This window comes from Demequina activiva, assembly GCF_016862815.1.
Taxonomy (GTDB): domain Bacteria; phylum Actinomycetota; class Actinomycetes; order Actinomycetales; family Demequinaceae; genus Demequina; species Demequina activiva.
In genome coordinates this window covers 111,610-222,378 of sequence record NZ_BONR01000001.1, presented here as the reverse complement: position 1 = coordinate 222,378, position 110,769 = coordinate 111,610, and the positions used below count along the sequence as shown (strand labels likewise).

The window sequence follows — 110,769 nt, the reverse complement described above, 5'->3', positions numbered from 1 at the left end:
GTGGTGTTCTGCGGCACGGCGCCGGGCCTGATCTCCGCAGCGCGCGGTCACTACTACGCCGGGCCTGGCAACCGCTTCTGGCCTTTCCTGCACGAGGCCGGATTCGTCCCAGAGCGGCTGGAGCCCACGGCCGATGCGCGCGTCACCGAGCACGGGATAGGCCTGACGGACCTGGTCAAGACCATGGCGCAGAGCCACGACAAGGGACTGCCGTACGACGTCCCTCGCCTCGAGGCCGCGATCACGCAGCACCGGCCGCGCTGGCTCGCCTTCACCTCGAAGGAGGCGGGCAAGGCGGCAGCTCGGCACCTGGGGGAGAGGCCGCCGGGCCTGGGCGAGCAGGACTGGACCTTCGGGGGAGCGCAGGTGTTCGTGCTGCCGAGCCCGAGCGGCCGCAACCAGGGCCGCGCGAGCTACGACGGGCGGCCCACGCGCCTCGAATGGTGGCGCGAGCTCGCCGTACTGGCGCGACAGCGGGAGGAGTGACGCCCTACGGCAGCACTCCGCAGTGCGCGAGCGCCTGGCGCAGCAGGTGATGCTGGCCGCCCGTCATGTCGCGCGCGACGTCCTCGCTCGCGGCCTCCTCCGGGCTGAGCCACACGATGTCGAGCGCGTTCTGGCTGGGCTCGCAGTCGCCGTCGACCGGCACCACGAAGGCCAGGGCGACAGCGTGCTGGCGCGAGTCGTGGAAGGCGCCGAAGCCCTCGGTGGGAAAGTACTCGGCGACCGCGAACGGCGTGGGGCTCGACGGGATCCTGGGCAGTGCGACGCCGCCCAGGTCCTTCTCGAGGTTGCGGATCAGCGCATCACGGATGCGCTCGTGCCGCAGCACCCTGCCGGCCACCAGCGCACGAGAGATCGCATCGTCGTCCGCCCGCAGCAGCAGTCCCACCTCCGTCACCTCTCCAGCCGCGTCCGTGCGCACCGGGATGGCGTTGACGTACAGGATGGGCAGCTCTCCGCGCACGTGCTGCAGCTCGCGATCGCTGAGCCAGCCGGACGGTTCAGGGGGCATCTCCGCCATGTCAGTCATGACTCATTTCTACCCCGGCAGCGCGCACTGTTCAGGACGCGCGCCGGAGCGTGGCACGCTGGCGTGGAATACCCCCGCACTCATGCACGTTACGCGGGACACGGGGAAGCTATTGAGGAAGGAACCCCCATGGCAACTGTTGAACTGACCACTGACAACTTCGAGAAGACCGTGACGCAGGAGGGCATCGTCCTCGTCGACTTCTGGGCGGAGTGGTGCGGCCCGTGCAAGCGCTTCGCGCCGATCTTCGAGCAGTCCTCGGAGACCAAGCCCGAGATCGTCCACGCCAAGGTCGACACGGAGGACCAGCAGGAGCTGGGCGCTCAGTTCGGGATCACCGCGATCCCCACACTGATGGCCTTCCGCGACGGCATCATGATCTACAACCAGGCCGGTGCGATGGCCGGCCCCCAGCTCCAGAGCCTCGTCGAGCAGATCGAGGGCCTGGACATGGACAACGTCCGCGCGCAGATCGCCGAGCAGCAGGCCGCTCAGTAAGCGGTCCGCGCTCACGGGACGACGGCCCCGGCACCCTTGCGGGGGTGCCGGGGCCGACGTACGTCCTGCTCAGCGCGCGCACGCCACGCAGCGCTCGCGCCACGGCCGGGCCTCCAGCTGCGCGAGGGGGATGGGCGCGCCGCAGGTCGCACAGGTGCCGAACGTGCCATCAGCCAGTCGAGCCTGAGCGGCCTCCACGCGTCGCCGCTCTGCGCGGGCAGTCTCGAGGAGCCCGGCCAGCATCGACCACTGGGAGGAGAGAGTGACGCCCTCGGGGTCGTGCTCGTCGTCGTCGAACTCGCCGCGGCGTGCCTGCGTGACCGCGGACACCTGCGCCTCGAGCTCGTCGATGCGCGACGAGGTGCGCGACTGATGCTGGTCGAGACTCAGTCGCAGTGCGGCGAGCTGGCTGGTGTCCGTGGGCGGCTCTCCAGGGTTGTCAGGTCGAGTGCGCGAGGGGGGACTTGAACCCCCACGTCCGTGGACACTGGAACCTAAATCCAGCGCGTCTGCCAATTCCGCCACTCGCGCGTGGCCACCAGGATACGGTCGGACCTGGTGCGGCAGGCGCTAGGCGGCGTCGAGCCCCACGTCACGGCGCAGCTTCGCCACGTGCCCGGTGGCCTTCACGTTGTACTGCGCGAGCTCGACGGTGCCCTCGGGGTCCACGACCACGGTCGAGCGGATCGAGCCCTCGACCTCCTTGCCGTAGAGCTTCTTGGTGCCCCACGCCGCGTAGGTCTCCTGGATGGCGCGGTCCTCGTCCGACACGAGGGTGAAGGTCAGGCCCTCCTGCTCGCGGAACTGCGCGAGCTTCTCCGGCGAGTCCTTCGAGATGCCCACGACCTCGTAGCCGGCGGCGTTCAGCGCGTCGAGAGAGTCGCGGAAGTCGCACGCCTGCGTGGTGCAGCCGGGCGTCATCGCGGCGGGGTAGAAGTACAGGATCACGTGCTTGCCACGCAGGTCGGACAGCGTGAAGGTGCCGGTGTCGGTCGCGGCGGTGAAGTCGGGTGCGGTATCGCCCTGGGCGAGTCGGTTCTCGGTCATGACACCACGGTAGCGCGGCGAGTTCTCCACAGTGCCATTGCGGTGGCTTCGCCCGCGTCGGTACTGTCCGAGCAGCCAATGCTTGGGGGATCGATGACGAACAGCCTGCTCGGAGCGTGCCTGGTGTGCGAGGCGCCTGCGACGCGCGGCGACCGCTGCGCGCAGTGCGGCATCGCCTTCGCCCACCCCAGCTACGTCGCGATGCAGCAGGCCGATGCGGCGATCCGCCAGTGCGACGACCGCTGGCGCGAGCTGTGGGCCGTGCGCGAGCAGTGGGTCCAGCACCGGCGCATCTCCCTCGAGCACGCGCGCGCCGCCGTCGAGGCGCGCCCCGCCCCGCCGGTCCATGCGGCGGCTGGCTCAGGCGCGTCCGCGCCCCGGCCCGCGGCGGGCGAGGACACGGCATCTGCTGGCGCAGCACCGGGCTTCACCCGTGCGGCGGCTTCGGGGGACGCCGCTGCTGCGCCGGCGCCCGCGACGACTGTGGACGCCGTGCACGTCCCCGCCGGCGCGACGGCCGGCGCAGCCGCCGCTCGGCGGTCCCGCCTGACCGCGCCCGTGATGCTTGGCGTGGGCGGCGCGGCGCTGCTCATCGCGTCCGCGATCGTCTTCATCGCGGTGACGTGGACGACGCTGGAGCCGGCGCTCCAGGCGCTCATGGTGGGCGCACTGGCCGCTGGCGTGGGCGTGCTCGCGGTCTGGCTGGACCGGCGATCCCTGAGCGTGTCCGCCGGCGCCGTGGGCGTGGTGTCGATGGCGTTCGCCTCAGTCGCAGTGGTGGCGCTCGACCGCGACTTCGCGGTCCTGGGCGGGTGGGGTGGAGCGGTGGTGCTCGCGGTCGCCTCCACCGTGGGTCGCGTCCTGCATCGGCTGCGCGTGGACTGGACCGGCATGACGGCGGCGCTCGCCGCGGCGCTGGCCGCGTTCTGGGGCGCCGTGGGCAGCGCAGCCGAGATCGGCCCGTGGGGCGGGACGGAGCTGCTGACCTTCGTGGTGGCCGCGGCGGTCCTGTCCGGAGCCGTCGCAGCCCTGAGCTGGGTGTGGTCGCCGCCTGCCGGCGCCACGGTGCTGCGGTGGAGCGCGGTCGCACTTGCCTCCGCGGCAGGGCTCGCTGCGCTCGCGGCCCCGTTCGACGGCGCAGAGCCCGTCGCCGTGGCACTCGCGGGGGCGGCTCCCGTCGCTGTGCTGACCGCGCTCGCCCTGCGTTGGACCCGCCTCGCGCTCGCGCCCCTGCCGGCGCTCGTGCCTGCATGGTGGGCCGCCGTCGCGCTCGCGGGCAGCGACGAGGATCCGGCAGCGGCGTTGCTGGCAGGCGCGGGCGCGTGGGCGGTGCTGATGCTCGTCGCGACCCGCTCAGGCGCGACGCGTCAACGGGTGACGCTCGCAGCATCGGTTCCCGTGGGCGCGTGGTTCGCACTGACCGCGCTCGTGGTGCTTGGCGACGCGGCCGCCTGGACCCTGTCTGCTGCCACCAGCGCGGGAGTGCAGGCGCAGATGGGGGACTGGATCGCGCAGCCCGCCGTGCTCGGAGTGCTCGGCCTGGCGATTGCTGCATCCGCCACTGTGTTGGTGCGGTGGTGGCGTGTCGCGGCCGCTTGGAGCGTCCCCGCGCAGGTCACAGGCGCGTGGCTCGCCGTCGCCGCCGCGGCGTCCGCGCCGGCACTCGCCGGCTCGAGCCCCACCGTGATCGCCCTCGCCGTCGTGGGTGGTGGCGCGGTGCTCGCCGCGGCGTGCCGCGTGTGGAGCGCCCCCGCCGCCCGCTGGACGGCCGGGCTGGGCGGCCTCTCGCTCGGCCTTGTCGCGGGCATGCTTTCCGCATGGCAGGGCGCCGTGGTGGACCCCTGGGCCCTTGCCGTGGGCGCCGTCGCGGTGGCCGCGGTCGCCGCAGGGATTCGCTGGCAGCCGCGCGTCGCGAGTGCTCCCGCGATCGTGCTGGCGAGCGTCGTGGCCGGAGCGGCGGGCTGGGCGCTGTCCGGGACTCGGACCGGCGTGATCGGCGTGGCCGCCGGTGTCGCAGTCGCGGCACTCGCGGCGCTGCGGTGGACGCGGCCGGCGTGGGCGCTCGTGGCTGCGGCGGGAGCGATCCCCGCCCTGGCCACCGCCGCCGTCGTGGTCGTGGTCAGCGTGGCGAGCTCGGTGATCGCCCTCCTCAGCGGCGGCACCGATGGCGGCGCGTCGTGGTGGACCTTCGTGGCCGCCGGGCTGGTGGGGGCGGGCGCGACCCTGGCGCGCGACCTGCCGGGTCTCGAGGATGGCGATCGGGAGCCCCTGGACGGCATCACCGCGGGCGCGGCGCTCGCCGTGCCGCCCGTGGTGCTCGGCGCGATGGTCGCGACGTTGCCGGCCACGACGGGGCGCGAGGCCGCAGCGCAGTCGCTGTCCGCGACGACGGCCGTCGCGCTCGCGGTCGCCGCGAGCATGCTCCCCAGGGGCCTGCTCTCGAGGACCGTGCGGGTGGGATCGATGGCGTGGCTGTCGGTGCTCACCGTGGTGGCCGCCGGACGCCTCGCGGACCTCGAGTCCTCGCTGATGCCCGGAGCTCTCGTGCTGCTCGCGCTGGTGGTCGTGCAGATCGCGATGGCGGTGCGGTGGCCCCGGCTGGCAGCGGCCAGCGCCGCTCTCGCCGTCACGGTTGCGGCCGCAGCGGTGCCCGCGGCTGCCGGGTGGAGCACGATCGAGGCGGTGGCGTGCGGAGCCACGGCCGTGGCCGTCGCAGCGTGGGTGGCGACGCGGCTTCCGGCCCCCGTTCGCACGCGGGTGCTGCTCGGTGCAGCCCCGATCGCCGTCGTCGCAGGCTTCTGGTTCGTCGGCGCAGCGCTCGGATCGTTCGCCGCGGCCTACGACCAGGCCTTCGCCGACGTCCCGCGCGCCCTGCCCGAGTGGTCGTACGCGGTGCTCGCCGGCGCGGTCGTGGCGGCGGCAGCCGCCTTCAGGTGGATACGCCGGCACGCTCTCGCGGAGATCACGGGGGTGGGCGCATTCGTCGCGTCGCAGGCACTTGCGCTGCCCGCCACGTGGATCGTCCCGGCGGCCCTGGGTGCGGCGCTGGTGGTCGCGGGGATGCTGCGGTTCCGGTTGAGGCGACTGCGCGGCGCCGGTGTCGCGGTGATGCTCGCCGCGATCCCGTGGGCCGCGGTCGATGAATGGAGCGCCGGGCTCACCGCGGTGCTGGCCGGCCTCGCGCTCACCTGGGTGTCGGCGGCGACGCCGCGCCGCTGGCCGCTGGCCGAGCTCAGCGGGGCTGCGGTGCTCGGAGCGCTCGGCGCGGGCCTTCTGCTGGCGACCGCGGCATCGGTCGAGGCGGCGCTCATCGGTGCGCTCGTGGTGGGCTCGGCGGCGGCACTGGCTCCCTGGATGGCGCGCCGTGACCGGACCGCTGTGGCCCGCGTCTCGCTTCTTGCCGCGCTCACGGTCGGGTGCGCCGCGTGGTCTCCCACGCAGTGGGGAGCGGGCCTGGTGCTGCTCATCGCCGCAGCGGCATGGTGGGCGCTGCGGATGCAGGGCTGGCGTCCCGCATGGTGGGTCAGCGCCGGCGCCGCGAGCCTCGGCATCGCGATGCTGCTGTCGAGCGCGAACGCCACGGTGGTCGAGCTCTACGTCGCGGCGCCCGCGGCGATCGCGCTCGTGGTCGGCGTACGAGCCCTGCGGCGCGACGCGCAGATGCCGTCGGTGCGGGCCCTGGCCCCGGGCCTGGCCATCGTGCTCGTGCCGAGCCTGATCGCGCTCGCCCTCGAGCCCGCCTCGCTGGGGCGCACTCTCGGTCTCACCGCTGGGGTGCTCGCGCTCGCGATCTGCGGCGCTGCGCTGAAGTGGCTCGCGCCCATCGGCGCGGCGGCCATCGCCGCCGTCGCAGTGTCGCTCACGCAGGCGAGCGCGAGCGATGCCGTGCTCTCGCGGTGGATCGCGTTCGCGCTGGTGGGCGGTGTGCTGATCGCGCTCGCGGCGACCTTCGAGAAGATCCGGGGCATGCGGTAGCCGGGCGGAGCCCTCTCGATTTTCCAACCCCGGCACCCTCCTGCTAAAGTTGTCTTTCGCACCGCGCGGCATGACGCCCGCGAGGCGAGCACCTCTAGCTCAATTGGCAGAGCAACTGACTCTTAATCAGTGGGTTCTGGGTTCGAGTCCCAGGGGGTGTACCGCAGACGAAGGCCCGGCCCCCGCAGTGGGGGACCGGGCCTTTCGCTTGCCGCCACGCTCGGCCGCGTCCGTCACGCGTGCGCCGTCGGGCTACCGTGGGCCCATGAGGTCTGCGCGCAGCGTCGGTGAACGTGTGAACGCCGTGGCCATCTCCACCGTGCACCGCGCGGAGACGAGCGTGCGTGATGGGCTCGCGCGGCTGGCCAGGGCGCGCGGCTGGACGCCCGCGGTGCTGCCGTACTCCGGGTACTCGAGCGGGACCTCCGCGCGCGTCCTGTGCCGGGTGGTGCTGGCTCCGCCCTCGTTCGATCTCGAGAGGCACCGCGGCATGCGCGGCTGGCGCCAGCTCCTGACGCTCGAGCATCCGCATGCGGATGTCTCGATCTCCCTGGGCGACGCGCGCCTCACGGCGACCACCGACGCATCGGGCATCGTGGACGTGCAGATGGACCTGGAGCACCCGCTCGCGCCCGGCATCGCTCGCGCATTCCTGACGGTGCCGCATCGGGACGCGGTGGAGGCGCACATCCACGTCTTCGCCGAGGAGCCGGTCCGCGGGGTGGTCTGCGACATCGACGACACCGCGTGGGTCACCGGACTGGCGCATCCCTTCCGTGCGGCGTGGCGAACGCTGCGGGGCACGAGCAGCTCACGGCGATCGGTTCCCGGCATGTCGGACCTCATCGCGGAGACCGTCCGCGGGGAGCGCTCACCGGGAGTCGTCTACGTCAGCAACGGCCCGTGGAACTTCGTAGGAGTCATCACGCACTTCCTCGACCTGCAGGGATTCCCGCCAGGCCCCGTGCTGCTGACCGACTGGGGCGTCACCCCCACGCGCTGGTTTCGCGACGGCAAGGCGCACAAGACGACCACCATCGCCCGCCTCATGGAGGAGCTGCCGCATGTGACGTGGGTGCTCGTGGGCGACGACGGCGAGCACGACCCTGACATCTACCAGGACGCCGCGAGAGCGCACCCAGGACGTGTCGCGGCGATCGTGCTGCGGCGCGCCGGGCTCAAGCACGTGGGCGACGACGTCGAGAGCGTTGGCAGGGTACCGGTGGTGCGCGGCGACGACGGCGATGCGCTGCTGCCGCTCCTGCGCGAGGCCCTGCAGGATCAATCCGCGTCGACGAGCGACCATCCCTGAGAGCGGCGCGCGCGCGTCGCGTCCCTGACCCTGACAGCACGAAGGCCCGGCCCCCGCCGAGGGGACCGGGCCTTGTGCGTGCAGGATCGTCAGCTGGTGGCGAGAGCGCCGTCCGACGAGAACACCAGGCCCACCGCGACCTCACCGGTGGTGATGGCGGTCTTGGTCAGCGGGCCGCCGGCGTCGAGCGAGCGGAACTCCGCGACCTCGATGCCGTAGGTGCTCTCGAGTCCCGGCTGGCAGAACGGACGCTCGGGGCACTCCGGGGGACCGCCCAGCACGATGCCCTCGCAGGACTCGGCGAGCTCGCTCAGCGAGGTCACGCCGTACTGGTCGACGAAGCCCTGCGTGGTGGCGAAGGCGTTCTGGTCCTGAGCGGAGGCAGCCGCGCCCACCGCCAGGCCACGCTCCTCAGCCAGCGGCTCGAGGGCCGCGACGGTCTCCGCGATGTCTCCCGAGGCGACCACATTGTCCACGTCGCCGTCGAGGAACTCGGCGAACGTCGCCGCGTACTCCGGCACGATGTCGATCTCGCCGGACTCGAGCGCCGGGAGGTAGGTCTCGCGGTTGCCGATCTCGCGCACCTCGGTGCTGTAGCCGGCCTGCTCGAGCACATCCGCGTAGATCTCCGCGAGCGTGATGTTCTCGGTGAAGTTCGCGGCGCCGATGGTGAGGTCGCCCGAGCCGGTCGCCTCGACGGAGATGCCCGCCTGCTCCACCCACTCCTGAGCGACCTCCTGCGAGGTGCGGCGCTGGACGTCGACCTGGTTGTTGAGCTCGATCAGCATCTCCGTGTCCAGCGCAGAGGAGACGGCGTCGAGGGCCGCGAGGACGTCCTCGCTTGCGGCGTCCGCGTTGAGCGCGGGGATGATGTTGTCCGAGTTCTGCAGCTGCATGTCGTCCTCGAGGACCACGAGCTGCTCGCCGGGCACCGGCAGGCACTCCTGCGCCATGGCGGACTCCGTGGTGGCGCCTGTGGGCTCCATCGAGCCGCCGTCCGAGGGCTCGGCGTCGGTGTCGCCGGAGCTACAGCCGGCCAGGGTCAGGGCAGCGATGGCGAGCGCTGCGAGGGGTGCGGTACGGGTGCGCATGAGGACTCCTCGTGTCGGGGACTGTCAGGGTGAGCAACCACCCCGCGTCCCGGTTTCTTCCCAGGTGTGCCGACTACCAGGCTAGGTGCCAGCGGTCGAGAATGCGAGGGTGGCCGGCGCCACTCCGCGGGACGGCCGATGCAGGGGCTCAGACGGCGCTGGCGGCCGCCTCGCGCAAGGGGGCGGGAGTGACGGCTCGCTGGAGTCGTGACATCACTGCGTCCGTGAGCAGCGCGAGGGTGCCCACGAGCACCGCTCCCGCCAGCACCTCGCCATAGCGCTGAGTCGCGAGGCCCCGGTTGATGATGACTCCCAGCCCGCCCCCGGCCACCAGGGCGGCCAGCGGCACGGTCGCGACGGTCTGCACCGTCGCCGTGCGCAGGCCCGCAGCGATGAGGGGGATGGCGAGCGGAAGCTCGACGCGGGTCGCCACCTGGAAGCGCGTGAGGCCCTGGCCCAGCGCCGCCTCTCGAATGTCGGGATCCACGTCCGCCATGCCGGTGAAGGCGTTGGTGAGGATGGGCGGGAAGGCGAAGATCGCCGCCGCGAGGATGACCGCCTGGTTGCCGAAGCCGATGGCCGAAGCGGCGAACAGGGTCAGGAGTGCGAGCGTGGGCATGGCGCGCGTGACGTTGGAGACCACGACGGTGGCGCTGCCGCCCTTGCGCACGTGGCCGAGGTAGACCCCCAGAGGGAGCGCGACGATCACCGCGAGCGCCACGGCGGCGAAGCTCATCCACAGGTGCTCCAGCGTGAGCGCGATGATCGAGTCCTGCGCGAAGCGCCAGCCGCCGTCGAAGGTGGGCGTGGTGATCCCGTTGGCGCCGGTCCAGTTGGTCCACGTGGTGAGGTAGTCCCACGCATCCGTGATGGTGCTCATGCGACCGCCCTCCTGCGTGCCCACGGCATCGCGAGCCGGCCGGTGAGGGCGAGCATCAGGTCAAGCACCAGCGCGAGCACCAGGCACAGGATGGTGGCGGTCATGATCTGGGCACGGTAGTCCGACTGCAGCCCGCGGAACATCAGCTGCCCCAGACCGCCGTAGCCCACCACCACGCCCACGGTGACCAGGGCGACCGTGCTGACCGCCGCGATGCGCAGGCCGGCGATGATCGAGGGCAGCGCGTTGGGCAGCTCGACCTGCAGCAGCAGGCGGGTGGGCGTGTATCCCAGTCCGCGCGCGGCATCGGTCACATCGCGGTCGACTCCCTGGAGGCCCACCACGATGTTGCGCACCAGCACCAGCAGCGCATAGGCGACGAGTCCGATCAGCACGGTGGTGCGGCCGATGCCCGTGAAGGGTGCCAGCAGCCCGAACAGCGCGAAGGAGGGGATCGTGTACAGCACGCCGCTCACGCCCATGATGGGTCCGGACAGTCGCGGGATGCGACGCGCGATCACCGCGAGCGGGAAGGCGATGGCGAACGCGATCAGGAGGGCCTGAAGGGTGAGCGTGGTGTGGATGACGAGCTGACTCGACACCTCCTCCCAGTTGCGCTCGAGGTAGTCGAGCGAGAACCACGGGTTCTCCGGCGCGTCCATCTGCCCGACGCTACAGGGATCGCGCCGCCTGCGCGAGCATCGCGAGCGGCACTGGGGCCGGACGGAGGGTCCAGGGTACGGTGGCCGCATGGACCACGCCGGCATCACGTTCGACCACGTGCGCAAGGAGTACCCGGACGGCACGGTCGCCGTCGAGGACCTGTCCCTCGAGGTGACGCCGGGGGAGATTCTGTGCCTCGTGGGCCCCTCGGGCTGCGGGAAGTCCACCACCCTGCGCATGGTGAACCGACTGGTCGAGCCCACGTCCGGCACCATCACCGTGGATGGGGCCGATGTGATGGCTCAGGACGTCGTGGAGCTGCGGCGCTCGATCGGCTACGTCATCCAGCACGTAGGCCTGTTCCCTCACCGCACCGTCGCCCAGAACGTCGCGACCGTTCCCGGGCTGCTGAAGTGGGAGAAGGACCGCACGGCCGCGCGTGTCGAGGAGCTGCTGGCGCTCGTGGGGCTTCCGCAGGAGACGTACGGCGACCGCTACCCGCATGAGCTGTCCGGCGGAGAGCGTCAGCGCGTGGGCGTGGCCCGCGCGCTCGCGGTCGAGCCTCCGGTGCTGCTCATGGACGAGCCGTTCGGCGCCGTCGATCCGCAGCGCCGTCGCAGCCTGCAGCAGGAGTTCCGTGACCTTCAGCGGTCGCTGGGGCTCACGGTGATGATGGTGACGCACGACATTCGCGAGGCGGTCATCCTCGCGGATCGCATCGCGGTGTTCTCGGAGGGCGGCACGCTCGAGCAGCTGGGCTCGTCGGAGGAGGTCGCTCAGTCTCCGGCGAACGCGTTCGTCGAGGACTTCCTCGCGGACTTCGGCGCGCTCAACGACTAGGGGGAGCGTCCCGCCCGTCGGCGGCCTCCGCGCTGTCTGCGCTGTCCGCGCCGGGAGCATCGGTGGCGCGGCCGCGTGAGAGCCGGCGCGGCTCGCGCCACTTCGAGCGCCACCACGCGACCATGCCGCCCTCGGCTTCCTGGGCCTCGCGCTCGAGACGTTCCTCCGCTTGGCGCATCTCGCGATGGCGACGCCGCCGGCGGCCGGTGGTGACGATGCGGTAGACCGCGATCCCGATGAAGATGAACACGCCGATCACGAGGATGGGCACGAAGATCGCGATGAGGCACAGGGCGACGGCGATCGCGTCCTCCGCGAAGGACGCCAGGGGAGCACCGGTGCCACCCGTCGTCGCATTGATCGCGGGCCGCGAGGCGGCCTTGGAGATGTGCGTGGTGAGCGCCACGACGGCGCCCACGAGCCCCGCGATCAGCGGGTTGTCCTGCCAGAAGTTCGACTCGTCCACCACGGTCGACGCGGCGGTGGCGGCGAAGATCACGCCGCCGACGAGCGGCCTGACCATGGTCTGGATCAGGTCGTTGACGTGGTCGACGCCGGGGATCTTGTCCAGGATCAGCTCCGCGACCAGGAGCGCGAGCGAGATGATGATCGCGGGCCAGGACTGGAGCCATTCGAGGTGCTCGGGCAGCTGGATGAACTCGGTGAAGCGCGCGAACACTCCCACGAGGACCAGCGGGATGAAGGCGTTGAGGCCTGCCGCTGCCGAGAGACCGGCTCCGGTGAGCGCTGCGAGCATCGAGACCTCCATTCGTCGTGCCGGCGTGACCGGTCAACGATAGCCTGCGAAGGTCAGCGACCGCTGACAGTGGTCGGGATGAGAGGCATGGCCATGGGGTTCTGGGACATCATCGGACTGATCTTCGCCGGACTCGTGGTGGGAGCGCTGGCCCGGCTCTTCCTGCGCGGGCGCCAGGACATCAGCATCATCGTGACGATCCTGCTGGGCATCGCGGGCTCGCTCGCGGGGGCGTGGCTGTGGCGCTGGCTCGGGGGCGACGACACGTTCGGCATCGACTGGATCGCGTTCTTCATCGGGATCGCCGTCGCTGCTGCGCTGATCTCGATCTATGTGGCGATCCGAGGCAGAGCGCGCAGTCGCTGAGCTGCGGGCCCCACGGATACGCGAAGGGCCGCCCCTGACGGGACGGCCCTTGGCTGGTGGGGTGGCTAACGGGACTTGAACCCGCGGCCCCCTCGACCACAACGAGGTGCTCTACCAACTGAGCTATAGCCACCATCGGCCCGCGAGGCGAGCCAGCGAAGATCATACCCCGTCTGGAGCGCTGTCGTCGACGCCCCGCTACTCGGCGGGGCTCACCCGGGCGGCGGCGGCCTTCGCCTGCTCGGAGTCTGGACCCGGCAGTGGCGCCAGCACGGTCTCCCGGTAGTACCGCAGCTCGCGGATCGAGTCCTGGATGTCACCGAGCGCGCGATGCCCGCCGGTCTTCGCGGGGGCGTTGAAGAACACGCGGGGGTACCAGCGGCGCACCAGCTCCTTGAGCGAGCTCACGTCCACCACCCGGTAGTGCAGGTGCTGCATGAGCTCCGGCATGTCGCGCTCGAGGAACTGCTTGTCCATGCCCACGGTGTTGCCCGCGAGCGGCGCCTTGCCCGCGACGGGCACGTGAGCGCGCACGTACTCGAGCACCTGGGACTGGGCGTCCTCCATGGTGGTCCCGGTCGCGAGCTCGGGCAGCAGCCCGGACGTCTCGTGCATGGTGCGGACGAAGTCGCCCATCTGTGCGAGCGCCTCGTCGGAGGGCTTGATGACCACCTGCACGCCGTCGCCGAGCACGTTGAGCTCCGCGTCGGTGACCAGGCATGCGACCTCGATGAGCGCATCGGCCGCAGTGTCGAGTCCCGTCATCTCGCAGTCGATCCAGACCAGGGAAGTGTCAGCCATGGGCCCAACTCTAGGGCGTGGCCGCGACGCGCCTCGCGCGCAGGCGCTAGCCCGAGGGTGCGTCCGCCACGTAGGTGATGGTTCCGACGACGGAACCGCCCTCCTCGACCCAGCCCACGTTGACCATCGTCGCGCCATCCGTCATGGAGACCACCGAGATGCCCGCGCTCGCCTCGCTCTCGCGCTCGAAGCCCGCGGACTCGAGGGCGCTCAGGTAGTCCTCGATCTCCTGGACGCTCGCGGCCTCGATGGTGACGCTGCCGCCCTCCTGCTGGCCGAACGACGCGATGATGGACCCCGGTGGCTCGGGCACCGAGGCGGGCCATGACGACGGCAGGTCCGCCCCGTCGCCGTCGAGACCCAGGTCGACCTCGGCGTCCGTGGTGCCCTCGATGCCCTCCTCGACGATGCGCTCGACCCCCTCCTGAGTCAGCTCCTCGATGGTTCCCGAGCACCCTCCCAGCATGAGTGCGGCCCCGGCTCCCAGTGCTGCGATGCGCAGTGTGCTGGTCATGCGTCCTCCCCCTGTGATGGCGGCCCGCCAACCCCCTGGCGCCGCTCCGTGCCTCCAGGTGTACGCCAGCGGGGGAGGCGGTGCAACAGGAAGGCACTTGACAGCGCCTCGGGCGCATGGTTACTTAGTTACTGAAGTAACTAACCAACATGCCAACCGAGGAGGAGCACGTGGACGACGGCCGGCCGATCTTTCTCCAGATCGCGGAGAGCCTCGAGGCGCAGATCCTCGACGGCTCCATGCGGGAGGGCGAGCAGGTGCCGTCGATCAACGAGCTCGCGCAGTTCCACCGCATCAACCCGGCGACGGCGCTCAAGGGCGTGAGCCTCCTCGTCGACGCCGGGACGCTCTACAAGCGACGCGGCATCGGCATGTTCGTCGCCGACGGTGCACGCGCTCAGCTGCTCGACCGGCGCAAGGCGGAGTTCGCACAGGTGCACCTGCGCCCGGTCGCGGATCGCGCCCGGTCGCTCGGAATCAGCGCCACGGAAATGCAGGACATGATCACAAAGGAGATGGAGCGATGACAGCCATCGTCGAGGCCCAGGGCCTCACCAAGCGCTTCGGCCGTGTGGCGGCCGTCGACGACGTCAGCTTCTCCCTCGACGAGGGGGGCATCCACGGGCTGCTGGGACGCAACGGCGCCGGCAAGACCACGCTCATGCAGCTCATGACGGGGCAGGAGTTCGCCACGTCGGGCCAGGCTCGCATCTTTGGCGAGGCGCCGGTCGAGAACGCGCAGGCGCTGCGCCGCGTGTGCTTCATCAAGGAGTCGCAGGTCTATCCCGACGACTTCAAGGGCAAGCACGTGCTCAAGTCCGCGCCGTGGTTCTTCGACAACTGGGATGACGAGTTCGCGCAGCGGCTCGTGAAGGCGTTCGACGTTCCGCTGGACCGGCGCATGAAGAAGATGTCCCGTGGCCAGCGCAGCGCCATCGGCGTCATCGTGGGCCTGGCCTCACGGGCGGAGCTGACGTTCCTCGATGAGCCCTACGCCGGTCTCGACGCGGTCGCTCGCCACCGGTTCTACGACCTGCTGCTCGAGGACTACGTCACGCACCCGCGCACCGTGGTGCTGTCCACGCACCTCATCGACGAGGCCGCAGGGCTGCTCCAGCGCGTGCTGGTCATCGACGCCGGCCGCATCGTGATCGATGCGGACGCGGACGAGCTGCGCGCCACCGCGACCACCTTCGCGGGACGCGCGGGGGACGTCGAGTCCTTCGCCGCCGGCCGCGACGTCATCGACCGCACCGTCATGGGCGGCCTCGCGTCGGTGACCCTCGCGGGGCTCAGCGACGACGACCTGCGCGCCGCCGCGGCTGCCGGTCTCGAGGCGAGTCCGGTCTCATTGCAGGAGCTGATCGTGAGCCGCACCGGCGGCTTCGAACGAGAGGAGAAGAGCGCATGACCGCCACCGCCATCGCGCCGTCCAGCCCCGTGACCGGGGCTCCCACCCGCATCCTTAGCGTGGTGAGGATGCACATCGCCAACCCGATCGCGACCCTGGTGGTGCCGTGGGTGGTCACCCTCGCGATCTTCGCGATCAACCTCGCGATCTGGCTGATGGTCGCCAACGCCGCCGGCGGCGTCGAGAACCTCGACGAGGGCGCCTTCCAGTACAACGGCGGCGTCTCCTGGATCGTGTTCTTCATGACCGTGGTGGCCGTGCAGGCCATGAACCTCACGTTCCGCTTCGCGCTCGGGTTCTCCGTCACCCGCCACGACTTCTATCTGGGCAGCGCGCTGTACTTCGTGATGCTGTCGCTGCTCTACTCGACCGGTATCACGCTGCTCGCTGGCATCGAGCGAGCGACCGACGGCTGGGGCGTGAGCGGAGCGTTCTTCGCTCCCTGGGGCCTCGAGAGCGAGCCGCTGGCGACCGTGTGGCTGCTGTATCTCATGGCGATGCTGCTGTTCTTCTTCCTGGGCGCCGCCGTCGCGACCGTCTGGGTGCGTTGGCAGGCATACGGCCTGTATGCGTTCTTCATCGGCCTCGCTCTGCTGGTGGTCGGAGGGGGCTGGATCATCACCGCGACCGAGAGCTGGGCGCAGGTGGGGGAGTTCTTCGCCTCGACCTCACTGGCCGGCCTCGCCCTGTGGACGCTGCCGGCGACGGTGCTCAGCGGCGTCGTGGGATTCCTGTTCCTGCGCAAGGCGACTCCACGCGCCTGACGGCGCGCGGACCCGGGCCGATGTGCACCCCGCCTGGGGTGCGCATCGGCCCTTTCGCTGTGCGGTGCAGGGGAGATCTCCGGGTGATCCCCGATAGACACTCAGGGTATACACCGTGTTTATAGTTGCGGCATGGACAGATCACTCGCCCTGCTCGGGCTGATGAGCACGGGGCCCACCCACGGCTACGACCTCAAGAATCGCTACGACGCGATCTTCGGCGCCGCACGCGCCATCGCCTATGGCCAGATCTACTCGACCCTCGCGCGGATGATCCGCGACGGGCTCATCGAGCAGGTGGGGCAGGAGCCGGGCGCCGGCCCCGATCGCAAGCGCTACGCCGTCACCAGCGCCGGTCGCGATCACTTGGCCGCATGGCTGCGCGAGGCGGACACCCCATCGCCTGACCTTCAGACCAACCTGTTCGCCAAGACCGTGCTGGCGCTGCTGCTCGACGACGACGCGGACGCCCTGCTCGACCTCCAGCGCCGCGCCCACCTGGCCCGCATGCGTGAGCTCACGCATGCCAAGGCCGGCGCTGCGCTGCTCGACCGTCTCGCGATCGACTACGCCCTCTTCCAGATCGAGGCGGACCTGCGCTGGATCGACCTGACCAGCGCCCGCCTCACCGACATCGACGAGGAGGTCCGCCACCATGGCTGACCCGATCATCACCGCCTCCGGGCTCACCAAGTCCTTTGGCGCCACCGCCGCGCTGCGAGGCATCGACCTCGAGGTCGCCAGGGGTGAGGTGGTCGCCGTCATGGGCCCGTCCGGCTCTGGCAAGTCGACCTTGATCCACTGTCTCGCAGGCGTGCTCGCTCCCGACACCGGCTCGGTCGCCGTCGACGGCACCGAGTTGACCGCGCTGAGTGCCGATGCGCGAGCGCGGTTCCGCCTGGAGCGCATCGGGTTCGTGTTCCAGTTCGGGCAGCTTCTGCCTGACCTCACGGCGGTCGAGAACGTCGCGCTGCCCCTGCTCATGGCAGGAGCGCGCAGGCGCGACGCGAACGAGCGCTCGCTGCAGTGGCTCGACCGGCTCGACCTGGCCGATCAGGCGGGCAAGAGCCCTGGCGACATGTCGGGAGGCCAGGCGCAGCGCGTGGCCATCGCTCGCGCGCTCGCGCCGCAGCCCTCCGTCGTGTTCGCGGACGAGCCCACCGGATCCCTGGACTCCGTGGCGGCAGAGAACGTGCTGACCGCGATGCTGGACGTGGTGCGCGAGTCCGGCACCACGGTGGTGCTCATCACCCATGACGCCCGTACTGCCGCGCATGCCGACCGCGAGGTCATCGTCCGCGACGGCCTCCTGAGCGGCACCGCGCCCGTGGGGGCACGATGAGGCCGGCGGCAGCACGACTGCTCCTGCTGAACGGCGCACCGGCGTACGGGAGGCTCGCCGGCATCGTCGCGGGCGTCGCCGCCGGAACCGCGATGATGCTGGTGCTGCTGGGCGCGTTCCTCCACCTTCCCGAGCGGGAGGACCGCGTCGCCTGGCTCACGCCGGACGGCGACTACGCGCAGTTCGACGCATCGGACCAGATGATCCCTCGCGAGCCGCAGTCCGACGCGCTGCTGTCCGCCACGCTCGTCGACGTCTTCGACGGCCGCACCTTCGATGGGCTGGCCCTCGCCGTCACCCCGGACACGACGGTGACGATGCCCGCGGACATCGCGCCGCCTGCCGCCGGCGAGTACTACGCCTCGCCCGCGATGATCGAGCTGATCGACAGCGTGCCCGCCTCCCAGCTGGGCGATCGATGGGGCACGCTCCTGGGCCCGCTGCCGGACGAGATGCTGCGCGGACCCTCGCACCGGGCGGTCCTGGCGGGCGTCGACTGGGAGGAGCTCGACACCTGGTCGTCCGCGGTGGTGCAGGAGGAGTTCCGCACGACCGGTCCCAACTCGGCCTCGGCCACCTTCCGCATCGTGGTCGCGATGGGCGCGATCGCGCTGCTGGTGCCCATGGTGCTGCTGATCTCCATCGTGTCCGCGCTCGGGGCCGCCGAGCGTCGCGAGCGCCTCGCGACCGTGCGGCTCATCGGCGCCGGACGCCGGGCCATGGCGATCCTGTCGGGCCTCGAGATGGCCGTCGCCTCGCTCGCGGGTGCGCTCGTGGGCGTGGGGATCGCCGCCGCGGTGCGGCCGCTCGCGGCGCAGCTGAGCATCAACGGCTCGACCATGACGGTCGCGGACGTGACCACGTCGCCGGCCTGGACTGCCGTCGTCGTGCTCGGCATCGCGGCGCTGGGGGCGGGAACCGCCGCCTGGCGTGCGTACCGCGACGACGTGGGCGCTCTGGGCGCCACGCGCGAGCGTGCGGAGAAGCCGGTCACGGCATGGCGCACCAGCACGCTCGTCGCCGGGATCGTGATCTTCGCTGGCTCGACGGCGGCCATCCGCTGGATCCCGAACTCGGCGACCACCTGGCAGTACCCCCTGATCCTGGGATTCGCCCTGATCGCGTTCGGCATCGTCGCGGCGGGCCCGTGGATCACCCGCCGCACCAGCCTCGCGCTGGGCGCCCGCACCTCGAGCGCCGCAGGCGTCGTGGCGGCGGGCCGGCTGGGACGCCACCCGCGGGCCACCTTCAGGGCGGTCGCGGGTCTGGTCGCCGCGGTCTTCATCGTCAGCGTGTTCGCTGGTGGATCGAGCGCGATCGCTGGCGAGTCGCGGGTCGTGGACGCCGAGGGGATGCTCGCCACCGACACCCTGGTGACCTATCTTGGCGACGACGACGATGCACAAGCCCTCGCGGAGGCCGTCGACGGCATCGAAGGTGTCGAGGGCGCCGCGGTGGGCTGGTTCTCGCCCGACGCCACCGTCTCCGGCGTGGTGTTCGCGGCCGACGACGCGCGAGCGATCGGCGCGATCGATGTCCCCCCGTCCGGCCTGGTCGCGGTGGACCTCTTCGACATGATGGTCGGACCGGAGCTGTCCGGCACCGACCGCCCCGGCGTGGCGGAGGCCTCGGACGCCGACCCCACCGCCCTGGAGCCCAGTCACCTGCTCGTGCTCACCGACGGGTCGCGCGAGGCGATCGAGACGGCGCGCACGGCGATCGTGGCCGAGGCTTCCTCGTCCCTGGCGCCCTCGACTCGTGTGGACATGGAGGTGCGGGGCGCCGCGGACGTCAACAACGAGCTGTCGGTCATGGCGTACCTGGGCATGGGGATCGCGATCGCGATCTCCGCCCTCGCGCTGTCAGTGGCGTCGGTCGCCGCGATGCTGGAACGGCGCCGCACCTTCGGTCTGCTGCGCCTGGGAGGCATGCCGGTGCGGCAGCTGCGTCAGACCATCGCGACGGAGGCCGCGGTCCCGCTCGCGGTGACGCTGCTCCTGTCGGCGGTGCTCGGTTTCGCCGTGGCGGGCGCGGTGCTCGAGTCGCTCAGCGACGACCTCTCGCTCCAGTGGCCGGACCCGCGCTACTGGCTCGCGCTCGCGACCAGCCTCGCCGTGGCCGCGCTGGGCATCGTCGGCACGTTCTCCGCAGTGCGGCGCTCGACCGAGCTGGAGTCCACCCGCTTCGAGTGAGGCGACCCGCGCATCGGCCCGTCAGGCGGGCCGATGCGCGAAGGTGCCGCGCTCGTACTGGAACGGCCAGTAGTCGACGCCGGCGCCCAGCTCGTGGGCGGCGCGCAGAGCGAAGTGCGGGTCCCGCAGGAACTCGCGCCCGGCCATCACGGCATCGGCCTGACCCGACGCGACGATGTGCTCCGCGAGGTGAGGCTCCGTCACCAGCCCCACGGCGCTCGTGGGGACACCGACGCGCTCGCGCACCTCTGCCGCGAAGGGCACCTGGTAGCCGGGGCCCACGGGGATGGGCGCGTCCGCGACGTTGCCGCCGGAGGAGACGTCGACGAGGTCCGCGCCTGCGTCTCGAGCCCAGGCGGAGACGGCGACCGTGTCCTCGAGGGTCCACCCCTCGGGCTCCTTCCAGTCGGTCGCGGACAGCCGCACGAACACGGGCACGTCCGCTCCCGCGACGTCGCGCACCTCGCGCACCACCTCCAGCAGGAAGCGTGCGCGGTTCTCGAGGGAGCCGCCGTACTCGTCGGAGCGGTCGTTGCTGAGCGGGGAGAGGAACTCGTGCAGCAGGTAGCCGTGCGCGGCGTGGACCTCGAGCACGTCGAACCCGGCATCCAGTGCGCGTCGAGCGGCGGAGCGGAACGCCGCCACCGCTTGGGCGATTTGGGCATGGCTCATGGGAGCGGGCGTCGCGAGGCCTGGGAACGGGAGAGTGGACGGGCCGAGCGGCTCCCAGCCGCCGTCGTGGGTCGCGATCGCTCCGTGTCCCTCGAGGCCGCGGTGCGTGGAGCCCTTCCGGCCGGCGTGCGCGAGCTGGATGCCCGCGGCGGCGCCCTGCCCATGGATGAAGGCGACGATGCGCGACCATGCATCGCGCTGCTCGTCGTTCCAGATCCCGGTGTCCCACGCGCTGATGCGGCCCTCGGGCGTCACGCCGGTGGCCTCGGCCATCACCAGCCCTGCTCCGCCGCGCGCGGTGCCCCCCAGGTGAACCAGGTGCCAGTCGGTGGGGACGCCATCGCGCTTCTCCACGGAGTACTGGCACATGGGCGCGACCCACAGCCGGTTGCGGAAGGTGACGGAGCGCAGCGTGAACGGGGTGAAGAGAGCGGGAGAGGTCATGCCTCGCGAACGCGCGCACGGCGGTCTCGATTCCCGGACCGCGCCCCCTCCGCGCCCGGCTGCGCCGCCTGGTGGCGTGCGACGGGCGGGCGACCGGGGATGCGGGTCAGGTGTGGCAGGCCAGCCATGGCGGCCGCGGATGTGATGAATGTGAGTGCTCTCGGAGATCGCCCGGAACCCGGACAAACCGGACGAACAGGCGCAGGTGAAGGTTAACATTCGTTATCGAAACGTGATGCCCCTCACTTGCGTGACCCCGAAATGTGAGCGCTAATATTGCGAGCACGGGCCGCTCGCCGGCCCTGAGGGAAACCACCACCAACCCGGCATCGGCGCCGGGACCAGAACGAGGAGGTTTTGGGGAATGAGAAAGAGCTTTCTTTCCACCATCGCACTGGCAGGAGCCGCAGCGCTCGCGCTGACGGCATGCTCGACGGACTCGGACGGCGGCGATGCCACGGCCGACCCGGCCGACGGCGGCGACGCGCCCGCCTCGGACGAGCTGATCACCGTGGGCTTCGCACAGACCGGCGCTGAGTCCGGCTGGCGCTCGGCCAACACGGAGTCCATGCAGACGGCGTTCTCGGAGGAGAACGGCTACGAGCTCGTGTTCAACGCGGCTGACAACGACCCGGCCGCGCAGATCGCCGCGGTCCGCAACTTCATCAACCAGGGCGTCGACGCGATCATCATCGCCCCGGTGGTCGAGGACGGTTGGGACGACGTTCTCCAGGAGGCGGCGGACGCCGGCATCCCGGTGATCCTCGAGGACCGCACCGTCAGTGCCTCCGAGGACCTGTACGCGAGCTGGGTCGGCCTGGACTTCTACCAGGAGGGCGTGATGGCCGGCGAGTGGGCGGCCGAGCAGTACGGCGACACCGAGACCCAGATGGTCGTGCTCGAGGGCACCACCGGATCGGCTCCGGCCAACGACCGTGCCGAGGGCTTCAACGAGGCCATCGCGGGCACCATGATCGAGACGCTCGACTCGCAGACCGGCGACTTCACCCGTGACGGCGGCAAGTCCGTCATGGAGGGCTACATCGCCAACTACGGTCTCGACGGCATCGACCTCGTGTACGCGCACAACGACGACATGGGCCTGGGCGCCATCGAGGCGATCGAGGCCGCGGGCGGCGTTCCCGGCGAGGACATCAAGATCATCACCATCGACGCGGTCGCGGACGGCATGCAGGCGCTCGTCGACGGCAAGATCAACTACATCGTCGAGTGCAACCCGCTGCTGGGCGACCTCGTGTCGCAGGTGGTCAAGGACGTGCTCGCCGGCAACGAGGTGGAGAAGGAGTACTACGTGGAGGACCAGACCTTCACGCAGGAGGAGGCCGCGGAGGTCATCGACTCCCGCCTCTACTGAGTCTCAGCACTAGCCTGAGACCCAGGTCCACGCGCTCCGCCGAGGGGTCGGTCCAACCGGCCCCTCGGCGGGCGCGCCACCTCACGAAGCGAAAGAAAAGGGCAGGACATGCTCGCGGACACTGACGTCCCCCCCGTGGTCGAGATGCGCGGGATCACCATCCGGTTCCCCGGAGTGCTGGCCCTCGACCACGTCGACTTCTTCCTGCGGCCCGGCGAGGTCCACTCCCTCATGGGGGAGAACGGCGCAGGCAAGTCGACCCTCATCAAGGCCCTGACCGGCGTGTACCAGATCGACTCCGGCACCATCGCGGTCGACGGACAAGCGCGCCGCTTCGAGACCACCGCGGACGCTCAGCGGGCCGGCATCTCGACGGTCTACCAGGAGGTCAACCTCTGCTCGAACCTGTCGGTCGGAGAGAACGTCATGCTCGGCCACGAGCCGCGCGGACGCTTCGGCATCGACTGGAACGGCGTCCACCGCGAGGCCGAGCGCCACCTGACCAGCCTGGGTCTCGAGCTCGACACCCGCTCGATGCTCTCGAGCCACTCCATCGCCATCCAGCAGCTGGTGGCGATCGCGAGGGCGATGGTGCTGGACTGCAGCGTGCTCATCCTCGACGAGCCCACGTCCAGTCTGGACCGCGGCGAGGTCGAGCAGCTGTTCAGCGTGATCCGAGACCTGCGCGACAAGGGCGTGGCGATCCTGTTCGTCAGTCACTTCCTCGAGCAGGTCTACGAGATCTCCGACCGCATCACGGTGCTGCGCAACGGCCAGCTCGTGGGCGAGCACCTCATCGACGACCTTCCGCGCGACGCGCTCGTGACCGAGATGATCGGCCGCGAGCTGGGCGACCTCGCCGCGCTGTCCAAGAACGCCGACCGCGAGATCGACCGCACCGGCACGCCGGTGCTGCGCGCGAGCGGCGTGAGCCGGCGCGGCGTGCTGCAGGCCTCCGACATCGACGTCTACGACGGCGAGGTGGTCGGAATCGCCGGGCTCCTGGGCTCCGGGCGCACCGAGCTGGTCCGCATGCTGTACGGCGCGGACAGGGCCGATGCTGGAACCATCGAGGTCGACGGACGCGAGGCTCGCATGCACGCGCCACGCCACGCCATCGGCCACAAGATCGCCTTCTCCTCGGAGAACCGACGCGAGGAGGGCGTGGTCGCAGACCTGACCGTCGCGGAGAACATGATCCTCGGCCTGCAGGCCCAGCGGGGCTGGCTCAAGCCCGTACCCAAGGCCGAGCGGGACGCGATCGTCGCCGAGTACATGGACGCGCTCGGGGTGCGTCCCGCGGACCCCACGCTGCCGGTGGGCAACCTGTCCGGCGGCAACCAGCAGAAGGTGCTCCTGGCGCGCTGGCTCGCCACGGCCCCCGAGCTGCTGATCCTCGACGAGCCCACGCGCGGCATCGACGTCGGTGCCAAGGCGGACATCCAGCGCAAGGTCGCCGAGCTGTCCGAGCAGGGCCTGTCCGTCATCTTCATCTCCTCCGAGCTCGAGGAGGTGCTGCGCATCGCGCAGCGCGTGGTCGTGATGCGCGACCGCGGACAGATCGGCACGCTCGACTCGAGCGACGTCGACATCGACGCACTCATCGACTACATCGCCAACTCCGAGGAAGGGAGCGTGACCCGATGAAGGCGCTCACCAAGCATCGGCTGTTCTGGCCGGCGACGGCCCTGATCACGCTGCTAGTCGTCAACACCGTGGCCAACCCCAACTTCGCGAAGGTCACGGTTCAGGACGGGCAGCTCTACGGCAACCCCATCAACATCCTGCGCGAGAGCGCACCGCTGATGCTGGTCGCGCTGGGCATGACGATCGTGATCGCGACGCGAGGCATCGACCTGTCCGTGGGCGCCGTCATGGCCGTGTCCGGCGCCGTCGCGCTCACCATCATCGACCGCGCCGACGACTCGAACCGCGTCACCGTGGTCGCCATCGCGATCGTGGTCGCCGTCCTCGTCGCGCTCGTGCTCGGCGTGTGGAACGGCTTCCTGGTCTCCGTGCTGGGAATCCAGCCCATCATCGCGACCCTCGTGCTGATGCTCGCGGGCCGTGGCGCCGCGCTGCTCATCACGGACGGCTTCATCACCACCGTCAACTCCGACCCGCTGTCCTACATCGCGAGCGGCTACCTGCTGATCCTGCCGTTCGCCTTCTTCGTGTGGGTCGCCGCCGTGGTGATCGTGGGACTCGTGGAGCGGCGCACCGCGCTGGGGATGCTCACCGAGGCCGTCGGCATCAACCCGGAGGCCAGCCGCCTCGCGGGTGTGCGCTCGCGCGGCATCGTGTGGTCCGCCTACGTCCTGTCCGGCACCCTGGCCGGCATCGCCGGCGTCATCTACGCCTCGAACATCAAGGCCGCGGACGCCAACGCGGCGGGCTACCTGATCGAGCTGTACGCGATCCTCGCGGTCGTGCTCGGCGGCACCAGCCTCATGGGCGGCAAGTTCTCGATCGCCGGAACCGTGATCGGCGTCCTCACCGTGCAGGCGCTCGACTCGGCGATCCTCTTCCTCGGAGTGCCGCCCGCGCAGAGCCCCGTGTTCTTCGCGGCCGTCGTGATCCTGGTGGTGCTGCTGCAGTCGCCGCGTGTCCACCGCTGGGGCCGCTCGCTCGGCTCGAGCGTGCGCCGCACCCCGCAGGAGGCGCCACCCGAGGTCGATGACGACCGTGATGCGGACCGAGCCGAGAACGTCCAGAAGGAGGCCGTCCGATGACCGCCGTGGAGACCGCACAGCCCGAGCGTCGCACCCTGACGGGAGCACTCGGCACGTTCACCAGCCGTCACGCGGCGGTGCTTCCCACCATCGCCGCGGTGGCGATCCTGATCGTGCTCCTGGTGGGCGCGCAGATGTACTTCGGCAACTTCCTGACCGCGCGCAACATGTCCGCGCTGCTGCTGGACAACGCCTACCTCATGGTCCTCGCCGTGGGCATGACCTTCGTGATCGTCACGGCGGGCATCGACCTGTCCGTGGGATCCGTCATGGCGTTCACCGGCATCTTCGGGGCCAGCCTGCTGGCCAGCGGCGTGCCGCTGGTGATCGCGCTGCCCGCGATGCTCGTGTCCGGCGCCGCGATCGGCCTGCTCATCGGCGTGCTGGTGCAGTACTTCAACGTCCAGCCGTTCATCGCCTCGCTCGCCGGGCTGTTCCTGGGTCGCGGGCTCGCGTTCGTGGTCAGCCTGTCGTCGATCCGCGTCGAGGACCCGGCGCTGCTGTGGCTGCAGTCCACGCGCTTTCGCCTGGGCGACTGGTACATCACGCCCACCGGCATCATCGCGATCGTCGCCGTCGTGATCGGTGCTCTCGTGATGCACTTCACCCGGTTCGGCCGCACGGTCTATGCCGTGGGCGGCTCCGCGCAGTCGGCCCGGCTCATGGGCCTCAACGTGGCCCGGACCACCGTCATGGTCTACGTGATCAGCGGCCTGTGCGGCGGGCTCGCCGGACTCGTGCTCACCGCATACTCCGGCGCCGGCTACCCCCGCAACGGCATCGGCACCGAGCTGGACGTCATCGCCGTCGTCGTCATCGGCGGCACGCTGCTGACGGGCGGCCGGGGCTATGTGCTGGGTTCGATGATCGGCGTGTTCGTGTACGGCACCATCAAGACGATCATCTCGTTCATGGGAGCCGAGCAGTCGTGGACCCACATCATCGTGGGTGGCCTGCTGCTGCTGTTCATCGTGGTGCAGCGGGCCATCGTCGCCCGCTCCGAACGAGGGAGCTGACACTGGCCCCGGCCAGCGAGCCGGGACGTGCTGCGCCTGGTCCGTGCCATCATGGCGGCGTGGACCAGGCGCAGCCGCTCGTGGAGCTCACCGGCGCGACCGTGCGATTCACCAGCACGGTCGCCCTGGATCGCGTCGACTTCCGGATGTTCCCGGGCGAGGTGCACTCGCTCATGGGCGAGAACGGCGCGGGCAAGTCCACGCTCATCAAGGTCCTCACCGGCGCGCTGGTGCCGGACGCCGGCGTCCTCACGCTCGACGGCGATCTGCAGCACTTCTCGCGTCCGTATGACGCCCAGTCCGCCGGCATCTCCACGGTCTACCAGGAGATCGACCTGCTGCCCAACCTGTCGGTGGCCGAGAACATCTGGCTGGGGCGCGAGCCGCGCCGGATGGGCCTGATCGACGCGAAGGCGATGCGCCGTCAGGCCGCCGCGGTGCTCGAGGACCTGGGCCTCGAGATCGACCCCGCTGCTCTGCTGGGCTCGCAGTCGCTCGCCGTCCAGCAGCTGGTGGCGATCGCGCGCGCGATCTCGACGAACCTGAAGGTGCTGGTGCTCGACGAGCCCACGTCCAGCCTCGACACGGACGAGGTCGCGGAGCTGTTCCGGGTGATCCGGGACCTCAAGCAGCGCGGCGTCGCGATCCTGTTCGTGTCGCACTTCCTGGACCAGGTGTACGAGATCTGCGACCGCATCACGGTGCTGCGCGACGGGGCCCTCGTGGGGGAGTACCTGACCACGGAGCTGCTGCGCATCGACCTGGTGCAGAAGATGCTCGGGCGCGAGGCCTCCTTCTTCAAGGCTCGCGAGCGCGCCGAGGCCGCCGTCGAGCCGCAGGAGGCGTTCCTCAGCGCTCGCAACGTGAGCGTGGGCAAGGGCATCACGGACGCGGACGTGGACCTGGCCGAGGGAGAGGTGCTGGGACTGGCCGGGCTGCTGGGCTCGGGTCGCACCGAGCTCGCCCGCGCGTTGACAGGCGTCGACCATCTCAGCGGCGGCATCATCCGGCTCGAGCAGAAGGACGTGCACCTCGACTCCCCGCGCAAGGCGCTCTCCCTGGGCGTCGTGTACTCCTCGGAGAACCGTCGCACCGAGGGCCTGGTAGGCGAGATGACCATCGCGGAGAACATCGGCCTGGCGCTGCAGGCGCAGCAGGGCCCGTTCCGCCGCATCAGCCCCGCACGGATGCGGGAGCTGGCCGCCAGCTGGGTCGAGGCGCTCGACATCCGTCCCGCGGACATCGACGTGCCCGTGCGCGCGCTGTCCGGCGGCAACCAGCAGAAGGTCATGCTCGCGCGGCTGCTCGCCCTGTCGCCACGGCTGCTGGTGCTCGACGAGCCCACCCGCGGCATCGACGTGGGCGCGAAGGTGGAGATCCAGAACCTCGTGGGCGAGATGGCGGACAACGGACTCTCGGTGGTGTTCATCTCCGCCGAGCTCGAGGAGGTGCTGCGGGTGGGGGACCGCGTCGCGATCCTGCGCGACGGCCGCATCGTCGAGACGGCCCCGTCCTCCGACCTTAACGTCGACTCCCTGATGGCGCTCGTGTCCCGACCTGACCTCCCGGAAGCCTGACGGCACCGGTCATGGCAGACGACAAGCAGCCGCGCGCGGCCAACATCTTCGATGTGGCCCGCCTCGCCGGCGTGTCCCACCAGACGGTCTCGCGCGTCATCAACGGCATGCCCAACGTGCGTCCAGCGACCAAGGAGCGTGTGGAGAAGGCCATCGCGCAGCTGCGATACAGCCCGTCCCCGGCGGCGCGCGCGCTGGTGACGCGTCGCACCCGCACGCTCGGGCTCATCACGCCGGCGGTCTCCGCCCACGGGCCCACCTCGATCGCGATGCACTTCTCGATGGCGGCTCGCGCCGCCCGCTACACCGTGGACACCGTCTCCACGGCGCCGGACGACGCGGCGGCCGTGCGCGCCGCGGTGGAGGCGCTGCTGCGTCAGCGCGTCGACGCGATCGTCGTGGTGGTCGCGGACGCCGCGGTGCTCGAGGTGGTGCGCGGGCTCGACCTGGGCGTGCCGCTGGTCGCCTCCGCGTCGACCGCGCGGCGCAGCCCGCATCTGGTCTCGATCGACCAGTACCGCGGCGCGCGCGCCGCCGTGCGCCACCTGATCGACCTGGGGCACGAGCGCGTGCTCCACATCGCTGGGCCGCGATCCGCGCCCGACGCATCCGAACGCGTGCGGGGCTGGCGCGAGGAGCTCGCGCAGCACCGTCTCGAGGCGGTCGAGCCTCAGCACGGCGACTGGAGCGCCGCCAGCGGCTACCGCATCGGCATGGACCTCGACCTCGCGGGCGACAGCGCGATCTTCGTGGGCAACGATCAGATGGCGATCGGGGTCCTGTCCGCGCTGCGCGAGCGCGACCTCAGCGTGCCCGAGGATGTGAGCATCGTCGGCTTCGACGACATCCCCGAGGCAGGCTTCCTGTTCCCCCCGCTCACCACCGTGCGCCAGGACTTCGAGGCGCTGGGACGCATGATGCTGCAGAAGGTGCTGGTGTCGCTCGAGGACCACGAGGACCTCGCCGTCGACACCCCGCTGCCCACCGAGCTGATCGTGCGCCGCTCGACGCGGGCCTTCGACGCCAGCTGACGCCTGGCCGAGGTGCCCCCGGCAGGACTCGAACCTGCAACCTACGGATTAGAAGGCCGTTGCTCTATCCATTGAGCTACGAGGGCGCGGGCGCACAGCGCCCGCCTCCAGGGTAGTGCGCGGCCGGGGCCGCTCACGGCAAGCCCGCGCGCATCGGCCGTCCTGTCTCCCGGCACCCTCGTGGCCCGGCCGCCGTTGCCGCAGCGACGTGCCTGGTCACGGTAGCCTGAGCAGTGCGCTTCCCGCCGGGATGGGCGCGAACAGGAGGGACCGCACGGGATGACCATCCGGCCGATCAAGACGTGGTCGTACCCGGGCGCGCTCCTCGACGCGCTCGTGGACACCCGCGCCGTGGTCGCCGACCTCGAGTTCCCCATCCCGCTGGGCGATGCCGAGGACACCGAGCGCCTGCGCGCCCACATGGTCGAGCAGCTCGACCACCACCTGATCCCGCGCGTGCGCGAGGAGGCCTCGCCGGCGATCGTCGTCGTGGCGGGCTCCACCGGCGCCGGCAAGTCGACCGTCGTGAACGCGCTGCTGGGCGAGCAGCTCACGGCCTCCGGAGTGCTCCGGCCCACCACGAAGATCCCGCACGTGTTCCACCACCCCCTCGATGCCGACGTCCTCAGCACCATCGCGCAGGAGGCGACGGTCATCGCCACCGAAGCGGTCCCGCGAGGGCTGGCTCTCATCGACAGCCCCGACCTCGACTCGGTGCGCGGCGAGAACCGCGACATCGCCGAGCGCCTGCTGGAGGCGGCGGACCTGTGGATCTTCGTCACCACGGCGGCTCGCTACGGCGACGCGGTGCCGTGGGAGGCGCTGCGACGGGGCGCCGAGCGCGGCGCGTCGATCGCGATGGTGCTCAACCGCGTGACGGTCGACGTGGCGGCCCAGGTGCGCCGCGAGCTCGTGGACCGCCTCACCCAGGAGGACCTCGAGACGCTGCCGCTGTTCGTCATCCCCGAGGACACCGAGGGCGGCAAGCAGCTACCCAAGGACGTCGTGGGCGGGCTCGGGCGCTGGCTCGACTCGGTCGCCGCGGCATCGGCGGCGACCATCGTCGAGCGCACCATGCACGGTGCCACGGAGTCGCTCAAGGAATGGCTCGAGACGCTCGCGGAGCGCATGGACGATCAGGCCTCCGCGGCCAAGGAGGTCAGGGCCGAGGTGCGCCGATGCGCCGCCCAGGCGGAGCACCGGGGCGGCGACACCTGGTTCGAGGAGATCGCGACGGGTTCGCTGCAGGCGCGCTGGCGCGCGGCCCGCGCCGAGGGCGGGCCGCTCCACAAGCTGCGCCACAGCGCCTGGGGCCGGCGCCGCAGCGCCCGTGAGCAGCGCGACGCCGTGCTGGCGGAGATCCGAGCGGACCTGCTGGAGTCCGTCGAGGCGAGCCTGTCCAGCGCGGCGGCCGATGCGCAGGACGCCATGGTCGCGGCCCTCACCCACGGCGACGAGTCGCCTGGCAAGTGGCTGGCCGAGCAGCGCGACCCGCGCGAGGCGCGCACGGTCCGCGAGCGCAGGGCCTCCGACGCGACGCGCGCGTGGCTCACGAAGGTCTCCGAACAGGCGCTGCGCATCCCCGGAGCGGAGCGCGGGACCGAGATGATCGGCGAGGAGGGCGTCGCGATCGCTCTCGCGTGCGCCGCGCTGGGCGTCGACGACGCACGCGCCGTGCTGGGCGTGCTGGTGACGCCGTCGCTGGGCGACGCCGTGCACCTCGCGCAGGCGGAGCTGACCGGAGCCCGCCGGTACTGCATCAATCGCGAGGCGCTCGACATGATGAAGCCCACCGACGTGCCGTCGCTGCTGCCGGAGACCTCGTCCACGGTGCGCCTGCGGCGAGCTGAGCTGCGCGGTCTGATGTGAGGGGGCTCGCGTGACAGTCCAGTTCGAGCACCTCGCCCCCAGGGACGAGACCACGGTGCTGCGCGCACGCGTCGACCGCCTGCGCGCCTCCATGGAGTGGGCCTCCGACGCGATCCCGCCGGCGGTGCGTGCCCAGGTGCACGAGACGATCGCGCGGTGCGACGAGCGTCTCGGCATGGGAGTGGACCACACGATCGTGGCGCTCGCGGGTGGCACGGGCTCCGGCAAGTCCACGCTCTTCAACGCCATCGTGGGCAGCGAGTTCGCCGTCCCCGGCGTGGCGAGGCCCACCACCTCGCACGTGAGCGCGGCCGTCTGGGGCGGGGGAGCCGACGCGCTGCTGGACTGGCTCGAGGTGGATCGGGACCGGCGCCTCGAGCGCGACCTCGACCCGCTCGACGAGGCGGACGAGGCCAGCCTGCGCGGCATGGTGCTGCTCGACCTGCCGGACCATGACTCCGTCAACGCCGACAACCGCGCGATCGTGGACCGCGTGGTGCCGATGGCGGACCTGCTGCTGTGGGTCGTGGACCCGCAGAAGTACGCCGATCACGCTCTCCACGAGTTCTATCTGCGGACCGCCTCCGAGCGAGACCGCCCGTCCCTGGTGGTGCTCAACCACGTGGACCGGCTGTCCACCGAGGACGCCTGGGAGGTCGCGCGCGACCTGCAGCGGCTCCTCGCCGTGGACGGCATGACCCAGGTGCCCGTGATGCCCGTGAGCGCGCGCACCGGGCACGGCCTGGACATCCTGCGCGCCGAGCTCGCCGGAGCCGTCACGGCGCGCACCGTCGCGGCAGAGGCGGTGCGCGCCGATCTCGTCAGCGCTGGACGGGCCCTCGCTGGCGCACTCTCGAAGGACGCGGATCCCACGCTGCCGGACATCGACGAGCTCGTGACCGCTCTCGCCCGCGCGGCGGGAGTCGAGGCGAGGGCCGATGCGGCGGCCGCGTGGGCGCGCGGAGCCAGGCAGGAGGCGCTGGAGCCGTGGCGCGTGTCCGTCGCGACGGTCGAGCGCGAGCGTCTCGACTGGATCGACGCGGCGACCGACGGCCTTCCGGGGACCTGGAGAAAGGTGGTCGCGGAGGCCGTGGAGCCCGCGCCGGACCTGGCGCGACGCATCGAGGAGGCGCTCGAGGACGCCGCGTGGCCGCCCGTCGACCCGCCCCAGGGCTGGCGAGCCCTGTTCGCCAAGTCCGCGCTCGCATCGGGCGTCCGCAAGCGCACGCTGCAGGCGGGGCGCGACGCCGTGCGCCGCGAGCTCGAGCCGGCGGTGCTCGAGCCCACCGAGACCATCCACCAGGCCTATCGTGCGCTCGACGAGCTCACCGAGCTCGACTGACCTGCCCACGCCGGAGGGACCAGCATGAGCCAGCAGCCACCCATCGTCGCCGTGCTGGGGGCGGGGAACATGGCCGGTGCGGTCGCCCAGGCGATCGCCGCGGGTGGCACCGCGGCACAGGTGCGCCTGACGACCGGCGGCTCCGAGCCCGGTTGGGCGGACGCCTTCGCGCACGTCACGCATCGCGCGCTCGCACAGGACGCCGACGCCAACCGGGAGGCCGTCGCAGGCGCTGACGTGGTGATCCTGGGGGTCAAGCCGCACGCGATCGTCGAGCTCGCGCGCGAGATCGCGCCTGCGCTCGAGCCGGGCGTGCTGGTGCTGAGCGTCGCCGGCGGCGTCACCCTGGAGACGCTCACGGCTGCCCTTCCTGCGCACGCGGTCGTGGTGCGCACCATGCCCAACACTCCGGTCGCGGTGGGGCGCGGCATCACCGCCTACGCGATCGCTCACGGTGCTCCGGCGGAGGCCGATGCCCGGGTGCAGGCGCTGCTCGCGCCGACGGGCACGGTGGAGCCGATGCCGGAGTCGCTGATCGATGGTTTCTCCGCGGTGGTCGGCTCGGGCCCCGCCTACGTGTACGCCGTGATCGAGGCGCTGCGCGCAGCCGCCGTCGACCAGGGACTGAGCGAGGACGTCGCCGCTCGACTGGTGCCGGAGATGATCGCCGGCTCCACCGCGTACCTGACCGCGACGGGCCGGGAGCCGGGCGAGCTGCGCGAGGAGGTCACGAGCCCTGGCGGCTCGACCGCCCAGGCGCTGCGCGTCTTCGAGGAGCGCGGGCTCGCCGAGGCGCTGCGCGCGGGCGTGGCAGCCGCGACCGCGAGGGCGCGGGAGCTCGGCCAGGCCTGAGCCCATCCCCAGGACACTGATGCGCGGGGTCTGTCCCCAGCGCGGGCGTCCCCGTCTCGCAATGCCGTCCACGCCTGTCCCACCCTGGGCTCAGCCGCAGAGCGCGGCACGAGTCGAGGAGGAGACATGAATGATCTGACCATGGTGGTGACCGGATGGGTCGCCACCGATCCCAAGATGGTGCTGACGCGGGAGGAGAACGGGACCGACATGTGCTCGTTCCGCGTCGCGCAGACGTCGAGGTACTTCGACCGCAGCAAGCAGGAGTGGGCCGACAGCGGCACCGAGTGGTTCACGGTGCGCGTGTTCCGCGACGCCGCGTGGTCCGTGCGCAAGTCGATCCACAAGGGCCAGCCGGTCATCGTCGAGGGCAGGTTCCGCACCCATGAGTGGACGGACGGCAACAAGGAGAACCACGTCGACCTCCAGCTGGATGCCTCGTGCGTGGGTCACGACCTGATGCGCGGCGTCGCGGACTTCACCCGGACGGTCATGGCGGACGAGGCGCCGGCCGGCGCTGGCCAGGAGGGGTCGCCCGAGCCCGACGACGGTGCGGTGCCGGAGGAGCTCGAGGAGGACTCGGTGGAGGAGCGTCCGGCCGTCCTCGCGTGAGACCCGTCCCGCGCGTCGCACCCCCTCAACGGCGCGCGGGACGTCCGCGGCGACGGCGCGGCGGGGAGCGCCGGCGACCGCGTAGGCTTGAGGCCATCTGTCCAGGCGCAACGGCGCCGTACACCCCCGACCTCACGGAGCAGCAGTGGCTGAGTTCATCTACACGATGCAGAAGGCGCGCAAGGCGCACGGCGACAAGGTCATCCTCGATGACGTGACCATGGCCTTCTACCCGGGCGCGAAGATCGGCGTCGTGGGTCCCAACGGAGCCGGAAAGTCCACGATCCTGAAGATCATGGCCGGGCTCGAGGAGCCCTCGAACGGCGAGGCGCGGCTGAGCCCCGGCTACACCGTCGGCATCCTCCTGCAGGAGCCGCCGCTCAACGAGGACAAGACCGTGCTGGGCAACGTCCAGGAGGGCGTCGCCGAGATCAAGGGCAAGCTGGACCGCTTCAACGCGATCTCGGAGGAGATGGCCAACCCTGACGCGGACTACGACGCGCTGCTGGCGGAGATGGGCACGCTCCAGGAGGAGCTCGACCACGCGGACGCGTGGGACCTCGACAGCCAGCTCGAGCAGGCCATGGACGCGCTGCGCTGCCCGCCGGCTGACGCCGACGTGACGGTGCTCTCCGGCGGCGAGCGCCGCCGCGTCGCGCTGTGCAAGCTGCTGCTGGAGAAGCCTGACCTGCTGCTGCTGGACGAGCCCACGAACCACCTCGATGCCGAGTCCGTGCTGTGGCTCGAGCAGCACCTGTCCAAGTACTCGGGCGCCGTCATGGCCGTCACGCACGACCGGTACTTCCTCGACCACGTCGCGGAGTGGATCTGCGAGGTCGACCGGGGTCGCCTCTACCCGTACGAGGGCAACTACTCGACCTACCTCGAGAAGAAGCAGGAGCGCCTGCAGGTCCAGGGCAAGAAGGACGCCAAGCTCTCCAAGCGCCTCAAGGAGGAGCTCGAGTGGGTGCGCTCGAACGCCAAGGGCCGCCAGACCAAGTCCAAGGCTCGTCTCGCACGCTACGAGGAGATGGCCGCGGAGGCGGAGCGCACCAAGAAGCTGGACTTCGAGGAGATCCAGATCCCGCCGGGCCCGCGCCTGGGCAACGTCGTGATCGAGGCCTCGGATCTCAAGAAGGGCTTCGGCGAGCGCGTGCTGATCGACGACCTGTCCTTCACGCTGCCCCGCAACGGCATCGTGGGCGTGATCGGCCCCAACGGCGTGGGAAAGACCACCCTGTTCAAGACCATCGTGGGCCTCGAGCCGCTCGACGGCGGGGACCTCAAGGTGGGAGAGACCGTCAAGGTCTCCTACGTCGACCAGTCGCGCGGGGGCATCGATCCCAAGAAGTCACTGTGGGAGGTCGTCTCGGACGGCCTGGACTACATCCAGGTGGGCAGCGTCGAGATGCCGTCGCGTGCCTATGTGAGCGCCTTCGGCTTCAAGGGCCCGGATCAGCAGAAGCCGGCCGGCGTCCTGTCTGGCGGCGAGCGCAACCGCCTCAACCTCGCCCTCACGCTCAAGGAGGGCGGCAACCTGCTGCTGCTCGATGAGCCCACCAACGACCTCGACGTCGAGACCCTGGGCTCGCTCGAGAACGCCCTGCTCGAGTTCCCCGGCTGCGCCGTGGTGGTCAGCCACGATCGCTGGTTCCTCGACCGCGTCGCGACTCACATCCTCGCGTACGAGGGCACCGAGGAGGACCCGGCGAACTGGTACTGGTTCGAGGGCAACTTCGCGTCCTACGAGGAGAACAAGGTCGAGCGCCTGGGTGCGGACGCCGCGCGTCCCCACCGCGTCACCTACCGCAAGCTCACGCGCGACTGACGGCCGTGGTGCCCCCAGCAGCGGCGGTGCCGTCGCCGTCGCCGTCCTACTCGCCGGACCCGTTCTACCTCGATCCGACCATCTGGCCCGAGGCGCCGGGCTGGCTGTTCCCCGCCGTGATGACCCTGCTGGGCATCGTGGGCATGGTCGTGGTGGTGCTGCTGTTCATGTGGCGGCGGGCTGCCCAGTACGACAAGGCGGCGCGTGAGGCGCGACGGCCCAGCGAGTGGGTGGACCTGTCCAAGCTCGAGAAGGGCGGCAGGTGGGCGGACGAGGAGTCGATCGGCCCTCGCACGCGTGAGGACCGCGGGCGCACCAAGCGCGACGAGGACGACCCGGACCGCCCCTAGGCACCGCACTCCCGCGCCTGCCTGAGCGCCCCACCGGTCCGTGGGTGCCGTTCTCAGGCTCACGCTGCGCCCTGGCGGTCGGCGAGTGACTCCGGCCCGCTACGGTGACGGCATGAGCCGCATCCACGTCCCTGTCTCCCTGCGCTGGTCCGACCTCGACGCCTACGGGCACGTCAACAACGCGGAGATGCTGCGCCTGCTGGAGGAGGCCCGCATCCGGGTGTTCTGGGCGGACGCCGGGGCGGGGGAAGCCGGTGCGCCGACCGCAGTGATCGATGGCGGGCCCGGCGCTGACACCGTCACGCTGATCGCGAGCCAGCAGATCGAGTACCTGCTGCCCGTGCCCTATGTGCGCCAGCCGCTGGACGTGCAGCTGTGGATCGGCCGCATGGGCGGGGCGAGCCTCGAGATCTGCTACGAGGTGTGCTCGCCCGCCGGTGAGAAAGAGCAGCTGGTCTACACCAGGGCGGCGACCACGCTGGTGCTGGTGGACGCGCAGACGCAGCGTCCGCGCCGCCTGAGCGATGACGAGCGCGCCGCGTGGGCTCCGCACGTCGAGGAGCCCGTCACGTTCCGACAGCGTTGACGGATCTGACCGCCAGGGCGCAGCCGAGCCGCGGGAGCGACACTCAGGGACCGATGGGGCGCTCAGGCGTGGGGGAACGCAGAAGCGCCGGTCGGACCTGACGGACCGACCGGCGCTTCTGGTGCGACGTGGGACTTACGCGGTGAGCGAGTCGACCCACTCCTGGTTGGCGGCGACCCAGTCGGCCACGATCTGCTCGTAGTCGCTGGAGTCCGCGCCGTTGAGCTGGTTCTCGAGGTCGTAGAGCGCCTCGGCGTCCATCGTGAAGTTGCCGAGCCACTCGGCGACCTCAGGGAAGTCCTCGGAGATGCCGGTGCGACCGTAGGTCACGATCTCCTCGGCCTCACCCATGACACCCTCGGGGTCCTCGAGGTTCTTGATGTCGTAGGCGCCGTAGGCCCAGTGGGGCTCCCACAGCGTGACGATGATGTTCTCGCCGTTCGAGGTGGCGGTGTCGAGCTCCGAGAGCATCGCGGGGGTCGACGAGGTCAGGAACTCGTAGTCCGACAGCTCGTACGTGTCGATCGCGTTCTGGGTCGCGGTCGTCAGGCCGGCGCCGGGCTCGATGCCCACGATGCGGGCGCCCATCTCGTCGACGTACTCGGGCAGATCCGCGATCGAGTCGACAGGTGCGTCGGCGTTCACCGCGATGGTGAGAGCGGCGGAGTCGAACCACGCGCCGAGCTCTTCCATGTCATCGCCGTACTGGTCGATGTAGTCGGCGTGGGTGAGCGGCAGCCAGACATCGGTGACGATGTCGTAGTCGCCGTCCGCGACGCCCTGGAACGCGACGGCAGCATCAGCGTTCTCGAGGGTGACGTCGTAGCCCTTGGACTCGAGCACGTTCTCCCACAGCAGCGAGGTCGCGAGCGACTCATCCCAGCCGTTGAAGACCGCGAGCGTCAGCTCGCCGCCCTCGGTGGTCTCCTCGGTGTCGGTGCCCTCCGCGCCGGTGGCGGCGTCGTCGGTGGTCTCCTCGTCAGCGGACGAGCAGCCCGCGAGCACGAGGCCCGCAGCGGCGGTCACCGCGAAGGCGGTGGCAGTGCGCTTCATCATAGGTTCTTCCTTTCTCAGCGAGCGGAGTCTCCGCCGCCGAAAGCATCGCCGGCCGCGTCGTGCGGCCCGATGCGCGCGACCGTGGGGACGGTCGCGAGGTCTTGGGTGGGCATCGGCCGAGGTGCTCTCGACCGCTGCGTTGATCGAGTCAGACCACGGTTCCTGGCTCGCGGCGCGGACCAGCGGTCTCGAGCTCGCGCGCGTCGAGGCGTGCCTGCTCGTCGGCCTCGCGCTGGACCTTTCGCCTGCGGGTCCAGCGCCCGTAGAGGCCTTCGCCCTTGCCGATCGACGCGGTGAAGCGGTCTAGCAGGATCGCCAGCACCACCACCGACAGGCCAGCCTCGAAGCCCAGGCCGACGTTGAGGGCGGAGATCGCCTGGGCGACGTCGCCTCCCAGTCCGCCCGCGCCCACGAGGCCCGCGATGACGACCATGGACAGCGACAGCATGATGATCTGGTTGATGCCCGCCATGATGGACGGCATCGCCAGGGGGATCTGGATCTGGCGCAGGATGCGACGCGGCGTGGCGCCGAACGCCTCGCCGGCCTCGACGACCTCCTTGTCGACCCCCCGGATGCCCAGCTCGGTGAGGCGAACGCCGGGAGCCATCGCGAAGATGAGCGTCGCGATGATGCCGGGCGCGACGCCGATGCGGAACAGGAAGATCGCAGGCACCAGGTACACGAACGCCGGCAGGGTCTGCAGGAAGTCCATGATGGGCTTGACGATCGCGGACACCTTGTCATTGCGAGCGGCCCAGATGCCCAGCGGGATGGAGATGACCACCGCGAGGAACGCGGCGACGATCACGAGGGCGAGGGAGTCGACGGCGTTCTCCCACTGGTCGACGCCGACGATGAACAGCAGCCCCACCACGGCGCCGGCAGCGAACTTCCACCCGCGTGCCAGGAGCGCCGCGATGGCGATGACGACGATGACCACCCACACGGGGGGAGTGGCGAACACCCAGTCCACGGCATCGAACATCCAGATGAACATCTGACGCAGGGCGTCGAAGAGCCACTGGAACGTGTCCTCGATCCACGTGAGTGCGGCCTTGATCCAATCGCCTACGGGAATGCGGAAGTCCATCACGCACCTCCCTTCGCCGTCGAGGCGTCGAGCACCTTGTCGACCACCTCGCCGGGCAGCGGCTCGGTCACGGGAATCGCGGACCCCGCAGCCTCGGGCTCGCCGCCCAAGGCTGCCAGCAGCGTGACACGGGGGATCACGCCCACGAGGCGCTCCTTGTCATCGACGACGGCGAGGGCGAGCGCAGCCTCGAGCGACGGGATGAAGAGGTCTGCCAGCGCGGTGTCGTGGGACACGGCGCCGTGGTCGGTCTTGATCGCGGGGGCCAGCGACTTCTCGCCCCTGCGCACCAGGTCCATGACGTCGCGGTCGCGCACCCAGCCCAGGATGGTCCGGTCGCGCTGGGTGACGTACAGCGCCGAGAGCTCGTTCTCGCGCATGGCCGTGAGCGCGGCGTGCGGTCCGGAGTCCTCGCGGATGACGGCTCGCGGCTTGCGCATCACGGACTCAGCCGTGAGCACCTTGGTGCGGTCCACGTCCTGCACGAACTGCTCGACGTAGTCATTCGCGGGGTTGGTGAGGATGTCCTCGGGCGAGCCGATCTGCACGATGCGGCCGTCGCGCATCACGGCGATGCGGTCGCCGATGTACATGGCCTCGTTGAGGTCATGGGTGATGAAGACGATGGTCTTGCCCAGCTCGGACTGCAGCTCGAGCAGCTGATCCTGCATCTCGCGCCGGATCAGCGGGTCGAGAGCGGAGAAGGCCTCGTCCATGAGCAGGACGTCGCTGTCGGCGGCGAGGGCGCGGGCGAGGCCCACACGCTGCTGCATGCCGCCGGACAGCTCGGAGGGGTGCTTCTCCTCCCAGCCCTTGAGTCCCACCACCTCGGTGACCGCGAGGGCGCGCCTGATGCGCTCGTCCTTGCTCACGCCCTGGATCTCCAGTCCGTACGCGACGTTGTCGATGACCGTGCGGTGGGGCAGCAGCGCGAAGTGCTGGAACACCATCGACACCTTGGTTCGGCGGATCTCCCGCAGCTGCGCCGGATTCGCGTCGGTGACGGACTCGCCGCCGATCTCGACGGTGCCTGCGGTGGCGGGCTGGAGGCCGTTGAGGGCGCGGATGAGGGTCGACTTCCCGGAGCCGGACAGCCCCATCACCACGAAGATCTCTCCGCGCTGGACCTCGAAGGAGGCGTCGATGACGGCTGCGGTCGCGCCGTCCAGCTCATCACGCGAGGCTCCCTCGCGCAGTCGCTTGACGGCGGTCTCCGGCTGCTTGCCGAACACCTTGTACAGTCCGTCAGCTCGCAGGGCGATGCTGTCGTTCACTCGTATCCTCAGCTCCCCGGGCGTCACTCGGGGCTCTCTCGCGGCCTCACGCGACGAGGGGACTCGCAGCCGTCGGACGGCAGTCACGGGCCCGCGTGACAGCGACAGGTGCCGCCGCCAGCGCTCGCCGTCAGGGCGCGCTCCACGTTCGGGCGCAGCCCGAGGCCTGGGCTGGTCATTGGCGCTTCGGTCGTGACTGACGCGAACCCCGAAACGGCTTGACGACGCTATCAATCGTCGCGGGGCAACTCAAGCTCGTGCGGCCTGGCATGCGCAATGGCGGTGAAGTTCCGCGATCATCATCCCTGGTACAAGGGTTAGTTGAGAAATCAAGTCACGATTTCGTAAAGTGCATGCCATCGACTTCCCTGCCGGCGACGAGCACGAGCTCGACGTCGGACTCTCGACGCGGCGGGGGTGCGCTCGTTACAGTGAGTCCAGCGGGGGGTCGCTTGTGAGCCGTCGCTGACACCGCCTGAGCCGGGGGGACCGAAAGGCAGGCGCTCATGCAACCGATCGCGTTCGTCAGCCCATTCACGAACACGGAGAATCCGTACATCGCGCGCCAGCGCGAGCAGCTGGGGGAGCTGGGATTCGACGTGCGGCCGCTGTCGCTGCGCGCTCTCGCGACGGGCCGATGCGCGGGTCTGGCGCGGCGCGAGAACGTCGTGGTCGTGAGCTGGCTGGAGACGCGGCTGTGGCGCGCGAGTCCGCACGGCAAGCGCCTGAGCCTCACCGGCGCCGCCGAGTTCGGCGCGCTGACGCTGACGCTGGCGCTCGCTCGCGCCCGCGTGGTCTACGTGGTCCACAATCACGACGCCCACGACGTCCGTCCCGCGTTCCAGGGCCTGTCGACCTGGTCGGTGCGCACGCTGCGGCGTCTGGCGGACGCCCGCGTGGTCCACGACCCCAGCTTCGCCGACCGGTATCGCGCGACGTACGTCCCTCACCCGCTGTATCGCGTGCCGCCACAGCCAGCCCGTGCATCGGCCCGTGCCACGCCCTCGTTCGTCGCGCTCGGAGCGATCCGCCGCTACAAGGCGCTCGACGCGCTGCTCGAGCAGTGGCCCAGCGGTGTGCCCCTCACCATCGCCGGCAAGGCGGACGACGCCTACCTGACCGAGCTGCACGCGATCCTCGAGCGCAGGGGTCTCTCGGACTGCGTCAGCATCGACGCGCGCTTCCTCACCGACGACGAGTTCGAGCAGGCTCTGGCCGCGCACGACGTCCTGGTCCTTCCGCATCGCGCGGAGGCGAATCTGGTGAGCGGCGCGTTCTTCGCAGGCGTGGGCGTGGTGCGCGTGATCCTCGCGCGGCGCACGCCGTTCATCGCCTGGGCGCAGGAGCACCTGGCAGGGGTGCGCTCGTTCCGCGAGGACGCCCAGATCGCCGGGGAGGTGCTGCGCATCCTGGACGACTGGCCGTCGCTGCGCTCCCTCGACCAGTCCGCGGCAGCCGTCGCCCAGTTCGGCGACGAGCCGTGCCTGAGCGCATGGACGCAGGTCCTGACCACCGCGGGCGCGCCGCCACCCCGGCCGCGTCGCACCATGTCCCCCATCCCGAGCGCGAACAGAGGTTGACCATGGCAGACCATCTCTCCGGCTACCAGGCACGAGACTGGGACGTCGTCGACTACCAGATGTATCAGGACCCGGTCTCCCAGCTGTTCTTCCGCGGCCCGCAGGCCGGGCCGCTCGAGCCGGGCCGCTACATCGTGTGCCTGGGCGCGGCGCAGACCTTCGGCTGCTTCTGCGAGCACCCGTACCCGCAGCTGCTCGAGAAGGAGCTGGGGATGCCGGTGGTCAACCTGGGCTACGGCGGGGCCGGACCGCGGTTCTTCGTGCGACACCCGGAGCTGCTGCCGCTCATCAACGATGCCGCGCTGGTGATCGTCCAGGTGATGTCCGCGCGCAGCGAGGACAACGATCGGTTCGTGAGCGACGGCCTCGAGTACCTGACGGTGCGCGAGACAGGGGAGAAGGTCTCCGCCCTCAAGGGGTACACGGACCTGCTGGCCGAGCACGACCAGCGCCTGCGCTGGATGCCGCCGGTGGCCCGCAAGCTGCTGCGGGTGGTCAAGGGACACCCTCGGGTGCGCCGCCTGCTGGCGCAGACGCGGTCCAACTGGGTCGCGAACTACCGGGACCTCTTCGACCAGATCACCGCACCCACCGCGCTGCTGTGGTTCTCCCGCCGCACGCCGGGACTCCACCGCACCGACCGTGCGACCTGGTGGTGGCAGCGCTACGACGACGTCAACTCGATGTTCGGCGACTACCCGCAGCTGGTGAACCGGTCGATGGTCAAGGCGATCGCGCCGCTCGCGGACACCGTGGTCGAGGCGACCACGCACCGGGGCTCGCCTCAGCCGCTGTACAGCCGCTTCACGGGCGAGCCGGTGGACATCGACTCCAGCAAGGACCGTCCGGACCTCGCCAAGGTGCGCAACTACAACCCGTACTACCCGTCGCCGCAGATGCACGAGGACGCCGCAGCGGTGCTGCTCGAGCCCGTGCGCCGCCTGCTGGGGTCCACTCGGGCCAGGGCGGGCGAGGCCGCGCGGGAGGGTCAGGCGTGAGCGACGCGGTGCGCTCGAGGCCCATCGTCGTGACGGGCTGTCCGCGCTCGGGCACCACGTGGGTGGGGTCGACGGTGGGCGCGTCCTCCGAGGTGCTGTACCTCTACGAGCCCTTCAACGACGGAGCGCCGCATCACCTCGACGTCCCCGAGCGCTACCTCTATGTCGCGCCGGACTCTCCGGCCCACGCGGTGCCCGACATGAGCGCGCTCATCGGGATGGGCGGCCTGGGCGGACGGGCGCGTGCGACCGCGCGCGGGATTCGCCTGGGACGGCGGTTCCGCAGCGAGCTGCCGGCACACCTCGCGCTTCACGAGGTGGTGCGGTCACCGGCGTCCGCTCTCACGGCACGGCGCACGCTGGTGAAGGACCCCTTGGCGTTCTTCGCAGCCGAGTGGCTCGAGGCTCGCTTCGACGCTCTCGTGGTGATGATGGTGCGCCACCCGGCCGGGATGATCAGCAGCTACCTCAAGCTGGGCTGGCCGTGCGAGGTCGACAGCCTGCTGCGGCAGGACGGTCTGCGGGAGCGCTTCACCGAACCGCTCGCCGTCGAGATCGAGCGCTACCACGAGGAGCCCGACGACCGCCTGGGCGGGCTGATCCTGCAGTGGAAGATCTTCGCGCACGCCGCCGCGCGTCTGCGTGAGGAGCACCCGGAATGGCTCTACATGTCGCATGAGAACGTCTGCGAGGAGCCGGTGCCGCAGTTCCGCGCGCTCTTCGAGTACCTGGGCCTGCGCTGGACCCCTGCGCTCGAGCGCAAGGTGGTGGCGGACAGCACCGCGAGCCAGGTGGATCCCGCGAGGCATCAGCAGCACGCTCTGCAGCGGGACAGCCGGACCCTGGCGGCCGCGTGGCGCGCGCGGCTGAGCGAAGCGGACGCGGATCGCATCGAGAACGAGGCGGGGCCGCTGTGGGAGCAGTTGAGCGCTCTGGCGTGGGAGCCGCGCCAGCGCCTGCCGCAGGCGGGGTAGGCCCGGCGCGCCACGCCCGCGCGACACCCCGCTGGTGTCAGCCGCGGCGAGTGAGGCGGCTCGTCACGCGCGTCACGATCAGACGCACCTCGCTCCAGGCCCTGGCCACGTCGCTGCGGCCTGGCATCAGGAACTCCCGGGGGCGCACGCCCATGACGCGCGAGGCGATCGTCACCGACACCGCGGTCATCGTGACGGTGCCGATGATCGCGGACCATGCCGCTCCGTAGACCCCGAAGGCCGGCACGAGCAGCACGAAGGATGCGATCCTCACCACCAGCGAGGCGACCTCTGCGACGGATCTCAGCGCCGGCCTTCCCCACGCGCCCAGGCCGCTCGAGGCCATGAGCCCCGGCACCAGGATGAGCGCGGAGACCAGCAGCATGAGCGTCGGCACCGTCGCGACCACGAAGTCCTCCCCGAACAGCGGTCCGATCCACCACGGCAGGGTCGCGCCCAGCATCAGGCATCCCGCGAACCCGAAGATGAGGGTGAGCCGCGCCGTGAGGGTCACGCGCCCCGGATCGGTGGACTTGCTGCTGACGCCGAACAGCGTGCTCTGGATCGCGATCGCCACGATGATGGGCACGTCAGCGATGGTCGTGGCCACGGTGTACAGGCCCAGCGCCTCCGCGTCGGACAGGGGCAGCATCAGCAGCGATGCGAGCCGGCCGATGGTCATGGAGGCGATCGACCCGAACCACACGGCGGAGCCGTAGCGGAACAGCGGCGCCACGACCCGGGGGTCGTCGGTCGGCTGGTCGTGCCCCTGCAGCGGGCGCGCGAACAGTCGCGCGTACACCACGCCGGACAGGATGGGCATGCCCACGGTGACGATCACCGCCGTCTCGACCGTGAGACGGTCCGCGATCAGCAGCGCGAACAGCGCAGCGACGCGCAGCGTGGTGAGGACGATGCGCTCCCACGCGATGGTGCCCCACATCTGGCGGCCCGCCGCCGCGCCCCGCATGACGCCCACGACCAGGGCGGGGACGTTCCAGATGCTGGCGAGCAGGATCAGTCGCGCCAGGTCCTCGTCGCCCGCGGACAGGAATGGCAGCGCCCACCAGATGGGCAGGATGCACAGCGCCGCCACGCTCGCCGTGGCGGCCGATGCCCACGTGAGCGCGCGCCGGGTGATGCTGGGACGCTTCGCGACGAAGAAGGTGAGAGCGTGCGGGAGGCCCATCGCCGCGAAGCCGAGCATCAGAGATCCGGGCGCGAGGATCGCCGCGAGCTCTCCGCGGCCGTCAGGGCCGAGCCCCTGCGCCAGGACGGGAGCCGTCACCAGCCCGCCCAGCGGGACGAGCATGCTCGTCGCGGTCATCATGACCGTCGCCCTGCGGTAGTTGGGCTCGGCGGCCGATGCGGTGGTCACGTGGCGTGCTCCCCTCGTGCAGCGCTGGTGCGGGCACGGCGCGGATGCGCCACCTCAGTGCCGCTCGGCGACCCCTGACGGGCGCCGGACGATCCCGCTATTGTGGTGCACAGGTCGACCGAGCAGCCACGAGCGCCGCCGCAGCCCAGCGCCCCCGACATCGAGGAGACCCCATGCGCCGACTCAGCGTGGTGATGCCGAACTACAACTACGAGGACTTCGTCGGCGCGGCCATCGAGAGCGCGCTGGCCGTCGACTGGCCAGACGTCGAGGTGATCGTGGTCGACGACGGCTCGACGGACGGCTCCCGGGCGATCATCGAGGGCTTCGGATCGCGCATCACCGCGATCTTCCAGGACAACTCCGGCCCCCGCGTGGCCTGCAACGCCGGGTACGAGGCGTCGACCGGAGACGTGGTGATCTTCCTGGACTCGGATGACATGGTGGAACCGTCGATCGCGCGCGAGCTCGCCGCGGTGTGGCGCGAGGGGATCAGCAAGGTGCAGTTCCCGATGATCCGTGTGGATCGCGACGGAGAGCCCACCGGAGGTGTGTACCCCGACCTGGACCCCGCCCCCAGTCCGGAGCAGGTGCGCACCTGGATGCGCGCCACGGGCGCCTACCCCACGCCGCCAGGGTCCGGGAACGCCTACGCTCGCGAGTTCCTCGCGAGGCTGTTCCCGGTGGGCGACCGGTGCGGCGACGCCACGGACTCGTCGACCCTCGCCGCCGCTCCCTTCCTCGGAGACGTCGTGACGCTCACCACGCCGCTCGTGCGCTACCGCGAGCACGGAGCGAACCGCAGCTACCTGCTGGCGGAGGGGGATCGCTTCCGCAAGCAGCTCGAGCGCGCCTACCAGCGGCACCTGTTCGCGCTCGACATCTCCGGGCACCAGGAGGACGGGATGAGGCCGCTGTTCCGGGGCCGCCACCTGCTCCAGCTGCGCGTCGCGCATCATCGTCTGCACCCCGGCGAGAGGCCCATCCCCGGCGACTCGGGCTGGCGCATGGCGCGCGACGCGTGCACCTCGCCGTTCGCGCCCGGCCCCGAGTCCGCGACGCATCGGCTCATGGTCGCGGCATGGTCGCTCGCGGTGCTGGCGTCGCCGCGGCCTCTGGCCCGACGTCTGATCGACGCCCGGTTCCGCCAGGGCGCGGCGGATGCGGTGAGGCGACGCACCGCGACGCACGCCGCTCGCCCCGCCGCCTCCGCCTGACTCACGTGTACACCCGCACCCAGTCGACGTACATGTCGACCGTGCCGCCGTTCGGGTCGAGCAAGACGGGCCACCCGCCGTCCAGGGCCAGGTTCAGCATGAAGTAGTACGGGCTCGCGTCCTCGACCAGGCCGGACCGCGTGGTGATGGGCGCCCCGTCGATGAAGTACTCGGCGCCGTCCGGGCGGATGTGCACGCCGTAGGTGTGCCATTCGAGAGCCCAGTCGCCGTGGCCGTTGCGGTCGAAGCATTCGACTCCCGTGCCCTCGTGGTCGATCGCCGGCCAGTTGTGCAGGGCGTGACAGCTGCCCAGGGTGTTGTGGCCGTAGAGCTCGACGGCGTCGACCTCGCTCGACGGCGCGTCCGCGTCCATCGAGCTGGTCGAGTCCAGCATCCAGAACGCCGGCCACGTGCCCCGGCCCCCGGGCGCCAGGATGCGCGCCTCGAAATAGCCGTACTGCGCGGAGAACCCCGAGCCGCCCACCCGCATCGAGGACAGCAGCCCGCTCGCGTACCCGCGATCCCATCCGCGCGGATCCTCGCCCTCGAGCGGCTCCGCGCGGATCCGCAGCACCCCATCGAGCGAGGCCAGCAGTCCGCGGCCGTCCTCCGGATTCGCGAAGACGGCGCCCCCGAACTCCGAGCCGCCATTGCCCTCGGGCTTGGTGGACGCATAGACCGCCCCGTCGCCGTAGTCGCTGACCTGCAGGGGGCCGTCGAAGGTGTCCTCGAACTGCAGCGTGAGGCCGGGCGGCGCGTGGTCCTTCGCGACCAGGTCCTTGCCATCGCGATTGAACAGCTGGACGTACAGCGGGGTCTCCGAGGCGCGCACCGACAGCCGCACCGCGAACGGTCCGTGCGGCATGCGCTCGGTCGCGAACGTGAGCACGGCGCGGCCCTGCGCGTCGACCACCGCCTCCGCGACCTCGACCATGCGGCCGGTGCCGCTCACGGGGATCCACGTGGACGCGGTCACCTTCTCGCCCGGCGGACCTTCCACGACGATGGTCGCGTCACCCCTGACCTGGGTGCCCGTTGCCGGGCACACCAGCGCCAATGGGGAGTCCTGGCGACTGCCGAACGCGGGCGAGTCGATCGTGCATGGCGCCGGCTGTGGCGGCTCCACGTCGTAGCCGCCGATGCTCGGCCACGCCGGGGGCATGGTCTCGGGGCCATAGGGCACGAACTCGGAGATCTCCATCGCGCCGTCGTCCGGCTCGAAGCGCACGCTGGTGACGGTCCGTGGGGCGAAGGCCACCGTCGTGAGCGGCTGCGCTCCGGATCCCACACCGCTGACGCGCACCGTGCTGCCGTCGCTGAACACCAGGTCGCCGCCGCCGTACGGCGCCTCCTGCACGGGCCCCGCCAGCTGCACGCTCGCGATCGACACCGGCGCCTCCCACGCGTGCTCGATCCACGCATCCGCCGTCGGGTCGGCCGCCGTCCACGACAGTCCCACGGCGCCGCCCCCGACATCGCCGTCGGTGACGTTGCTGGGGGCAGCGTCGCTCGCGGCGGCCGTCACCGTGGAGCCGGTGGGGGAGCCGATGTGCTGGCCGGAGTCGTCGATCAGGATCGCGTGCAGCGAGACCGCGCTCGCGGCGGCAGGGAACGACGCGAAGCGCACCATCGCGGACCGGACCACGCGTCGGGGGATGTCGACCAGCACGTCGCCCCGCTCGTCCGCGGTCACCAGCACCGAGCTGCCGTCGGAGAAGGTCACGAGCGCGTCCGTGTAGGAGCCCTCTGGATCGCCGGCGCCGTCGATGCGCACGCGACTCACGGTGGTGGGCTCGTCCCATCGCAGCGAGATCCACGCGCCGTCGGTCTGGGCGTCGGAGCTCCAGGTCGCCTGACGCTCGTCGCCCGGCTCCGACGCGGCTGGCGAGGGCGATTCGATCGCCACGTCGATCAGGCGCGTCGCGTCCGTGCCGGCCGCGGTGGAGGAGGCCTCCTCCACGATCGCGCCCGCGGTCGACGGGCGCGTGAGGAGCACGAGGACCACGACCACGACCGCGACCACGACCACGATGGCGGTGCCCACCAGGATGCGTCTGCTCACCCCTTCACCTCCCGCCCGCGCTCACAGGTCGAGGATCCGCTCGGGCGTGATCCTGCCGCGGATCGCGTCGCCCAGCCCCATCACGTTGCCGCGCACCCGCTCGCGCCTCCACGATGCTTGCGGGCCGGCGATGGCGTAGGCGAGGTTCTTGGACGTGGGTCGAAAGATCTCCCAGGCCGCGAGCCACACCGGGAAGCTGCCGCTGCGCGCCAGGTGCACCGGGTTGATGAGCTGCGAGTACCCCAGGCGCACGTGGTTGGTGCGTCCGCCCGAGGAGACTCCGCGGTGCACGATGACGCAGTCCTCGGCGCCCACCAGGGTGCCGTGGCGCATGAGTCGGCGTGCGAAGTCGTGGTCCTCGAGCCACGAGTACAGCGGGAGCCGCGCGTCGAAGCGCAGCTCGGGCACCGCGGAGCGACGGAACGCGAAGTTGCAGCCGTAGAGGGTGCGCAGGCGGCGGACGCGCTGCGTCGCCGGCACGTCCCTGGACGCCTCGATCGCGTCGAGAGCGGCGTCGCGCGGGACCTCGCCCACGGAGTGCGCCGCGCCGTCGAGAAGGACGCGGCCCGTGAGCCCGACCACGTCGTCGTCCTGCGCGAACAGCGCCATCGCGTGCGCGACGTAGTCCTGCCGGATCACGGCGTCATCGTCGAAGAAGAACACCACATCCACGTCCTCGGGAAGCGCGGCGAGCGCGGTGTTGCGCTGGGCCGCAGCGCCGCGCGGCCCTGTGACCACCGTCCAGCCCTGCGTGGAGGACGGCAGCGAGTCCTCATCGGGAACCGACAGCACGCGGGCGACGACCGGGTGGGTCTGCTGGTCGATGTCGGCCATCGCCTGCGCCACGACGTCGGGCCGGCCTGCGGTGGCGAACGCGACCGCGGCGCTCAAGGTGCTCATGGCGCCACCGCCGGTGCGCGGTCGCATGCGGCGGACACGGTCGCCGCGGAGGCGTCCCAGTCGAAGCGCTCGAGGTCCACGTCCATGGCTGGAACCCCGTTCTCGATGGCGCGCTCAAGGCCCTGCGCGATCGATGCGATCGAGGAGGGGTCGACGTACGCGGCGCCGTCGCCGCAGATCCATCGGAACACGGGGAGATCGGAGATGACGACGCCGGTGGCGCCGGCCGCGGCCGCCTCGACCAGGGGCAGCCCGAAGCCCTCGGCCTGGGAGGGGAACACGACCGCTCGGGACCCGCGATACAGCGCTGCGAGCTCCTCGTCGGTGACGTAGCCGGCGCTGCGCACGCCCTCGGGCCAGGTGAGGCCCGCGTCGCGATAGATCGTCGCCGAGGCCCCGACCACCACCAGGGGGAAGGCGGAGCGCGTGGCGGCAGGCAGCGTGCCGAAGGCGTGCGCCAGGCGCGCTAGGTTCTTGCGGGGATCCATGCTCCCGACGGTGAGCAGGTAGCCGTCCCGCCGCACGCCGAGCCGGTCGAGGATGGCGTGGTCCGCGCGGGAGGGATCGGCGAAGACCGCGCTGGGTGCGTTGGGCGCGACCACCACCTCGCCGTCGTAGTGATGCGCGACGTCCTCTGCCGTGGGCTCGCTGACCGCGACCACGGCCGCTGCGCTCGCGAGCTGGGCGCGCAGGGCGGGCGCATGGGTCATGACGTAGCGACGCGAGTACCACTCGGGGTGGGTGAGGACGAACAGGTCGTGCACGGCGAGGACCTGTGACATCCCCACCGGAGCCCGCGAGGTCAGCGACAGGAGAGTCGACCCCCGTGCCATCGAGGGCAGTCGCAACAGCGTCCATGCCCACTCGCGGGCCGCAGAGCCGCTCCATGCACCGGCCGGCACGGCTTCGCGTACGTGCGCCGCCGCGAGGACCCGGTCCGCGATCTCCGTGGCGTACCGCTGCTGGCCCGTGATCCGCTGCGGACGGAAGGCGCCGTTGATCGTGATCGACGTCATCGCCCCACCCATTCTCGGATCGCGCTGTCGAAGCGGCTGTGGTCGAAGGTGCGGGCGTGGGCGCGGATCGCGTCGCGCTCGAGGCCCACGGCGTCCGCCACCGCGCGCGCGATCTCGGCGTCGGACGCGAAGGTCGTGAGAGCACCCGTGACTCCCGGCACCACGCTCTCCGCCGCGCCACCCACGGCCTGCGCGACCACCGGTGTGCCAGCCGCCATCGCCTCGACGGGCATGATCCCGAAGTCCTCGATGGCGGGAAAGACGAACGCGGCAGCGCGGGCGTACAGCGCTCGCAGGAGCGCGTCTGACGGCGACGCCACGATGCGAGCGGGAACGGTGGCCGCGGCGACCCTCGCCTGCAGACGCGCATGCTCGGGTCCCCGGCCCGCGAGGACCACGGGCATCCCCGAGGCCTCGCCTGCTCGGACCACCAGGTCGAGGCGCTTGTAGGGGATGAATCGCGACGCTCCCAGCAGGAACGTCTCCGGAAGCGAGTCCAGCACGCCGGCCTCGTCCTCGGTGAGCTGCGCCTCCCAGTCGCCGGACTGGATCGCCTCGACCTCGACGGGCGGGTGGATCACGCGGCTGTCCACGCCCCAGGCGTCGCGGATGCGCCTGCGCACGAACTCGCTGTTGGCGGCGAAGGACGATCCCTCCTGCGCTCGCCGCCGGTCGAGTCCCTTGAAACGTGCGGCGACCGCGCGCGCGGCCACCCCGGCGCCGCGCGCGTCGAGCTCGGGGTTCCAGATGTAGCGAGCCGGGGTGTGGACGTACACGTAGCGCTCGATCTGCGGGTCGCGGAAGTTGACGTGATGGGCGAACAGGTGGGAGCTGATGAGTGCCCAGTCGTAGTCCTCGCCCGCGACCCTGCGCCACGTCCACGGCATGACCGGCAGCGCGGCGGCCTTGCTGCGCCGCAGGGGAGACCGTGCAAGCCAGGTCTCGCGCACGCGGCGCTCATCGAAGCGTCCGGTCGAGTCGTTCCACAGGCACACGATGTCGCTGTCAGGATAGATCTCGCTCATGGCCTCGAGGACGTTCTCGCTGCCGCCGGACTGCGCGATCCACTCGTGCACCAGCACGCCGCTCATGGCGCGCCACGGCCGGTGTCGCGCATCGTGTCAGCGCCCATGACAGACCCCCGTCCCCCCAGAAGGCGGCTCCAACGGTCCCCCCGCCTGGAATGCGCCGCGATCGATCTGCTTGCCTTGACGCTACCTGAAGATGGTGACGGTCGTGTTACGGCCGGGTGCGGGTCCTCCTCGCGGGCGCGGCCGCCTGAGCCGCTGCTCCGCTCGCGGTCGCGAGCGCGATGGCCACCCCTGCGCACAGTCCCAGCGCGACGCCGATGACGAGCACCCCCTGCGCGTTGGGGGATGCGGGGCTCGACGGCGGCTCCGCGGGCGTGATGATCTCGACAGTGACGGGGAGCTTGCCGTTCACGCCGTCGTCGCCGAGCATCTGGGGCACCGTCCGTCGAGCGCTCTCCGCGGCCTCGTTGGCCACCGCGGCCGCGACGTCCGCGTCCGCGTCGAGCACGACGATGCCGATGGTGGACGTGCCGTCCCGCACCACCGTGCGGGTCATCGCCATGAGCTCGTTCGTGGTGAGCGCATCGGAGGCGAGCTCGTCGAGCACCGCGGGAGAGTCGATGATGCTCGCGACGGTGGTCGCCAGCTGCGCGCTCATGGCGGCGCCCTGCTCGGCCTCGGGAATCGTCTCGGGGCCGTTCGCCAGCACGACCACCTCCGCGCTCGCCTGATACTCGGCTGTGGTCGCCACCAGATAGCCGGCAGCCAGCACCGCTCCGCCGCCCACGGCTATCGCCACCCATCGCCAGCCGTGCATCACCGCTGCGATCATGTCCCGAAGGTCCATTCCCCCACCTCCCCGTGCCTGGCACTCCACCATTGACGCGGAGCCTATCGCGCACGCTACCGTACGCACCATGACGATCCTGATGCTCACGACAGTTGCTGTCGTGGCGTACGGGATCCTCTCGCGCCGCTACGAACGAGCGCTCGCTCTGGGAGCAGTCACGCCCGCCGGAGCGGCCATCGCGGTGGGCACGGAGGCGCTGCCCACGTTCTACGCCGTGGCGCTGGGCGGGCTCGGCCTGCTGGTGTGGCAGTGGTTCGCGCGAGGCGGCAGGCCAGGGGCGCCCCCGCTGTCCGCGATCCCTGGCGTGAGCCTGCTGCTCGCGCTGCTCGGGTGGGCGATCGTCGTGGTGCTCCTCGCTCCGCTGGCCTTCCCCGGCATGACGACCGTCACCGATCCCGTGGCACGGCTCGTGCCCGGCTCGATCTCCACCTCCAACATCGCGCAGCTGCTGTACTTGGGACTGAGCATCACGATCGTGGTGATCGTCGCTCGCTCGACCACCACCGCGCCCACGCTGCTCGCGATCCCTCTCGGCATCGGCATCGCGCTGTCGCTGTGGAGATACCTGTCGCTGCGAGCCGGAGTGCCGTTCCCCGACGGGGTCTTCGACAACTCTCCCGGCCTGGTCTACATCGAGCAGGCCGCCGGCGGAGTCCCGCGCTTCCGCGGGATCCACTCGGAGCCGTCGGGCCTCGCGGTGACGGCGATGGCGGCGGCGGCCTATGGGTTCTCCTTCGCCGCGCACGTGCGCGGATGGCGGCGGGTGGGCTTCCTCGCGCTCGGCGTGGTCGCGGTCTTCCTCGGGATCGAGTCGACCTCCACCACGTTCCTGGTGGGCGGCGCCATGCTGGTCGCCTTCGCGGGAGCCTTCCTGCTGTGGCGGCTGGTGCGGCTCCACCTGGTCGTGACGCGCGGCGCGGCCGTGGTCGCACTGGCCGTGGTGGCGCTCGTGATCGTGCTCCTGCCGTCCCTGCTGGGCCAGTTCACCGCCGAGGTGGATGCGAAGCTCGACTCCGCCTCCTTCACCGAGCGCTCATCCTCCGATGCGCGCTCGTTCGAGGCGTTCATCGGCAGCTGGGGCGTGGGGATCGGGCTCGGCTCCGTGCGCGCGTCGTCTCTGTTCTTCACTCTGCTCGGCGCGGTGGGCGTCGTCGGGATCATCCTCTTCGTGACGGCCGTGCTCTCGGTCATCCTCCCCGCGCTGCGCCTCAGCGGCCACTCGCCGGTGGTGTGGGCCCTGCTCGCCGCGCTCCTGGGCAAGGCGATCGCGAGTCCGGACCTGTCCGGACCGTCGGGCGTGCTGTGGCTGAGCCTGGGCATCCTCGCGCACGGGATCCTCGTCGCCCGGCGCGACGCAACCGACCCCGGCGGTGCGGAGCACCCGCCGCCGCGGCGCAGCCTCGAGGCGATCGCTCGCGCCACCCGAAGGCGGCTCCGTCGCGAAGCGGACGCCAAACTTTAACTCCCAAGAAACGAATGACGTAGTAGTGTCGGTCTCAAGCCTACTGGGGGGTGACGAACGCCACACACGGCGCGTCGTCGCGGTATGAGTCACTACGACCGCAATTGGGGGGCCAACGTGGCCACGACACTCACGCGGATGCTGACGCGCGCGTCAGCGGCTCCGCACTGCTGCTCGGTCTCGAGTCGCAGCGGGAGGGGAGCACCCGTCAGGGTCACCCTCTCCGGAGAGCGTGGCCGCGTCCGTCCAGTGGGCTCAGAGGGGCTGGTGGGCGTGTGCTGCTCGCCGGCCATGATCGATCGTGTCGCGGGGGAGGGCGGCAGCACCTGATCGATCACCCGCTCGCAGCGATTGTCACTGCGGGCACCACGTCACGAGAATCCGGGGGGGGTAGACAGTGACAACAGCAGAACAGGTACAGCGGCCCCACATCACACGGGGGGCGGGTCCCGGGGGGGACGCGGCGCTCGCCGCGCCGGCGCTCAGAGCACCGAGCGTCCGGCGTGGCGGCGCCGCCACACGCGTGAGCAGCTCCGTCAGGGACCGCGCGAGAGAGACGCTCCGGCCGGGCAGTGCATGGAGCCGCGCCTACGGAAACATCCTGCGGGTGAGCGATGCGCTCGTCGTGACCGTGTGCGTGTTCGCTGGAATGGTCGCCTGGACCCGTGCGACCGGCGCCGCGATGGACGCCGCGCACACCGCGGCATGCGTCGTCGTGATCGCACTGTGGATGCTGGGCCTGTCCCTCGAGGACACCCGCAGTCACCGCGTCACCGGCGCCGGTGCCAGCGAGTTCCGCCGGATGTGGCAGGCGACCATCGTGGTGGTGGCGATCATCGCCATCAGTGCGGTGTTCTTTCCGCACTCGTCGACCAAGGGCACCATCGCGGTCGCGATGCCGCTCGGCTTCGCAGCCCTGCTCCTCGAGCGTGCGGCCTGGCGGGAGTGGCTCAAGTCTCAGCGGCGCAAGGGTGGCTGGAGCACGCGGGTGCTGCTGGTGGGCTCGGGCGAGTCCGTGCGCACCATCCACGACGAGCTGGAGCGCGCGCCCGCCGCAGGCTTCCGGGTGGTGGGCGTCTGCAAACCGCCGGAGGACGCGAGTGCTCTGGTGAGCGCCGTGCGCAGCTCGATGGCAGCAGCGAGTGCGGACACCGTCATCGTGACGGGCACCGACGGGCTGGAGCCGGACCGCGTCAAGGAGATCAGCTGGAGCCTCGAACCCGGTCGCGAGCACCTCATGCTCGCGCCCAACATCACCGACATCGCCGGGCCGCGCATCCGCACGCGGCCCGCCGCGGGACTGCCCCTGATCCACGTCGAGACTCCCCGGCTGGGCCGTACGGCCTCCCTCACCAAGCGCGGCTTCGACATCGCCGCATCGGCCGCACTCATCGCGCTTCTCTCGCCGGTGCTCGCCGTCGTCGCGCTGCTGGTGAAGCTGTCGAGCCCTGGCCCCGTGCTGTATCGCCAGGAGCGCATCGGGCACCTGGGCGAGACCTTCCCGATGCTCAAGTTCCGCTCGATGCGTCAAGGCGCCGACGCGGAGCTCGCGGCACTGCTGGAGGAGCAGGGCACCGGCACCGAGCCGCTGTTCAAGGTCAAGAACGATCCGCGCATCACGCGGGTGGGGCGCGTGCTGCGCAAGTACTCGCTCGATGAGCTTCCCCAGCTGTTCAACGTGCTCGACGGCACCATGAGCCTGGTCGGGCCCCGGCCGCAGATCGCTGAGGAGGTCGCGCTCTACTCCAAGCCTGCGCGACGTCGTCTGCTGACGCGTCCGGGGATCACCGGGCTGTGGCAGGTCAGCGGTCGCAGCGCCCTCGACTGGGACCAGGCGGTCAGGCTCGACCTCTACTACGTGGAGAACTGGTCGCTGATCTCGGACATCCACATCCTGCTGCGCACGGTGAAGGCCGTCGTGCTGCCGGGAGACAGCGCGAGCTGAGCTCGGATCTACTCGGGCATGCGGAACATGCCCTCCTGCGAGGCCGACGCCACCAGGCGTCCGTCCTCGGAGAAGATCCATGCCCCGCCCAGGCCGCGTCCACCCTGGGCGGTGGGCGCGTCCTGCACGTAGAGCAGCCACTCGTCGGCGCGCGCCGGTCGGTGCCACCACATGGCGTGATCGAGGCTGGCGAAGCCCAGTCCGGGGGTCATCCACGACGCGCCGTGACGACGCAGCAAGGGCTCGAGCATCACCTGGTCGCACGCGAATGCCAGGAGGGATCGGTGCAGCAGGTCAGAGCCGTCGATCGGCCTGCGCAGGCGGATCCAGGTGGTCTGGTACTGCTTGGGTCGCGCGTCAGGCTGGAACAGCAGCGAGCCCTCGACGTGGCGCAGGTCGAAGGGCGTGCGCTGGAGCCAGTAGTCGGCGCGGGCGTCTCCCGCGAACGGCGCGAGCAGGTCGATGCCGGACGCCACCGCATCGGGGCCGGGCACCTCCGGCATGGACACCGCGTGCTCGGGGCCGTCCTGCTGCAGCTGGAACGAGGCGATCATCGACAGAATGGGCTTGCCGTCCTGGAACGCGTGGGTGCGGCGGGCGGAGAAGGAGCGGCCGTCGCGCAGCACCTCGACCTCGAAGCTGATGGGCCGCGACGCGTCGCCTGGTCGCAGGAAGTAGCCGTGCATCGAGTGCATGTGGCGCTCGTCGTCCACCGTGTGCCCGGCGGCCAGCAGCGACTGCGCGAGCACCTGACCGCCGTACGCCCGCCCGCCCGGCATGGGCAAGGAGTCGCCCTCGAACGTGGTGTCGCCCAGGCGGCGCAGGTCCAGGACCGCCATGCCGGAGGCGACCGCCTGCTCCGCCCAGATGTCCTCGACGTGATCCATGGGGTCTCCTACCTCTCGGGGGTGGGCTCGAAGGTGTTCACCATCGAGTGCGCGGCGCGCTCGAGGTAGTCCATCAGCGTGACGGCGTGGATGGGCGCGAGGTCCGCCGCCGCGACGGCGTCGCGCATGTGCTCGATCCAGTGGTCCCGCGCCTCCGGGTTGACATGGAACGGCACGTGGCGCATCCGCAGGCGCGGATGGCCGCGACTGTCCGAATAGGTGGTGGGGCCGCCCCAGTACTGCACGAGGAACAGCGTGAGGCGCTCGATGGCGCCCTCGAGATCCTCCTCGGGGTACAGGGGGAGCAGGACCGGGTCCTCTGCCACGCCCGCGTAGAAGCGACGGACGATGCGCTCGAAGGTCGCGTGCCCGCCCACCGCCTCGTAGAAGCTCTGGCCGTGCTCGTGCGGGGGCTCGGACCCCACGTTCATGCCGGGCTGGGTCACCTCAGTCGCCGTCCGCGTCGTTCGGTGGTGGCAGGGGGCGGCCGTCCTCGCTGCGCGGCTGCTGATCCGACGCGGGGCGGTCCGAGTCGTGCAGCGTGACGGTGCTCTTGGGCTGCTTGGTGTCGAAGACCATCGCCTCGCCGGGCACCGCCAGCGAGATGTCGCGCTCGGCGAAGATGCGGCGCATCTCGCGGCGCACCTCGCGCTGCACGTCCCATTGGGTCGCGGGGTTGACCTGGCACATGAGGCGCAGCATCACGGCGTTGTACTCGAGCGACTCGATGCCGGCGACCTCCGGCTCGCCCAGGAGCGCGGTGGCCACGTCGTCGTCGCCGTCCTTCGCCGCCTCGACGGCGTCGATCATCGCCTGGCGTGCCGCCTCGATGTCGGTGTCGTACGCGAAGCGCACCTCGATCATGACGCGGCTCCACATGCGCGTCATGTTGCCCACTCGGGTGATCTCGCCGTTGGGCACGTACCAGACCGTGCCGTCGAGCGAGCGCAGGCGGGTGCATCGCAGGCCCACCTCCTCGACGGCGCCGGTGGCCTCGCCCAGGTCCACGACGTCGCCCACGCCGTACTGGTCCTCCATGAGCATGAAGATGCCGGACAGGATGTCCCTGACCAGGGACTGGGCGCCGAAGCCCAGGGCGACTCCCAGGATTCCCGCGGAGGCGAGCATGGGGCCGATGGGGACGCCGAGCACGCCCAGGGCGGAGATCACCACCAGCGCGATGAGCAGCACGGCCCACGCGGACTTGAGCACTCGGCGCAGGGTGGCCGCCCGTTGACGGCGCCGCTCCGCCTCGAGGCGGGCATCCGTGGTGTCGATGTCCGGCAGCTTGAACTTGGCCTTGCTGAGGGCCTGGCGCGCGCGGCGATCGTTCAGGGGAGCGCCACGCTCGATGCTGCGGGTGAGCGCGTTGATCGCCGCCCGTCCGATGAACCACAGGACGAGCGCGACCACCAGGACGATCAGGAAGGGGATGGCGCGGCCCGTCACGTCCGCCAGCCATTGCTCGATGTCGCTCGCGTCGGGCAGCTCCCCGGATCCAGCGGTCGGGGACGTCGAGGGCTCGGGCGTTCCAGTCAGATGCAGCACGCCTCCCAGGGTAACCATGGCGGAGGCCCGGCACGAGACGCCGTGCGCGCACCGGTGCCGCGAGGCACCTGCGCACGGCCGTCCTGACCTGGCAGGATGGGCGTGTGAACGCCGACGCGCCTGAGACTCCCAGCCCTGCACTCGCCGAGCTCGCACGCGCCTGCGGCGTGGCCGTCGAGTACACCGCATGGAACGGCGAGCGCGTGCCCAGCTCCACCGCGGCGATCCGCGCGGCGCTGACCTCGCTGGGTGTCGACGCGCATGACGACGATGCCTGCGCACGGTCGCTCGCGGACCTCGACGACCTCACCTGGCGCCGGCTGGTGCCGCCGGTGACGGTGGTGGTGGAGGGCACCGGCGCACGCATCCCCGCCCACGTGCCGCATGGCGCGCCCGTCGCGGCCTCGCTCATGCTCGAGCACGGCGAGCCGCGCCCGCTCGAGCAGCTCGACGTGCTGGTGCCGCCACGCGTGCTGGACGGTCGCGAGGTGGGCCGGGCGACGTTCCAGGTCCCCGATGACCTGCCGCTGGGCTGGCACCGGCTGGAGGCCGCGACCTCGGGTCGACGCGGCCGAGGCTGGGTGGTGGTGACGCCGGCACGGATCGACGTGCCCGAGCACGTGCGGCGCGAGCGCCCGTGGGGCCTCGCCGCCCAGCTGTACTCGGTGCGATCGGAGCGATCGTGGGGCATCGGCGACTTCGGCGATCTCGCGGACCTGTGCGCGTTGGCGGCGATCCGCGAGGGTGCGGACTTCCTGCTCATCAATCCGTTGCATGCCGCGGAGGCGGTGCCGCCCCTCGAGCCATCGCCGTACCTGCCCACGTCGCGGCGCTTCCTCAACCCCCTCTACATCCGCATCGAGGACATCCCCGAGGTCGCCTACGTGCCCTCGCAGCACCGGGCGGTGATCGAGTGGGAGTCCGAGCGTCCCCGCCGCGCCAACCTGGATGCTGACCTGCTGGATCGCGATGCCGCCTGGCGTGCCAAGTCCGCCGCGTTGGAGAAGATCTTCGAGGTGGAGCGCTCGGCAGCGCGGCAGGCACGCTTCGAGGCGTTCTGCCTGCGCGAGGGTGACGCGCTCGAGGAGTTCGCGACGTGGTGTGCGATCTCCGAGGCCCACAAGGGCCTGCCGTGGCCCGACGAGTTCCGTCAGCCGCGCTCGCGCGAGGTGGACGCCTGGCGCGACGAGCACGGTGACCGCGTGCTGTTCTTCGCCTGGCTGCAGTGGATCGCGGACGAGCAGCTCGCGCGCGCCCAGTCCGCGGCGCACGAGGCGGGCATGGGGATCGGCATCATGACGGACCTCGCGGTGGGCGTGCACCCGCAGGGGGCCGATGCGTGGGCCCTGGGTCGCGTGCTGGCGACCGGCATGGAGGTGGGCGCCCCTCCGGACATGTACAACCAGCACGGACAGAACTGGTCGCAGCCGCCGTGGCAGCCGCGTGCCCTCGAGGCAGCGGCCTACATGCCGTTTCGCGATGTGGTGCGAGCCGCCGTCCGCCACTCGGGCGCGCTGCGCGTGGACCACATCCTGGGGCTGTTCCGCCAGTGGTGGATCCCAGCGGGCAATCGTGCGGACGACGGCGTCTACATCCAGTTCGATCACGAGGCCCTCATCGGCATCCTCGCTCTCGAGGCGCAGCGGGCCGGCACGATCGTGATCGGCGAGGATCTCGGCACGCTCGAGCCGTGGGTCTCGGACTACCTCAACCAGCGCGGCCTGCTGGGCACGGTGGTCGCGCTGTTCGAGAAGGGCCACGACGGTGGCCCGCAGGCTCCGGAGAACTACCGCGCCGATGCGCTGGTGTCCGTCACGGTCCACGATCTCCCGCCCACGGCGCCGTTCCTGGCCGGCGAGCACATCGCCGCTCGCGAGGAGCTCGGACTCATCGTGGGCGACGCCGAGCTCGCACGAGGCGCCGCTCGCGAGGACCGCCGGCGCCTCGCCGACTACCTCCTGGAGCGCGGCTGGATGCCCGAGGACTGGGAGGAGGACGACCTCGTCGCGGGCGTGCACAGGATGGCGATGCACTCGCCGGCGCTGCTGACGGCGGTCTCCCTCACGGACGCCGTCGGTGACCGGCGCTCGCAGAACCATCCGGGCACCAGCACCGAGTACCCCAACTGGCGCATCCCGCTCACGGACAAGGCCGGCGCCGTGGTGCTGCTGGACGACATCTTCGACAACGAGCGGCTCCAACGTCTGCTCGAGGCGGTGCGGACCGCGCGCCGATGACGGCCCAGCGCCCGCCGGGGCAGGCGGGCATGCTCGTCGCGATCGCGGCGCTGATCATCGCGGCCGTGGTGGGCGTGCTGCCGTTCGTGCCTGCCCTGGTCCAGCAGCTCGCGTGGATCGTGGCGATCCTCGTCGCGGGCGGATGGGCGCTGTGGGACTGGCGCCGGCGCGCCGTGGACAAGCGCGATCGCGCCGCGCGTCACCGCGAGCGGATGGCGCAGCGCGGCCAGGACGGCCCCCCGCGCGGCGACGGCTCCTGACCCTCGGCGTCGCGGTCAGCGCACGGCGGACTGCGCCCGCAGCGACCGGCGCACGTCATCCAGGCCCTCGGTGACGATCTTCACCAGCACTGCGGAGGCATCGGCGTTGTCCGCGAGCCACGCCTCGAGGCGGGCATCCAGGTCCGGTACCCGCCCCGCGAGCTCGACGGGGAGCGCGTAGCCGGCGGTCCGCATCGCCATGAACGCGTCCATCGACTCGAACATGGGTCGCAGGCCCGCCAGGATCTCGTCCGTGAGCGGCGCCAGCACGGCCGGATCGTTGGTGCGCACCAGGCCCTGGGCCGTCGCGTACGCGATCGAGTTCGCCGGGAGCGGACCGTCCGGCGCCGCGATGGACCGCCAGGCGCGACGCTTGGCGTCCACCTCCGCGATCGTCGCCCGCGCTCCCGCGGCCCGTCGCTCTCCGGCCGCTCCGGGATCCGCGGCCAGGTGCGAGTCGATCGCGGCGTCGTCGACGCGTGCGCAGCGGGCCAGTCCCGTGATGAGATCCCACCGCAGCTCGGAGTCGATCGGAAGCCCGTCGAGCACCACGCCGCCGTCCAGCAGGGCCTGGAGCCGGTCCGCCTGGGCGCCGGTCGCCGCGAGCGCGGCGTAGCCGCGCACCAGCGACAGCTGCTCGTCCGAGCCTGGCGCCGCCTGCTCGAGGAGTCCCCACAGCGCATCGGCCGTGGTCTCTGCGAGCGCGAGCGCGTCCTGCGGCGGCGCGTAGCGCCTGATCGCCGTGGCGATCGAGCCGAGGTGGGAGGCGATCACCTGGGACGTCGTGAGCACCGGCAGCGCGGTCAGCACGGCGTCGACGTAGCGACGGGCGGGCAGCTCGCCGTCGCGGCACATGTGCCACAGCGCATCGAGCACCAGGTACTGGGCCATCGGGTCGTGCAGGTGCGCGAGGTGCGCGTCGACCGTCGCCAGCGACCGCTCGTCGAGACGCACCTTGGCATAGGTGAGGTCGCCGTCGTTGACGAGCAGCAGGTCCGGCGCCGCTGCTCCCACCGCCTCGGGGACCGCGGTGCGGGCCCCGTCGACATCGACGTCGACGGTCCACGCCCGCGCCAGTGCGCCATCCGAGAGCACGTAGCCGCCCACGCGCAGCCGATGCGGGTGCGGGACCGCGCCCTCCGGCACCTCCTCGGTGATCGTGAGCTCGGTGATGGCTCCGGCCTCGTCGGTGCTCACCTCGCTGGCGAGCGTCGTGACGCCTGGCGTCTCGAGCCACGCGCGCGACCACGCTGCAAGGTCGCGCCCGGAGACCGCCTCCAGCTCGGCGAACAGATCCGCGAGCGTGGCGTTGCCGTGGTGGTGGGCGCGCACGTACGCCGCGATGCCGGCGAAGAAGTCCTCCGCTCCCAGCGTGGCGGCCAGCTGCCGCAGCGCAGAGGCCCCCTTCGCGTACGTGATCATGTCGAAGGTGCCTGCCACCGCGTCGACCGTCGGCACATCGCTCACCACCGGATGCGTGGTGGGCAGCTGATCCTCGACGTACGCGCGGGACTTGCGCTGCGAGCCGAACGTGACCCACGCATCGGCCCACTGCGTGACCTCCTGCGCGGCGTGCGTCGCCACGAACTCGGCGAACGACTCGTTGAGCCACAGGTCGTCCCACCACTTCATGGTGACCAGGTCCCCGAACCACATGTGCGCGAGCTCGTGCAGCACCACCACCGAGCGGAACTCGAGCTCGGCGTCAGAGGCGCGGGTGCGGTACAGCAGGCGGTCCTCGCTGATGGTGACGCAGCCGGCGTTCTCCATCGCGCCGAAGTTGTACTGCGGCACGTAGATCTGGTCGTAGCTGTCGTACGGGTACTCGGTCGCGAACACCCGCTCGTACAGGTCGATGCCCGCCTGGGTGTCCGCGAACAGGGTGTCAGCGGCGAGGTGGTCGCGCACCTCGGGGCGGCCGTACACGCGCGCCGGGACGTCGCCCTTGGCCGAGGCGAGGGTGGTCTCCTCGAACACGTAGGGCCCGGCCACGACGGCGGCGGCGTAGCAGGGCAGCGGGACCGTGGGGGAGAACGCCCACACGCGCGCGCCCTCGATCGGAGCGGGCTCGGGCGCGCGGGTGTTCGAGATCACCTCCCACTGCTCGGGGGCGGTCACGGTGAACGCGAAGGTGCCCTTGATGTCCGGCTGATCGAAGCATGCGAAGGCGGCGCGCGCATCGTCCGCGGCGAACTGGCTGTACAGATAGGTGTGCCCGGAGGTCGAGTCCACGAAGCGGTGGATGCCGGAGCCGGTGGTGCGGTACTCGCAGTCCGCCTCGACCGTCAGCACGTTCGCGGGCTCGAGGTGCGTGAGCGGCAGGCGTCCGTCGACGTGGCTCGCCGGGTCGAGGTCGCGGCCGTTGAGCGTCGCCGAGCGCAGCGACCCCACGAGGTCGATGAAGGTCTCGGCGTCCGCAGGTGCGTCGAACTCGACGGTCGTGACCGAGCGGAACGTGTCGCCGTCACCGGTGAAGTCCAGCGCGATGCGGTACTCCGCGGAGGGCACTGTCTGAGAGCGGGCGAAGGCCTCGTCACGGGTGAGCATGCTGTCAGTCTCGCACGCGTGGGGGCGCCCCGCTGGCCGCCTCCCGGACACGCCTGAGCCCCGGCCGCGCGCCTCGCGAGAGGGGCGGCCGGGGCTCAGCAGACGGGTTCAGCCCTGGGCGTCCCGTGCCTGGTTCTCGAGGGCGCGACGCACGCCGTCGCGACCCTCGATCACGAGGCGCCTGAGCGCTGCGTGCGCGTCCGCATTGGCCTCGAGCCACGCATCGGCCTTGTCCTGGAGGCTGTCCATCCGTCCCGCCAGCTGCAGGGGGTACAGGCCCTCGATCAGGCCGGTGGCCATCTCGTTGGTCTTCTCCGTGTAGATGCGGCGGATCGACGCGAAGTACTCGTCGACGTAGGGCTCGAGGATCGTCACGTCGTTGACGTGGTTGAAGCCGGCGGTCGCCTCGAACTGCAGAGCGTTCGGCATGTCCTTCTCCGCGTTGATCAGCGCATCCCAGGCGGCCCGCTTGCCCGCCTCGGTGGGAAGCGCGGCCCGGGCGTGAGCCGCGCGTCGCTGTCCGGAGGCGGTCGCGTCCCGGGTGAGCTGGAGCTCGATCGCGATCTCGTCGGCCTTGCCGCCGACCACGAGGCCGATCAGCAGGTCCCACGCGAGGTCCGCGTCGATCTCGAGGCCGTCGAGGTGGAGCTTGTTGTCGAGCAGCCCCTCGAGACTTCCCATCTGGACCTCCGTGCACGCCAGCGACGCGAAGGCCTTGACCAGCTGGAGCTGCGTGTCGGAGCCGGCGTCGGACTCGATCGCGAGTCGCCACAGCGTCTCCGCCACGTGCTCGCATGCGGCCGCGGCGTGATCGGGGTGGACGTACAGCGCCAGCGTCGTCGACAGCTGGCGCAGCAGCACCATGACGGTCGTGGACTCGGTCTCGTGGGCGATCGAGTTCAACGCGAGGTCGATGAACTGCCGTGCCGGCATCTCGCCGTCGCGGGTCATGTCCCATGCGGCCGTCAGCACCATCGAGCGGGCCAGGGGGTCCGTGAAGCCGCTCACGTGCTCCACGGCCGTCGCGAGCGACTGCTCGTCCAGGCGCACCTTCGCGTACGCGAGGTCCTGGTCGTTGACCAGGATCAGCGCCGGACGGTGCTTGCCCACCAGCTCGGGGACCTCGGTGCGCTCGCCGCGCACATCGATCTCGACATAGAGCGAGCGCTCGAGGCTCGCGTTGCCGTGGTTGTCGACCACGACGTCGTAGCCGCCGATCCCCAGCCGGTGGGGGCGCTGCGTGGGCCACTGCTCGGGGACCTCCTGCAGCACGGCGAAGGCGGCGATGTCGTCGTGGGCGTCGACCTCGATCTGTGGGCGCAGCGTGGTGATGCCGGCCTTCTCGAGCCACACCTCGGACCACGCCGTGAGGTCGCGGCCGGAGGTGGCCTCCAGCTCGACGAGGAGGTCGCGCAGCGTGGTGTTGGAGTGGTGGTGCTTGCGGAAGTACTCGGCGACGCCGGCGAAGAACTCATCCTGGCCCACCCATGCGGCGAGCTGCTTGAGCACCGAGGCGCCCTTGGCGTAGGTGATGCCGTCGAAGTTGACCTCGACGTCCTCGAGGTCGGTGATGTCCGCCATGATCGGGTGCGTGCTGGGCAGCTGGTCCTGGCGTGCCGCCCACGTCTTCTCGAGCGAGTTGAACGTGACCCAGTTGTTCTTCCACTTGGTGGTCTCGACGGTGGCGACCGTGGACGCGTACTCCGCGAAGGACTCGTTGAGCCACAGGTCGTTCCACCACTTCATCGTGACGAGGTCCCCGAACCACATGTGCGCGAGCTCGTGCAGGACGGTGACGGTGCGGCGCTCGACGCGCGCCTGCGGCGGCTTGGAGCGGAACACGTAGTCCTCGAGGAAGGTGACGCAGCCGGCGTTCTCCATGGCGCCCGCGTTGAACTCCGGGACGAAGATCTGGTCGTACTTCTCGAAGGGGTAGTCCATCTGGAACTTCTCCTCGTAGAAGGAGAAGCCTGCCTGGGTGTCCGCGAGGATCACGTCGGAGTCGAGGAACGGCGCCAGGGCCTTGCGGCAGTAGACGTCGGCGCCGAGCGTGCCCTTGCGGGACTCGACGGTGCCCTCGACGCGGTGGTACGGGCCGGCCACGATGGCGGTCACGTAGCAGGGCAGGCGGGTGGTCTCGGAGAAGTCCCACCGCGCGACGCCGCGGTTGCGCCCGGCGTTGGAGACCGTTCCCTCGAGGGTGGTCTTGGTGCCGGGGTTGTTGCTCAGCACATGCCAGTGCTCCGGCGCGGTCACGGTGAAGGTGAAGGCGGCCTTGAGGTCGGGCTGCTCGAACACCGCGTAGACGCGGCGCGTGTCAGCGACCTCGAACTGGGAGTAGAGGTAGACCTCGCTGTCCTCCGGGTCGACGAACCGGTGCAGTCCCTCGCCAGTGTTCATGTACGCGCAGTCGGCGACCACGGTGAGCTCGTTGGAGTCCTGCAGGTTGTCCAGCGCGATGCGGCTGTCGACGTACGCGGTCGCCGGGTCGAGGCTCTCGCCGTTGAGGACGATGCTGTGGACGGTGGGCGCGATCAGGTCGATGAACGTCGACGCTCCTGCCGTGGCGGCGAAGCGCACGGTGGTGGTCGAGCGGAAGGTCTCCTCGGAGGTGGTGAGGTCGAGCTCGACGGCGTACGTCTCGGTGGAGACGATGGCGGCGCGGGCCTGTGCTTCCGCGCGGGTGAGGTTGGTACCTGGCATGCGCCGATTCTGTCACGGTCCAGCGGGGCTGCGCGGCCTGGCGCGTCTGCGCATGGGTGGCGGGTCTGGAGCCAGGCGCGGCCTCGGCGGGGCGAGCCTGCGCAGTGCGGCGGCGAGGGACGTCGTCCGCCCGTGTGGCGCATCGGCCCTGTGCCTGCTCTCGACGCCGCGCAGGCGCGCCAGCAGCAGCCAGAACTGGTGGGCTCCGCGCGCGGTGATGCGGGCCACGACGGAGCGCCCGTCGGTGCTGCTCCGCTCGCGCCGCACCAGGCCGTGCCTCTCCATGCGAGCGACCACCTGGGTGACGTTCGCGGCGGTGGTCCGGGTGTGCTCCGCGAGCGCGGACATGGCCAGCCCGCGCTTGGCCCACACCAGGTATTGGGCGTAGTGCGCCTGGACCGCCGTCATGACGAGGCCGTCCTGGATGGCGCGGCCCTGGCGCCGGCTCTCGCGCTCTGCGTGCCGCACCGCATCCATGAGGGGCGCATGGGTGGCGAGGTACCCGACCTCGAGTTCTCTCATGCTTCACACGTTAAGTACGTCGGGAACAGAGGCGACCTGGAGACAGGTCCCGCTGTGGACAGCCGATGCGACAGCACCGACGGGGGATGGCCGGCGCGGCCGTAGACTTCCGCGGTGACCCCGACCGACGACACCGCGCCACGCCGTCGCCGGCTCGTCGACCTCTCCCCACTGCGCGCGAGCCCAGCCTTCGCACGCCTGTGGTTCGGCGGCGCGATCGCCGGCGTCGGCGCGCAGATGTCCGTGGTCGCAGTGGGCCTGCAGATCTACGACATCACCGGCTCGAGCTTCGCGGTGGGGCTCGTAGGAGGGTTCGCCCTCATCCCCATGATCGTCGCGGGACTGTGGGGAGGGATGCTCGCGGACGTCTTCGACCGTCGCAGGCTGCTCATCGCATCGTCCATCGTGGCGTGGCTGTCGACGCTGGGCCTGGTGGCGCTCGCGACCTGGGACGCCCTGCTCGTCGCGGACGGTGCGCGGGCCGCCGTGTGGCCCTTCTACGTGGTCACGACCCTCAACGCTGTCGCTGCCACCATCTCCAGCACCACCCGCAGCGCGCTCGTGGGCCGCATCCTGCCCGCAGACCAGATCTCCCGTGCCGCGGCGCTCAACGGCATCGCGTTCGGCGCGACGCTCACCATCGGGCCGGCGCTGGCCGGAGTGCTCGCCGCCAGCATCGGCCTCGCATGGACCTTCGCCGTCGACGCGTTCCTGTTCACGTTCGGCTTCCTCGGAATCTGGATGCTGCCGGCGCTGCCACGACAGGGGGACACGGTGGTCGCAGGCTGGCCGGTGCTGAGGGAGGGGCTGAGCTTCCTCAAGCGCGCCCCCACCATCCGCATGAGCTTCGTGGTGGACATCGTCGCCATGACGTTCGGCCGCCCCTACGTGATCTTCCCGGCTCTCGGGGCGACGATCATCGGCGGCTCGTCCCTCACCGTGGGCGCCCTGACCGCCGCTGGAGCGGCGGGCACCATCCTCGCGAGCCTGTTCTCAGGCCCGGTGGCGCGCATCCACCGGCACGGTGTCGCCGTCGCCCGTGCGATCACCGTCTTCGGCGTCTTCGCCGCGCTGTTCGGGCTCGCCGTGGCCGTGATGGGGATGATCGAGCATCAGGCCGGCCCCGGCTGGAGCGGCATCTACTGGCCTGCGCTGATCCTGTGCGGCCTCGCGATGGTGGGCATGGGCGCCTCTGACGAGGCCAGCGCGATCTTCCGCCAGACCATGCTGATCCGCGCCGTTCCCGACGAGATGCGAGGCCGGCTCCAGGGCATCTTCATCGTCGTCGTCACGGGCGGGCCGCGCCTGGGAGACATGTACGCGGGCACGCTGGCCGTCGCGACTGCGCTGTGGTGCCCGCCGCTGCTGGGCGGGTTCGCGATCATCGGCCTCATCGCCGTGCTGACACGCGTGCGCAGCTCGCGCTCCGGAGCGGCCTTCCGCGACTACGACGACCGCCACCCGGTGGCCTAGCGCAGGCATACGATGGTCGCGGCCGGCGTTGACGCCGGCATCGCTCGACGGTGAGCGCCAGCCCCGCCCACCCTCGACGAAACGGCCCCCATGCCCCAGCTCAGTCCCGCCCGCTCCCGCCTGGCCCTGCTTGCCCTCGCGCTCGGTGGGTTCGGCATCGGCACCACCGAGTTCGTCGCGATGGGGCTGCTGCCGGACATCGCGCGCGATCTGATGCCGGCGCTGTGGGAGGCCGATCAGGAGGCGGCGATCGCCCGCGCGGGAATCGTCATCACGGCGTACGCGGTCGGCGTGGTCGTGGGAGCACCCACGATCGCTGCGGCCGCGGCTCGCTTCCCGCGCAAGGCGCTGCTGGTGTGGCTCACGGTGGCGTTCGCCCTCGGATCCGTCGCCTCGGCGCTCGCTCCCAGCTTCGAGACGGTCGTGCTGTTCCGCTTCCTGGCAGCCTTGCCGCACGGCGCGTTCTTCGGGGTCGCGGCGCTGGTCGCCGCCAGTCTGCTGGGCCCCGGCAAGCGTGGCCAGGCCGTGGCCTACGTGCTCGCGGGGCTGACCATCGCGAACGTCATCGGGGTGCCGTCGATCACCTGGCTGGGCCAGCAGACCTCGTGGCGAGTGGGATACCTCGCCGTCGCGGGCGTGTTCGTGCTGTGCGCCCTGGCGATCGTGGCGGCCGTCCCCGCCATGCCAGGAGACCCCGAGGCGACGATGCGTCGCGAGCTCGGCGCCTTCCGCCGCCCTGCGGTGTGGTTCGCGCTGCTCACGGGCGCGCTAGGCTTCGGCGGGCTCTTCGCCGTCTACACCTACGTGTCACCGCTCGCCACGGAGATCGCCGGTGCGCCCGAACGGTTCGTGCCCATCGCGCTCATCGTGCTGGGCATCGGCACGGCGATCGGCAACATCATTGGTGGCCGGCTCGCGGACCGCGGCGCCTTGCGAGCGATCTTCATCCTCTTTGGCGCCCTCGCTGCTTCGCTGCTCGCGCTGGCTCTCCTGGCCTCGACGCTTCCCGGCCTGCTGGCAGGGCTGTTCCTGGTGGGTCTCGCGGCGTCCGCGATCTCGCCGGCGATCCAGACCCGCCTGATGGACGTCGCAGGCGACGCCCAGACCATGGCGGCAGCCGTCAACCACTCCGCGCTCAACATGGGCAACTCGTTGGGCGCGTTCCTGGGTGGCGCGGTCATCGGCGCAGGGTGGGGCTACCTGGCGCCCACGTGGGTGGGGCTCGCCCTGGTGGTGCCCGGTGTGCTGTGCGCGCTCGCAGGGTGGGCGGTGACTCGCAGGGATCAGGTGGCGACCACGTCCGACGCGCGAGAGAACGGCGACGTCGAGCTCGACATGAGCGTGACTGCCTCTCCCGCGAGCCGCCCGTGAGGTGAGCGGGTCGCTGCCAGCGGGGACTCGTCAGGCGTCCACGGGACGCAGCACGCGGCACGGGTTCCCGGCCGCGACCACGCCCGCCGGGACGTCCTTGGTGACCACCGATCCGGCGCCGACCACGGCGCGAGCCCCCACGGTCACGCCCGGAAGCACGATGGCGCCCGCGCCGATCCACGCGTCGTCGTGGACCTCCACCGGCGCGACGGTCGTGATCTTGCGTCGGCGCGACCGGTGGTCGAGCTCGTGGCCGCCGGTGATGATCTGGACACGCGGGGCCAGGAGCACGTGATCACCGATCGTGATCGGGCCGTCGTCGATCAGCATGCACTCCATGTTGACGAGGCACTGTGAGCCGATGCGCACGTTGTCGCCGTAGGTCACGCGCAGCCCGGGGACCACGAACGAGCCGTCGCCGAACGCGGCGAACAGCTCACGAAGGACGGCGATCGCCGCGGGGATCCCCTGGGCGAGGGCGGCGGTGTACTCGGCGAGCAGACGCTGAGCGCGCGCCTGGCGTGCGAGCAGGGCGGGATCGGGTCCCCAGAACGGGTCGCCGTCGGCGCGCCTTTGCTCGTGAGTGCGCTGGTCGCTGTCCGTGACCAGGCCAGACTCGTCCTCCCAGGTGGCCTCGACGTCCGTCATCGCGTCTCCCCTCGACTCGCTCGAGGCTAGCAAGCAGGGACGATGCGCGCTCGTCAACCGGTGGGAGTGACGCCCAGGTAGATGGTCGCCGTCGCCTCACGCCCCTGGAGAGGGTTGGGGAACGTGACGACCTCGGCCGCCACGTCATCGAAGACGGTGCCAAGGATGTCGACGTACTCGGAATCCGGCGGGTCGTTGGACCACATGCCGTAGACGCCCCCTGGTGCGAGGCGTGACGCCACCGCGCGCATGCCCTCCAGGCCGTAGAACCCTGCGCTGCCGTCGTCGAGCACGTGACGCGGGGAGTGGTCGATGTCGAGCAGCACGGCGTCATAGCGTCGACTCGGATCCGACGGGTCGTACCCGCCCTCGTACGACAGTGCGAAGAAGTCCCCCTGCACGAACCGGCACCGCGCATCGGCCGTCATGACCTCTCCCAGCGGCACCAGTGCCTGCTCGTGCCACTCGATGACGGGCGCCAGCAGCTCGACCACGTCGAGTCGCGCGACCCGGATGTCCTGCAGCGCCGCGACAGCGGTGAAGCCCAGACCCAGTCCGCCCACGGCGACGGAGAGGCCATCGCGATCGAGCCGCGCCAGCGCCCGATGCGCGAGCTCGCGCTCGGCCACCGTGAACTGGCTGGACATCAGCCATTCGTCGCCCAGCTTGACCTCGAACACGTCCTCGCCGGTGACGGGATCCAGGCGGCGTCGCAGGCTCACCTCGCCGATGGGGGTGTCGCCCCAGCCCAGCTCCTCGAAGCGCGCGCTCACGGCGTCGCCTGCGATCCGTCGGCGCCGTCGAACCCTGCCTGGCGCCACGCCTCGTAGATGGTGAGCGCGGAGGCGTTCGACAGGTTGAGCGAGCGACGTCCCGCGAGCATGGGGATGCGGACACGATCCGTGATGCGCGCGTGAGCCATGGCCTCCTCGGGCAGGCCCGTGGGCTCGGGCCCGAAGAGCAGCACATCGTCCGGCTGGTACTCGATGTCCGTGTAGACGGTGCTCGCATGGGCCGTGAACGCGAAGACGCGCGCGCCGGGGAGCGCGCCCAGGAAGGCGTCGAACGAGGGGTGCACCGTGACCGTGGCGAGGTCGTGATAGTCCAGTCCGGCGCGACGCAGCTTGGGCTCGGACAGGTCGAATCCCAAGGGCTCGATCAGGTGCAGGTGGGAGCCGGTGACCGCGGACAGCCGGATGGCGGCACCGGTGTTCTCGGGGATGCGAGGCTCGTAGTAGGCGATGTGCGGGGCGGCGGACATGGGCCCATCCTCCCAGGCCCCACCGGGGCGTGAGGTGCGCGGCAGCGTCAGTGCGCGGCCGGGCGCAGCTTGGGTGACGCCAGGATCGCCACGAAGTGTCCGGCGAGCACCAGCGGGGTGACGATGACCAGTGCGATGAGCGTCCACCACAGCACGGGCGCGTCCACGAGTGCCTGCACGATGGCGGCGACCAGGATCACCTGCGTCATCTCCACCGAGTGGTAGATGCGGTGCAGCGGGATCACGTTGAAGGCCTGGCGCGCCAGGCGCAGGAGCGGTCGCGAGATCTCTCGCGCCTCGACGGAGTCCGGCACGCTCTTCATGCCGGACTTGCTGCGCGCAACGTGCACGGCGTCGTTGAGGACCTTGTTCATGAGCACCATGGAGCCCAGCAGCGCGCCGAGCGCGAGGGGCAGGGGGTCGCCCATGGTGATCGCGAGCGAGGCGCCCAGCGCGATCGGGATGCCGCCCTCGGTGGTGTAGTGCGCGATCTTGTCCAGGAACACGCCCCGGGGTCCCGAGGTGCCGCGCACGCGAGCGACCTCGCCGTCCGAGGCGTCCACCAGCATCTGCAGCTGTGCGAACACGGCGGCGAGGAGCGGGCCGGCGATGCTGGGGATGAACAGGGCCAGAGCCGCCATCCACCCCGTGACGATCACGCCCACCGTGACGGTGTCCGCGCTCAGTCCCATGGCCAGGAAGCGCTGCGTCAGGTAGGGCGACACGCGGCGCCAGTACAGCTGCGCGCTCCAGTGCTCGGCGGTGGCCCGCCCGCGAATGGTCTGGGGCTGGCCCACCCGACGGATGGTCTCCACGGACGGCACCGCGTCACCCGTGTGCTGAGGCTTGCGCGCGCGCAGACGCCGGGCTCCCTCGCCCAGGAGGTGCCCGCTGTCATGCACCGGCGTATGAATGGCCACCTCACGAGTCTACCAAGCCGTTCACCAAGTGTTCAGGGGGTCGTCAGCCAAATGTTGCCCAACCCCGCAGCGCGGCAGGCACGTCGCCGCGCCGGTCTACTCTGACGACATGACTCTGCCCGCCCCTGCCGGATCGCGCCGCGCAGCCATGGGAGGGCCCGGGCACGGACGCGGGGCGGCAGGCAGGGACGAGGCCGCTCAACGAGCGGTGAACGCCGAGGCCCCGGTGATCCCGCACCTGTGGAGCCGCGTCGCCGCGCTGTTTCGCCCCTACCGACCGCAGCTGATCCTGACGGCGGTGCTGGTGGTGATCACCGCATCGGCCGGCGTGATCCCCCCGCTGATCGTCGAGCGCATCTTCGACGACGCGCTGTTCCCCCAGGACGGCGGTGCGCCCGAGCTCGCGTTGCTGGTCGAGCTGGTGGCGCTCGCGATCGGCATCTTCCTGGCCACCGCGGCTCTGGGTGTGTGGCAGACCTACGTGACGGCCTCCGTGGGCAACAAGGTCACCGGGGACCTGCGCACGCGGCTGTTCGACACCCTGCAGTCGATGGACCTGGCCTTCTTCACGCGCACCAAGACCGGCGTGATCCAGTCGCGCCTGCAGAACGACGTGGGCGGCGTCAGCGGCGTGCTCACCACCTTCGTGTCGAGCATCGTCGGCAACTCGGTGACGGTGCTCGCCTCGCTGGTGGCGATGATCCTGCTGGACTGGCGGCTCACCCTGGTGGCGGTGGTGCTGATGCCGGTGCTGGTGCTGGTCCAGCGCCGCGTGGGCCAGGTGCGGGCACGCCTCGCCTCCCGGACTCAGGAGTCGCTGTCCGAGATGACGGCCATCACGCAGGAGACGCTGTCCGTGAGCGGGATCCTCCTGTCCAAGGTCTACAACCGGCAGCGACTCGAGTCGCAGCGCTACGGCGCGGAGAACGACAACCAGGTGGACCTGCAGGTGCGGCTGTCGATGTCGGGGCAGTGGTTCTTTGGCCTGGTGACGGTGATCATGAGCTCCGTCCCCGCCGTCATCTACCTCGTCGCAGGAGTGCTGATCGCTCGCGCGAGCGACCAGGGCGTCGAGCCCACCATCACCGCAGGCACGGTGGTCGCGTTCACCGCCATCCAGGCGCGGCTGCTCTTCCCGCTCATGGCGCTCATGCGGGTGGCGCTCGAGGTGCAGACCTCGCGCGCGCTGTTCGCCCGGATCTTCGAGTACGTGGACCTGGAGCCCGCCATCGTGGACGCGCCCGGGGCCATGGACGCCGCGGACGCGCCCGGACCGATGGGCGCGATCGAGTTCCGTGACGTGACCTTCCGCTATCCGGACGCGCGCGCCGACGGCACGCCCACCCTGGACGGCGTGAGCTTCACCGCGCAGCCAGGCACGACCGTCGCGTTCGTGGGCCCATCCGGCGCTGGCAAGACCACCGTGGTGTACCTCGCGGCCCGGCTGCACGAGGCCAGCGGGGGCCAGGTGCTGTTCGCGGGCGCCGACGTGCGCGACCTGACCCACGAGTCCATCGTCGAGCGCGTCGGGGTCGTGAGCCAGGAGACCTACCTGTTCCACGCCTCGATCGCGGAGAACCTGCGCTACGCCCGTCCGGACGCCACCGATGCGGAGCTGGTCGATGCCTGCCGCGCCGCCAACATCCACGAGCAGATCGAGCGCTTCGAGGACGGCTACGACACGGTGGTGGGAGAGCGCGGGTACCGGCTGTCCGGCGGCGAGAAGCAGCGCATCGCGATCGCTCGGGTGCTGCTCAAGGACCCGCCGGTGCTGCTGCTGGACGAGGCCACGAGCGCGCTGGACACGGTCAGCGAGCGCGTGGTGCAGGCGGCCCTGGACCGTGCCGCCCAGGGTCGCACCACCCTGGTGGTGGCGCATCGGCTCTCCACCATCGCGGACGCGGACGTGATCCACGTGGTCGACGGGGGGCGGATCGTGGAGTCGGGGACGGCGGCGGAGCTGATCGCCGCGGGCGGGCTGTACGCACGGCTCGCCGCCGAGCAGCGGGACTGACCGCACCCCGGTGACGGACGCAGAAGGGCGGGACCGGGCCTGAGCCCGATCCCGCCCTCTGTCTCGAAACGGTGTGGTCGACTACTGACCGCAGCCGCAGCTGCCTCCGCAGCATCCGCCAGCATTCTCGACGGTCGCCTGCGCGTCCTTGTCGATCAGGTCGATGCTCTGCTTCTCAGCCATAGATGCCTCCTCGCTTTCGGGGACAGCGCCACCGCGGCGCCTGAGCCCACTGTAACCCCTCGGATGCCGGGCCCCGCGCGGGCGCCGCGCCCGCGCATCGGTCGTCACCAGATGCTGACGCGCTCCTGCGGGGCCAGCCACAGCTCGTCGCCCTCGGTGACCTCGAACGCGTCGTACCACGCGTCCATGTTGCGCACGATGCCGTTGACGCGGAACTCGCTGGGGGAGTGCGGGTCCGTCGACAAGCGGGTGATGAGCGCCTCGGAGCGCGTCTTCATGCGCTCGGTGAGGGCGTAGCCGATGAAGAAGCGCTGCGTCGCGGTGAGGCCGTCCACCTCGGGCGCCTCCGCGATCGGGTGGCCCAGCGCGATCTCGTAGGCCTTGAGTGCGATCTCGACGCCGGCGAGGTCGCCGATGTTCTCTCCCACGGTGAGCGCGCCGTTGACGTGGTGCGAACCGTCGAGCTGGCGGGGCGAGTAGCCGTCGTACTGGGCGATGAGGGCGTTGGCGCGCTCCATGAACGCCGCGCGGTCCTCCTCGGTCCACCAGTCCTCGAGCGCACCCGTGCCGTTGTACTTCGAGCCCTGATCGTCGAAGCCGTGACCGATCTCGTGGCCGATGACGGAGCCGATGCCGCCATAGTTGACCGCGTTGTCCGCCTCCGGGTGGAAGAACGGCGGCTGCAGGATCGCCGCGGGGAACACGATCTCGTTGGCCATGGGCAGGTAGTAGGCGTTGACCGTCTGGGGCGTCATGAGCCACTCGGTGCGGTCCACCGGCCTGCCGATCTTGGACCACTCCCAGTCCTCCTCGAAGGCCGATGCGGCACGGACGTTGCCCACCAGGTCCTCCGCGGAGACCTCGAGGCCGCTGTAGTCGCGCCACTTCTCGGGGTAGCCGATCTTGGGCGTGAACTGCGCGAGCTTGTCGAGCGCTCGCTGACGGGTGGCGGGAGTCATCCAGGGGAGGGCGTCGATCGACACCCGGTAGGCCTCGATGAGGTTCGCGACCAGGCGATCCATCTGCTCCTTGTAGTCGGGCGGGAAGTGCTCCTTCACGTACTCCTGGCCCACCAGCTCGCCGGCCACCGACTCCACGAAGCCCACCCCGCGCTTCCACCGATCGCGCTGCTCGACGGCGCCGGACAGCACAGTTCCGTAGAACGAGAAGTTGGCCTTCGAGATCTCCTCGGTGAGGTACGGGGCGCGGCTGTTGACCACGCGCCAGCGCAAGTACTCCTGCCAGTCCTCGACCGAGGTCTGAGGCCACAGCGCGGAGAACGCCTCGAAGTAGCTGGGCTCGCCCGCGATCAGCAGGTCCTCCGCCGCCTCCGGGAGGTGGATCGCGTCCGCCCACGTGCGCCAGTCGAAGCCGGGGGCGTCCGCGGCCAGGCGCGCGAGCGTGGTGGGGTTGTGGGTGAGCTCCGCCTCGCGCGTCTTCACGACGTCCCAGTGGTGCTGAGCGAGCGCGGTCTCGAGCGCCAGGATGGAGGCGCCGGAGAACGGCACTCCGGTCAGCGCCGCCATGCGGTCCACGTGCTCGACGTACTTGGCGCGGGTGTCCGCGTGCGACTCCTCGCGGTAGTACGCCTCGTCCGGCAGCCCCAGGCCGTACTGGGCGAGGTAGACGACGTTGGCGTCAGGGTTGTTCTTGTCCGCGAACACGTAGTAGCCCACGGTGCCGCTCACGCCGGTGCGCTGCAGCGCGCCCATCGCCGCGGCGAGCGCCGAGTGGTCCTGGGCGCTCGCGATGAGGTCCAGATCCTCGGCCAGCGGCTGCGTCCCGAGCGCGTCCACGCGGTCGACGTCCATGAAGCTGCGGTACAGGGCCCCGATCTGGGAGTCGGGGTCCGCGGCCTCGATGATCGCGCGGGTGTGCTTCTCCGCCTCGTCGCGCAAGGTGTAGAAGCTGCCGTCCGCGGCGCGGTCGTCGGGGATCACGTGGGACTCCTCCCACGGCCCGCTCACGTAGCGGAAGAAGTCGTCGCCGGGGCGCACGGTGGGGGAGAACTCGGACCGGTCGATGCCTGAATGCGATGCCATGCCCACCACCCTAGGGCGGGCCGTGCATGCCTCCCGGCAGTTTCGCTCACGGCGTGCGCCGGGTGCTGGCAGGATGGGGCCATGCGCATCCACATCGCCGCCGATCACGCCGGATACGAGCTCAAGGAGCACCTCAAGGCCCACCTGGGGGAGGGCGGGCACGAGGTCGTGGACCACGGGGCCCACGAGTACGACGCTCAGGACGACTACCCGTCGTTCTGCATCGCCGCCGCGGAGGCGGTCCGGGCGCAGTCGGACACGCTGGGCATCGTCATCGGCGGCTCCGGCAATGGGGAGCAGCTCGCGGCGAACCGGGTGACCGGCATCCGCGCGGCGCTCATCTGGTCCGAGGAGACGGCGCGCCTGGCACGCCAGCACAACGACGCTCAGGTGGGCTCCATCGGTGCCCGGATGCACTCGCTCGACGAGGCAGCGGCGATCGCCGATGCGTTCGTGAGCGAGCCCTTCAGCGGTGACGAGCGTCACCAGCGCCGCATCGACGAGATGACGCGCTACGAGCAGCAGCGCTGACGCCGCGCCCGGCAGCCGCTGAGAGCCGGCGAGGCTAGAAGTCCCAGTTGGTCAGCGGCGCGACGGGAGACATCATCGCGACGGCAAGCTCGCGTGCCTGGCCGGGCGCGTTCTCGCGGATGAGCCCCGCGGCGGTCAGCGACTCGAGGCTGGTGCCGCCCAGGTAGACCGTGGCGAGGTCGCGCACGTCCATCTCGAGGTCCGCCGTCGCTCCCTCCGCGCGGGTGACCGTGGCATCGGCCCCGTCCACGACGATGCGCCACGTGCCCGCGTTGTCGGGAACGTGCTTGTCGGTGAGGGAGAAGGTCACGTCGCAGTCGTGGAAGTACTCCCGGGACTGCAGCGCGGTGGGCACGTCGAGCAGGCGGATCCACAGGTTGTCGATCACTTTGGACCGAGCGCCGCGGGCGTCCTTGAGCTGGTACAGCAGCGGGTCGTCGGTCGCCAGGTTCTCCGTGTGCGTGGTGCCCACGAGGTCGAAGTCCGTGAGGGTCTGCCACAGGCGCTGCGAGGCCGCCGGGGTGAGCGATCCGTGCTCGCGCACCTGGCACACGCCGTCGTGGATGCCGAGCTCGGAGTCCGGCTTGCGGCGGAAGAAGGCGTAGGCGACGGGCTCGCCGCGGTCCTCGACGATCGCGAGGCGCCACTTCTCGTAGCCGTGGCGGTTGCCCACCGGGTCGGTGAAGCGTGCGTTCCTGCCCGATCCCACGGGGTTCAGGATGGTGCCGGGACGGGTGAGCTTCGCCTGCAGGTCGGCGACCAGCTGGTCGTGCGCAGCGAAGTCGGCGCGCTCGAGGCGCACCGTGAGCTCGTCCGCGCCCTCGACCTTCCACATGCGCGGGCCGCGCGGGATCGACGCCTTGACCGTCTGCGAGCCCATGCCGTATCCGAACCGCGCGTAGATCTCCGCCTCCATCGCGTACAGCGCGCTCACGGCCTCGCCGCGCTCGATGCAGCGGCGGAAGTGGTCGTGCATCATCTCGGTCATCAGGCCGCGCCGGCGGTGAGACGGGTGGACGCCCAGCCACGACAGACCGGCGGTGGGCACCCGCCTGCCGCCGGGCGTGATCATCTCCGTGCCGAAGCTCGCGTGGACGGCGGCGATCTCTCCCACCTCACCGCGGCGCTCGTCCGTGACCTCGAGCCCTCGGGCTCGCTCGGTGGGCAGTGCATCGATGTAGTCCTGGCGGTCCTCGATGAGCCACTCGCCCACGAAGGCCCACTGCACTACCTGGAAGAACTCGTCCAGACGGCCCTCGGGAACGGAGATGGACTGGTAACCCTCTGCCTTCTTCATGTGTCCAGACTTTCAGGTTTCTTGACGATGACCAAACCTTGTGCACGTCGCCACACGGTGGAATGCGGCCGATGCGCGGGTGCGCACCGCGTCAGAAGTTGAGATTGGCGACCGGCTTCACGTCCGAGCTGAGCGCGCGCGACAGAGCCTGCACCGCGCCCACGCGGTGCTCGGTCACGAGTCCCGCCGCGGCGAGCGCCGCGAGCGTGGGGCCGCCCAGGTAGGTCGCGCCGAGGTCCTGGATCCCCACGGTGACCTCGGGGTCGTCGTCGCTGCGGTCCACGGTGGCAGCGCCGTCCACCGCGCGGATGCGCCACGTGCCCGCGTTGTCCGGCAGCACGGAGTCCTCGACGGCGACGGTCACATCGCAGTCCGTCGACCATCCGCGTCCCTCGAGCGCACCCTTGACGTCGAGGATGCGCAGCCAGAGGTTGTCGTAGGAGCCCATCTTCGCTCCGCGCGGCTCCTTCAGCAGGTGCACCAGGGGGTCATCGTGGGCGAACTTGTCCGCCTGGGTCGCTGACATCAGGTCGAAGTCCACGAGCACGGACCACAGCCGGTGGGACGCTGCCGCGTCGAGCGCCGCCCAGCACCGCACCCGCACCTTGCCGTCGGCGCCCGCGTCGTTCCAGGACTCCTTGCGCTGGAACAGCGCGTAGGCCACGGGCGCATCGCCGTCGCGGATGGTGAGGATCCTGAGCTCCTCCGCACCCTCGCGCTCGTGCTCCAGGTCGAGGAACAGGTCCGCGACGTACTCGTCGGTGAGCGTCGTGGTGGTGCCGGGCCGGGTCATGCGCGACTGCACGGTGCGCACCACCTCCGCGTCACGCTCGGCGTCGGCTGAGTCGAGAGTCACCGTGAGCGCGTCCGAGCCGGGGACGTCCCGCAGCTGCGCGCCCCGGGACAGCTCCATGCGCAGCGCGGGCGCCGCGAGGCCGTATCCGAAGCGCTGGTAGATGGGGGTCTCCGCGGCATACAGGGTGGAGATCACCTCGCCACGCGCCAGCGAGCGCGAGAAGTGGTCGGTCATCATCGCGCGCAGCAGACCGCGTCGACGGTGCCCCTGGTGGACCGCGACCCAGGTGAGCCCGGCGGTGGGGACGGTACGACCGCCCGGGACGCAGGTGGTGAACGGGAACGACGCGTGGACCGCGGCGAGGGAGCCTGCTGGGCCACGGGCCGAGTCCGTCACCTCGACGGCGCGTGCGCGATCGAACGGGATGATGCGGTCGATGAACTGCGCGTCCTTGGCAGGCACCGTGAACGCGAACGCGAAGCCCGCGACGTGGAGCAGGTCCTGGGCGCGGTCGCGAGCAGGGGAGACGAGGCGATAGCCGTCGGGAATGGTCACGCCACGATTCTCGCACCGCCGCGGTGCGGCGCGCGCGGTGGACGCGGCGTCAGGCCGCGCGCGCCTCGTCGATGCGCGCCCGCAGCCGCTCGTACTCGACCTTGATGCAGTGGTTCTGGATCACATCCATGCCGGCCGCGCGGGCGCGGGCGGCGGACTCCTCGTCGACCACGCCCAGCTGCAGCCACAGCGCGGCCGCGCCCACGTCGATGGCCTCGTCGGCGACGGGCGGGACGTGCTCCGAGCGTCGGAACACGTCGACGATGTCGGGGACCACGGGAAGGTCGTCAAGAGAGTCGTAGAAGCCGTGCCCGCGGATCTCCTGCCCCTCGGCCATAGGGTTCACGAGGTAGATCTCGAACGGCGTGCGGTTCATCAGCCAGGTCGCGATCGCGTAGGAGGTGCGGTGGTCGCTGGGCGACGCTCCCACCACGGCCACCGAGCGTGCCCGGGTCAACAGCTCGACCAGCGCGTCGTCTCCCGGCAGGTGCGACGCGGAGGGGGCGGGGCAGACCTCGCCGGACAGGTCTCCTGGCATCTCGATGCTCATACCTTCGGAACGTACCGCCGCGCCGAATATTCCAGAAATCGGCCGTGGAGAGCCGAGCGCGCACCAGCGCCGTCCGGCGGGAATGACCGTGCGGTCGCTCCGGTTGACACAGCCGTCGATGGATCCCGAGAAGAACAGGAGCCTCCCATCATGACGAGCAACGAGTCGCCGCAGATCGGCATCGAGGACACGGATCTCAAGGAGATCAACTCCGGCCTCGCGAAGGTGCTGGCGGACACGTTCACGCTGTACCTCAAGACGCACGGCTACCACTGGAACGTCACGGGCCCGCACTTCCGCTCCCTGCACCTGATGTTCGAGGAGCAGTACAACGCCCTGTTCGCCGCCTCCGACGACCTCGCGGAGCGCATGCGTGCCCTCGGTGACACCGCGCCCGGGTCGATGGCGGAGATGCTCGAGCTGTCGAGCCTCAAGGACCACGAGCCCACGGACGACGCACTCGAGATGGTGCGCATCCTGCAGCGCGACCACGAGTCGATCGCCGCGACCATTCGCCCGCTGTCGGTGGCGGCCGACGAGGCAGGTGACGGCGCCACTGCGGACCTGTACAACGCACGCCTCGACTTCCACGAGGAGAGCGCGTGGATGCTGCGCGCCTTCGCCTCCTGACCGGCGCTGGGCTCCGGCGCGGCGGTCATGGCCGTCACAGCGAGAAGGTATCCTTGAAGCAGTGACCGCCGAGGCACGGATCCCTCGTGGAGCCAGCCCGCGGTCCGAAGTGTCCCACCCCCCTGGGACCCGCCCCCTTCGTGGGGCCGCGACCCCCGCCACCCCCCCGGCGGGGGTCGCACTTCGTGTGGGACCGGTCTCCGGTCCGTGACGCCGATGGGCCCGGCACCGTGAGGTGCCGGGCCCATCGCTGCTTCCCGGGTGGGGCGCGGTGCGGGTCAGATCCAGTACATCGCGGGCTCGCGCTGCTCCAGCTCCTGAGGTGCCGCGTCGAGGTCCGGGTGACGGTGCGAGTCGCCGGCGTCGACGGCGGATGCGGCGGTGCCGGCCTCGCGCTCGTTCGGGTGGTCCCGCACCTTGGCGGGAATCCCCACCGCGGTCGCGCCGTCGGGGATGTCCTTCACCACCACGGCGTTGGCGCCGATGCGCGCATCGCTTCCGATGTGCACCGGCCCGAGCACCTTGGCGCCGGCGCCGATCACCACGCGGTCGCCCACGGTGGGGTGACGCTTCCCGGGGCTCATCGTGACGCCGCCCAGGTTGATGCCGTTGAACATCAGCACGTCGTTGCCGATCACCGCGGTCTCGCCGATGACGACGCCCATGCCGTGGTCGATGAACACGCGCCGGCCGATGGTCGCGCCGGGGTGGATCTCGATCCCGGTCTGGCGACGTGCGTACTGCGACCAGAGACGTCCGTAGGACTTGAGCCCATGGGTCCACAGCCAGTGCGCCACTCGGTGGTGCCACATGGCGTGGACGCCCTGGTACGACAGGGCGATCACCAGCCGCGAGCGCGCCGCGGGGTCGCGGTGCATCGCGGTGTTGATGTCCTCGATCGCCAGAGCGAGCGGACCCTTGCGGTCAGTCATGCGGGGACGGCCTCTCGTGGTGGGCGGATCAGTCCATCAGGTCGGCGTAGAGCACCGACGACAGGTAGCGCTCGCCGAAGGACGGGATGATCGTGACGATGGTCTTGCCGGCGTTCTCGGGGCGCTTGGCCACCTGGATCGCCGCGTGGATCGCCGCGCCGGAGGAGATGCCGACCAGCAGGCCCTCCTTGCGGGCCGCTGCGCGAGCGGTGGCGACCGACGTCTCGGAGTCCACGTCGATGACCTCGTCGTAGATCTCGGTGTTGAGCACCTCGGGGACGAAGTTCGCACCGATGCCCTGGATCTTGTGCGGGCCGGGCTCGCCGCCGTTGAGGATGGGCGACTCCGCTGGCTCGACGGCGATGATCTGGATCGAGGGCTTGCGGGCCTTGAGGACCTCGCCCACGCCGGTGATGGTGCCGCCCGTTCCGATGCCGGCCACGACGATGTCGACCTCGCCGTCGGTGTCGTTCCAGATCTCCTCGGCGGTGGTGCGGCGGTGGATCTCCGGGTTGGCCTCGTTGGCGAACTGGCGGGCCAGGATCGATCCGGGCCGCTCCTCAGCGATCGCGTTGGCGGCCTCGACGGCGCCCTTCATGCCGGCGGGACCGGGGGTGAGGATGAGCTCGGCGCCGAACGCGCGCAGCAGTGCGCGACGCTCCTTGGACATGGTCTCCGGCATCGCGAGCACCACCTTGTAGCCGCGAGCCGCACCCACCATCGCGAGCGCGATGCCGGTGTTGCCGGAGGTGGCCTCGACGATGGTGCCGCCGGGCTTCAGCGAGCCGTCCTTCTCTGCAGCATCGACGATCGCGACGCCCAGGCGGTCCTTGACCGAGTTGGCGGGGTTGTAGAACTCGAGCTTGCCGAGCACCGTGGCGTCGATGCCCTCGGTGAGGGCGTTGATCTTGACCAGGGGGGTGTTGCCGATGAGGGCGGTGGCGTCCTCGTAGATCTTTGCCATGGATCCTTTTCCTTCGCTGGGTGGGGGCTCCCGCACGGGAGCGTGTCCGGGTGAACAACACGGGTGTATCGGGTTTCGATACCGGGGCGAGCGCTGGCGGGCTGCCGGCCGTGCGGCCGGGGGCGCGTCAGCGCTCTACAGACAGCAGCAGCTGATGCACATGCAGGAGGTCTCGCACATCAGCGGGGCAGGGGAGAACGGCGCGCGTGCGCGGCTCTCGATGCTCATCTCGCTGACCTTTCCGTGCGGACTCGGCCAGCGTAGCGCCGATGCGCGGGCAGGGGCAAGATTCGGCGACGGCGGTCGCTCCCGGCCCCGGGTGCCGGGGCACGAAAGGTGACGAACGCGGACGAACCCGGTCGCGCCTCGGCCGGAGGGAGCCGATTCCCGCACGCGCAGCCGTGGAGAGGACTACCCTGAGCCCCACGACATCGATGTCGAAGGAGGGGTGTGATGGCGCCTGCAGCAGTGCATGTGAAGAGAGAGATCATGGCCGAGCCGGAGGCGGTGTGGCGAGTGATCACCGACCTCGACCACGCGCCCAAGGTGCTCACGAACATCGTGAAGGTCGAGCGCCTCGAGGGCGAGGGCTACGACGTGGGCGTCCGGTGGCGGGAGACGCGTCGGATGTTCGGCAAGGAGGAGTCCGAGGACATGTGGGTGACCGAGGCCGTCGCTCCCCGCACGACGACGATCGCGGCCGAGTCCCGCGGCACCAGCTACTCGACGGTGTTCCGCTGCGAGCCCAGCTCGCTCGGGACCACGCTGCACATCGACTTCTCCGCACAGACAGCCGATGCAGGCATGGGTCAGCGCCTGGCCATGGCGGTGTTCGGCAAGGCTGGCATGAAGGCCACGGAGAAGGTGCTCAAGCAGGACCTCGAGGACATCGCCAAGGCCGCCGAGGCCATGAGGAGGAGGTAGGCGTGGAGTGGCTGTCGTTCGACGGCGTCCCGTGGCTGGGATTCGGTCTCGCCTTCGTCGCCACGTTCGTCCTGGGCTGGTTCTGGTACTCCCCGCAGGGCTTCTTCAAGCCGTGGCAGAAGGCCGTGGGCTTCACGGACGAGGACATGAAGCAGGCCAACATGGGCCTCGCCTTCGGCCAGATGGTCGTGGGCAACCTCCTGGGCCTGCTGGTGCTCGTGGCGCTGCTTCTGGCGCTGGGGATCGACTCCTGGTGGGCCGCCGCCGGCACGGGCGCGGTGCTGGGCCTGGCGCTGCGTGGCGGTGCGCATCTCCTCCATGACGGCTTCGCGCTGCGCGGTCTCGTCGCGACGTGGATCGACGTCGCGCACGACACCCTCGCGCTCGCCGTCTCGGGTCTGCTGATCGGTCTGTTCCTGTAGCGTCCCGCGCGCCGTGTGGCCCGTCCGACACGGAAAGTGCTGGTATTGCGGCCCGACGTGAGACAGGATGAGGAGGGTGGTCGTCACCCGACGGTCACGCCACCGAGGACGATGGCGCCGGTGCTTCCTCTCAGCGCACCGGGGTATCTCGGGAGCGGCGGCAACGCCGTCCGCCCGGGCATCGTCCCTGCACCAAGGGAGCACACGATGGACAAGTGGAAGATCATGAGCAACAGCCGAGTCGTCCGTGCGACGGCCGGTGCTAGCACCCTCGTCGCGGCTGCGGTCGTGGTGGGCGCTGGGTGGAAGTGGGCTTGACCCCACGCTCTCGCAGGGGCGGTCTGCGGGCTTCGGCCGGCGGACCGTCCCTGCGGATCCCCCTCTACTTGACCGCCGTCATCGCGACGGGCTTCGCGGCGGTCGCCGTGGTGCTCGTGCTCACCCCCTGGGCCGAGCTCTCCTCCGCCGTGTCCGTGGGGCCGGCACTGTTCCTCGTGGTCGCCGCCGTGGTGGGCGAGCTGCGCCCGGTGCGGTTCGTGTCCGCCCACTCGGAGGCGCGCACGCTCACCACCTCCGCGCCGTTCGTCCTGGCGCTGATCCCCGTCGCGGGCGTGGGAGTCGCGCTGATCGCGCAGCTGGTGGCGAGCGCGGTCGATGACATCCGCGCTCGCCGGCCGCTTCCCAAGTCGCTCTTCAACGCCGCGCAGTACGGGATCAGCATCTCGAGCGCCGCGATCGTGTTCTCGCAGCTGTCCAGCACCGCGCCGCTCGGCATCGCGACACCCCTGTCGCCTGGCGACGTGGGCGCGCTGCTGCTGGGCGGCCTCGTGATGATCGCCCTCAACTGGATCCTGGTCGCGATCATCGTGTCGCTGTCCAGCGGCGTGCCGCTGCGCAGCATCCTGGGCGGCGACACCCGGGTCTTCATCGTCACCAACCTCGTGCTGCTCAGCGTGGGCGGCATCGCCGCGGACGTGGCCGCCGACGGCGTGTGGGCGCTGACGCTGCTCGCCGCGCCCGTGGTGGCGGCCCACATCTTCGCCGCCACGGCGGCGCGACACGCGCACGACGCGACCCATGACTCGCTCACGGGCCTGGCCAATCGCGGCCAGCTGTACCGGGACCTCGAGCGCACGCTCAGCGCGCCGTCGACCCGCGCCTGTGGCCCGGCGCTGGTGCTGATCGACCTCGATCACTTCAAGGACTTCAACGACACGCTGGGACACCCCGTGGGCGACACGATCCTGCGCACCGTCGCGGACCGCCTGGTGGGAGCCGCTCCGCTCGGCGCCACCGTGCATCGGCTGGGCGGGGACGAGTTCGCCGTGGTGGTGTGTGCGGACATCGATGCCGCGGGTGGCGTGGCGCGTGAGCTCCTGCATTCCCTGGAGGAGCCGCTGCACGTCGAGAGCCTCGAGCTGCTGGTGCGCGCGAGTGCCGGGCTTGCCGTCGCGCCTGAGCATGGCGACGATGTCGAGACGCTGATGAAGAATGCGGACATCGCGCTCTACCACGCGAAGCTGGAGCGCGACCGGATCAGCACCTATGCGACCGAGTACGACATCAACACGGTCGAGCGGCTGCAGCTGCTCGCGGATCTGCACGCGGCGCTCGACGCCGGTCAGCTGCGTGTGGTGTACCAGCCGCAGTTCGACCTGGCGGACCGCAGCGTCGTGGCGGTGGAGGCGCTGCTGCGGTGGGACCACCCGGACCGCGGAGCGGTGGCGCCCGACGACTTCGTGCCGCTCGCGGAGAACTCCGGGCTGATCTTCCCCTTGACCGCGTACGTGCTCGACGCCGCGCTCGCGCAGGAGGCGCGGTGGCGCCAGGCAGGCCACGACGTGCGCATCGCGGTGAACCTCTCCGCGCGGCACCTGTCCGATCTCGCGCTCTCGGGGCAGGTCTCCGCCGCTCTCGATCGCCATGCGGTCCCCGCGTCGTCGCTGGTCCTCGAGGTCACGGAGACGGGGATCCTGTCCGACCCCGCCCGCGCGGACGTGGTGATCAAGGCCGTTCGCGCCCTCGGGGTCGCGATCGCGATCGACGACTACGGCACCGGCAACGCGTCGCTGAGCTACCTCAAGCGTCTCGAGATCGACGAGCTCAAGGTGGACCGGTCCTTCGTGAGCAACATCAGCAGCGACGACCACGACCTCATCATCGTGCGCTCCACCATCGACCTGGCCCTCGCGCTCGGGCTGCGCGTGGTCGCCGAGGGCATCGAGGACGCGGAGACCGAGGAGGCGCTCCGAGCGCTGGGCCGCGTGATCGGCCAGGGCCACCACCTGGGCCATCCGGTCGAGGCCCAGGAGATCGACGCGCTGCTCGCGTCCGAGCGAGCCCCAGCGCGTCTTCCGACGGAGCGCTGAGCCATGCTGGTGCTCGCGTTCTGCCTGATCGCCGTGCTGTCTCCGCTCGTGGCGGGCCGCTGGCCTGCGGGGCTGCTGCTGCGGCGGTGGCGCTGGCCCGTGCTGGTCTGGGCGGCGCTGGGCATCCAGATCATCATCATCGAGTTCGGCGCCCCGTCCGGGTGGGCCCCCGTCCTGCATGTGAGCACCTACGTGCTGGCGATCGCGTTCGTGTGGCTCAACCGCAGGGTCGCCGGCGTGCTGGTGGTGGGTGCCGGGGCCTTGCTCAACGGCGTCACCATCGCGATCAATGGCGGGGTGCTGCCGGCCCGCCCCGCGGCGGTGGAGGCGGCAGGCATCGACGCCGACCACGCGTTTGTCAATGCCGGGGTGGTCGAGGATCCGCTGCTGCCGTGGCTGGGCGACTGGTTCGCGTGGCCCGAGCCGTTGCCGCTGGCCAACACGTTCAGCATCGGCGACGTGCTGATCGTCGTGGGCGTGGGGATCGCGGCATGGAACGGTGCGCAGCGCATCGGCCGCTCGCGCTCCGACAAGGTGGAGCGGGTGACGGGAATCGAACCCGCGTAATCAGTTTGGAAGACTGAGGCTCTACCATTGAGCTACACCCGCACTGCCGCTTGCGCGGCGCGTACTAGAGTAGCCGAGCCCGGCACGTGTCGGGAACCGCGCGCGCCGATGCGCGTGCGGACGGGGTGTAGCGCAGCTTGGTAGCGCATCTGCTTTGGGAGCAGAGGGTCGCAGGTTCAAATCCTGTCACCCCGACGGGACGGCCGCCTGTGGCGCGAGCGCCACGGGCTACGCGCAGACGCGAGCCTCGCGCCCGCCGAACGCGACGATGTCGCCGATCGCGAGCTGGCGGCCCCGGCGCTCGTCGACCTCGCCGTTCACGCGCACGGCCGATGCGCGGACGGCCTCCTTGGCCTCGCCGCCGGAGTCGACGAGACCGGCGAGCTGGAGGAACTGACCCAGGCGAATGCCGCTGTCGCCGATCGAGACGTCGGTGATGGAGTGGGAGGCAGCCATCCGGTCATGCTAGCCCGGCGGCGAGCTGCGGGACGGTGCAGCAACCGGGGACCGGTGCTGGAGCTACGGAACCGTGTGACCGGCGGCGCGGAACATCTCGTACCACTCGGATCGCGTGAGGACCACGTCCGCGCCCTGCGCAGCCGCCTCGACGCGCGCCGGAGTGGTGGTCCCCAGCACCACCTGCATCTGAGCGGGGTGGCGCGTGAGCCACGCGACCGCGATCGCCTCCACCGGCACCTCGTGCTCCTGAGCGAGGCGGTCCATGACCGCGTTGAGCTCCGCGTAGTGCTCGTTCCCGATGAACGGCCCGTCGAAGAAGCGCGACTGGAACGGCGACCACGCCTGCAGCGTGATGTCGTTCAGGCGGCAGTAGTCCACCATCCCGTTGTCCCGGTCGATCGACTGGTCCAGGTCGCCCATGTTCGCCGCCACGCCGCTCGCGACCGCCGGCGCGTGGGTGACGGACATCTGGATCTGGTTGGCCACCAGCGGCTGGCGCACCGAGCGGCGCAGCAGCTCGATCTGGCCGGGCGTGTGGTTCGACACCCCGAAGTGGCGGACCTTGCCGCTCTCGTGGAGCTCGTCGAAGGCGCGCGCGACCTCGTCCGGCTCCACGAGCGCGTCGGGGCGGTGCAGCAGCAGGATGTCCAGGTAGTCCGTGCCGAGCGCCTCGAGCGAGCCCTCGACCTGGCCCACGATGCGCTCGTACGAGAAGTCGAAGTACGGACCCTCGCGGACGATGCCCGCCTTGGTCTGGATGGTCATCGCCTCGCGCTCGCCGGGCGTCAGGCGCAGCGCCTCCGCGAAGCGCCGCTCGCAGCCGTGCATGTCCGCGCCGTAGACATCGGCGTGGTCCATGAAGTCGATCCCGGCATCCAGCGCCGTGCGTACGAGCGTGCGCACCTCGTCGTCGCTCCTGTCTTGGATTCGCATGAGCCCCAGGACCACGGCGGGGACGGTGATCTCGGTTCCTGGCAGGGTGAAGGTCTTCATGGCCGTCCTCTCGGGACATCGGTGTCGGGGCTGTTCTCAGCCTAGGCCGCTGCGCGCGACAGCACGCGCTGGCCCGTCGCCAGGGAAGCAGCCCACCCCTGCCGAGCGTTGCACCACTCGTGACCTCTCCCACCAGCCCCGGCGTCTACCGCGCGCCCATGCGCTCCCGTGACGACGATGTTCCCGATGGTCCCGCGGTGGACAGGGCCCTGAGCCTGGGGCTGTGCGGGCTCGGAGGCCGGCTCGAGGGCTCGCCGGACGCTCTCGAGGACGCGGTGAGCCTCGCCCGCCGTCAGCACGGCGACAGGCTCGCGCAGCGCATCGGCCGCTTCGCCGCCGTCCCCGACGGCACCGAGGTGTGGACGCGCGACGTCGATGGTCTGTATTGGAGAGGCGAGCTCGCCGGCCCCTGGCACTACGACGCCCGGCCGGATGCCGCGGCCGTCGATCTCGTGCACGTGCGGACCTGCCGTTGGGCGGACTCGCCGCTCGAGGAGCCGAGCGTCCCGGACGCGGTGCGGGCCAGCTTCGCCAGGGGCGGCCGCAACTGGCAGCGCATCCGTGCAGCCACGCCTCGCTAGGCGATCCCCTCGCCCACAGCGAAACTGATTGGGCCTGGGCACGCGACCCGACTACACTCGTGGGGTTGCCGTGTGTAGCGGCATGCCCGCACGCGGCCGGACCAGCACCCCCATTTCATCAGGAGCACCTTCGTGACCAGCGCCCTCGAGAAGATCGACGCCACGACCGTCAAGCTGACGGTCACCCTGACCGAGGAGGACCTCAAGCCCTCCATGGACCACGCCTACCAGCACATCGGCGAGCAGGTCCAGATCCCCGGCTTCCGCAAGGGGAAGGTCCCGCCCCGCATCCTCGAGCAGCGCGTGGGCAAGGGCGCCGTCATCGAGCACGCCGTCAACGACGGTCTTCCCGGCTGGTACTCGGCCGCCGTGGACGAGCAGGAGATCCGTCCGTTCGGCCAGCCCGAGGTCGAGGTCGTGAAGATCCCCGGCTCCGAGGAGGGCTTCGAGGGCCTGGAGTTCACCGCCGTCGTGGAGATCCGTCCCGAGGTGACCCTGCCCAAGGCCTCCGACATCACCGTCGAGGTGGACCCGGTCGAGGTCTCCGACGAGGACGTCGAGCAGCGCCTGGACAACCTGCGCGAGCGCTTCGGCTCGCTCAAGTCGGTGGACCGACCCGCAGCAGAGGGCGACTTCGTCACGATCGACCTGGCCGCGAAGCTCGACGGCGCGGACGTCGACACCGTCCAGGGCACGTCCTACCAGGTGGGCTCGGGCAACATGCTCGAGGGCCTGGACGACGCGCTGACCGGCTTGTCCGCGGACGAGGAGACCACGTTCGAGGCGCCGCTGGCCGCAGGCGACCACGCCGGTAAGAACGCCCAGATCACCGTCAAGGTGACCGCCGTCAAGGAGCGCGAGCTCCCCGAGGTGGACGACGACTTCGCGCAGCTCGCGAGCGAGTTCGACACGGTCGACGAGCTCAAGGAGGACCTGCGCTCGCAGGCCGCCCGCATCAAGGCCAACAACCAGGCCGTGCAGGCGCGCGAGAAGCTCATCGAGGCACTGAACGACGCGACCGACTTCGAGCTGCCCAAGAAGGTCATCGAGGACGAGGTCCACTCGCACCTCGAGAACGAGAACCGTCTCGAGGACGACGAGCACCGCGCCGAGGTCACCGAGGAGGCGCACAACGCACTGCGCGCCCAGATCCTCCTCGACCAGCTCGCGGACGACCTCGAGATCGAGGTCGAGCAGAACGAGCTCCTCGACTACCTGCTGAACGCGTCGCGTCAGTACAACATGGACCCCAACACCTTCATCCAGCAGGTCGAGCAGGGCGGCCAGATCCCCGCGATCGTCGCCGAGGTCGCGCGCTCCAAGGCCACCGCCTTCGCGCTGCGCCGCGCCACCATCAAGGACACCGCGGGCAACGCCGTGGACCTGTCCGAGGTGATCGGCTCGCTCGAGGACGAGAAGAAGGACGACGAGCAGATCGACGAGGCGGCCGTGGCCGCCGCCGTCGAGCAGGCCGCCGGCGACACCAAGTAGTCCCCGCCGCGCTCGCGCAGAAGCCCCGTCTCCCGTAAGGGAGGCGGGGCTTCGTGCATGCCGGGATGCGGCCGATGCGCCGGCCGGCTCAGCGAGCGGGAACGCCCGTCACCATGCCGAAGGCCTCGATCTGGATGGAGGCGCCGTCCTCCGTGCACCACGCGGCGGGGTCGTCGCCCGTGCACTCCTCGACGAACGTGCCGAAGATCGCACCGAAGAACACGATCGCGACGATGGTGCCGAGGATGCCCAGGCCCACGAGCACGTAGCCCGTGATGAGGCCCGCGAGGCCGATCCCGCGGTTGTCGGCCTCCCCGCGCTTGACCGCGCTGAGGCTCAGGTGGCCCAGCACGATGCCCGCGATCGCGGTGATGCCCGTGATGAGCCCGGCGAGGGACAGCACCAGCGAGGTGATGCCCATCCAGTTCTTCGCCTGGGCCGGGTTGGGCCCCTGAGGCTGCCCGTACTGCTGCGGCGCGCCGTACTGCGGTGCACCGTACTGAGGCGTCCCGTACTGAGGCGTCCCGTACTGCGGTGCTCCATACTGCGGCGGCTGCGCGTACTGGGGCTGCTGGCCGGTGGGCGGCTGCGGGGCCTCGGCGCCCGGGTCAGAGGGCTGAGCGGCGTTCGGGTCCTGTGGGCTGTTCGTCATGATCGTCTCCTGTGATGGGCGTTCCTGTGCCCACCCCTGACGCTACGTGCGCACCTCACCCAGCGCATCGGCCGCATGCCTGATCCGAGTCGAGTCCGGGTGAGGGTTGCCCCGGAGGCACTACCCCTAGTAGGTGGTCTCGGCGGACACGAGCACGGCGAAGAACACGACGTACGCCGCGACCACCAGCAGGCCTATCCCCAGGAACACGTAGCCCGTGATCAGCCCCGCCAGGCTGAGCCCGCGGTTGTTGGCCTCGCCGTTCTTGGCGGCGTTCAGTCCGAGGTGGCCGAACACGATGCCTGCGATGCAGCCGATCCCCGTGACGATGGTCGACAACGACGCGACGAGTGACACGATGCCCATCCAGTTCTTCTGCGTGCGCGGGTCAGGCCCGTAGTAGCCCTGCTGGTAGGGCGGCGGCGGGTACTGCTGCATGGCGTAGGGCACCTGGCCGGGAGGCGGAGGCGGCGGGGTGTCGTGCTGCGGGCCGGCCTCCCCGCTCGGGGAGCTCCATTCGTGCGCGTCCTGGTGGGGCGTCCGCGCGAACGGATCCTCTGGCGGCGTGGTCACGGGTTCCTCCTCACAGGGCGGGTCCTCGGCCCGCCGACACCCAGACCCTAGCGTCAACCACGGCGGCCGGACCAGACCGCCCCGCCCCCGCATCGGCCGTTCACCCGGTAGCGAAATGGCGCCGGAACTGGCATGAAGCGCCAGCGTGCGCCGTTAGGTTTGACACATGAGATCCACGCACGAGAGGACTGACGTGAGCGACACGATCACCGCCCGCGGCGACGCCGGAGGGATGGGCCTGAGCGACTCCATCTTCAACCGGCTGCTGCGCGAGCGCATCATCTGGCTGGGGGACGAGGTTCGCGACGACAACGCGAACGCCATCTGCGCGCAGATGATGCTCCTCGCGGCCGAGGACCCTGACAAGGACATCTACCTGTACATCAACAGCCCCGGCGGCTCGATCACCGCGGGCATGGCGATCTACGACACCATGCAGTACATCAAGCCGGACGTCGCGACCGTGGCGATGGGCATGGCGGCGTCGATGGGGCAGTTCCTGCTGTCCTCCGGCGCCCCGGGCAAGCGCTTCGCGACGCCCCACGCCCGCGTCATGATGCACCAGCCCTCGGGCGGCATCTACGGCACCACCACGGACGTGCGCATCAACGCCGAGCTGATCATGCACATGAAGCGCACCCTCGCGCAGCTGACCGCCGACCAGACCGGCAAGTCGCTCGAGGAGATCACCAAGGACGCGGACCGCGACCGCTGGTTCACCGCGCCCGAGGCCCTCGAGTACGGCTTCGTGGACAAGGTCATCACCCACGCGGCCGAGGCCGGCGACGAGTCCCAGGGAGGCAAGGCATGAGTGAGTTCCAGTACGCGATGGACGCCGCGCGGCGCACCTCCGGATTCGGGGGCGCCGCTCCGGCGGGCCCCTCCTCCCGCTACATCCTGCCCAGCTTCGAGGAGCGCACCGCCTACGGCTTCAAGCGTCAGGACCCCTACGCGAAGCTGTTCGAGGACCGCATCATCTTCCTGGGCGTCCAGATCGACGACGCCTCGGCGGACGACGTCATGGCGCAGCTGCTCGTGCTCGAGTCCCAGGACCCGGACCGCGACATCACGCTGTACATCAACAGCCCCGGCGGCTCCCAGACCGCGCTGACGGCGATCTACGACACCATGCAGTACATCAAGCCCGAGGTGCAGACCGTGTGCCTGGGCCAGGCAGCCTCCGCTGCCGCCGTGCTGCTCGCCGCAGGCTCTCCCGGCAAGCGTCTCGCGCTCCCCAACGCCCGCGTCATGATCCACCAGCCCCGCATCGAGGGTGGTGGCCGTGCGCAGGCCTCGGACATCGAGATCTACGCCGAGGAGATGGTGCGGATGCGCGAGTGGCTGGAGTACACGCTCGCGAAGCACACCGGCCAGGACGCCGAGCGCATCCGTGACGACATCGAGCGCGACCGCTTCCTGTCCGCGCAGGACGCCAAGGACTACGGGCTCGTGGACCAGGTGCTCGAGTCCCGCAAGGGCGTCGACACGGTGGCTCCCGAGGACCGCGCCGCGGCCTCCGCGATCGCCCCGCGCAAGGATGACAAGAGCAAGGACGACAAGGACGACAAGGGCGACAAGTAGCCCCGACGCTCCGCGACCGACGGCCGCTCCCACTCGCGTGGGGGCGGCCGTCGTCGCTCTCCGGCGCGCGATGGTCACCCATCCACCGCGAGGGCCGATGCGAACCTGACGTGTCCGATCGCGACCACTCAGCCGTGGGCGGACGAACGAGGCGGCGCGTCGCCCGACGCGTGTCGGATGGCGTGGGTAGCCTGGGAGAGATGGCTAGCGGCCCGAGGGAGGCCTTGATGACTCGACCGGCGGACAGCGGCGACCTGCTGAAGTGCTCGTTCTGTGGCAAGACGCAGAAGCAGGTGCGCAAGCTCATCGCGGGCGGTGGCGTGTACATCTGCGATGAGTGCATCGAGCTGTGCAACGAGATCATCGAGGAGGAGTTCGCGGAAGCCGCGCAGACCGAGTTCACGGAGCTGCCCAAGCCGCGCGAGATCTACGACTTCCTCGAGCAGTACATCGTGGGCCAGGACCAGGCCAAGCGTGCGCTGTCGGTGGCCGTCTACAACCACTACAAGCGCGTGCGTGCCCAGGAGACCCGGGCCAAGGCGGACGACGACGGCATCGAGATCGCCAAGTCCAACGTGCTGTTCATCGGCCCCACGGGCACCGGCAAGACCTACCTCGCGCAGACTCTCGCGCGCATGCTCAACGTGCCCTTCGCGATCGCGGACGCCACCGCGCTGACCGAGGCGGGCTACGTGGGCGAGGACGTGGAGAACATCCTCCTCAAACTGCTGCAGGCCGCCGACTACGACGTGGACAAGGCCCAGCGCGGGATCATCTACATCGACGAGATCGACAAGGTCGCGCGCAAGGCGGAGAACCCGTCCATCACGCGTGACGTCTCCGGTGAGGGCGTGCAGCAGGCGCTGCTGAAGATCCTCGAGGGCGCGCAGGCATCCGTGCCGCCGCAGGGCGGGCGCAAGCACCCGCACCAGGAGTTCATCCAGATCGACACCACCAACGTGCTGTTCATCCTGGGCGGCGCCTTCGCGGGGCTCGAGGAGATCATCAGCTCGCGCGTGGGACGCAAGGGCATCGGCTTCGGGGCGCAGCTCAAGGAGGCCGACAACTCGGACCTCTTCTCGCACGTCACCCCTGCTGACCTGCACAAGTTCGGGCTCATCCCCGAGTTCATCGGCCGCATGCCGGTGATCGCGACAGTCTCGCCGCTGGACGTCGACGCGATGGTGTCGATCCTGTCCGAGCCCAAGAACGCGCTCGTGAAGCAGTACCAGAAGATGTTCGACCTCGACGGCGTGGAGCTCGAGTTCGACCGCGAGGCCATCGAGGCCATCGCGGAGCAGGCACTCGAGCGCGGCACCGGGGCGCGTGGCCTGCGGGCCATCATGGAGGAGGTCCTCCAGGACACCATGTTCGAGGTGCCCGGCCGCGACGACGTGGGCCGCGTCCGCGTCACCCGCGATGTGGTCATGGACCGCGTCACGCCCGCGTACGAGCTGCGCGAGGTCGAGCAGGAGGAAGGCGCCGCCTAGCCGGCCCGCTCCCGGCCCTCCCGCCCCCACCCACCTGAGCGCGGTATCGGTCCGTCAGTGTCGATCTCACGCTCCGCGTGCGTCCTGGCGGTCAACCACGCCGCGCTGCGAGCACGTCGCGCACGATCTGCCGGCACCAGTGCGGGCGCTCAGTCAGGTCACGGCTCGAGAGCCTGACAGTGAGCACCCCCATGGCGGCGAGGTCCGCGTCCCGGCGGATGTCCCGCACCCGCTGCTCATCGCTGCCGTGCCAGGAGCGGCTGTCCAGCTCGATGGCGGTGCGCGTGAACGGGTCGTACATGTCGAGTGGGTACCGCCGCCCCTCCCGGTCAATCCGGTGCTGACGGATGAAGCAGTCGAACTCCTGGCTGGTGAACACGGTGCGCAGGCTGCGCTCCTCGAGCCAGCTCTCCGCGCCTCGCTCGGCCGCCTCGATGCGGCTCGTGAGCGCGCGGCGGCGGCGAATGCGAGGCATCGTCGCGAGCGCGTGACGCAGCTGCCTCGTCGAGGTCACGCCCCGTGCCACCGCTCCGAACACCACATGCGACTGCTCGCTCGCGGTGAGGTCGCCATACGCCTGCGCGATCGCAAGGGCGGCGGGCGCGACGGACAGACCAGCCACCCGCACGGGCGCGATGGGGTAGGACGCCTGCCGGGCCACGAGCCACTCGGGACAGTGCAGGTGCCGGTCCGGCGGCACCACGAGCTCGACGCCGTCTGGCGTGCTCTCCAGCAGTGTGTGAGCGAACAGAGCGCTGCGTCCGGCGAGCATGGCGCCGCGGCCCGCCCAAGTGAGCGCGGCGTCCACGCGCGCGGCCCACGAGCCCTGATGCTCCCCGGCGACATAGGCATCCGGGAGCAGGCGCACGAGGTCCCCGGTGCGCAGGGCGGTGCGCACGCTCGATGCCGACGACAGGGCGATCAGCTCTGCTCGCGTGAAGGTGCGTGGCTGCTGGCGCGCAGCGGTGAGCGCGTCGCTGTCTGGCATCGCTCGCAGGGTCCGCATGCCAGCGGTCTACCGGTGCCGGCCAGCGCGCCGCAGGTCTGGCGACCCGTGCCCGTGGATGGCAGGGGTCAGGCCGCGGGCTGTGGAGAGCGGACTCGTCGACCGCCAGCGCGCACGCCGGGCCCGCAATCGACCCTGACGGACCGATAGCGCGCTCAGGCCGAGGGAGGGGGCGGGGCGGGCGCGGCTAGTCCGCGAGCACCGCGTTCTCCGTGCGCATCACCGTGGGGTCCGCGATCTCGGACCGCGCACCGTCCTCGGACCAGTCCCCATCCACGTCCGGGTTCAGCGCCGCGACCGCGTCGACAACCTGGAGCGCGCGCACGCGCCCGGCCGCCATGAGGTCCGACTTCGCGGCAGTGACGGCCGCGACCTTGGCCTCCGGCACCAGCAGGTCAACCGACACCAGCTCGGTGCGCTGCGAGACCTTCGCCTCGGACTTGATCTTCCGCAGCGTCGCGAGCGCCTCGCCTGCGGCGTCCACCAGGATCGGGTCCGCAGCGCCCGCGACGGCACGCAGCGGCGCCGCCTGCGGCCATGCGGCGCGGTGCACGGTGCCGGGCCGGAACCAGGACCACACCTCCTCCGTGGCGAACGGCAGCACCGGCGCGAACAGGCGCAGGAACGTCTCGAGTGCGATCGTCAGGGTCGCACGGGCCGATGCGGCGGCCGGGGAGCATGCAGCGAACGGATCGATCGCCTCGCCCGGTGCAGCGCCGTCGTACGCGCGGGTCTTCACCAGCTCGACGTAGTCGTCGCAGAAGGTCCAGAAGTAGGACTCGGCCAGCTCGAGCGCGCGCGTGTGGTCGTAGGACTCGAACGCGGCGGTCGCGCCGTCGACCACGTCCGCCAGGCCCGCCAGCAGCGCGCGGTCCAGGGGCTCGGTGACGGGCGACCCGGTGCCGTCCGCATCGCCGTCGAGCACCCCGCCGGTCACGTGCGCGGTGGCGCGGATGCCGTCCTCGAGCGACGCGTCGGCTGCCGTGGAGATGCCCGTGGCGCCCAGCGCGAACTTCGCGGCGTTGAGCACCTTGTTGGCCAGGCGCCGGCCAATCTTCATCTGGCCCTCGTCGAACGCTGCGTCCGTGCCCAGGCGAGCGGATGCCGCCCAGTAGCGCACCGCGTCGGACCCGTGCTGCTCGAGCAGGCCCATGGGGGTGACCACGTTGCCCTTGGACTTCGACATCTTCTTGCGGTCGGGGTCCAGGATCCAGCCGGAGATCGCGGCGTGCTTCCACGGCAGCTCGCCGTGCTCGAGGTGCGAGCGCACCACGGTGGAGAACAGCCACGTGCGGATGATGTCCTGACCCTGGGGGCGCAGGTCCATGGGGAACACCTTGGCGAACAGAGCCGGGTCGTCTCGCCAGCCGCCCACGATCTGGGGGGTGAGCGAGGACGTCGCCCACGTGTCCATGATGTCCTTCTCGCCGGTGAAGCCGCCGGCCGCGTCGCGCTGGGCCTCGTCGTAGCCGGGAGCGGTGTCGACGGACGGGTCCACAGGGAGGGTGTCCTCGGCCGGCACGATGGGGGAGTCCCACACCGGCTCGCCGTCCGCGTCGAGCGGGTACCACACGGGGATGGGCACGCCGAAGAACCGCTGGCGGGAGATCAGCCAGTCGCCCGTGAGGCCGTTGACCCAGTTCTCGTAGCGCTTGCCCATGTGCGACGGCAGGAAGTCGAGGGCCTCGCCGCGCGCGAGCAGCTCGCCGCGCAACGCCTCGTCGCGGCCGCCGTTGGCGATGTACCACTGGCGGCTGGTGACGATCTCGAGCGGCTTGTCGCCCTTCTCGAAGAACTTCACGGGGTGGGAGATCGAGCGCGGCTCGCCGTCCATCACGTCCGCCTCGACGAGCATCTCGACGATGCGCTGCTGCGCGGAGAACACCGTCTTTCCGGCCAGCTCGGCGTACGCGGTCGAGGCCTCGTCGGACTCCAGTCCGGCCGGCGGCTCGGTACGGAAGCGGCCGTCGCGGCCCAGCACCGAGCGCATGGGCAGCCCCAGCTCTCGCCACCACACCACGTCGGTGACGTCGCCGAACGTGCAGATCATCGCGATGCCGGAGCCCTTGTCGGGCGACGCCAGGCGGTGCGCCACCACGGGCACCTCGACCCCGAACAGCGGCGTGCGCACGTGCTTGCCGAACAGCGGCTGGTAGCGCTCGTCGTCCGGGTGGGCCACGAGGGCCACGCACGCGGGCAGCAGCTCGGGACGGGTGGTCTCGATCCACACGGACTCATAGGAGCCGGTGGCCTCCTCCGCATCGGCCGCCTTCTCGAAGGCCAGGCGGTGGTACGCTCCGGGACGCTCGCGGTCCTCGAGCTCGGCCTGGGCCACGGCGGTGCGGAAGGTGACGTCCCACAGCGTGGGAGCCTCGGCCTGGTAGGCCTCGCCGCGCGCAAGCGAGCGCAGGAACGCCTGCTGCGCGACGGCCTGAGCGTTCGGGGCGATGGTCTGATACGTGCGGGACCAGTCGACGGACAGGCCCAGGTGGCGCCACAGCGCCTCGAACTGCTTCTCGTCCTCCTCGGTGAGACGCTCGCACAGCTCGACGAAGTTGCGTCGCGAGATGGGCTGCTGGTCCGCGGCCTTGATCGACTTGCCCTCGCCGCCCACGTGCGGGGGCTCGAACCCCTCCTCGTACGGCAGGGTGGGGTCGCAGCGGACGCCAAAGTAGTTCTGCACGCGACGCTCGGTGGGCAGGCCGTTGTCGTCCCAGCCCATGGGGTAGAACACCTCGCGGCCGCACATGCGCTGGTAGCGGGCCACCACGTCCGTGTGGGTGTACGAGAACACGTGTCCCACGTGAAGGGATCCCGAGACGGTGGGCGGGGGAGTGTCGATCGAGTAGATCTGCTCGCGATCCTTGGACTCGTCGAAGCGGTAGGTGCCCTGGCTCTGCCAGACCTCGTTCCAGCGGTCCTCGAGTCCGTCGACGGTGGCCTTGTCCGGGATGCGGGAAGTCATGGGGGACATTCTTTCAGAACAGCGCCGATGCGCGGGCACGCGTGGTGCCCGCGCATCGGCTGCGCTGCTGGGTCACACCTCGACGGCCGTGACCACCTCGGTGGGGGTCGTCGATCCTCCGGTCGGCTCGATGCTGACCGCGATCGCGGCGGCGCCGTCGAGGTCCGCGTCCCACACGGCCTCGCTGTCGCCCCCGGCCATGACCGGGCCGGGCACGGGCGCGGAGCCGTCCGCCGGGACCACCCACAGCTGGTAGGTGCGGTCGCCGTCGAGCTCGGGGGTGTCGCCCACGACGGCGACGCCCTCGGTCGCGGAGACGTAGGCGGTCGCCTCGCCCAGGCCCAGCGATGTCTCGACCACGTCGCTCGCGTCCTGGATGCGCTCGATGTCCGCTGCGAGGGTGTTCTCCTCGCCGCCGGTGCCCAGGATGAAGCCCACGCCCACGGCCAGCACCGCGACCACGGCTGCGGCCGCAGCGAGCAGCCGGGTGCCGGGTCCGCGACGGCGGGCCGGCGCGTGGAGCGTCGTGGGCATCGGCTCGGGGGCCGATGCGTGTGCTGCCTTCTGCGGGGCGGGCACCTGCTCCGTGCTGCCCACCGCGGCCGAGACGGCCGCGTCGAGGCGTGCGCGACGCTCGGGCGACAGGGTCGCGTCCAGGATCGCCGGGTCGACCGCGCTGGGCGGCTCCTCGGCGCCGGGCTCCGCGAGCTCGTCGAGCACCACGTCGAAGCTCGCGAGCTCCTCGCGGCACTCGGCGCAGGTCTCGAGGTGGAGTTCGAAGGCGCGTGCCTCGTCCTCGTCGAGGGCGTGGAGGGCGTAGGCCCCCACCATCTCGTGCGGATTCATCGCTGCACCTCCTTCAACGTCTCTCGCAGGCGTGTGAGCCCGTCGCGTATTCGCGTCTTCGCTGTCCCGAGCGGTATCCCGAGATGCTCGGACACCTCGGTATGAGTCTGCCCGCCGTAGTAGGCGAGCTCGATCGCCTCGCGCTGCAGGTCGGACAGCGACGCGAGGGCCGTGCGGATGCGCTCCGATTGCCATTCGCGGAAGTCCACCTCGATGACCACGTCCTGGTCTGCGGGTCGCTCGTCGCGCTCGACCACGGCGGCCTCGGCCTCGATCTGGTCGCGCTGGCGCTGCTCGCGACGCACGCGGTCCACGGCGCGGCGGTGGGCGATCGTCAGGATCCAGGTGCGAGCGCCGCCGCGCGACGCATCGAACTCCGGCGCCTTGCGCCATGCCTCGACCAAGGCCTCCTGGGCGATGTCCTCGGCCATGTCGGGGTCGCGCACCACGCGGACGGCGACGCGCAGCACCTGGTCGACGACCTCGGCGTACACCTGGGCGAACGCCTCGGCGTCGCCGGTTCCGGCCTCGATGAGGAGTCGCGTGAGCCGGTCGCGGCTGGCGGCGGCGGCCTCCTGGCCGGGGGTCGCGTCGGCGTCGACGGCGCGCAGGTGGCGACGGGCCACAGGCTGTCTCCGTTCGTCGCGGGCGGCTGCATGCATGCTGAGCTCCTCCATCGAATCACACCGGACGGCTGGTGCGGTCCGGCGCGCCGCGCGCGCTCTCAGCACGCCCGCGGCGGCGCCGGAGCCAGCAGGGCATGAGCCCTGCCAGTGACGGTTCGCGCGCCGCGCCCACGTGGATGGGTGCGGCGTGCCCCACCTGTGAGAGGCGCTTGATACGCTCGCCCGCGTGAGTGCAGCAAAGGTTCGTCCCGAGTTCCTCAAGGCCCTCGAGGACTTCGACGCGCATGTGGGCGATGCTCTCAAGCCGCGCCTGCGGGAGATGATCCGGCTGCGCTGTTCGCACATCAACGGCTGCTCGTACTGCATCCGGCTGCATTCGGAGCAGCTGGCGACGCTGGGAGGGCGCCCGGAGCTCATCGGCGCACTCGCGCGGCCCGTGAAGCTGATGCGGGAGGACCTGATCAGCGAGGGCGACGCCGCCGCGCTGCGCTTCGCGGAGGTCCTGACGGACTATCCGCGTGGTCTGGAGATCGAGGCGCGCGACGTCGCGGGGGAGTTCTTCACCCAGAAGCAGCTGGGCGCGATCGTCGAGACCGTCGCCGTCATCAACGCCTGGAACCGCGTCACACGCGGGATGGAGTAGCCGCACGCGTTCACCGCGCGCGTCCCACCAGGCAGGAGTAGCGTTCGCGCTATGGTGCGATTCTTCTGGAACCTGCTGGTGACCGTCGTGGCAGCGGCCGTGGGCCTGCTGCTGACCGCCCTGATCCTGGGCGATGACGACTTCGAGATGAATGCGGACGGCTTCCTGGTCGCGCTCATCATCTTCGTGGTGGCGCAGGCGATCCTTTCGCCCTTCATCCTCAAGATGTCCGTGCGTTACGCCAGCGCACTGACCGGCGGCGTGGCGCTCGTGTCCACGTTCGTCGCGCTGCTGCTCGCGAACATCTTCAGCTCTGGCCTCGAGATCAAGACCGCCCTCGGATGGCTCCTGGGCACCCTGCTGGTGTGGCTGCTGAGCGCCCTCGCCGGCTGGATCCTTCCCGCGGTGTTCCTCAAGAACAAGCTGGACGACCGCAAGGGCAGGTAGCGAGCTCCTCGCCAGACGTCAGGCGGGCTCGCTGTCCGTCATGACGTCCTTGGCCATGATGTCCGCGACCTCGTACACGCCCACCAGGACGCGGTCCGCGCCCATCTCGCGCAGGTAGTCCACGTCCACGTCCTGGTGTCCGCGCGCGATCACCCGCACGTGCGGGGCGAGCCGCTTGACCTTGGAGACGATCGCGCCGGCGTTGAGGGGATCGGGGATCGCCACGAGCACGGTCGTGGCGTCGTCGAGCCCGGCGGCCTTGAGCACCTTGGAGCGCACGCCGTTGCCGAGGATCGCGGCGCAGTCGTCCTCGCGCAGCGCCTTCACCCGCCGTTCGTCGTCGTCGATCACCACGGTGGGGACGCCCTCGCTCCACAGCGTGGACGCGACGCGGGTGCCCACGCGGCCAAAGCCGATCACGATGACATGCTCCTGGCCCTGATACGTCACCGGGGCGTCGTCGCCAGGGTCGCCGGCATCCTCGGGCGCGTCGCGATAGACGCGCGCGGCCCACGCGAACAGCAGCGGGTTGAGTGCGATCGAGAGGATCGCCGCTCCCAGCACCAGGTCCTGGGCATCCTGCGGCAGGATGTCGTACTCGCCGCCAAGGGTCACGAGGATGAACGAGAACTCGCCGATCTGCGCGAGAGCGGCCGCGACCACGAGCGACATATGCCGCGAGTACTTGAGCAGGCGCACCAGGCCGAACGCGACGGCGGACTTGCCCACCACGATCACGAGGGTGGTCACCAGCAGCGCGAACGGCGACTCGATGACGATGCGCCAGTCCACCAGCATGCCCACGGATACGAAGAACAGGACGGCGAACGCGTCCCGCAGCGGCAGGGTGTCGTCGGCGGCGCGGTGCGAGAGGTCGGACTCGCGCATGATCATGCCGGCGAAGAAGGCGCCCAGCGCGAAGGACACCTCGAACAGCCACGCCGCACCCACCGCGACGCCCATCCCGATCGCCAGCACCGCGAGCGTGAACAGCTCGCGCGAGCCGGTGTTGGCCACGCGCGCCAGGAGCCACGGGATCACCCTCTTGCCCACCACCAGCATGAGCGCCACGAACAGCGCCACGCGCGCCAGGGTCCACAGCAGCTCGCCCGCGATCTCGCCCGGGCCGGAGCCGTCGACGGCCAGCACCGGGATCACGACCAGGGCGATCACCATCGCGAGGTCCTCGACGATGAGCCAGCCCACGGCGATGTGCCCGGCGCGGGTGTCGAGCAGCTGCTTGTCCTCGAGCGCCCGCAGCATCACCACGGTCGAGGCGACGGACAGGGCGAGGCCGAACAGGAGGGACGCTCCCAGGCTCCAGTCGAGCCACAGTCCCACACCCGTGCCGAGCACCGTCGCGGCGGTCATCTGCGCGATCGCGCCGGGCACCGCCACACGCTTGACCGCCAGCAGGTCCTTGAACGAGAAGTGCAGGCCCACGCCGAACATCAGCAGGATCACGCCGATCTCGGACAGCTCGAGCGCCACCTCCTGGTCGCCCACGAAGCCCGGCGTGTAGGGACCGATCAGCAGGCCGGCCGCGAGGTATCCCACGATGGGCGACATTCGTAGGCGCTGGGCGACGAGCCCCAGGATGAAGGCGCCTACCAGGCCCACCGCCATCGTCGTGAGGAGGGGAGCGTGGTGCAGCATGACCAGATTCTACGGGGCCGATGCGCGGGCCGGCCGCCCGCAGGAGCGTTCAGCCGGTCTCCGAGGGGTTGGATCCGAGCGCGGCCTCGCGCTGCGCCTGCAGCTCGTCGAGGAGGGCCGCGAGGGACTCCGTGTCCGCCTCCGTCCAGTCCTCGGGATCCGTGATGCCCACCCACGCGGCGAGGTTCGAGCGATGCGTGTAGAGGTGGCCGTATCCCTCCGGGATCGAGCCTGCTGCGGGCAGGTCCAGCAGCACCTGCCACAGGGTGACGATGGGGTACCACTCCATGTCGTCGACCACGCCGGGTGCTCGCTCGCCCTGGAGCCACTCGGGCTCGTCGAAGGCGAGGTCCCCGCTGAAGAACACGACCGGGTCCGTGCCGTGCTGCAGGTAGACCAGGCGGGTGGGTCCCCAGGCGGCGGCGCCGCGTTCGAGCCCGCCCTGCTCGTTCATGAAGCGCACCGTGCGGCCGTCGCTGAACTCCGGCAGCCACGACGGCGATCCCGCGTCGCGTGCGGCAGTGATCTCGTCGTGCATCCCATTCACGAACGTGGGCCCGGACATCAGGGCGCCGTCGATCGGCTCGTTGAGGATGTCAGCGCTCGAGAGCACCGCCTCGACGCCGTAGGACCCGAGCGACAGCCCATAGAGGTAGAGGTCGGGCCGGTCGTTCGCGGGCAGGGTCGACCAGTGGTCGTGGATGGTGCGGAACACCACGCGGGAGGTGTCCTGCACCACGTCCTGATCCGCCAGCATCGAGATCCACGAGGGCAGGTAGGAGTACTGCGCGCCGGCGATCGCGGTGTCGCCGTTCCACAGGTACTCGAGCGGGTCCACGCCGTGAGGGTCGATGAATCCGGTGCCGGTGGTGGTGGTCACCACCAGCAGCTCGCGTTCGAATGCGCCCGTGCGCACCAGCTCCGCGAGCAGCAGCTCCGCGCGCTCCTGGAGCGTGTCCGCGGAGCGCAGTCCCACGTACGCGCGGATGGGCTCCATGGCCCCGCCGCCCGTGAACGCGTCGATGTCTACCGCGCTCGGGACGGAGGACACGAACGCCCGTCCCTGGCGGCCCAGGGAGTCGAAGCCGATGAGCGAGTCCGGGCTGCCCGACCTCGTCGCGGACGCCGGCTGCGTCACGCCGGGCTTGTCCGCGAGGTCGCGGCCGGAGAACACCCAGTTGGACGCGGTGAAGAACGCGTTGGTGAACGCGCCCGACGCGACCCACCACAGCGCCGCGATCAGCAGCACGGCCGCCGTCAGCACCGCCAGGCGCCGCGGCAGCCAGCGGTCCAGGAGATCGTCCGCCCAGCGGAACAGGGCGCGCAGCGACCGCGCGATGACGAGCAGCGGAGCCGCCACGAGCGCCGCGGTGACCACGATCACCGGCCACACGGTGGGAGACAGCGGATCCATCCCGAAGTTCAGCCGCACCTGGTTCTGCCAGCCCACATAGGCCCAGATCGCGACGCCTGCCTGCACGCCGATGAGCGCGAGCGCCACGAGGATCAGCGCCATCCGCACTCGGCCGGTCGCACGCGGGACTCCCAGGAAGCGATAGATCGCGTACGCGCTGGTGCCGATCCCGTAGCCCACCATGAAGGCCACGCCCGAGTTGATGCCTTGGACGTAGCCCGCGCGAGGCAGCAGCGACGGCGTCAGCGAGATCGCGAAGAAGTACAGCCCCACGACCAGCCCCACCGCGGAGAACGACGGCTCGACGATGCCGGGAGCTCGCTTGCGGGGAGGTCGCGGCTGGCTCAGCTGGGCCAGGAAGCGCTCCCTGATCCCCGCACGCTCCTCGACCCCGGTCGCCACGGCGCCTCCGTCGACCCGCGCCCTCAGGCGTCCCGTTGCAGTGGCTGCGTCATGCAGTGCGCGCCGCCGCGGCCGCGCCCCAGCTCCGCGCCCACGATCTCGAGCACCTCGATCCCGGCCTCGCGCAGCAGCGCGTTGGTGTGGGTGTTCCTGTCGTACGCGACGATGACGCCGGGCTCGAGGGCCAGCACGTTGTTCGCGTCGTCCCATTGCTGGCGCTCGGAGGCGTAGCGGTCGCCGCCCGTCTCGATCACCCGCAGGTCCACGCCCAGCGCCTTGCCCACCACCTCGGTGAACGGCTTGTCCTCGCGCCGCACGTCCAACGTCACCGGCGCGGGCTCCGGGTAGAGGCTGAAGGTCTCGATCTGACCCACGATGCCGGGGAAGACCGTCGCGACGTCGCGGTCAGCCATGGTGAACACCGTGTCGAGGTGCATCGCCGAGCGCAGCTTGGGCATCTTGGCGACGATCACCCGCTCGGCGGCATCGGCCACGAACAGCTCGGTGGCCACCTGGGTGATCGCCTGGCGGCTGGAGCGCTCGGACATGCCGATCACCACGACGCCGTTGCCGAGCGGCATCACGTCACCGCCCTCGAGCGTCGCGAGGCCATGGTCGAGCTCCGGGTCGCCCCACCACGTGGTCACCGCGCCCGCGAACTCGGGGTGGAAGTCGTACACGGCCTTCATGAGCAGCGTCTCGGCATGGCGCGCGGGCCAGTACAGCGGGTTCAGCGTCACGCCCCCGTAGATCCAGCTCGTCGTGTCGCGGGTGTAGAGCGTGTTGGGCAGCGGCGGCATCAGGTAGTCGCGCATGCCGGACTCCTCGCGCACCAGCGCGATCGACGGCGGCGCGAAGTCGCGCGGAAGGTCCGCCGTCGACAGCCCTCCCAGCACGTACCGCGCCAGCGCATCGGCCGGCAGCGAGTCCAGGAAGGCCCGGACGTCGTCCACCAGCCCCAGGCCCACCTCGTTGGCCGTGATCTTGCGGTCCAGCAGCCACTCCCGGGCGGCGGGGATCGCGAGCGTCTCGGTCAGCAGCGTGTGCAGCTCGAGCACCTCGATGTCGCGCTCGCGCATGAGCGAGACGAACTCGGCGTGATCCCGGCGGGCGTTCTCGACCCACATCACGTCGTCGAACAGCAGCGCCTCCGCATTGGACGGCGTGAGGCGGTTGTGAGCGATGTCAGGGGAGCACACCAGGACCTTGCGCAGCCGGCCCACCTCCGAGTGCGCGCCGTACGGCTCAGGCACGGTGCCGACGAGCGTCTCGTCCACGGGCGGCTCCTCACGATTGGTCCTGAGCCGAACCTACCAACCACCGGGCGCATCGGACGTGCTGGCGAGCGTTGCGCTGCGGCGCGCCCCTTTGTCCGGAATGTGACGCGACGGGCTTGGGTTGATCTCGACGTACCGCACGGCAGGCCGGTGGGCCCGCCGTGCACGGGATGCCCCGCGAGGGGCCAGGGTGTGGAGGTCCGCGATGATGAGGACGAGTGGAACGCTGGAGATCCGTGACGATGCCGCCTTCGACCGCCACGGAGGGTTCCTCCCCACCCCGGTGACGCGGCTGCGCCGCCTGTTCCCGCTCAGTGATCTGCGCGTGTTCGCCAAGCTCGACCAGCTCCAGGTCTCGGGGAGCACCAAGGAGCGCACCGCGAGCTTCCTGCTGGATGACCTCGAGCGCACCGGCTCCCTGCGACCGAGCGGCACCGTGGTCGAGTCGACCTCCGGCAACCTGGGCATGGCGCTCGCACGCCAGTGCACGCTGCGCGGCTACACGTTCATCGCCGTGGTGGACGACCGCGCGAACGCCGCCGCCTGCCAGACCATGGCGGCCTACGGCGCGCGCGTCGAGCACGTGCCCACCCCGCCCGACGGCAACCGGCTGCGCGCACGCATCGCGCGCGTGGCCGAGCTGCTCGCAGAGGACGCGGATGCCGTCACCACCCATCAGTACGGCAGCGCCGCGAACCCGGACGCGCACGCACGCACCACCCTGCCGGAGCTGGTCGCGTCGATGGGTGCTCCGCCGGACCATCTCTATGTCGCGATGAGCACCACGGGAACCGTGCTGGGCTGCCAGCGCGCCATCGAGCGCGAGGGATGGCACACGCGCCTCGTGGGAGTCGACGCGGAGGGCTCCGCGCTGTTCGGCGGCGCCTCTGGCGAGCGCAAGCTGCCGGGACTGGGAGCAGGGTTCGCGACCGCCCTGTCCGAGCACGCCCATCCTGACGCGATCCACCGCGTGAGCGAGGCGCACATGGTGCTGGGCTGCCGCCTGCTGGCCAGGCGCGAGGGCATCCTCGCCGGAGCCTCGACCGGCGCGATCGTCGCCGCCGTGGGCCGCGACCTGCCCTCGCTCGCGCCGGGCGCGACGGTCGCGATGCTGGTGCACGACGGGGGCGGCGCCTACCTGCCGACGGTCTACGACGACGGCTGGGTGAGGCGCGAGATCGCGGGTGGGGCCGATGCTCTCAGCGCTGTCGATCTCGACAACCCGTTCGCAGGGCGCGCATGACCGGCTCGACGGGCGCGTTCGCGCCCGATCACGGCACGGACCTCGTCATCGTCGGCGGCGGTCCGCGCGCCGTGTACGCGCTCGCGGACCTGGAGACCGCACTGCTGCGCGGGCCGAGCTCCGGCCGCCAGCCGTTGCGGGTGACGGTGCTCGAGCCCGGCGAGCCTGGTGCGGGCGCCGTGTGGGACCCGCGTCAGCCCGAGCACCTGCTCATGAACGTGGACGCGCGCATCGTCGACGCGACGTGCCCCAGCGTGGATCTCACGATGAACCAGTGGCGCCGCGCTCACCCCGCGAGCGATCCGTATCCGCCGCGGGCGGAGGCCGGCCGGTACCTGGTGTGGGCGTTCCGCAGGCTCGCGACGTCCCCGGTGCTGGAGGTGCGTCACCGCGCGGTGCGAGCGACGACCCTCACGCGCGAGGGGGACGCGTGGCGCTGCGACACGGTCGACGCGAGCGGGGAGCCCTCCGTCCCGGCGAGGGCACCCCGCGTGCTCCTGGCGACGGGGCACGCTGGGGGAGCCGGAGTCGATCACCGCGCCATCGCCGATGCCGGCTCCGGTCCCGCGCCCGGCTCACCCGTGGTGGTGCGCGGCGCGGCGCTCACCGCCTTCGACGTGGTGATGGACCTGACGGCCGGCAGAGAGGGCCGATGGGTCGAGTCGTCCGCGACGCTCTCCGGTCTCGAGTACGTCGCGTCAGGTCACGAGCCCTCGAGCATCACCCTCGTGTCGCGGACCGGGGAGCCGATGCTGCCCAAGCCCGCGCGCGCATCGGCCGCAGTGACGGACGCCGTGCGCGAGCGAACGGCAGCGTGGGCGCCGGACGCCGTTCCGGACGATGACTGGTGGGATGTGCTGCTGGACGCAGGCGTGGCGGCGGCGCGTGCCTCGGGGATCGCGGTCACCGTCGATGCGCTGCGCGAGCGCCTCGACACACCTGTGAGCGAGGGCCCCGAGCGCTGGGCGCGGGACATCCGCCGCGCTCGGGGCGACGTGGACGGCGACCCCGCCTGGTGGCTGGGGCGCGCATGGTCCGCCGGGTATGCGGACGTGGTCCGCTCCCTGGACCGCGCCCCACGGGACTGCGCCACCTGGACTCGATGGCGGGCCCGCGCCGCCGCGCTCGAGCGGTGGGCGTTCGGTCCGCCGCTCGTCACCCACACGCGGCTGCTCGCGCTGCGGGAGGCGGGGATCCTCCGCGTCGAGACGGGGGCGTCGGCGCTCGAGGACCTCGACGGGACCACGGTGATCGACGCCTTCACCCGCGGACCCGGCGTGCTCGACGCGCCCCGGGCGTGGTCGGACGGCGACGGGCCTGCGAAGTCGGGCCGCGCTCCCTGGGATGGCCTGCTGCGCTCGGGAGCCGTGACGGTGCGCGCAGGCGAGCGGGGCGTGCTCACCGCGCACGACGGCGCATGCGTGGGTGCGGACGGGACGCGCACGCCGGGTCTGAGCGCGCTGGGGCGTCCCACGGAGGACGCGGTGATTGGCCACGACTCGCTGCAGCGCCGGCTCCACCGCGACTCGCGGCGCTGGGCGCATGCGCTCGCGCAGGAGTGGCAGGCGGCCCAGGACGCCCGCGCGCTCGGACGGGAGCCGGTCCATGGCTGACCGGGCTGCGACCGTTCCCTGCGAGGGCGTCTCTGCGCTGACCGGCCGCACGGAGCCGTGGATGGAGGAGCTGCTGGGCGATCCCGAGCAGGTGGCGGCGCTCGTGAGCGAGCACGGGTCGCCCGTGAACGTGCTCGACTTCGAGCCGCTTGCCCGCAACGCCGGCGAGCTGGTGGACGCCGCCTCCGCCGAGGGGGTGCGCCTGAGCGTCTTCGTGGCGCGCAAGGCCAACAAGGCCATGGGCCTGGTGCGCGCCGCGCGCGCAGCCGGTCTGGGAATCGACGTCGCCTCCCACGCGGAGCTGAGCCAGTGCCTCGAGGACGGAGCGGACGGCGAGGAGCTCATCGTCACGGCCGCGGTGAAGTCGCAGGCCCTGATCGAGACGGCAGTCGATGCGGGAGCGGTGCTCAGCCTCGACAATGCGGACGAGCTCGACGACGTGCGGCGCATCGGCCTCCTGCGGGGTGTCGAACCGCGCGTCGCTCTGCGCCTCGCGGTATCCGATCCCGCGATCGCGCCCACGCGCTTCGGTCTCACCGCCCAGACCTGGGATGGGCTGCTACCCGAGCGGCGCGATGGCGTGCGCGTCGAGGGGATCCACTTCCACCTCAACGGGTACAGCGCCGCTGAGCGCGCGATCGCGCTGCGTGAGGCGCTCGAGTGGTCGGATCGCCTGCGCGACGCGGGCCATCCGGTGGCGTTCGTGGACATGGGCGGAGGGATCCCCATGAGCTACCTCGAGCAGCGCTCGCAGTGGCGGGCCTTCTGGGAGCGGCTCGCGGACGACGGCGCCGGGTCGCTCACGTGGCGGGGAGACCGGCTGGGACTCGTGGATCCCGGTGCGGCCCGGCCGTCTCCGGCGGTCTACCCGTACTGGCAGGAGAGCGTGCGCGGCGCCTGGCTGCGGGAGGTGCTGCGCGCCCCCGCCGGGGACCGCTCGAGCGTCGCAGCCCAGATCGCCGCACGGGGCCTCGAGCTGCGCTGCGAGCCGGGGCGGTCCGTGCTCGACGGATGCGGCATCACGCTCGCGTCCGTCGCGTTCCGCAAGGCGACCAGCGACGGCGTGCCGCTGGTCGGGCTGCACATGAATCGAACGCAGGTGCGTTCCACCTCGGCGGACTTCATGGTGGATCCGCGGTGGGTGCGGCCGGCGGAAGCCGGCATTCCGAGCGATGCGTTCGACGGGTTCCTCGTGGGCGCCTACTGCGTCGAAGACGAGCTGATCCTGCGGCGCAAGCTTCGATTCTCGGAGGGCGTGGCGCGGGGCGACATCGCGGCGTTCATCAACACTGGCGGCTATCTGATGCACATCCTCGAGAGCGCCTCGCATCAGCTGCCGCTGGCCGCCACCGTGGTGAGGGACGGAGTGGGGTGGGTGCGCGACGACATCGATGTGCTTGTCGGGACCCCCGCCCGGGCGTAAGTTCAGCCCATGACGATCGAGGAGACGCCGCCGCCATCCGTCTCTGCAGAGCGCTCGTCGCGCCGGCGCCACCTGGCGGTCGGGTTGGGAGTGTCGCTCGCCGTGCTCATCGCTGTCGGGGTCCTCGTCGCTGCGGCCGCGACGCATCGGCCGTTCATGGAGTGGTACACGACCGACGGCGCCGAGCTCGAGGTGACCTACTCCGTGGGCGCGGGCGAGCGATTGCTGTGGGCCCGTGCGGACGAGGACGGCGAGCGCGTTCTCGTCGACGTGATGGTCGTGTCGACGCTCCCTCCGGGCGCGCCTCGAAACGCGGCCGCTGAGGAGAAGGTCGCGTCCTTCGAGCTCGACGCTCCCGTGGGGGACCGCGAGGTGATCACCTCGGATGGTGCGGTGCTGCGCGAGGTCGGTGTCGGGTAGCGGCCTCCAGCGGGGTTAGCGTTGCGTCATGGGACTGTTCTCCTCGTTGACCGGCGGGCGCCGCAAGCGCGTCGAGCCGTACGGGCTGTGGTCGGACGACGCGGAGCAGCTCGAGCGCTTCGTGGAGCGCGGGGGAGCGGCCGAGGTCCCTCGGGATTCGGAGTTCTCGGTGTCCTTCTCCAAGGAAGAGGCGGCCCGCGAGGCGGGGAAGGCGCTCGCCGAGCAGCGCATGCGTGGCGAGCTGGTCGCTCCGAGCCACGGCGTGGACGAGTGGTCGATCCTCATCTATGGTCGCGACCAGCCGCTGGTGCCGGACTTCCTGCGCGAGACCGTCGACATGGTGGAGCGCGTCGCGGCCGAGCATGGCGGCGAGTACGAGGGCTGGGTCGCCATGTACACGGCGCAGGAGAAGGCCGAGTGGGGCGTCGAGCCTCTGTTCGAGGACTGACGCCTTGAGCGACCGGGCGGTGGTGCGCCTGCGACGCTGGGCGGATGTCGACCTGCCGTTGCTCCACGCCGCGAACACCGTGGACATGACTCGCTTCCTGGTCGCGCCGGAGTCCGATGCGCAGGTGCTCCGTCGCCACGAGCGGTACCTGCGCGGGTGGGATGTGGAGGATCCGCGCATGTTCGCGATCGTCGATGATCGCGGCGAGGGTCTGGGGTCGATCGGATGGTGGGACGCGGAGTTCCACGGTCCGGTGAAGGAGGTCGGGTGGGCCGTGCTGCCACAGGCGCAGGGGCGTGGGGTCGCATCGGCCGCGCTGCGGGAGCTGTGGCGACTCTTGCGCGAGGGTGGCGCGAGCGTGCCCATGATGGCGTGCCCGAGCGTCGACAACGTCGCGTCGAACGCCTTGTGCCAGGCGGTCGGGTTCGAGCTGGAGGAGACGTCGTCCGCAGATTTTCGCGGCGAGACGATGACGCTGAACTGGTGGGTGCGCCGGTAGGGGCTAGCGGATGCCGACGGCGCGCTGGGCGTTCACGGCGCGCGTCTGAGCGGGCAGGGTGAACAGGTCGATGATCACGCCGATGCCGAGGATGCCGAGCGTGAAGAGGTACAGGAGCCCGCGCCCGGTCTTGCCGAGGTAGAACTGGTGGATCCCGAGGACGCCGAGGAAGAGCCAGAGCACGTAGGCGAGCAGAAGTGACTTGGGAGGGTATCCCAGGGTGTTGCCGTGGTGTGCGGGTGTCGTCATGGCATTCACGC

102 protein-coding genes and 6 tRNA genes (1 of these 108 only partly in view) are annotated in these 110,769 nt (G+C 70.8%); 57 read left to right on the top strand and 51 right to left on the bottom strand.

Going from position 1 to position 110,769, the window contains the following annotated elements:
• Positions 1-486, top strand: the 3' portion of a protein-coding gene (locus Dac01nite_RS01085) for a mismatch-specific DNA-glycosylase (protein ID WP_203652935.1). Its footprint begins 39 nt before the window's first position; 486 of the gene's 525 nt are visible here — the last part of the coding sequence; the start codon falls outside the window, past its left edge; it ends in the stop codon at positions 484-486.
• 4 nt (positions 487-490) lie between these two features.
• Here the strand turns inward: Dac01nite_RS01085 and Dac01nite_RS01080 are convergent, their stop codons facing one another.
• A complete protein-coding gene (locus Dac01nite_RS01080) occupies positions 491-1,033 on the bottom strand; it encodes a DUF4916 domain-containing protein (protein WP_203652934.1) in 543 nt (180 codons plus the stop codon).
• Positions 1,034-1,162: 129 nt separating this feature from the next.
• Between Dac01nite_RS01080 and trxA the strand changes: the two genes are divergently transcribed.
• A complete protein-coding gene (trxA, locus tag Dac01nite_RS01075) occupies positions 1,163-1,531 on the top strand; it encodes a thioredoxin (protein ID WP_203652933.1) in 369 nt (122 codons plus the stop codon).
• Between the two features lie 69 nt (positions 1,532-1,600).
• Here the strand turns inward: trxA and Dac01nite_RS01070 are convergent, their stop codons facing one another.
• From Dac01nite_RS01070 to bcp, 3 genes are all read right to left on the bottom strand, one after another.
• A complete protein-coding gene (locus tag Dac01nite_RS01070) occupies positions 1,601-1,861 on the bottom strand; it encodes a TraR/DksA family transcriptional regulator (RefSeq protein ID WP_239066439.1) in 261 nt (86 codons plus the stop codon).
• Positions 1,862-1,980: 119 nt separating this feature from the next.
• Positions 1,981-2,062: transfer RNA gene (locus tag Dac01nite_RS01065), tRNA-Leu, on the bottom strand.
• A gap of 39 nt (positions 2,063-2,101) precedes the next feature.
• Positions 2,102-2,578 (bottom strand): thioredoxin-dependent thiol peroxidase, encoded by a 477-nt coding sequence (gene bcp, locus Dac01nite_RS01060; RefSeq protein WP_203652932.1) that lies wholly within the window; start codon positions 2,576-2,578, stop codon positions 2,102-2,104.
• 93 nt (positions 2,579-2,671) lie between these two features.
• Here bcp and Dac01nite_RS01055 point away from each other — a divergent pair, with 93 nt between their 5' ends.
• The 3 genes from Dac01nite_RS01055 to Dac01nite_RS01045 all read left to right on the top strand — a co-directional run bounded on the left by Dac01nite_RS01055 (position 2,672) and on the right by Dac01nite_RS01045 (position 7,865).
• A complete protein-coding gene (locus Dac01nite_RS01055) occupies positions 2,672-6,553 on the top strand; it encodes an SCO7613 C-terminal domain-containing membrane protein (protein ID WP_203652931.1) in 3,882 nt (1,293 codons plus the stop codon).
• A gap of 88 nt (positions 6,554-6,641) precedes the next feature.
• Positions 6,642-6,714: transfer RNA gene (locus Dac01nite_RS01050), tRNA-Lys, on the top strand.
• A 104-nt stretch (positions 6,715-6,818) separates the two neighbouring features.
• Positions 6,819-7,865 (top strand): App1 family protein phosphatidate phosphatase, encoded by a 1,047-nt coding sequence (locus tag Dac01nite_RS01045; RefSeq protein ID WP_203652930.1) that lies wholly within the window; start codon positions 6,819-6,821, stop codon positions 7,863-7,865.
• A gap of 89 nt (positions 7,866-7,954) precedes the next feature.
• On the opposite strand, the gene Dac01nite_RS01040 is transcribed toward Dac01nite_RS01045, so the two are convergent.
• From Dac01nite_RS01040 to Dac01nite_RS01030, 3 genes are all read right to left on the bottom strand, one after another.
• The gene (locus Dac01nite_RS01040; protein WP_203652929.1) at positions 7,955-8,956 is read right to left on the bottom strand and encodes a glycine betaine ABC transporter substrate-binding protein; all 1,002 of its coding nucleotides are present in this window, start codon (positions 8,954-8,956) and stop codon (positions 7,955-7,957) included.
• A 148-nt stretch (positions 8,957-9,104) separates the two neighbouring features.
• The gene (locus tag Dac01nite_RS01035) at positions 9,105-9,836 is read right to left on the bottom strand and encodes an ABC transporter permease (protein WP_203652928.1); all 732 of its coding nucleotides are present in this window, start codon (positions 9,834-9,836) and stop codon (positions 9,105-9,107) included.
• Positions 9,833-10,498 (bottom strand): ABC transporter permease, encoded by a 666-nt coding sequence (locus tag Dac01nite_RS01030; RefSeq protein ID WP_203652927.1) that lies wholly within the window; start codon positions 10,496-10,498, stop codon positions 9,833-9,835. The genes Dac01nite_RS01035 and Dac01nite_RS01030 overlap by 4 nt, the downstream gene beginning before the upstream one ends.
• An 88-nt stretch (positions 10,499-10,586) precedes the next feature.
• Here Dac01nite_RS01030 and Dac01nite_RS01025 point away from each other — a divergent pair, with 88 nt between their 5' ends.
• Positions 10,587-11,339 (top strand): ABC transporter ATP-binding protein, encoded by a 753-nt coding sequence (locus Dac01nite_RS01025; protein WP_203652926.1) that lies wholly within the window; start codon positions 10,587-10,589, stop codon positions 11,337-11,339.
• On the opposite strand, the gene Dac01nite_RS01020 is transcribed toward Dac01nite_RS01025, so the two are convergent.
• Positions 11,329-12,096 carry a DUF4126 domain-containing protein gene (locus tag Dac01nite_RS01020; protein WP_203652925.1) on the bottom strand — a complete coding sequence of 256 codons (768 nt, stop codon included), beginning with the start codon at positions 12,094-12,096 and terminating at the stop codon, positions 11,329-11,331. The genes Dac01nite_RS01025 and Dac01nite_RS01020 overlap by 11 nt on opposite strands.
• A 78-nt stretch (positions 12,097-12,174) precedes the next feature.
• On the opposite strand from Dac01nite_RS01020, the gene Dac01nite_RS01015 reads away from it, so the two are divergent.
• Positions 12,175-12,462: a GlsB/YeaQ/YmgE family stress response membrane protein gene (locus Dac01nite_RS01015; protein WP_239066438.1), complete on the top strand. Its 288-nt coding sequence runs from the start codon at positions 12,175-12,177 to the stop codon at positions 12,460-12,462.
• A gap of 57 nt (positions 12,463-12,519) precedes the next feature.
• Here Dac01nite_RS01015 and Dac01nite_RS01010 read toward each other — a convergent pair.
• The 3 genes from Dac01nite_RS01010 to Dac01nite_RS01000 form a co-directional block, all read right to left on the bottom strand.
• Positions 12,520-12,595: transfer RNA gene (locus tag Dac01nite_RS01010), tRNA-His, on the bottom strand.
• Between the two features lie 65 nt (positions 12,596-12,660).
• Positions 12,661-13,263 carry an oligoribonuclease gene (gene orn / locus Dac01nite_RS01005; RefSeq protein ID WP_203652924.1) on the bottom strand — a complete coding sequence of 201 codons (603 nt, stop codon included), beginning with the start codon at positions 13,261-13,263 and terminating at the stop codon, positions 12,661-12,663.
• Positions 13,264-13,309: 46 nt separating this feature from the next.
• Positions 13,310-13,777: a hypothetical protein gene (locus Dac01nite_RS01000; RefSeq protein WP_203652923.1), complete on the bottom strand. Its 468-nt coding sequence runs from the start codon at positions 13,775-13,777 to the stop codon at positions 13,310-13,312.
• Positions 13,778-13,926: 149 nt separating this feature from the next.
• On the opposite strand from Dac01nite_RS01000, the gene Dac01nite_RS00995 reads away from it, so the two are divergent.
• The 6 genes from Dac01nite_RS00995 to Dac01nite_RS00970 all read left to right on the top strand — a co-directional run bounded on the left by Dac01nite_RS00995 (position 13,927) and on the right by Dac01nite_RS00970 (position 19,486).
• Positions 13,927-14,304, top strand: coding sequence for a GntR family transcriptional regulator (locus Dac01nite_RS00995; protein ID WP_203652922.1), 378 nt, complete (start codon positions 13,927-13,929; stop codon positions 14,302-14,304).
• Positions 14,301-15,188 (top strand): ABC transporter ATP-binding protein, encoded by an 888-nt coding sequence (locus Dac01nite_RS00990; protein WP_203652921.1) that lies wholly within the window; start codon positions 14,301-14,303, stop codon positions 15,186-15,188. Before Dac01nite_RS00995 ends, Dac01nite_RS00990 begins: the two co-directional genes overlap by 4 nt.
• Positions 15,185-15,952 carry an ABC transporter permease gene (locus Dac01nite_RS00985; RefSeq protein ID WP_203652920.1) on the top strand — a complete coding sequence of 256 codons (768 nt, stop codon included), beginning with the start codon at positions 15,185-15,187 and terminating at the stop codon, positions 15,950-15,952. Before Dac01nite_RS00990 ends, Dac01nite_RS00985 begins: the two co-directional genes overlap by 4 nt.
• Before the next feature lie 132 nt (positions 15,953-16,084).
• Entirely contained in the window at positions 16,085-16,615 is a 531-nt protein-coding gene (locus Dac01nite_RS00980; protein ID WP_203652919.1) for a PadR family transcriptional regulator, read from the top strand.
• Positions 16,608-17,294 (top strand): ABC transporter ATP-binding protein, encoded by a 687-nt coding sequence (locus Dac01nite_RS00975; RefSeq protein ID WP_203652918.1) that lies wholly within the window; start codon positions 16,608-16,610, stop codon positions 17,292-17,294. The genes Dac01nite_RS00980 and Dac01nite_RS00975 overlap by 8 nt, the downstream gene beginning before the upstream one ends.
• Complete coding sequence (locus tag Dac01nite_RS00970) at positions 17,291-19,486, top strand: ABC transporter permease (RefSeq protein WP_203652917.1); 2,196 nt, start codon at positions 17,291-17,293, stop codon at positions 19,484-19,486. The genes Dac01nite_RS00975 and Dac01nite_RS00970 overlap by 4 nt, the downstream gene beginning before the upstream one ends.
• A 21-nt stretch (positions 19,487-19,507) precedes the next feature.
• Here the strand turns inward: Dac01nite_RS00970 and Dac01nite_RS00965 are convergent, their stop codons facing one another.
• Positions 19,508-20,602 carry an NADH:flavin oxidoreductase/NADH oxidase gene (locus tag Dac01nite_RS00965; RefSeq protein ID WP_203652916.1) on the bottom strand — a complete coding sequence of 365 codons (1,095 nt, stop codon included), beginning with the start codon at positions 20,600-20,602 and terminating at the stop codon, positions 19,508-19,510.
• Positions 20,603-20,966: 364 nt separating this feature from the next.
• On the opposite strand from Dac01nite_RS00965, the gene Dac01nite_RS00960 reads away from it, so the two are divergent.
• The 6 genes from Dac01nite_RS00960 (at position 20,967) to Dac01nite_RS00935 (ending at position 28,333) form a co-directional block, all read left to right on the top strand.
• Complete coding sequence (locus tag Dac01nite_RS00960) at positions 20,967-21,977, top strand: ABC transporter substrate-binding protein (protein ID WP_203652915.1); 1,011 nt, start codon at positions 20,967-20,969, stop codon at positions 21,975-21,977.
• Between the two features lie 108 nt (positions 21,978-22,085).
• The gene (locus Dac01nite_RS00955) at positions 22,086-23,624 is read left to right on the top strand and encodes a sugar ABC transporter ATP-binding protein (protein ID WP_203652914.1); all 1,539 of its coding nucleotides are present in this window, start codon (positions 22,086-22,088) and stop codon (positions 23,622-23,624) included.
• A complete protein-coding gene (locus Dac01nite_RS00950; protein WP_203652913.1) occupies positions 23,621-24,709 on the top strand; it encodes an ABC transporter permease in 1,089 nt (362 codons plus the stop codon). The genes Dac01nite_RS00955 and Dac01nite_RS00950 overlap by 4 nt, the downstream gene beginning before the upstream one ends.
• Positions 24,706-25,725, top strand: a complete 1,020-nt coding sequence (locus Dac01nite_RS00945; RefSeq protein ID WP_203652912.1) for an ABC transporter permease subunit — start codon at positions 24,706-24,708, stop codon at positions 25,723-25,725. Before Dac01nite_RS00950 ends, Dac01nite_RS00945 begins: the two co-directional genes overlap by 4 nt.
• A 59-nt stretch (positions 25,726-25,784) precedes the next feature.
• Positions 25,785-27,302 (top strand): sugar ABC transporter ATP-binding protein, encoded by a 1,518-nt coding sequence (locus tag Dac01nite_RS00940; RefSeq protein WP_203652911.1) that lies wholly within the window; start codon positions 25,785-25,787, stop codon positions 27,300-27,302.
• Positions 27,303-27,313: 11 nt separating this feature from the next.
• On the top strand, positions 27,314-28,333 hold the full coding sequence (locus Dac01nite_RS00935) for a LacI family DNA-binding transcriptional regulator (protein ID WP_203652910.1): 1,020 nt from the start codon (positions 27,314-27,316) through the stop codon (positions 28,331-28,333).
• 13 nt (positions 28,334-28,346) lie between these two features.
• On the opposite strand, the gene Dac01nite_RS00930 is transcribed toward Dac01nite_RS00935, so the two are convergent.
• Positions 28,347-28,419, bottom strand: a tRNA-Arg gene (locus Dac01nite_RS00930).
• A 193-nt stretch (positions 28,420-28,612) separates the two neighbouring features.
• Between Dac01nite_RS00930 and Dac01nite_RS00925 the strand changes: the two genes are divergently transcribed.
• The 7 genes from Dac01nite_RS00925 (at position 28,613) to Dac01nite_RS00895 (ending at position 35,772) form a co-directional block, all read left to right on the top strand.
• Positions 28,613-30,202, top strand: coding sequence for a GTPase family protein (locus Dac01nite_RS00925; RefSeq protein ID WP_203652909.1), 1,590 nt, complete (start codon positions 28,613-28,615; stop codon positions 30,200-30,202).
• 10 nt (positions 30,203-30,212) lie between these two features.
• Positions 30,213-31,544, top strand: a complete 1,332-nt coding sequence (locus Dac01nite_RS00920) for a GTP-binding protein (RefSeq protein ID WP_203652908.1) — start codon at positions 30,213-30,215, stop codon at positions 31,542-31,544.
• Positions 31,545-31,568: 24 nt separating this feature from the next.
• Positions 31,569-32,396, top strand: a complete 828-nt coding sequence (gene proC, locus Dac01nite_RS00915; RefSeq protein ID WP_203652907.1) for a pyrroline-5-carboxylate reductase — start codon at positions 31,569-31,571, stop codon at positions 32,394-32,396.
• Positions 32,397-32,522: 126 nt separating this feature from the next.
• Positions 32,523-33,008, top strand: a complete 486-nt coding sequence (locus tag Dac01nite_RS00910; RefSeq protein ID WP_203652906.1) for a single-stranded DNA-binding protein — start codon at positions 32,523-32,525, stop codon at positions 33,006-33,008.
• 145 nt (positions 33,009-33,153) lie between these two features.
• Positions 33,154-34,836, top strand: a complete 1,683-nt coding sequence (gene ettA, locus Dac01nite_RS00905) for an energy-dependent translational throttle protein EttA (RefSeq protein WP_203652905.1) — start codon at positions 33,154-33,156, stop codon at positions 34,834-34,836.
• 5 nt (positions 34,837-34,841) lie between these two features.
• Entirely contained in the window at positions 34,842-35,186 is a 345-nt protein-coding gene (locus tag Dac01nite_RS00900; RefSeq protein WP_203652904.1) for a hypothetical protein, read from the top strand.
• Positions 35,187-35,298: 112 nt separating this feature from the next.
• A complete protein-coding gene (locus Dac01nite_RS00895) occupies positions 35,299-35,772 on the top strand; it encodes an acyl-CoA thioesterase (protein ID WP_203652903.1) in 474 nt (157 codons plus the stop codon).
• A gap of 135 nt (positions 35,773-35,907) precedes the next feature.
• On the opposite strand, the gene Dac01nite_RS00890 is transcribed toward Dac01nite_RS00895, so the two are convergent.
• The 3 genes from Dac01nite_RS00890 to Dac01nite_RS00880 all read right to left on the bottom strand — a co-directional run bounded on the left by Dac01nite_RS00890 (position 35,908) and on the right by Dac01nite_RS00880 (position 39,195).
• Positions 35,908-36,828: a glycine betaine ABC transporter substrate-binding protein gene (locus Dac01nite_RS00890; RefSeq protein ID WP_203652902.1), complete on the bottom strand. Its 921-nt coding sequence runs from the start codon at positions 36,826-36,828 to the stop codon at positions 35,908-35,910.
• A gap of 148 nt (positions 36,829-36,976) precedes the next feature.
• The gene (locus Dac01nite_RS00885) at positions 36,977-37,924 is read right to left on the bottom strand and encodes an ABC transporter permease (protein ID WP_373307222.1); all 948 of its coding nucleotides are present in this window, start codon (positions 37,922-37,924) and stop codon (positions 36,977-36,979) included.
• Positions 37,921-39,195, bottom strand: coding sequence for a quaternary amine ABC transporter ATP-binding protein (locus tag Dac01nite_RS00880; protein ID WP_203652900.1), 1,275 nt, complete (start codon positions 39,193-39,195; stop codon positions 37,921-37,923). The genes Dac01nite_RS00885 and Dac01nite_RS00880 overlap by 4 nt, the downstream gene beginning before the upstream one ends.
• A 506-nt stretch (positions 39,196-39,701) precedes the next feature.
• On the opposite strand from Dac01nite_RS00880, the gene Dac01nite_RS00875 reads away from it, so the two are divergent.
• Genes Dac01nite_RS00875 through Dac01nite_RS00865 form a run of 3 tightly spaced genes read left to right on the top strand, consistent with a single transcriptional unit; the run spans position 39,702 to position 42,747 of the window.
• On the top strand, positions 39,702-40,775 hold the full coding sequence (locus tag Dac01nite_RS00875) for a glycosyltransferase family protein (RefSeq protein ID WP_203652899.1): 1,074 nt from the start codon (positions 39,702-39,704) through the stop codon (positions 40,773-40,775).
• Between the two features lie 2 nt (positions 40,776-40,777).
• Positions 40,778-41,773 (top strand): DUF6473 family protein, encoded by a 996-nt coding sequence (locus Dac01nite_RS00870; RefSeq protein ID WP_203652898.1) that lies wholly within the window; start codon positions 40,778-40,780, stop codon positions 41,771-41,773.
• Entirely contained in the window at positions 41,770-42,747 is a 978-nt protein-coding gene (locus Dac01nite_RS00865; protein ID WP_203652897.1) for a sulfotransferase, read from the top strand. The genes Dac01nite_RS00870 and Dac01nite_RS00865 overlap by 4 nt, the downstream gene beginning before the upstream one ends.
• A 37-nt stretch (positions 42,748-42,784) precedes the next feature.
• Here the strand turns inward: Dac01nite_RS00865 and Dac01nite_RS00860 are convergent, their stop codons facing one another.
• Positions 42,785-44,125: an oligosaccharide flippase family protein gene (locus Dac01nite_RS00860; protein ID WP_203652896.1), complete on the bottom strand. Its 1,341-nt coding sequence runs from the start codon at positions 44,123-44,125 to the stop codon at positions 42,785-42,787.
• Positions 44,126-44,298: 173 nt separating this feature from the next.
• On the opposite strand from Dac01nite_RS00860, the gene Dac01nite_RS00855 reads away from it, so the two are divergent.
• On the top strand, positions 44,299-45,342 hold the full coding sequence (locus Dac01nite_RS00855; protein ID WP_203652895.1) for a glycosyltransferase family 2 protein: 1,044 nt from the start codon (positions 44,299-44,301) through the stop codon (positions 45,340-45,342).
• Between the two features lies 1 nt (position 45,343).
• Here Dac01nite_RS00855 and Dac01nite_RS00850 read toward each other — a convergent pair whose 3' ends face one another.
• The 5 genes from Dac01nite_RS00850 to Dac01nite_RS00830 form a co-directional block, all read right to left on the bottom strand.
• Positions 45,344-47,404: a glycoside hydrolase family 16 protein gene (locus Dac01nite_RS00850; RefSeq protein WP_203652894.1), complete on the bottom strand. Its 2,061-nt coding sequence runs from the start codon at positions 47,402-47,404 to the stop codon at positions 45,344-45,346.
• Between the two features lie 21 nt (positions 47,405-47,425).
• Positions 47,426-48,304: a glycosyltransferase family 2 protein gene (locus Dac01nite_RS00845; RefSeq protein WP_203652893.1), complete on the bottom strand. Its 879-nt coding sequence runs from the start codon at positions 48,302-48,304 to the stop codon at positions 47,426-47,428.
• A complete protein-coding gene (locus Dac01nite_RS00840) occupies positions 48,301-49,320 on the bottom strand; it encodes a glycosyltransferase family 4 protein (RefSeq protein WP_203652892.1) in 1,020 nt (339 codons plus the stop codon). The genes Dac01nite_RS00845 and Dac01nite_RS00840 overlap by 4 nt, the downstream gene beginning before the upstream one ends.
• The gene (locus Dac01nite_RS00835) at positions 49,317-50,411 is read right to left on the bottom strand and encodes a glycosyltransferase (RefSeq protein ID WP_203652891.1); all 1,095 of its coding nucleotides are present in this window, start codon (positions 50,409-50,411) and stop codon (positions 49,317-49,319) included. The genes Dac01nite_RS00840 and Dac01nite_RS00835 overlap by 4 nt, the downstream gene beginning before the upstream one ends.
• A 148-nt stretch (positions 50,412-50,559) precedes the next feature.
• Positions 50,560-51,198, bottom strand: a complete 639-nt coding sequence (locus Dac01nite_RS00830) for a YveK family protein (RefSeq protein WP_203652890.1) — start codon at positions 51,196-51,198, stop codon at positions 50,560-50,562.
• Positions 51,199-51,268: 70 nt separating this feature from the next.
• Here Dac01nite_RS00830 and Dac01nite_RS00825 point away from each other — a divergent pair, with 70 nt between their 5' ends.
• Together Dac01nite_RS00825 and Dac01nite_RS00820 are read left to right on the top strand one after the other, a co-directional pair.
• Positions 51,269-52,663: a hypothetical protein gene (locus Dac01nite_RS00825; protein WP_203652889.1), complete on the top strand. Its 1,395-nt coding sequence runs from the start codon at positions 51,269-51,271 to the stop codon at positions 52,661-52,663.
• 607 nt (positions 52,664-53,270) lie between these two features.
• Positions 53,271-54,608, top strand: coding sequence for a sugar transferase (locus tag Dac01nite_RS00820; protein WP_203652888.1), 1,338 nt, complete (start codon positions 53,271-53,273; stop codon positions 54,606-54,608).
• 8 nt (positions 54,609-54,616) lie between these two features.
• On the opposite strand, the gene Dac01nite_RS00815 is transcribed toward Dac01nite_RS00820, so the two are convergent.
• From Dac01nite_RS00815 to Dac01nite_RS00805, 3 genes are read right to left on the bottom strand one after another with little or no spacing between them, the layout of a single operon-like run.
• On the bottom strand, positions 54,617-55,495 hold the full coding sequence (locus Dac01nite_RS00815; protein ID WP_203652887.1) for an acyl-CoA thioesterase: 879 nt from the start codon (positions 55,493-55,495) through the stop codon (positions 54,617-54,619).
• Positions 55,496-55,503: 8 nt separating this feature from the next.
• Positions 55,504-55,926, bottom strand: coding sequence for a globin (locus Dac01nite_RS00810; RefSeq protein ID WP_203653719.1), 423 nt, complete (start codon positions 55,924-55,926; stop codon positions 55,504-55,506).
• Between the two features lie 16 nt (positions 55,927-55,942).
• Positions 55,943-57,043: a mechanosensitive ion channel family protein gene (locus Dac01nite_RS00805; protein WP_203652886.1), complete on the bottom strand. Its 1,101-nt coding sequence runs from the start codon at positions 57,041-57,043 to the stop codon at positions 55,943-55,945.
• A gap of 104 nt (positions 57,044-57,147) precedes the next feature.
• On the opposite strand from Dac01nite_RS00805, the gene malQ reads away from it, so the two are divergent.
• Both malQ and Dac01nite_RS00795 read left to right on the top strand, forming a co-directional pair.
• Positions 57,148-59,280 (top strand): 4-alpha-glucanotransferase, encoded by a 2,133-nt coding sequence (gene malQ, locus Dac01nite_RS00800; RefSeq protein WP_203652885.1) that lies wholly within the window; start codon positions 57,148-57,150, stop codon positions 59,278-59,280.
• Positions 59,277-59,540, top strand: coding sequence for a hypothetical protein (locus Dac01nite_RS00795; protein WP_203652884.1), 264 nt, complete (start codon positions 59,277-59,279; stop codon positions 59,538-59,540). The genes malQ and Dac01nite_RS00795 overlap by 4 nt, the downstream gene beginning before the upstream one ends.
• A 15-nt stretch (positions 59,541-59,555) precedes the next feature.
• Here Dac01nite_RS00795 and pepN (Dac01nite_RS00790) read toward each other — a convergent pair whose 3' ends face one another.
• The 3 genes from pepN (Dac01nite_RS00790) to Dac01nite_RS00780 all read right to left on the bottom strand — a co-directional run bounded on the left by pepN (Dac01nite_RS00790) (position 59,556) and on the right by Dac01nite_RS00780 (position 65,312).
• Positions 59,556-62,087, bottom strand: a complete 2,532-nt coding sequence (gene pepN / locus Dac01nite_RS00790; RefSeq protein ID WP_203652883.1) for an aminopeptidase N — start codon at positions 62,085-62,087, stop codon at positions 59,556-59,558.
• Between the two features lie 108 nt (positions 62,088-62,195).
• Entirely contained in the window at positions 62,196-64,790 is a 2,595-nt protein-coding gene (pepN, locus tag Dac01nite_RS00785; RefSeq protein ID WP_203652882.1) for an aminopeptidase N, read from the bottom strand.
• A 12-nt stretch (positions 64,791-64,802) separates the two neighbouring features.
• Positions 64,803-65,312 (bottom strand): MarR family winged helix-turn-helix transcriptional regulator, encoded by a 510-nt coding sequence (locus Dac01nite_RS00780; protein WP_203652881.1) that lies wholly within the window; start codon positions 65,310-65,312, stop codon positions 64,803-64,805.
• A gap of 114 nt (positions 65,313-65,426) precedes the next feature.
• Here Dac01nite_RS00780 and Dac01nite_RS00775 point away from each other — a divergent pair, with 114 nt between their 5' ends.
• On the top strand, positions 65,427-66,785 hold the full coding sequence (locus Dac01nite_RS00775; RefSeq protein ID WP_203652880.1) for an MFS transporter: 1,359 nt from the start codon (positions 65,427-65,429) through the stop codon (positions 66,783-66,785).
• Positions 66,786-66,875: 90 nt separating this feature from the next.
• Positions 66,876-68,156 carry an MFS transporter gene (locus tag Dac01nite_RS00770; protein ID WP_203652879.1) on the top strand — a complete coding sequence of 427 codons (1,281 nt, stop codon included), beginning with the start codon at positions 66,876-66,878 and terminating at the stop codon, positions 68,154-68,156.
• A gap of 30 nt (positions 68,157-68,186) precedes the next feature.
• Here Dac01nite_RS00770 and Dac01nite_RS00765 read toward each other — a convergent pair whose 3' ends face one another.
• The 4 genes from Dac01nite_RS00765 to Dac01nite_RS00750 are packed head-to-tail and all read right to left on the bottom strand — an operon-like array spanning position 68,187 to position 70,985.
• Positions 68,187-68,804, bottom strand: a complete 618-nt coding sequence (locus Dac01nite_RS00765) for a sugar O-acetyltransferase (protein ID WP_203652878.1) — start codon at positions 68,802-68,804, stop codon at positions 68,187-68,189.
• A gap of 53 nt (positions 68,805-68,857) precedes the next feature.
• The gene (locus Dac01nite_RS00760; RefSeq protein WP_203652877.1) at positions 68,858-69,577 is read right to left on the bottom strand and encodes a polyamine aminopropyltransferase; all 720 of its coding nucleotides are present in this window, start codon (positions 69,575-69,577) and stop codon (positions 68,858-68,860) included.
• Complete coding sequence (locus Dac01nite_RS00755; RefSeq protein ID WP_203652876.1) at positions 69,574-70,065, bottom strand: tRNA (cytidine(34)-2'-O)-methyltransferase; 492 nt, start codon at positions 70,063-70,065, stop codon at positions 69,574-69,576. The genes Dac01nite_RS00760 and Dac01nite_RS00755 overlap by 4 nt, the downstream gene beginning before the upstream one ends.
• A gap of 47 nt (positions 70,066-70,112) precedes the next feature.
• Positions 70,113-70,985: a CDP-alcohol phosphatidyltransferase family protein gene (locus Dac01nite_RS00750; RefSeq protein WP_203652875.1), complete on the bottom strand. Its 873-nt coding sequence runs from the start codon at positions 70,983-70,985 to the stop codon at positions 70,113-70,115.
• A 148-nt stretch (positions 70,986-71,133) separates the two neighbouring features.
• On the opposite strand from Dac01nite_RS00750, the gene Dac01nite_RS00745 reads away from it, so the two are divergent.
• Positions 71,134-72,999 carry an ABC transporter ATP-binding protein gene (locus tag Dac01nite_RS00745; RefSeq protein WP_203653718.1) on the top strand — a complete coding sequence of 622 codons (1,866 nt, stop codon included), beginning with the start codon at positions 71,134-71,136 and terminating at the stop codon, positions 72,997-72,999.
• 287 nt (positions 73,000-73,286) lie between these two features.
• Here the strand turns inward: Dac01nite_RS00745 and Dac01nite_RS00740 are convergent, their stop codons facing one another.
• Positions 73,287-75,224: a M13 family metallopeptidase gene (locus Dac01nite_RS00740; protein ID WP_203652874.1), complete on the bottom strand. Its 1,938-nt coding sequence runs from the start codon at positions 75,222-75,224 to the stop codon at positions 73,287-73,289.
• An 81-nt stretch (positions 75,225-75,305) separates the two neighbouring features.
• On the opposite strand from Dac01nite_RS00740, the gene Dac01nite_RS00735 reads away from it, so the two are divergent.
• Entirely contained in the window at positions 75,306-75,755 is a 450-nt protein-coding gene (locus Dac01nite_RS00735) for a ribose-5-phosphate isomerase (RefSeq protein WP_203652873.1), read from the top strand.
• A gap of 34 nt (positions 75,756-75,789) precedes the next feature.
• Here Dac01nite_RS00735 and Dac01nite_RS00730 read toward each other — a convergent pair whose 3' ends face one another.
• The 3 genes from Dac01nite_RS00730 to Dac01nite_RS00720 all read right to left on the bottom strand — a co-directional run bounded on the left by Dac01nite_RS00730 (position 75,790) and on the right by Dac01nite_RS00720 (position 78,953).
• Complete coding sequence (locus Dac01nite_RS00730) at positions 75,790-77,052, bottom strand: GNAT family N-acetyltransferase (protein WP_203652872.1); 1,263 nt, start codon at positions 77,050-77,052, stop codon at positions 75,790-75,792.
• Positions 77,053-77,143: 91 nt separating this feature from the next.
• The gene (locus Dac01nite_RS00725; protein WP_203652871.1) at positions 77,144-78,403 is read right to left on the bottom strand and encodes a GNAT family N-acetyltransferase; all 1,260 of its coding nucleotides are present in this window, start codon (positions 78,401-78,403) and stop codon (positions 77,144-77,146) included.
• A 49-nt stretch (positions 78,404-78,452) separates the two neighbouring features.
• Positions 78,453-78,953, bottom strand: a complete 501-nt coding sequence (locus tag Dac01nite_RS00720; protein WP_203652870.1) for a CoA-binding protein — start codon at positions 78,951-78,953, stop codon at positions 78,453-78,455.
• A gap of 150 nt (positions 78,954-79,103) precedes the next feature.
• Between Dac01nite_RS00720 and Dac01nite_RS00715 the strand changes: the two genes are divergently transcribed.
• On the top strand, positions 79,104-79,583 hold the full coding sequence (locus tag Dac01nite_RS00715) for a Dps family protein (protein WP_203652869.1): 480 nt from the start codon (positions 79,104-79,106) through the stop codon (positions 79,581-79,583).
• A 278-nt stretch (positions 79,584-79,861) separates the two neighbouring features.
• Here the strand turns inward: Dac01nite_RS00715 and cysE are convergent, their stop codons facing one another.
• On the bottom strand, positions 79,862-80,515 hold the full coding sequence (gene cysE / locus Dac01nite_RS00710; RefSeq protein ID WP_203652868.1) for a serine O-acetyltransferase: 654 nt from the start codon (positions 80,513-80,515) through the stop codon (positions 79,862-79,864).
• A gap of 28 nt (positions 80,516-80,543) precedes the next feature.
• Positions 80,544-81,479, bottom strand: a complete 936-nt coding sequence (gene cysK, locus Dac01nite_RS00705) for a cysteine synthase A (protein WP_203652867.1) — start codon at positions 81,477-81,479, stop codon at positions 80,544-80,546.
• A gap of 453 nt (positions 81,480-81,932) precedes the next feature.
• Between cysK and Dac01nite_RS00700 the strand changes: the two genes are divergently transcribed.
• From Dac01nite_RS00700 to Dac01nite_RS00685, 4 genes are all read left to right on the top strand, one after another.
• Positions 81,933-82,403, top strand: coding sequence for an SRPBCC family protein (locus Dac01nite_RS00700; protein ID WP_203652866.1), 471 nt, complete (start codon positions 81,933-81,935; stop codon positions 82,401-82,403).
• A gap of 2 nt (positions 82,404-82,405) precedes the next feature.
• Positions 82,406-82,825 carry a DUF1761 domain-containing protein gene (locus Dac01nite_RS00695; RefSeq protein WP_203652865.1) on the top strand — a complete coding sequence of 140 codons (420 nt, stop codon included), beginning with the start codon at positions 82,406-82,408 and terminating at the stop codon, positions 82,823-82,825.
• Between the two features lie 386 nt (positions 82,826-83,211).
• On the top strand, positions 83,212-85,194 hold the full coding sequence (locus Dac01nite_RS00690; protein WP_203652864.1) for a putative bifunctional diguanylate cyclase/phosphodiesterase: 1,983 nt from the start codon (positions 83,212-83,214) through the stop codon (positions 85,192-85,194).
• Between the two features lie 3 nt (positions 85,195-85,197).
• Positions 85,198-85,761 carry a DUF5317 domain-containing protein gene (locus tag Dac01nite_RS00685; RefSeq protein ID WP_203652863.1) on the top strand — a complete coding sequence of 188 codons (564 nt, stop codon included), beginning with the start codon at positions 85,198-85,200 and terminating at the stop codon, positions 85,759-85,761.
• On the opposite strand, the gene Dac01nite_RS00680 is transcribed toward Dac01nite_RS00685, so the two are convergent.
• A tRNA-Gly gene (locus tag Dac01nite_RS00680) sits at positions 85,730-85,803 on the bottom strand. The two genes, Dac01nite_RS00685 and Dac01nite_RS00680, sit on opposite strands and share 32 nt — an antisense overlap.
• A 79-nt stretch (positions 85,804-85,882) precedes the next feature.
• Between Dac01nite_RS00680 and Dac01nite_RS00675 the strand changes: the two genes are divergently transcribed.
• Positions 85,883-85,956, top strand: a tRNA-Pro gene (locus Dac01nite_RS00675).
• Between the two features lie 33 nt (positions 85,957-85,989).
• Here the strand turns inward: Dac01nite_RS00675 and Dac01nite_RS00670 are convergent.
• Positions 85,990-86,217, bottom strand: coding sequence for an RNA-binding S4 domain-containing protein (locus tag Dac01nite_RS00670; RefSeq protein WP_203652862.1), 228 nt, complete (start codon positions 86,215-86,217; stop codon positions 85,990-85,992).
• 63 nt (positions 86,218-86,280) lie between these two features.
• Positions 86,281-87,213 (bottom strand): aldo/keto reductase, encoded by a 933-nt coding sequence (locus Dac01nite_RS00665; protein WP_203652861.1) that lies wholly within the window; start codon positions 87,211-87,213, stop codon positions 86,281-86,283.
• A gap of 119 nt (positions 87,214-87,332) precedes the next feature.
• On the opposite strand from Dac01nite_RS00665, the gene Dac01nite_RS00660 reads away from it, so the two are divergent.
• Positions 87,333-87,794 carry a GAF domain-containing protein gene (locus tag Dac01nite_RS00660; protein ID WP_239066437.1) on the top strand — a complete coding sequence of 154 codons (462 nt, stop codon included), beginning with the start codon at positions 87,333-87,335 and terminating at the stop codon, positions 87,792-87,794.
• A 132-nt stretch (positions 87,795-87,926) separates the two neighbouring features.
• Positions 87,927-89,285 (top strand): trigger factor, encoded by a 1,359-nt coding sequence (gene tig / locus Dac01nite_RS00655; protein ID WP_203652860.1) that lies wholly within the window; start codon positions 87,927-87,929, stop codon positions 89,283-89,285.
• 88 nt (positions 89,286-89,373) lie between these two features.
• Here the strand turns inward: tig and Dac01nite_RS00650 are convergent, their stop codons facing one another.
• Entirely contained in the window at positions 89,374-89,937 is a 564-nt protein-coding gene (locus Dac01nite_RS00650; protein ID WP_203652859.1) for a DUF4190 domain-containing protein, read from the bottom strand.
• A gap of 126 nt (positions 89,938-90,063) precedes the next feature.
• Positions 90,064-90,510 (bottom strand): DUF4190 domain-containing protein, encoded by a 447-nt coding sequence (locus tag Dac01nite_RS00645; RefSeq protein WP_203652858.1) that lies wholly within the window; start codon positions 90,508-90,510, stop codon positions 90,064-90,066.
• Between the two features lie 232 nt (positions 90,511-90,742).
• On the opposite strand from Dac01nite_RS00645, the gene Dac01nite_RS00640 reads away from it, so the two are divergent.
• The 3 genes from Dac01nite_RS00640 (at position 90,743) to clpX (ending at position 93,581) form a co-directional block, all read left to right on the top strand.
• On the top strand, positions 90,743-91,321 hold the full coding sequence (locus Dac01nite_RS00640; protein WP_239066504.1) for an ATP-dependent Clp protease proteolytic subunit: 579 nt from the start codon (positions 90,743-90,745) through the stop codon (positions 91,319-91,321).
• Positions 91,318-92,091: an ATP-dependent Clp protease proteolytic subunit gene (locus Dac01nite_RS00635; protein WP_203652856.1), complete on the top strand. Its 774-nt coding sequence runs from the start codon at positions 91,318-91,320 to the stop codon at positions 92,089-92,091. Before Dac01nite_RS00640 ends, Dac01nite_RS00635 begins: the two co-directional genes overlap by 4 nt.
• A 227-nt stretch (positions 92,092-92,318) precedes the next feature.
• On the top strand, positions 92,319-93,581 hold the full coding sequence (gene clpX / locus Dac01nite_RS00630; RefSeq protein ID WP_203652855.1) for an ATP-dependent Clp protease ATP-binding subunit ClpX: 1,263 nt from the start codon (positions 92,319-92,321) through the stop codon (positions 93,579-93,581).
• Between the two features lie 91 nt (positions 93,582-93,672).
• Here clpX and Dac01nite_RS00625 read toward each other — a convergent pair whose 3' ends face one another.
• The 4 genes from Dac01nite_RS00625 to Dac01nite_RS00610 form a co-directional block, all read right to left on the bottom strand.
• Entirely contained in the window at positions 93,673-94,569 is an 897-nt protein-coding gene (locus tag Dac01nite_RS00625) for an endonuclease domain-containing protein (RefSeq protein ID WP_203652854.1), read from the bottom strand.
• Positions 94,570-94,774: 205 nt separating this feature from the next.
• Complete coding sequence (gene valS / locus Dac01nite_RS00620) at positions 94,775-97,561, bottom strand: valine--tRNA ligase (RefSeq protein ID WP_203652853.1); 2,787 nt, start codon at positions 97,559-97,561, stop codon at positions 94,775-94,777.
• A gap of 63 nt (positions 97,562-97,624) precedes the next feature.
• Positions 97,625-98,398 carry an anti-sigma factor gene (locus Dac01nite_RS00615; protein WP_203652852.1) on the bottom strand — a complete coding sequence of 258 codons (774 nt, stop codon included), beginning with the start codon at positions 98,396-98,398 and terminating at the stop codon, positions 97,625-97,627.
• Positions 98,395-99,060 carry a sigma-70 family RNA polymerase sigma factor gene (locus Dac01nite_RS00610; protein ID WP_203652851.1) on the bottom strand — a complete coding sequence of 222 codons (666 nt, stop codon included), beginning with the start codon at positions 99,058-99,060 and terminating at the stop codon, positions 98,395-98,397. The genes Dac01nite_RS00615 and Dac01nite_RS00610 overlap by 4 nt, the downstream gene beginning before the upstream one ends.
• 190 nt (positions 99,061-99,250) lie before the next feature.
• On the opposite strand from Dac01nite_RS00610, the gene Dac01nite_RS00605 reads away from it, so the two are divergent.
• The gene (locus Dac01nite_RS00605; RefSeq protein WP_203652850.1) at positions 99,251-99,667 is read left to right on the top strand and encodes a carboxymuconolactone decarboxylase family protein; all 417 of its coding nucleotides are present in this window, start codon (positions 99,251-99,253) and stop codon (positions 99,665-99,667) included.
• 51 nt (positions 99,668-99,718) lie between these two features.
• Positions 99,719-100,114: a phage holin family protein gene (locus tag Dac01nite_RS00600; protein ID WP_203652849.1), complete on the top strand. Its 396-nt coding sequence runs from the start codon at positions 99,719-99,721 to the stop codon at positions 100,112-100,114.
• A gap of 18 nt (positions 100,115-100,132) precedes the next feature.
• On the opposite strand, the gene Dac01nite_RS00595 is transcribed toward Dac01nite_RS00600, so the two are convergent.
• Genes Dac01nite_RS00595 through Dac01nite_RS00585 form a run of 3 tightly spaced genes read right to left on the bottom strand, consistent with a single transcriptional unit; the run spans position 100,133 to position 104,863 of the window.
• The gene (locus tag Dac01nite_RS00595) at positions 100,133-101,770 is read right to left on the bottom strand and encodes a cation:proton antiporter domain-containing protein (protein ID WP_203652848.1); all 1,638 of its coding nucleotides are present in this window, start codon (positions 101,768-101,770) and stop codon (positions 100,133-100,135) included.
• A gap of 49 nt (positions 101,771-101,819) precedes the next feature.
• The gene (locus tag Dac01nite_RS00590; protein ID WP_203652847.1) at positions 101,820-103,586 is read right to left on the bottom strand and encodes an alpha/beta hydrolase; all 1,767 of its coding nucleotides are present in this window, start codon (positions 103,584-103,586) and stop codon (positions 101,820-101,822) included.
• A gap of 23 nt (positions 103,587-103,609) precedes the next feature.
• On the bottom strand, positions 103,610-104,863 hold the full coding sequence (locus Dac01nite_RS00585; RefSeq protein ID WP_203652846.1) for an arginine deiminase: 1,254 nt from the start codon (positions 104,861-104,863) through the stop codon (positions 103,610-103,612).
• A gap of 205 nt (positions 104,864-105,068) precedes the next feature.
• Between Dac01nite_RS00585 and Dac01nite_RS00580 the strand changes: the two genes are divergently transcribed.
• From Dac01nite_RS00580 to Dac01nite_RS00555, 6 genes are read left to right on the top strand one after another with little or no spacing between them, the layout of a single operon-like run.
• The gene (locus Dac01nite_RS00580; protein WP_203652845.1) at positions 105,069-106,106 is read left to right on the top strand and encodes a cysteine synthase family protein; all 1,038 of its coding nucleotides are present in this window, start codon (positions 105,069-105,071) and stop codon (positions 106,104-106,106) included.
• Positions 106,103-107,719 carry an FAD/NAD(P)-binding protein gene (locus Dac01nite_RS00575; RefSeq protein WP_203652844.1) on the top strand — a complete coding sequence of 539 codons (1,617 nt, stop codon included), beginning with the start codon at positions 106,103-106,105 and terminating at the stop codon, positions 107,717-107,719. The genes Dac01nite_RS00580 and Dac01nite_RS00575 overlap by 4 nt, the downstream gene beginning before the upstream one ends.
• On the top strand, positions 107,712-109,142 hold the full coding sequence (locus tag Dac01nite_RS00570; RefSeq protein WP_203652843.1) for a type III PLP-dependent enzyme domain-containing protein: 1,431 nt from the start codon (positions 107,712-107,714) through the stop codon (positions 109,140-109,142). The genes Dac01nite_RS00575 and Dac01nite_RS00570 overlap by 8 nt, the downstream gene beginning before the upstream one ends.
• A gap of 9 nt (positions 109,143-109,151) precedes the next feature.
• Positions 109,152-109,562, top strand: a complete 411-nt coding sequence (locus tag Dac01nite_RS00565; RefSeq protein WP_203652842.1) for a hypothetical protein — start codon at positions 109,152-109,154, stop codon at positions 109,560-109,562.
• Between the two features lie 28 nt (positions 109,563-109,590).
• Positions 109,591-110,010, top strand: coding sequence for a ribonuclease E inhibitor RraB (locus tag Dac01nite_RS00560; protein ID WP_203652841.1), 420 nt, complete (start codon positions 109,591-109,593; stop codon positions 110,008-110,010).
• A gap of 4 nt (positions 110,011-110,014) precedes the next feature.
• Positions 110,015-110,509, top strand: coding sequence for a GNAT family N-acetyltransferase (locus tag Dac01nite_RS00555; RefSeq protein ID WP_203652840.1), 495 nt, complete (start codon positions 110,015-110,017; stop codon positions 110,507-110,509).
• A gap of 3 nt (positions 110,510-110,512) precedes the next feature.
• Here the strand turns inward: Dac01nite_RS00555 and Dac01nite_RS00550 are convergent, their stop codons facing one another.
• A complete protein-coding gene (locus Dac01nite_RS00550) occupies positions 110,513-110,758 on the bottom strand; it encodes a TM2 domain-containing protein (protein WP_239066436.1) in 246 nt (81 codons plus the stop codon).
• Between the last annotated feature and the right edge of the window lie 11 nt (positions 110,759-110,769).

Excerpts from the sequence above, each read along its gene's own strand:
- Dac01nite_RS00730 (WP_203652872.1), bottom strand. The coding sequence starts at position 77,052 with ATGAAGAAGGCAGAGGGTTACCAGTCCATCTCCGTTCCCGAGGGCCGT.
- Dac01nite_RS00960 (WP_203652915.1), top strand. The coding sequence starts at position 20,967 with ATGAGAAAGAGCTTTCTTTCCACCATCGCACTGGCAGGAGCCGCAGCG.
- Dac01nite_RS00830 (WP_203652890.1), bottom strand. The coding sequence starts at position 51,198 with ATGGACCTTCGGGACATGATCGCAGCGGTGATGCACGGCTGGCGATGG.
- Dac01nite_RS00780 (WP_203652881.1), bottom strand. The coding sequence starts at position 65,312 with ATGAGAGAACTCGAGGTCGGGTACCTCGCCACCCATGCGCCCCTCATG.
- Dac01nite_RS00735 (WP_203652873.1), top strand. The coding sequence starts at position 75,306 with ATGCGCATCCACATCGCCGCCGATCACGCCGGATACGAGCTCAAGGAG.
- Dac01nite_RS00650 (WP_203652859.1), bottom strand. The coding sequence starts at position 89,937 with ATGACGAACAGCCCACAGGACCCGAACGCCGCTCAGCCCTCTGACCCG.
- Dac01nite_RS00945 (WP_203652912.1), top strand. The coding sequence starts at position 24,706 with ATGACCGCCGTGGAGACCGCACAGCCCGAGCGTCGCACCCTGACGGGA.
- Dac01nite_RS00845 (WP_203652893.1), bottom strand. The coding sequence starts at position 48,304 with ATGAGCACCTTGAGCGCCGCGGTCGCGTTCGCCACCGCAGGCCGGCCC.
- Dac01nite_RS00560 (WP_203652841.1), top strand. The coding sequence starts at position 109,591 with ATGGGACTGTTCTCCTCGTTGACCGGCGGGCGCCGCAAGCGCGTCGAG.
- Dac01nite_RS01000 (WP_203652923.1), bottom strand. The coding sequence starts at position 13,777 with ATGACCAGCACACTGCGCATCGCAGCACTGGGAGCCGGGGCCGCACTC.
- Dac01nite_RS00795 (WP_203652884.1), top strand. The coding sequence starts at position 59,277 with ATGACGGCCCAGCGCCCGCCGGGGCAGGCGGGCATGCTCGTCGCGATC.
- Dac01nite_RS00950 (WP_203652913.1), top strand. The coding sequence starts at position 23,621 with ATGAAGGCGCTCACCAAGCATCGGCTGTTCTGGCCGGCGACGGCCCTG.
- Dac01nite_RS01030 (WP_203652927.1), bottom strand. The coding sequence starts at position 10,498 with ATGGACGCGCCGGAGAACCCGTGGTTCTCGCTCGACTACCTCGAGCGC.
- Dac01nite_RS00890 (WP_203652902.1), bottom strand. The coding sequence starts at position 36,828 with ATGATGAAGCGCACTGCCACCGCCTTCGCGGTGACCGCCGCTGCGGGC.
- Dac01nite_RS01025 (WP_203652926.1), top strand. The coding sequence starts at position 10,587 with ATGGACCACGCCGGCATCACGTTCGACCACGTGCGCAAGGAGTACCCG.
- Dac01nite_RS01080 (WP_203652934.1), bottom strand. The coding sequence starts at position 1,033 with ATGACTGACATGGCGGAGATGCCCCCTGAACCGTCCGGCTGGCTCAGC.
- valS (WP_203652853.1), bottom strand. The coding sequence starts at position 97,561 with ATGTCCCCCATGACTTCCCGCATCCCGGACAAGGCCACCGTCGACGGA.
- Dac01nite_RS00595 (WP_203652848.1), bottom strand. The coding sequence starts at position 101,770 with ATGCTGCACCACGCTCCCCTCCTCACGACGATGGCGGTGGGCCTGGTA.
- trxA (WP_203652933.1), top strand. The coding sequence starts at position 1,163 with ATGGCAACTGTTGAACTGACCACTGACAACTTCGAGAAGACCGTGACG.
- Dac01nite_RS00840 (WP_203652892.1), bottom strand. The coding sequence starts at position 49,320 with ATGACGTCGATCACGATCAACGGCGCCTTCCGTCCGCAGCGGATCACG.
- Dac01nite_RS00600 (WP_203652849.1), top strand. The coding sequence starts at position 99,719 with ATGGTGCGATTCTTCTGGAACCTGCTGGTGACCGTCGTGGCAGCGGCC.
- Dac01nite_RS00870 (WP_203652898.1), top strand. The coding sequence starts at position 40,778 with ATGGCAGACCATCTCTCCGGCTACCAGGCACGAGACTGGGACGTCGTC.
- Dac01nite_RS00985 (WP_203652920.1), top strand. The coding sequence starts at position 15,185 with ATGACCGCCACCGCCATCGCGCCGTCCAGCCCCGTGACCGGGGCTCCC.
- Dac01nite_RS00665 (WP_203652861.1), bottom strand. The coding sequence starts at position 87,213 with ATGAAGACCTTCACCCTGCCAGGAACCGAGATCACCGTCCCCGCCGTG.
- Dac01nite_RS01040 (WP_203652929.1), bottom strand. The coding sequence starts at position 8,956 with ATGCGCACCCGTACCGCACCCCTCGCAGCGCTCGCCATCGCTGCCCTG.
- Dac01nite_RS01015 (WP_239066438.1), top strand. The coding sequence starts at position 12,175 with ATGAGAGGCATGGCCATGGGGTTCTGGGACATCATCGGACTGATCTTC.
- cysK (WP_203652867.1), bottom strand. The coding sequence starts at position 81,479 with ATGGCAAAGATCTACGAGGACGCCACCGCCCTCATCGGCAACACCCCC.
- orn (WP_203652924.1), bottom strand. The coding sequence starts at position 13,263 with ATGGCTGACACTTCCCTGGTCTGGATCGACTGCGAGATGACGGGACTC.
- bcp (WP_203652932.1), bottom strand. The coding sequence starts at position 2,578 with ATGACCGAGAACCGACTCGCCCAGGGCGATACCGCACCCGACTTCACC.
- Dac01nite_RS00855 (WP_203652895.1), top strand. The coding sequence starts at position 44,299 with ATGCGCCGACTCAGCGTGGTGATGCCGAACTACAACTACGAGGACTTC.
- Dac01nite_RS01055 (WP_203652931.1), top strand. The coding sequence starts at position 2,672 with ATGACGAACAGCCTGCTCGGAGCGTGCCTGGTGTGCGAGGCGCCTGCG.
- Dac01nite_RS00720 (WP_203652870.1), bottom strand. The coding sequence starts at position 78,953 with ATGAGCATCGAGATGCCAGGAGACCTGTCCGGCGAGGTCTGCCCCGCC.
- Dac01nite_RS00955 (WP_203652914.1), top strand. The coding sequence starts at position 22,086 with ATGCTCGCGGACACTGACGTCCCCCCCGTGGTCGAGATGCGCGGGATC.
- Dac01nite_RS01035 (WP_203652928.1), bottom strand. The coding sequence starts at position 9,836 with ATGAGCACCATCACGGATGCGTGGGACTACCTCACCACGTGGACCAAC.
- Dac01nite_RS00825 (WP_203652889.1), top strand. The coding sequence starts at position 51,269 with ATGACGATCCTGATGCTCACGACAGTTGCTGTCGTGGCGTACGGGATC.
- Dac01nite_RS00715 (WP_203652869.1), top strand. The coding sequence starts at position 79,104 with ATGACGAGCAACGAGTCGCCGCAGATCGGCATCGAGGACACGGATCTC.
- Dac01nite_RS00575 (WP_203652844.1), top strand. The coding sequence starts at position 106,103 with ATGACCGGCTCGACGGGCGCGTTCGCGCCCGATCACGGCACGGACCTC.
- Dac01nite_RS00980 (WP_203652919.1), top strand. The coding sequence starts at position 16,085 with ATGGACAGATCACTCGCCCTGCTCGGGCTGATGAGCACGGGGCCCACC.
- Dac01nite_RS00670 (WP_203652862.1), bottom strand. The coding sequence starts at position 86,217 with ATGGCTGCCTCCCACTCCATCACCGACGTCTCGATCGGCGACAGCGGC.
- Dac01nite_RS00990 (WP_203652921.1), top strand. The coding sequence starts at position 14,301 with ATGACAGCCATCGTCGAGGCCCAGGGCCTCACCAAGCGCTTCGGCCGT.
- proC (WP_203652907.1), top strand. The coding sequence starts at position 31,569 with ATGAGCCAGCAGCCACCCATCGTCGCCGTGCTGGGGGCGGGGAACATG.
- Dac01nite_RS00815 (WP_203652887.1), bottom strand. The coding sequence starts at position 55,495 with ATGGATCACGTCGAGGACATCTGGGCGGAGCAGGCGGTCGCCTCCGGC.
- Dac01nite_RS00895 (WP_203652903.1), top strand. The coding sequence starts at position 35,299 with ATGAGCCGCATCCACGTCCCTGTCTCCCTGCGCTGGTCCGACCTCGAC.
- Dac01nite_RS00970 (WP_203652917.1), top strand. The coding sequence starts at position 17,291 with ATGAGGCCGGCGGCAGCACGACTGCTCCTGCTGAACGGCGCACCGGCG.
- Dac01nite_RS00965 (WP_203652916.1), bottom strand. The coding sequence starts at position 20,602 with ATGACCTCTCCCGCTCTCTTCACCCCGTTCACGCTGCGCTCCGTCACC.
- Dac01nite_RS00570 (WP_203652843.1), top strand. The coding sequence starts at position 107,712 with ATGGCTGACCGGGCTGCGACCGTTCCCTGCGAGGGCGTCTCTGCGCTG.
- Dac01nite_RS00765 (WP_203652878.1), bottom strand. The coding sequence starts at position 68,804 with ATGACGGACGTCGAGGCCACCTGGGAGGACGAGTCTGGCCTGGTCACG.
- Dac01nite_RS00740 (WP_203652874.1), bottom strand. The coding sequence starts at position 75,224 with ATGGCATCGCATTCAGGCATCGACCGGTCCGAGTTCTCCCCCACCGTG.
- pepN (WP_203652883.1), bottom strand. The coding sequence starts at position 62,087 with ATGCTCACCCGTGACGAGGCCTTCGCCCGCTCTCAGACAGTGCCCTCC.
- Dac01nite_RS00700 (WP_203652866.1), top strand. The coding sequence starts at position 81,933 with ATGGCGCCTGCAGCAGTGCATGTGAAGAGAGAGATCATGGCCGAGCCG.
- Dac01nite_RS00615 (WP_203652852.1), bottom strand. The coding sequence starts at position 98,398 with ATGAATCCGCACGAGATGGTGGGGGCCTACGCCCTCCACGCCCTCGAC.
- Dac01nite_RS00770 (WP_203652879.1), top strand. The coding sequence starts at position 66,876 with ATGCCCCAGCTCAGTCCCGCCCGCTCCCGCCTGGCCCTGCTTGCCCTC.
- Dac01nite_RS00635 (WP_203652856.1), top strand. The coding sequence starts at position 91,318 with ATGAGTGAGTTCCAGTACGCGATGGACGCCGCGCGGCGCACCTCCGGA.
- Dac01nite_RS00835 (WP_203652891.1), bottom strand. The coding sequence starts at position 50,411 with ATGAGCGGCGTGCTGGTGCACGAGTGGATCGCGCAGTCCGGCGGCAGC.
- Dac01nite_RS00745 (WP_203653718.1), top strand. The coding sequence starts at position 71,134 with ATGGGAGGGCCCGGGCACGGACGCGGGGCGGCAGGCAGGGACGAGGCC.
- Dac01nite_RS00925 (WP_203652909.1), top strand. The coding sequence starts at position 28,613 with ATGACCATCCGGCCGATCAAGACGTGGTCGTACCCGGGCGCGCTCCTC.
- cysE (WP_203652868.1), bottom strand. The coding sequence starts at position 80,515 with ATGACTGACCGCAAGGGTCCGCTCGCTCTGGCGATCGAGGACATCAAC.
- Dac01nite_RS00640 (WP_239066504.1), top strand. The coding sequence starts at position 90,743 with ATGGGCCTGAGCGACTCCATCTTCAACCGGCTGCTGCGCGAGCGCATC.
- Dac01nite_RS00685 (WP_203652863.1), top strand. The coding sequence starts at position 85,198 with ATGCTGGTGCTCGCGTTCTGCCTGATCGCCGTGCTGTCTCCGCTCGTG.
- Dac01nite_RS01020 (WP_203652925.1), bottom strand. The coding sequence starts at position 12,096 with ATGCTCGCAGCGCTCACCGGAGCCGGTCTCTCGGCAGCGGCAGGCCTC.
- Dac01nite_RS00580 (WP_203652845.1), top strand. The coding sequence starts at position 105,069 with ATGATGAGGACGAGTGGAACGCTGGAGATCCGTGACGATGCCGCCTTC.
- Dac01nite_RS00565 (WP_203652842.1), top strand. The coding sequence starts at position 109,152 with ATGACGATCGAGGAGACGCCGCCGCCATCCGTCTCTGCAGAGCGCTCG.
- Dac01nite_RS00550 (WP_239066436.1), bottom strand. The coding sequence starts at position 110,758 with ATGACGACACCCGCACACCACGGCAACACCCTGGGATACCCTCCCAAG.
- Dac01nite_RS00910 (WP_203652906.1), top strand. The coding sequence starts at position 32,523 with ATGAATGATCTGACCATGGTGGTGACCGGATGGGTCGCCACCGATCCC.
- pepN (WP_203652882.1), bottom strand. The coding sequence starts at position 64,790 with ATGCCAGGTACCAACCTCACCCGCGCGGAAGCACAGGCCCGCGCCGCC.
- Dac01nite_RS00875 (WP_203652899.1), top strand. The coding sequence starts at position 39,702 with ATGCAACCGATCGCGTTCGTCAGCCCATTCACGAACACGGAGAATCCG.
- Dac01nite_RS00625 (WP_203652854.1), bottom strand. The coding sequence starts at position 94,569 with ATGCCAGACAGCGACGCGCTCACCGCTGCGCGCCAGCAGCCACGCACC.
- Dac01nite_RS00810 (WP_203653719.1), bottom strand. The coding sequence starts at position 55,926 with ATGAACGTGGGGTCCGAGCCCCCGCACGAGCACGGCCAGAGCTTCTAC.
- Dac01nite_RS00610 (WP_203652851.1), bottom strand. The coding sequence starts at position 99,060 with ATGCATGCAGCCGCCCGCGACGAACGGAGACAGCCTGTGGCCCGTCGC.
- Dac01nite_RS00935 (WP_203652910.1), top strand. The coding sequence starts at position 27,314 with ATGGCAGACGACAAGCAGCCGCGCGCGGCCAACATCTTCGATGTGGCC.
- Dac01nite_RS01045 (WP_203652930.1), top strand. The coding sequence starts at position 6,819 with ATGAGGTCTGCGCGCAGCGTCGGTGAACGTGTGAACGCCGTGGCCATC.
- clpX (WP_203652855.1), top strand. The coding sequence starts at position 92,319 with ATGACTCGACCGGCGGACAGCGGCGACCTGCTGAAGTGCTCGTTCTGT.
- Dac01nite_RS00995 (WP_203652922.1), top strand. The coding sequence starts at position 13,927 with ATGCCAACCGAGGAGGAGCACGTGGACGACGGCCGGCCGATCTTTCTC.
- Dac01nite_RS00975 (WP_203652918.1), top strand. The coding sequence starts at position 16,608 with ATGGCTGACCCGATCATCACCGCCTCCGGGCTCACCAAGTCCTTTGGC.
- Dac01nite_RS00755 (WP_203652876.1), bottom strand. The coding sequence starts at position 70,065 with ATGTCCGCCGCCCCGCACATCGCCTACTACGAGCCTCGCATCCCCGAG.